The organism is Pseudomonas sp. BNK-7 (genome assembly GCF_048072025.1).
Taxonomy (GTDB): Bacteria; Pseudomonadota; Gammaproteobacteria; order Pseudomonadales; family Pseudomonadaceae; genus Aquipseudomonas; species Aquipseudomonas danubii.
The window spans coordinates 3,812,011-3,926,374 of sequence record NZ_CP182252.1 but is presented as its reverse complement, the minus strand read 5'-3'; the positions used below and the strand labels follow the sequence as shown (position 1 = coordinate 3,926,374).

General features: G+C 64.3%; 101 protein-coding genes and 1 pseudogene (2 of these 102 running past the window's edge). 51 read left to right on the top strand and 51 right to left on the bottom strand.

The genetic code is table 11. The features are described 5' to 3' along the window. From ACMGF8_RS18305 to ACMGF8_RS18280, 6 genes are all read left to right on the top strand, one after another. Positions 1-2,402: the 3' portion of an efflux RND transporter permease subunit gene (locus ACMGF8_RS18305; RefSeq protein ID WP_102864422.1), read on the top strand. Its footprint begins 820 nt before the window's first position; the window shows 2,402 of its 3,222 coding nt (coding positions 821-3,222); the start codon falls outside the window, past its left edge; its stop codon occupies positions 2,400-2,402. Continuing rightward, entirely contained in the window at positions 2,392-3,558 is a 1,167-nt protein-coding gene (locus ACMGF8_RS18300) for an efflux RND transporter periplasmic adaptor subunit (protein WP_416756924.1), read from the top strand. The genes ACMGF8_RS18305 and ACMGF8_RS18300 overlap by 11 nt, the downstream gene beginning before the upstream one ends. Beyond that, positions 3,542-4,963, top strand: coding sequence for an efflux transporter outer membrane subunit (locus ACMGF8_RS18295; RefSeq protein WP_102864420.1), 1,422 nt, complete (start codon positions 3,542-3,544; stop codon positions 4,961-4,963). Before ACMGF8_RS18300 ends, ACMGF8_RS18295 begins: the two co-directional genes overlap by 17 nt. A 128-nt stretch (positions 4,964-5,091) precedes the next feature. Then, positions 5,092-5,271, top strand: coding sequence for a type II toxin-antitoxin system HicA family toxin (locus ACMGF8_RS18290; RefSeq protein ID WP_102864419.1), 180 nt, complete (start codon positions 5,092-5,094; stop codon positions 5,269-5,271). A gap of 43 nt (positions 5,272-5,314) precedes the next feature. Then, the gene (locus ACMGF8_RS18285; RefSeq protein ID WP_102864418.1) at positions 5,315-5,722 is read left to right on the top strand and encodes a type II toxin-antitoxin system HicB family antitoxin; all 408 of its coding nucleotides are present in this window, start codon (positions 5,315-5,317) and stop codon (positions 5,720-5,722) included. A gap of 1,289 nt (positions 5,723-7,011) precedes the next feature. Then, positions 7,012-7,284, top strand: coding sequence for a hypothetical protein (locus tag ACMGF8_RS18280; RefSeq protein ID WP_416756923.1), 273 nt, complete (start codon positions 7,012-7,014; stop codon positions 7,282-7,284). A 177-nt stretch (positions 7,285-7,461) separates the two neighbouring features. Here ACMGF8_RS18280 and msrA read toward each other — a convergent pair whose 3' ends face one another. The 7 genes from msrA to ACMGF8_RS18245 form a co-directional block, all read right to left on the bottom strand. Continuing rightward, positions 7,462-7,926 (bottom strand): peptide-methionine (S)-S-oxide reductase MsrA, encoded by a 465-nt coding sequence (gene msrA / locus ACMGF8_RS18275; protein ID WP_416756922.1) that lies wholly within the window; start codon positions 7,924-7,926, stop codon positions 7,462-7,464. Further along, positions 7,923-8,978, bottom strand: a complete 1,056-nt coding sequence (locus ACMGF8_RS18270; protein WP_041117702.1) for a glycine betaine ABC transporter substrate-binding protein — start codon at positions 8,976-8,978, stop codon at positions 7,923-7,925. Before ACMGF8_RS18270 ends, msrA begins: the two co-directional genes overlap by 4 nt. After that, positions 8,975-11,056 (bottom strand): ATP-binding cassette domain-containing protein, encoded by a 2,082-nt coding sequence (locus tag ACMGF8_RS18265; RefSeq protein ID WP_416756921.1) that lies wholly within the window; start codon positions 11,054-11,056, stop codon positions 8,975-8,977. Before ACMGF8_RS18265 ends, ACMGF8_RS18270 begins: the two co-directional genes overlap by 4 nt. Before the next feature lie 149 nt (positions 11,057-11,205). Next, a complete protein-coding gene (locus ACMGF8_RS18260; protein ID WP_060838862.1) occupies positions 11,206-12,174 on the bottom strand; it encodes an aliphatic sulfonate ABC transporter substrate-binding protein in 969 nt (322 codons plus the stop codon). Between the two features lie 109 nt (positions 12,175-12,283). Next, complete coding sequence (locus tag ACMGF8_RS18255) at positions 12,284-12,835, bottom strand: hypothetical protein (protein WP_231979030.1); 552 nt, start codon at positions 12,833-12,835, stop codon at positions 12,284-12,286. 121 nt (positions 12,836-12,956) lie between these two features. Continuing rightward, positions 12,957-14,234: a Zn-dependent hydrolase gene (locus ACMGF8_RS18250; protein WP_416756920.1), complete on the bottom strand. Its 1,278-nt coding sequence runs from the start codon at positions 14,232-14,234 to the stop codon at positions 12,957-12,959. 225 nt (positions 14,235-14,459) lie between these two features. Then, complete coding sequence (locus tag ACMGF8_RS18245; RefSeq protein WP_416756919.1) at positions 14,460-15,947, bottom strand: NCS1 family nucleobase:cation symporter-1; 1,488 nt, start codon at positions 15,945-15,947, stop codon at positions 14,460-14,462. Positions 15,948-16,568: 621 nt separating this feature from the next. On the opposite strand from ACMGF8_RS18245, the gene hydA reads away from it, so the two are divergent. The 3 genes from hydA to preA all read left to right on the top strand — a co-directional run bounded on the left by hydA (position 16,569) and on the right by preA (position 21,250). Continuing rightward, positions 16,569-18,008 (top strand): dihydropyrimidinase, encoded by a 1,440-nt coding sequence (gene hydA / locus ACMGF8_RS18240; protein ID WP_123393296.1) that lies wholly within the window; start codon positions 16,569-16,571, stop codon positions 18,006-18,008. A gap of 599 nt (positions 18,009-18,607) precedes the next feature. Continuing rightward, entirely contained in the window at positions 18,608-19,975 is a 1,368-nt protein-coding gene (locus ACMGF8_RS18235; RefSeq protein ID WP_416760329.1) for an NAD(P)-dependent oxidoreductase, read from the top strand. Continuing rightward, a complete protein-coding gene (preA, locus tag ACMGF8_RS18230; RefSeq protein WP_102864411.1) occupies positions 19,976-21,250 on the top strand; it encodes an NAD-dependent dihydropyrimidine dehydrogenase subunit PreA in 1,275 nt (424 codons plus the stop codon). Between the two features lie 351 nt (positions 21,251-21,601). On the opposite strand, the gene ACMGF8_RS18225 is transcribed toward preA, so the two are convergent. Then, positions 21,602-22,222 carry a TetR/AcrR family transcriptional regulator gene (locus ACMGF8_RS18225; RefSeq protein ID WP_102864410.1) on the bottom strand — a complete coding sequence of 207 codons (621 nt, stop codon included), beginning with the start codon at positions 22,220-22,222 and terminating at the stop codon, positions 21,602-21,604. Positions 22,223-22,486: 264 nt separating this feature from the next. Between ACMGF8_RS18225 and ACMGF8_RS18220 the strand changes: the two genes are divergently transcribed. Genes ACMGF8_RS18220 through copD form a run of 3 tightly spaced genes read left to right on the top strand, consistent with a single transcriptional unit; the run spans position 22,487 to position 24,201 of the window. Then, entirely contained in the window at positions 22,487-22,921 is a 435-nt protein-coding gene (locus ACMGF8_RS18220) for a GNAT family N-acetyltransferase (RefSeq protein WP_102864409.1), read from the top strand. Between the two features lie 32 nt (positions 22,922-22,953). After that, positions 22,954-23,322 (top strand): copper homeostasis periplasmic binding protein CopC, encoded by a 369-nt coding sequence (gene copC / locus ACMGF8_RS18215; RefSeq protein ID WP_102864408.1) that lies wholly within the window; start codon positions 22,954-22,956, stop codon positions 23,320-23,322. 3 nt (positions 23,323-23,325) lie between these two features. Next, complete coding sequence (gene copD, locus ACMGF8_RS18210) at positions 23,326-24,201, top strand: copper homeostasis membrane protein CopD (protein WP_416756918.1); 876 nt, start codon at positions 23,326-23,328, stop codon at positions 24,199-24,201. 185 nt (positions 24,202-24,386) lie between these two features. Here the strand turns inward: copD and ACMGF8_RS18205 are convergent, their stop codons facing one another. Together ACMGF8_RS18205 and ACMGF8_RS18200 are read right to left on the bottom strand one after the other, a co-directional pair. Next, positions 24,387-25,517, bottom strand: coding sequence for an HlyD family secretion protein (locus tag ACMGF8_RS18205; protein ID WP_115582244.1), 1,131 nt, complete (start codon positions 25,515-25,517; stop codon positions 24,387-24,389). Beyond that, positions 25,514-27,169 (bottom strand): MFS transporter, encoded by a 1,656-nt coding sequence (locus ACMGF8_RS18200; RefSeq protein WP_110653438.1) that lies wholly within the window; start codon positions 27,167-27,169, stop codon positions 25,514-25,516. The genes ACMGF8_RS18205 and ACMGF8_RS18200 overlap by 4 nt, the downstream gene beginning before the upstream one ends. 217 nt (positions 27,170-27,386) lie before the next feature. Between ACMGF8_RS18200 and dapF the strand changes: the two genes are divergently transcribed. Beyond that, positions 27,387-28,181 carry a diaminopimelate epimerase gene (gene dapF / locus ACMGF8_RS18195; RefSeq protein WP_416756917.1) on the top strand — a complete coding sequence of 265 codons (795 nt, stop codon included), beginning with the start codon at positions 27,387-27,389 and terminating at the stop codon, positions 28,179-28,181. A gap of 6 nt (positions 28,182-28,187) precedes the next feature. On the opposite strand, the gene ACMGF8_RS18190 is transcribed toward dapF, so the two are convergent. Further along, positions 28,188-29,672: a DASS family sodium-coupled anion symporter gene (locus ACMGF8_RS18190; protein WP_102864404.1), complete on the bottom strand. Its 1,485-nt coding sequence runs from the start codon at positions 29,670-29,672 to the stop codon at positions 28,188-28,190. Between the two features lie 244 nt (positions 29,673-29,916). On the opposite strand from ACMGF8_RS18190, the gene ACMGF8_RS18185 reads away from it, so the two are divergent. Continuing rightward, positions 29,917-31,539 (top strand): methyl-accepting chemotaxis protein, encoded by a 1,623-nt coding sequence (locus ACMGF8_RS18185; RefSeq protein ID WP_102864589.1) that lies wholly within the window; start codon positions 29,917-29,919, stop codon positions 31,537-31,539. A gap of 134 nt (positions 31,540-31,673) precedes the next feature. Next, positions 31,674-32,876, top strand: a complete 1,203-nt coding sequence (locus ACMGF8_RS18180; protein ID WP_102864403.1) for an HD-GYP domain-containing protein — start codon at positions 31,674-31,676, stop codon at positions 32,874-32,876. A 3-nt stretch (positions 32,877-32,879) separates the two neighbouring features. Here the strand turns inward: ACMGF8_RS18180 and bkdR are convergent, their stop codons facing one another. Next, positions 32,880-33,368 (bottom strand): Bkd operon transcriptional regulator BkdR, encoded by a 489-nt coding sequence (gene bkdR / locus ACMGF8_RS18175; RefSeq protein WP_060838848.1) that lies wholly within the window; start codon positions 33,366-33,368, stop codon positions 32,880-32,882. Between the two features lie 196 nt (positions 33,369-33,564). On the opposite strand from bkdR, the gene ACMGF8_RS18170 reads away from it, so the two are divergent. From ACMGF8_RS18170 to ACMGF8_RS18150, 5 genes are all read left to right on the top strand, one after another. Continuing rightward, entirely contained in the window at positions 33,565-34,800 is a 1,236-nt protein-coding gene (locus tag ACMGF8_RS18170; protein WP_102864402.1) for a 3-methyl-2-oxobutanoate dehydrogenase (2-methylpropanoyl-transferring) subunit alpha, read from the top strand. A 1-nt stretch (position 34,801) separates the two neighbouring features. Next, entirely contained in the window at positions 34,802-35,863 is a 1,062-nt protein-coding gene (locus tag ACMGF8_RS18165) for an alpha-ketoacid dehydrogenase subunit beta (RefSeq protein WP_416756916.1), read from the top strand. Further along, positions 35,864-37,162: a dihydrolipoamide acetyltransferase family protein gene (locus tag ACMGF8_RS18160; protein WP_207167617.1), complete on the top strand. Its 1,299-nt coding sequence runs from the start codon at positions 35,864-35,866 to the stop codon at positions 37,160-37,162. A gap of 17 nt (positions 37,163-37,179) precedes the next feature. Further along, on the top strand, positions 37,180-38,571 hold the full coding sequence (gene lpdA / locus ACMGF8_RS18155) for a dihydrolipoyl dehydrogenase (RefSeq protein WP_416756915.1): 1,392 nt from the start codon (positions 37,180-37,182) through the stop codon (positions 38,569-38,571). 223 nt (positions 38,572-38,794) lie between these two features. Then, positions 38,795-39,814 carry a branched-chain amino acid aminotransferase gene (locus tag ACMGF8_RS18150; RefSeq protein ID WP_015635266.1) on the top strand — a complete coding sequence of 340 codons (1,020 nt, stop codon included), beginning with the start codon at positions 38,795-38,797 and terminating at the stop codon, positions 39,812-39,814. Positions 39,815-39,913: 99 nt separating this feature from the next. Here the strand turns inward: ACMGF8_RS18150 and ACMGF8_RS18145 are convergent, their stop codons facing one another. The 9 genes from ACMGF8_RS18145 to ACMGF8_RS18105 all read right to left on the bottom strand — a co-directional run bounded on the left by ACMGF8_RS18145 (position 39,914) and on the right by ACMGF8_RS18105 (position 49,674). Next, positions 39,914-40,612, bottom strand: coding sequence for a hypothetical protein (locus ACMGF8_RS18145; protein ID WP_115582240.1), 699 nt, complete (start codon positions 40,610-40,612; stop codon positions 39,914-39,916). 12 nt (positions 40,613-40,624) lie between these two features. Next, positions 40,625-41,518, bottom strand: coding sequence for a TIGR03915 family putative DNA repair protein (locus ACMGF8_RS18140; protein WP_416756914.1), 894 nt, complete (start codon positions 41,516-41,518; stop codon positions 40,625-40,627). After that, positions 41,515-42,735, bottom strand: a complete 1,221-nt coding sequence (locus tag ACMGF8_RS18135) for a putative DNA modification/repair radical SAM protein (protein ID WP_102864588.1) — start codon at positions 42,733-42,735, stop codon at positions 41,515-41,517. The genes ACMGF8_RS18140 and ACMGF8_RS18135 overlap by 4 nt, the downstream gene beginning before the upstream one ends. 141 nt (positions 42,736-42,876) lie before the next feature. Further along, positions 42,877-44,043 (bottom strand): DUF1624 domain-containing protein, encoded by a 1,167-nt coding sequence (locus tag ACMGF8_RS18130; protein WP_207167611.1) that lies wholly within the window; start codon positions 44,041-44,043, stop codon positions 42,877-42,879. Positions 44,044-44,224: 181 nt separating this feature from the next. Then, positions 44,225-45,022, bottom strand: coding sequence for a transglutaminase family protein (locus ACMGF8_RS18125; protein ID WP_102864396.1), 798 nt, complete (start codon positions 45,020-45,022; stop codon positions 44,225-44,227). Further along, on the bottom strand, positions 45,019-45,969 hold the full coding sequence (locus ACMGF8_RS18120; RefSeq protein WP_102864395.1) for an alpha-E domain-containing protein: 951 nt from the start codon (positions 45,967-45,969) through the stop codon (positions 45,019-45,021). The genes ACMGF8_RS18125 and ACMGF8_RS18120 overlap by 4 nt, the downstream gene beginning before the upstream one ends. Positions 45,970-45,972: 3 nt before the next feature. Next, positions 45,973-47,382 carry a circularly permuted type 2 ATP-grasp protein gene (locus ACMGF8_RS18115; protein ID WP_102864394.1) on the bottom strand — a complete coding sequence of 470 codons (1,410 nt, stop codon included), beginning with the start codon at positions 47,380-47,382 and terminating at the stop codon, positions 45,973-45,975. 492 nt (positions 47,383-47,874) lie between these two features. Next, positions 47,875-48,375, bottom strand: coding sequence for an AAA family ATPase (locus ACMGF8_RS18110; RefSeq protein ID WP_115582235.1), 501 nt, complete (start codon positions 48,373-48,375; stop codon positions 47,875-47,877). Between the two features lie 90 nt (positions 48,376-48,465). Beyond that, on the bottom strand, positions 48,466-49,674 hold the full coding sequence (locus ACMGF8_RS18105; RefSeq protein WP_115582234.1) for an EAL domain-containing protein: 1,209 nt from the start codon (positions 49,672-49,674) through the stop codon (positions 48,466-48,468). A gap of 337 nt (positions 49,675-50,011) precedes the next feature. On the opposite strand from ACMGF8_RS18105, the gene ACMGF8_RS18100 reads away from it, so the two are divergent. After that, the gene (locus ACMGF8_RS18100; protein ID WP_416756913.1) at positions 50,012-53,614 is read left to right on the top strand and encodes a transporter substrate-binding domain-containing protein; all 3,603 of its coding nucleotides are present in this window, start codon (positions 50,012-50,014) and stop codon (positions 53,612-53,614) included. A gap of 71 nt (positions 53,615-53,685) precedes the next feature. Here ACMGF8_RS18100 and ACMGF8_RS18095 read toward each other — a convergent pair whose 3' ends face one another. After that, positions 53,686-54,435 carry an ArsR/SmtB family transcription factor gene (locus ACMGF8_RS18095; protein WP_102864390.1) on the bottom strand — a complete coding sequence of 250 codons (750 nt, stop codon included), beginning with the start codon at positions 54,433-54,435 and terminating at the stop codon, positions 53,686-53,688. A gap of 81 nt (positions 54,436-54,516) precedes the next feature. Between ACMGF8_RS18095 and ACMGF8_RS18090 the strand changes: the two genes are divergently transcribed. Together ACMGF8_RS18090 and ACMGF8_RS18085 are read left to right on the top strand one after the other, a co-directional pair. Next, the gene (locus ACMGF8_RS18090; RefSeq protein ID WP_102864389.1) at positions 54,517-55,650 is read left to right on the top strand and encodes a cytochrome P450; all 1,134 of its coding nucleotides are present in this window, start codon (positions 54,517-54,519) and stop codon (positions 55,648-55,650) included. 82 nt (positions 55,651-55,732) lie between these two features. Then, a complete protein-coding gene (locus tag ACMGF8_RS18085) occupies positions 55,733-56,227 on the top strand; it encodes a DUF1543 domain-containing protein (RefSeq protein WP_102864388.1) in 495 nt (164 codons plus the stop codon). Here the strand turns inward: ACMGF8_RS18085 and ACMGF8_RS18080 are convergent. After that, the gene (locus ACMGF8_RS18080) at positions 56,220-57,188 is read right to left on the bottom strand and encodes a LysR substrate-binding domain-containing protein (protein WP_115582233.1); all 969 of its coding nucleotides are present in this window, start codon (positions 57,186-57,188) and stop codon (positions 56,220-56,222) included. The genes ACMGF8_RS18085 and ACMGF8_RS18080 overlap by 8 nt on opposite strands. Before the next feature lie 120 nt (positions 57,189-57,308). Here ACMGF8_RS18080 and ACMGF8_RS18075 point away from each other — a divergent pair, with 120 nt between their 5' ends. Both ACMGF8_RS18075 and ACMGF8_RS18070 read left to right on the top strand, forming a co-directional pair. Next, complete coding sequence (locus ACMGF8_RS18075; RefSeq protein ID WP_305948513.1) at positions 57,309-57,947, top strand: LysE family translocator; 639 nt, start codon at positions 57,309-57,311, stop codon at positions 57,945-57,947. A 159-nt stretch (positions 57,948-58,106) separates the two neighbouring features. Beyond that, positions 58,107-59,129: a diguanylate cyclase domain-containing protein gene (locus tag ACMGF8_RS18070; RefSeq protein ID WP_416756912.1), complete on the top strand. Its 1,023-nt coding sequence runs from the start codon at positions 58,107-58,109 to the stop codon at positions 59,127-59,129. Between the two features lie 16 nt (positions 59,130-59,145). Here ACMGF8_RS18070 and ACMGF8_RS18065 read toward each other — a convergent pair whose 3' ends face one another. The 4 genes from ACMGF8_RS18065 to ACMGF8_RS18050 all read right to left on the bottom strand — a co-directional run bounded on the left by ACMGF8_RS18065 (position 59,146) and on the right by ACMGF8_RS18050 (position 60,870). Next, positions 59,146-59,604, bottom strand: coding sequence for an NUDIX hydrolase (locus ACMGF8_RS18065; protein WP_102864384.1), 459 nt, complete (start codon positions 59,602-59,604; stop codon positions 59,146-59,148). Beyond that, positions 59,594-59,932, bottom strand: coding sequence for an FKBP-type peptidyl-prolyl cis-trans isomerase (locus ACMGF8_RS18060; RefSeq protein WP_060843293.1), 339 nt, complete (start codon positions 59,930-59,932; stop codon positions 59,594-59,596). Before ACMGF8_RS18060 ends, ACMGF8_RS18065 begins: the two co-directional genes overlap by 11 nt. Positions 59,933-60,008: 76 nt before the next feature. After that, entirely contained in the window at positions 60,009-60,416 is a 408-nt protein-coding gene (locus ACMGF8_RS18055) for an Imm10 family immunity protein (protein ID WP_102864383.1), read from the bottom strand. A gap of 22 nt (positions 60,417-60,438) precedes the next feature. Then, complete coding sequence (locus ACMGF8_RS18050; protein WP_060838822.1) at positions 60,439-60,870, bottom strand: DUF4265 domain-containing protein; 432 nt, start codon at positions 60,868-60,870, stop codon at positions 60,439-60,441. 187 nt (positions 60,871-61,057) lie between these two features. On the opposite strand from ACMGF8_RS18050, the gene ACMGF8_RS18045 reads away from it, so the two are divergent. Together ACMGF8_RS18045 and ACMGF8_RS18040 are read left to right on the top strand one after the other, a co-directional pair. Next, entirely contained in the window at positions 61,058-61,657 is a 600-nt protein-coding gene (locus tag ACMGF8_RS18045; RefSeq protein ID WP_207815238.1) for a LemA family protein, read from the top strand. A 27-nt stretch (positions 61,658-61,684) separates the two neighbouring features. Beyond that, entirely contained in the window at positions 61,685-62,695 is a 1,011-nt protein-coding gene (locus ACMGF8_RS18040; RefSeq protein ID WP_207815240.1) for a M48 family metallopeptidase, read from the top strand. A gap of 5 nt (positions 62,696-62,700) precedes the next feature. On the opposite strand, the gene ACMGF8_RS18035 is transcribed toward ACMGF8_RS18040, so the two are convergent. The 4 genes from ACMGF8_RS18035 to ACMGF8_RS18020 all read right to left on the bottom strand — a co-directional run bounded on the left by ACMGF8_RS18035 (position 62,701) and on the right by ACMGF8_RS18020 (position 67,941). Beyond that, positions 62,701-63,954: an OprD family porin gene (locus tag ACMGF8_RS18035; protein WP_207815381.1), complete on the bottom strand. Its 1,254-nt coding sequence runs from the start codon at positions 63,952-63,954 to the stop codon at positions 62,701-62,703. Between the two features lie 91 nt (positions 63,955-64,045). Continuing rightward, positions 64,046-65,350: a CitMHS family transporter gene (locus ACMGF8_RS18030; RefSeq protein WP_102864381.1), complete on the bottom strand. Its 1,305-nt coding sequence runs from the start codon at positions 65,348-65,350 to the stop codon at positions 64,046-64,048. A gap of 139 nt (positions 65,351-65,489) precedes the next feature. Then, positions 65,490-66,815, bottom strand: coding sequence for a C4-dicarboxylate transporter DctA (gene dctA, locus ACMGF8_RS18025; RefSeq protein WP_416756911.1), 1,326 nt, complete (start codon positions 66,813-66,815; stop codon positions 65,490-65,492). A gap of 43 nt (positions 66,816-66,858) precedes the next feature. Then, complete coding sequence (locus ACMGF8_RS18020; protein WP_115582227.1) at positions 66,859-67,941, bottom strand: 4-oxalomesaconate tautomerase; 1,083 nt, start codon at positions 67,939-67,941, stop codon at positions 66,859-66,861. Positions 67,942-68,111: 170 nt separating this feature from the next. Here ACMGF8_RS18020 and ACMGF8_RS18015 point away from each other — a divergent pair, with 170 nt between their 5' ends. From ACMGF8_RS18015 to ACMGF8_RS17995, 5 genes are all read left to right on the top strand, one after another. After that, positions 68,112-69,002, top strand: coding sequence for a LysR family transcriptional regulator (locus tag ACMGF8_RS18015; RefSeq protein WP_102864378.1), 891 nt, complete (start codon positions 68,112-68,114; stop codon positions 69,000-69,002). A gap of 190 nt (positions 69,003-69,192) precedes the next feature. Next, a complete protein-coding gene (locus tag ACMGF8_RS18010; RefSeq protein ID WP_416756910.1) occupies positions 69,193-71,016 on the top strand; it encodes a monovalent cation:proton antiporter-2 (CPA2) family protein in 1,824 nt (607 codons plus the stop codon). A 202-nt stretch (positions 71,017-71,218) separates the two neighbouring features. Continuing rightward, positions 71,219-72,325, top strand: a complete 1,107-nt coding sequence (locus tag ACMGF8_RS18005) for a DNA alkylation repair protein (RefSeq protein WP_102864376.1) — start codon at positions 71,219-71,221, stop codon at positions 72,323-72,325. A 17-nt stretch (positions 72,326-72,342) separates the two neighbouring features. Next, on the top strand, positions 72,343-73,260 hold the full coding sequence (locus tag ACMGF8_RS18000; RefSeq protein ID WP_416756909.1) for a DUF6602 domain-containing protein: 918 nt from the start codon (positions 72,343-72,345) through the stop codon (positions 73,258-73,260). After that, the gene (locus tag ACMGF8_RS17995; protein ID WP_416756908.1) at positions 73,257-73,382 is read left to right on the top strand and encodes a hypothetical protein; all 126 of its coding nucleotides are present in this window, start codon (positions 73,257-73,259) and stop codon (positions 73,380-73,382) included. Before ACMGF8_RS18000 ends, ACMGF8_RS17995 begins: the two co-directional genes overlap by 4 nt. Before the next feature lie 141 nt (positions 73,383-73,523). Here ACMGF8_RS17995 and ACMGF8_RS17990 read toward each other — a convergent pair whose 3' ends face one another. Beyond that, a complete protein-coding gene (locus ACMGF8_RS17990) occupies positions 73,524-74,075 on the bottom strand; it encodes a cytochrome b (protein ID WP_102864374.1) in 552 nt (183 codons plus the stop codon). Between the two features lie 213 nt (positions 74,076-74,288). Between ACMGF8_RS17990 and ACMGF8_RS17985 the strand changes: the two genes are divergently transcribed. From ACMGF8_RS17985 to ACMGF8_RS17955, 7 genes are read left to right on the top strand one after another with little or no spacing between them, the layout of a single operon-like run. Beyond that, entirely contained in the window at positions 74,289-74,966 is a 678-nt protein-coding gene (locus tag ACMGF8_RS17985) for a thermostable hemolysin (RefSeq protein WP_207815242.1), read from the top strand. After that, positions 74,956-76,437, top strand: coding sequence for an AMP-binding protein (locus ACMGF8_RS17980; protein WP_416756907.1), 1,482 nt, complete (start codon positions 74,956-74,958; stop codon positions 76,435-76,437). The genes ACMGF8_RS17985 and ACMGF8_RS17980 overlap by 11 nt, the downstream gene beginning before the upstream one ends. Then, on the top strand, positions 76,434-77,108 hold the full coding sequence (locus ACMGF8_RS17975; protein WP_102864371.1) for a TenA family transcriptional regulator: 675 nt from the start codon (positions 76,434-76,436) through the stop codon (positions 77,106-77,108). The genes ACMGF8_RS17980 and ACMGF8_RS17975 overlap by 4 nt, the downstream gene beginning before the upstream one ends. Then, positions 77,095-77,904 (top strand): SDR family oxidoreductase, encoded by an 810-nt coding sequence (locus tag ACMGF8_RS17970; RefSeq protein WP_102864370.1) that lies wholly within the window; start codon positions 77,095-77,097, stop codon positions 77,902-77,904. Before ACMGF8_RS17975 ends, ACMGF8_RS17970 begins: the two co-directional genes overlap by 14 nt. Next, positions 77,901-78,545 (top strand): tetratricopeptide repeat protein, encoded by a 645-nt coding sequence (locus ACMGF8_RS17965; protein WP_115582224.1) that lies wholly within the window; start codon positions 77,901-77,903, stop codon positions 78,543-78,545. Before ACMGF8_RS17970 ends, ACMGF8_RS17965 begins: the two co-directional genes overlap by 4 nt. Before the next feature lie 22 nt (positions 78,546-78,567). Then, positions 78,568-79,230, top strand: a complete 663-nt coding sequence (locus tag ACMGF8_RS17960) for a response regulator (protein WP_102864368.1) — start codon at positions 78,568-78,570, stop codon at positions 79,228-79,230. Beyond that, positions 79,227-80,639: an ATP-binding protein gene (locus ACMGF8_RS17955; RefSeq protein WP_207167592.1), complete on the top strand. Its 1,413-nt coding sequence runs from the start codon at positions 79,227-79,229 to the stop codon at positions 80,637-80,639. The genes ACMGF8_RS17960 and ACMGF8_RS17955 overlap by 4 nt, the downstream gene beginning before the upstream one ends. 28 nt (positions 80,640-80,667) lie before the next feature. Here ACMGF8_RS17955 and ACMGF8_RS17950 read toward each other — a convergent pair whose 3' ends face one another. Further along, the gene (locus tag ACMGF8_RS17950) at positions 80,668-81,042 is read right to left on the bottom strand and encodes a hypothetical protein (protein ID WP_115582222.1); all 375 of its coding nucleotides are present in this window, start codon (positions 81,040-81,042) and stop codon (positions 80,668-80,670) included. A 303-nt stretch (positions 81,043-81,345) separates the two neighbouring features. On the opposite strand from ACMGF8_RS17950, the gene ACMGF8_RS17945 reads away from it, so the two are divergent. The 3 genes from ACMGF8_RS17945 (at position 81,346) to ACMGF8_RS17935 (ending at position 84,146) form a co-directional block, all read left to right on the top strand. Further along, a complete protein-coding gene (locus tag ACMGF8_RS17945) occupies positions 81,346-81,756 on the top strand; it encodes a hypothetical protein (RefSeq protein WP_231979028.1) in 411 nt (136 codons plus the stop codon). A 118-nt stretch (positions 81,757-81,874) separates the two neighbouring features. Further along, on the top strand, positions 81,875-82,810 hold the full coding sequence (locus tag ACMGF8_RS17940) for a phytanoyl-CoA dioxygenase family protein (protein WP_250330433.1): 936 nt from the start codon (positions 81,875-81,877) through the stop codon (positions 82,808-82,810). Positions 82,811-82,928: 118 nt separating this feature from the next. Beyond that, entirely contained in the window at positions 82,929-84,146 is a 1,218-nt protein-coding gene (locus tag ACMGF8_RS17935) for a hypothetical protein (RefSeq protein ID WP_416756906.1), read from the top strand. A gap of 183 nt (positions 84,147-84,329) precedes the next feature. Here the strand turns inward: ACMGF8_RS17935 and ACMGF8_RS17930 are convergent, their stop codons facing one another. Further along, positions 84,330-85,217, bottom strand: coding sequence for a LysR family transcriptional regulator (locus ACMGF8_RS17930; RefSeq protein WP_416756905.1), 888 nt, complete (start codon positions 85,215-85,217; stop codon positions 84,330-84,332). A 133-nt stretch (positions 85,218-85,350) separates the two neighbouring features. On the opposite strand from ACMGF8_RS17930, the gene ACMGF8_RS17925 reads away from it, so the two are divergent. Beyond that, positions 85,351-86,997 (top strand): GMC family oxidoreductase, encoded by a 1,647-nt coding sequence (locus ACMGF8_RS17925; RefSeq protein WP_416756904.1) that lies wholly within the window; start codon positions 85,351-85,353, stop codon positions 86,995-86,997. Positions 86,998-87,214: 217 nt separating this feature from the next. Then, positions 87,215-88,837 (top strand): MFS transporter, encoded by a 1,623-nt coding sequence (locus ACMGF8_RS17920; RefSeq protein ID WP_110595790.1) that lies wholly within the window; start codon positions 87,215-87,217, stop codon positions 88,835-88,837. Between the two features lie 46 nt (positions 88,838-88,883). On the opposite strand, the pseudogene ACMGF8_RS17915 reads toward ACMGF8_RS17920, so the two are convergent. Continuing rightward, positions 88,884-88,976, bottom strand: a pseudogene (locus ACMGF8_RS17915) (hypothetical protein); the annotation flags it as partial. Positions 88,977-89,061: 85 nt separating this feature from the next. On the opposite strand from ACMGF8_RS17915, the gene ACMGF8_RS17910 reads away from it, so the two are divergent. After that, positions 89,062-89,805 carry a glycine-rich domain-containing protein gene (locus ACMGF8_RS17910; RefSeq protein ID WP_115582216.1) on the top strand — a complete coding sequence of 248 codons (744 nt, stop codon included), beginning with the start codon at positions 89,062-89,064 and terminating at the stop codon, positions 89,803-89,805. A gap of 50 nt (positions 89,806-89,855) precedes the next feature. Here ACMGF8_RS17910 and ACMGF8_RS17905 read toward each other — a convergent pair whose 3' ends face one another. Further along, the gene (locus ACMGF8_RS17905) at positions 89,856-91,307 is read right to left on the bottom strand and encodes a serralysin family metalloprotease (protein ID WP_240321978.1); all 1,452 of its coding nucleotides are present in this window, start codon (positions 91,305-91,307) and stop codon (positions 89,856-89,858) included. A 282-nt stretch (positions 91,308-91,589) separates the two neighbouring features. Between ACMGF8_RS17905 and ACMGF8_RS17900 the strand changes: the two genes are divergently transcribed. Further along, the gene (locus ACMGF8_RS17900; RefSeq protein ID WP_102864359.1) at positions 91,590-91,886 is read left to right on the top strand and encodes a hypothetical protein; all 297 of its coding nucleotides are present in this window, start codon (positions 91,590-91,592) and stop codon (positions 91,884-91,886) included. Positions 91,887-91,892: 6 nt separating this feature from the next. Here the strand turns inward: ACMGF8_RS17900 and ACMGF8_RS17895 are convergent, their stop codons facing one another. Then, on the bottom strand, positions 91,893-94,253 hold the full coding sequence (locus ACMGF8_RS17895; protein ID WP_115582215.1) for a DNA polymerase II: 2,361 nt from the start codon (positions 94,251-94,253) through the stop codon (positions 91,893-91,895). A 568-nt stretch (positions 94,254-94,821) separates the two neighbouring features. Between ACMGF8_RS17895 and ACMGF8_RS17890 the strand changes: the two genes are divergently transcribed. Further along, positions 94,822-95,151, top strand: a complete 330-nt coding sequence (locus tag ACMGF8_RS17890; protein ID WP_016968704.1) for a hypothetical protein — start codon at positions 94,822-94,824, stop codon at positions 95,149-95,151. Between the two features lie 228 nt (positions 95,152-95,379). Here ACMGF8_RS17890 and ACMGF8_RS17885 read toward each other — a convergent pair whose 3' ends face one another. From ACMGF8_RS17885 to ACMGF8_RS17865, 5 genes are read right to left on the bottom strand one after another with little or no spacing between them, the layout of a single operon-like run. Further along, positions 95,380-96,105 (bottom strand): YczE/YyaS/YitT family protein, encoded by a 726-nt coding sequence (locus tag ACMGF8_RS17885; protein WP_102864357.1) that lies wholly within the window; start codon positions 96,103-96,105, stop codon positions 95,380-95,382. Between the two features lie 55 nt (positions 96,106-96,160). Continuing rightward, complete coding sequence (locus tag ACMGF8_RS17880; RefSeq protein ID WP_102864356.1) at positions 96,161-97,093, bottom strand: ROK family protein; 933 nt, start codon at positions 97,091-97,093, stop codon at positions 96,161-96,163. Beyond that, complete coding sequence (locus tag ACMGF8_RS17875; RefSeq protein ID WP_162884140.1) at positions 97,093-97,836, bottom strand: SDR family NAD(P)-dependent oxidoreductase; 744 nt, start codon at positions 97,834-97,836, stop codon at positions 97,093-97,095. The genes ACMGF8_RS17880 and ACMGF8_RS17875 overlap by 1 nt, the downstream gene beginning before the upstream one ends. Before the next feature lie 23 nt (positions 97,837-97,859). Then, positions 97,860-98,819, bottom strand: a complete 960-nt coding sequence (locus ACMGF8_RS17870; RefSeq protein ID WP_102864354.1) for a transglutaminase domain-containing protein — start codon at positions 98,817-98,819, stop codon at positions 97,860-97,862. Then, positions 98,816-100,099, bottom strand: coding sequence for an alkaline phosphatase family protein (locus ACMGF8_RS17865; protein ID WP_102864353.1), 1,284 nt, complete (start codon positions 100,097-100,099; stop codon positions 98,816-98,818). Before ACMGF8_RS17865 ends, ACMGF8_RS17870 begins: the two co-directional genes overlap by 4 nt. A gap of 615 nt (positions 100,100-100,714) precedes the next feature. Between ACMGF8_RS17865 and ACMGF8_RS17860 the strand changes: the two genes are divergently transcribed. Genes ACMGF8_RS17860 through ACMGF8_RS17845 form a run of 4 tightly spaced genes read left to right on the top strand, consistent with a single transcriptional unit; the run spans position 100,715 to position 105,276 of the window. Next, entirely contained in the window at positions 100,715-101,923 is a 1,209-nt protein-coding gene (locus ACMGF8_RS17860) for a DegT/DnrJ/EryC1/StrS family aminotransferase (RefSeq protein ID WP_102864352.1), read from the top strand. Then, positions 101,920-102,996: a Gfo/Idh/MocA family protein gene (locus ACMGF8_RS17855; RefSeq protein ID WP_102864351.1), complete on the top strand. Its 1,077-nt coding sequence runs from the start codon at positions 101,920-101,922 to the stop codon at positions 102,994-102,996. The genes ACMGF8_RS17860 and ACMGF8_RS17855 overlap by 4 nt, the downstream gene beginning before the upstream one ends. 28 nt (positions 102,997-103,024) lie before the next feature. Then, complete coding sequence (locus ACMGF8_RS17850; RefSeq protein WP_102879846.1) at positions 103,025-104,404, top strand: MATE family efflux transporter; 1,380 nt, start codon at positions 103,025-103,027, stop codon at positions 104,402-104,404. Continuing rightward, complete coding sequence (locus ACMGF8_RS17845; RefSeq protein ID WP_250330425.1) at positions 104,404-105,276, top strand: glycosyltransferase family 2 protein; 873 nt, start codon at positions 104,404-104,406, stop codon at positions 105,274-105,276. Before ACMGF8_RS17850 ends, ACMGF8_RS17845 begins: the two co-directional genes overlap by 1 nt. Here the strand turns inward: ACMGF8_RS17845 and ACMGF8_RS17840 are convergent. The 9 genes from ACMGF8_RS17840 to ACMGF8_RS17800 all read right to left on the bottom strand — a co-directional run. Continuing rightward, a complete protein-coding gene (locus tag ACMGF8_RS17840; protein ID WP_162884139.1) occupies positions 105,216-105,977 on the bottom strand; it encodes a PIG-L deacetylase family protein in 762 nt (253 codons plus the stop codon). The two genes, ACMGF8_RS17845 and ACMGF8_RS17840, sit on opposite strands and share 61 nt — an antisense overlap. After that, positions 105,967-107,073: a bis-aminopropyl spermidine synthase family protein gene (locus ACMGF8_RS17835; protein WP_162884138.1), complete on the bottom strand. Its 1,107-nt coding sequence runs from the start codon at positions 107,071-107,073 to the stop codon at positions 105,967-105,969. Before ACMGF8_RS17835 ends, ACMGF8_RS17840 begins: the two co-directional genes overlap by 11 nt. Before the next feature lie 84 nt (positions 107,074-107,157). Beyond that, positions 107,158-108,327 (bottom strand): hypothetical protein, encoded by a 1,170-nt coding sequence (locus ACMGF8_RS17830; RefSeq protein ID WP_102864346.1) that lies wholly within the window; start codon positions 108,325-108,327, stop codon positions 107,158-107,160. 54 nt (positions 108,328-108,381) lie between these two features. Then, positions 108,382-109,593 (bottom strand): hypothetical protein, encoded by a 1,212-nt coding sequence (locus ACMGF8_RS17825; RefSeq protein WP_102864345.1) that lies wholly within the window; start codon positions 109,591-109,593, stop codon positions 108,382-108,384. Further along, positions 109,590-110,393 carry an outer membrane lipoprotein-sorting protein gene (locus ACMGF8_RS17820; RefSeq protein ID WP_102864344.1) on the bottom strand — a complete coding sequence of 268 codons (804 nt, stop codon included), beginning with the start codon at positions 110,391-110,393 and terminating at the stop codon, positions 109,590-109,592. The genes ACMGF8_RS17825 and ACMGF8_RS17820 overlap by 4 nt, the downstream gene beginning before the upstream one ends. Before the next feature lie 31 nt (positions 110,394-110,424). Then, positions 110,425-112,749, bottom strand: a complete 2,325-nt coding sequence (locus ACMGF8_RS17815) for an efflux RND transporter permease subunit (RefSeq protein WP_115582210.1) — start codon at positions 112,747-112,749, stop codon at positions 110,425-110,427. Continuing rightward, positions 112,749-113,372, bottom strand: a complete 624-nt coding sequence (cysC, locus tag ACMGF8_RS17810) for an adenylyl-sulfate kinase (RefSeq protein ID WP_115582209.1) — start codon at positions 113,370-113,372, stop codon at positions 112,749-112,751. The genes ACMGF8_RS17815 and cysC overlap by 1 nt, the downstream gene beginning before the upstream one ends. A gap of 17 nt (positions 113,373-113,389) precedes the next feature. Further along, entirely contained in the window at positions 113,390-114,010 is a 621-nt protein-coding gene (locus ACMGF8_RS17805) for a sugar O-acetyltransferase (protein WP_102864341.1), read from the bottom strand. A 24-nt stretch (positions 114,011-114,034) separates the two neighbouring features. After that, positions 114,035-114,364: the end of a class I SAM-dependent DNA methyltransferase gene (locus ACMGF8_RS17800; RefSeq protein WP_115582208.1), read on the bottom strand. 411 nt of this gene lie beyond the right edge of the window; only the last 330 of its 741 coding nucleotides appear in the window; its start codon lies off the right edge, out of view; the stop codon is at positions 114,035-114,037.

Genomic DNA, 114,364 nt, shown 5'->3' with positions numbered 1-114,364 from the left:
TGCGGGTCGACGGACGCCGCGCGGTGCTGATGCCAGCGCTGAAGAACGGCAACATCTCCACCCTGTCGATCGTCGACGGCATCCGCCAGATGCTGCCGCGGATCAACGAAACCCTGCCGCCGGCGCTGAAGACTTCGCTGCTCGGGGACGCCTCGGTGTTCGTCAAGCAATCGGTGGGCAGCGTGGCCCGGGAAGGCATCATCGCCGCCCTGCTGACCAGCGCGATGATCCTGCTGTTCCTCGGTAGCTGGCGCTCGACATTGATCATCGCCGCCTCGATTCCCCTGGCGGTGCTTTCCGCGATTGCCCTGCTGGCGCTCAGCGGCCAGACCCTCAACGTCATGACCCTGGGCGGCCTGGCCCTGGCGGTGGGGATCCTGGTGGACGACGCCACGGTGACCATCGAGAACATCAACTGGCACCTGGAACAGGGCAAGGCGGTGAAGCAGGCGATCCTCGACGGCGCCAAGCAGATCGTCGGCCCGGCCTTCGTCTCGCTGCTGTGCATCTGCATCGTCTTCGTGCCGATGTTCCTGCTGCAGGGCATCGCCGGTTACCTGTTCCGGCCCATGGCCCTGGCGGTGATCTTCGCCATGGCCAGCTCGTTCATCCTTTCGCGGACCCTGGTGCCCACACTGGCCCTGTACCTGCTCAAGCCCCACGCGCCGGAAGCCGGGCCCGGGCATCACCCGGAAGACGCCTTCATCAACCACCACGAAGGCGAACAGCACGCCAAGCCGCGCAGCGCCCTGGTGCGCGGGCTGCTGGCCTTGCAGCAGGGTTTCGAGGCGCGCTTCTCCAACGTGCGCGACACCTACCACGGCCTGCTGCACCTGGCCCTGGGCCGGCGCAAGACCTTCATCCTCGGTTTCCTGGCCTGCGTGCTGGCCTCCTTCGCCCTGCTGCCGAGCCTGGGCCAGGACTTCTTCCCCGCCACCGACGCCGGCGCCCTGGCCCTGCACGTGCGCCTGCCCCTGGGCACGCGGATCGAGGAAAGCGCGGCGGCCTTCGACCGCATCGAAGCGCGGATTCGCGAAGTGATCCCGGCCGAGCAACTGGACAGCATCATCGACAACATCGGCATCCCCCTGAGCGGCATCGACATGGCCTACAGCAACAGCGGCACCATCGGCCCCCAGGACGGTGATATCCAGGTCACCCTCAAGCCCGGCCACGCACCCAGCGCCGACTACGTGAAACAGCTGCGCGAAGCACTGCCGGAAAGCTTCCCCGGCAGTCAGTTCGCCTTCCTGCCGGCGGACATCAGCAGCCAGATCCTCAACTTCGGCGCCCCGGCCCCGCTGGACGTGAAAATCTCCGGGCCCAACGCCGAAGCCAACCGCGCCTTCGCCCTGGAACTGCAACGGCGCCTGCAACATGTACCGGGCATCGCCGACCTGCGCATCCAGCAGTCCACCGGCTACCCGTCCTTGCAGGTCAAGGTCGACCGCCTGCGGGCCAACGGCCTGGGCATCACCGAGCGCGACGTGACCAACAGCATGGTGGCCTCGCTCGCCGGCAGCTCCCAGGTGGCGCCGACCTTCTGGCTCAACCCGAAGAACGGCGTGTCCTACTCCATCGTCGCCGCCACCCCGCAGTACCGCCTGGACAGCCTGCCGGCCCTGGAGGCGCTGCCGGTCACCGGCAGCAACGGCCAGTCGCAGATCCTCGGCGGCCTGGCGGACATCTCCCGGGTCGAGAGCCCGGCGGTGGTCAGCCACTACAACATCCAGCCGACCCTGGACCTCTACGCCAACGTGCAGGGACGCGACCTCGGCGCCGTGGCCCACGACATGCAAAAGGTCCTGGACGACGCCGCGGCCCTGCGGCCCAAGGGCGCCACGGTCAGCCTGCACGGGCAGATCGACGCCCTGCACGAAGCCTTCAGCGGCCTGAGCCTGGGCCTGCTGGGGGCGGTGGTGCTGATCTACCTGCTGATCGTGGTCAACTTCCAGTCCTGGGTCGATCCGTTCGTGATCATCACCGCCCTGCCGGCGGCCCTGGCCGGGATCGTCTGGATGCTGTTCCTGAGCGGCACCTCACTGTCGGTGCCGGCGCTGACCGGGGCCATCCTGTGCATGGGGGTGGCTACCGCCAACTCGATCCTGGTGGTGAGCTTCTGCCGCGAGCGCCTGGCGGCACACGGCGACGCCCTCAAGGCCGCCCTGGAAGCCGGCTACACGCGCTTTCGCCCGGTGTGCATGACCGCCCTGGCGATGATCATCGGCATGCTGCCCCTGGCCCTGTCCGAGGAACAGAACGCGCCCCTGGGCCGCGCGGTGATCGGCGGGCTGCTGCTCGCCACCGTCGCCACCCTGATCTTTGTCCCCGTGGTCTTCAGCCTGGTCCACGGCCGTCACCCCCAATCCGCTGTCGTTGGAGAAAACACCCATGTCGCCTGATCACACCCCTTCGCGCAAACGCCTGATGCTCCTGGGCATCGGCGGCCTGAGCCTGGCCGCGCTGCTGGTCGCCAGCGGCCTGGCGGCGCGCACCCGGCATGAACGGGCCGTGGTCGCCTGGACCGAAACCGCCGCCGTGCCGCACGTGCTGGTGTTCCAGCCGCAGCACAACCTGCTGGGCGACACCTTGCGCCTGCCGGCGCACCTGGAAGCCTGGAGCAAGGCGCCGATCCACGCCCGGGTCAGCGGCTACCTCAAGGACTGGAGCCAGGACATCGGTGCCAAGGTGGCCGCCGGGCAGGTACTGGCCCATATCGACAGCCCCGACCTGGACCAGCAAGTGGCCCAGGCCCGGGCGCGGATGATCCAGCAGCAGGCCAATGCAAGGCTGGCGCAGACCACCGCCGAGCGCTGGCAGCACCTTTTGGCCAGCCACTCGGTGTCGCGCCAGGAGGCCGATGAAAAAAGCTCCAACGCCGCCGCGGCCAAGGCCAATGCCGAGGCAGCCGCCGCCGACTACGCACGGCTCACGGCGCTGGAAGACTACAAGACCATTCGCGCGCCCTTCGCCGGCACCATCACCGCCCGCCACACCGACATCGGCCAGTTGATCAAGGCCGACAACGACAGCGACCCGGAGCTGTTCGACCTGGCGGACACCCACAAGCTGCGGCTCTACGTGCCGATTCCGCAGAACTACGCCAGCGTGATCCGCCCCGGCCTGCAAGCGCAACTGACCGTGCCCGAGCACCCGGGCCAGCACTTCAGCGCACAACTGCTGGGCGACTCCACCGCCATCGACCCGCGCTCCGGCACCCTGCTGGCGCAGTTCGTCGCCGCCAACCCTGACGGCGCATTGCTGCCCGGCGACTATGCCGAAGCCACGCTGGCGATTCCTGCCGACACCCACGGCGTGAGCATCCCCGCCAGCGCGCTGATCTTCCGTGCCCAGGGCACCCAAGTGGCGGTGATCGACAGTGCCAAGCGCGTGCACCTGCGCAGCATCCATATTGGCCTGGACCTGGGCGAGCGACTGGTGATCGACCAGGGCCTGCAAGCCACGGATCACGTCATCGACAACCCGCCGGACGCCCTGCGCGAAGGTGACCTGGTGCAACTGGCCGACGCCGGAGGTGAGCATGCGCCCAAGGCTTAAGCCCCTCGCCGCCCTGCTGGTGCTGGCCCTGCACGGCTGCTCCCTGGCGCCCCATTACCAGGTGCCGGCCATCGATCTGCCGGCGCACTACCGCGAACAGAGCAGCGACGGCCCCTGGCACCCGGCCGCCGCGCCCCAGAGCCTCGCCGAGCGCTGGTGGCGGCTGTACCAGGACCCGCAGCTGGATGACCTGCAACAACGCCTGCTCCGAGCCAACCCGGATCTGGCGGCGGCCCTGGCCCACTACGACGGCGCCCAGGCCTACGCCAGCCAACTGCATGCCGGGCTGTTCCCGCAGATCAGCGCCAGCGCCCAGCCATTGCGCCAGCGCCAGTCGGACAGCCGCCCCCTGCGCGGCAGCACGCAACCGTCGATCTACAACAGCAACAGCGCCGGTTTTGCCCTGAGCTTCGACCTCGACCTCTGGGGCCGAATCCGCAATCAAGCGGTGGCTGGTGATGCCCAGGCCCAGGCCTCCGGCGACGACCTGGCGGCGGCGCGCCTGAGCCTGCAAAAACAGCTGGCGAGCCTGTATGTGCAACTCAACGGCCTGGATGCCCAGAGCCGGATCCTGAGCCGTTCCCTGGAGGATTACGCCCAGGCCCTGCAACTGACCCGCGACCGCTATCAGGGGCAGATCGCCTCGGAACTGGACCTGACCCGGGCCCAGAGCCAACTGGCCAGTGCCGAGGCGGAACTGGACGAAGTGCGCGCCCAGCGCAACCTCACCGAACATGCGATTGGCGAACTGGTGGGGGAACCGGCCAGCCGCTTCAGCCTGGCGCCCTCTTCGCAGCTGCTGAGCCTGCCGAGTATTCCCCAGCAACTGCCCAGCACCCTGCTGCAACGCCGACCCGACATTGCCGCCGCCGAACGCCGGGTGTACGCCGCCAATGCCGGCATCGGCATCGCCCGCGCCGCCTGGTACCCGGATTTCAGCCTGACCGGCATGCTCGGCGGGCAGACCCAGGGCGTGGGCAACCTGCTGGCGGCGGGCAATCGCTATTGGGCCCTGGGCCCCCTGATGAACCTGCCGATCTTTGATGGCGGGCGGCTGAGCGCCAATGAACGCCAGGCCCATGCCGAGTTCGAAGAAGCCGCCGCCCATTACCGTGGGCAAGTGCTGCGAGCGGTGCGCGAGGTGGAGGACAACCTCGGGCAACTGCGGGACTTGCACCAGGAAGCGCTGGACCAACAGGCAGCGGTGAATGCGGCGCTGCATACCCAGACCTTGGCCATGAACAGCTATCAGGCCGGGGCGGTGAGTTACCTGGATGTGGTGACGGCGCAGACTGCAGCCTTGCAGGCACAACGGGGGTTGCAGGCGCTGCAGACCCGGGAATTGCAGGCCAGTGTGGGGTTGGTGGTGGCGTTAGGCGGAGGAGAGTCAGCGGCAAGTTTGTAGCGGCAAGCGGCAAGCTAAAAGCTTGAGGTTTGCCGCCTCGCCCGATGAGTCGCCAACCGTTGCTGATCGTGTTGAGCGGAAAAAAGTAGTTATCATACCCACCACCACGACAGGGAGTTGAAAGTGATGTGAACATCCGGCAACTCATCGCCCAGATCGAAGCAGATGGTTGGTATCTGGTCAGGGTCAAGGGCAGTCACCACCACTTCAAACACCCAACCAAGCCAGGCCTGGTCACCATTCCCCATCCCAAAAAAGATCTACTGGTCAAAACGGTAAGCAGCATATTGAAACAAGCCCGGCTCTAACCACCCAGGCTCAAGGCTCCCAGGTCCGAAGGAGGATCAGTCCATGCTCTATCCCATTGCCATTCTTCCCGGTGACGACCAACACGCATGGGGTGTGGAAGTACCCGATATTCCAGGCTGCTTCTCCGCCGGCGACGACCTCGACGACGCGATGGCCATGGCCCGCGAAGCCATTGAAGGCCACCTGGAATTACTGGCCGAAGAAGGAGCAGCCATTCCCACAGCACGCACAGTGACCCTCCACGCCGCCAATCCCCAGTATCAAGGCTGCACTTGGGCCGTGATTGATATCGACATCACTCGCTACATGGGCAAGGCGGAAAAACTCAACATCACGCTGCCGGGCTATTTGCTGAATCGAATTGATGAATATGTGAAACATCATCCGGAACAGAAAAGCCGATCGGGCTTTTTGGCTCAGGCCGCGTTGAGGGTCTTGCAGGGCGTTTGAGGGTTTTGCACTTGCTCTCACTCCCACTTCAGGAGCCCGGAGCGAGGCGCCGGAAACCGGAGCAGGAACCCTTTGGTTATTTTGAGCTGGACCGGCATTCCGGCTTTGCCAATTTCACTCGCCCTTACCGCGAGTTCTGGATACATATCCGTTGCTGCGGTCACGGCCACTGGCGGTTTCGCTCTTACAGCGAGTCACTTTGAAACCCGGAATGCCGGCCAACCCAAAGTAACCAAAGGCTCCTGCCCCTCCACTCGGTGCCTCGCCTAGGCTTGGCATGCCCGAACTCCGGCATTGATCCGTGGGCCGCCGCCACCGGCCATCCATGGCCGGGTGGCGGCTAACCCGGCATCCCTGCCGGGTTACCCACGGCTCAATGCCTGCGTTCGGCCATCGTGGTTAACGGGGCGCTCAGATCAAAATCAAAAGCAAGATCAAAATCTGACGGCGGCCTGCCGGCCGGCCTGTTTCATTGCCGTTCGCATTACATGTAGCCGCTGCCGCAGGCTGCGACCGGCTCCGCAGGAGACGCTAAACCTGCCTCCCCGATATTCCTGACCTATCGCGTCGCCTGGTTTTGCGAGCGCGAGCGCTCGTTCGCAGCCTTCGGCAGCGGCTACAAGGAACCAGCCTGCGCACCTTGGCTTTGGCTTTGGCTTTTGATCTTGATCTTGATCTTGATCTTGATCTTGATCTTCAGGCCCCTTCCCAGCCGGCCGAGCGCAGGCGTTGCGTAGGGGGCAGCTCGGCATGGATGCCGAGCTAGCCGCCACCCGGCCATGGATGGCCGGTTGGCGGCGGGCCCCCGGAGCAATGCCGGAGAGAGGGAACCCCGAGCCCCAGCGAGGGGCCCATGGAGGGGCAAGCGTTTTTTGGTTCCTTTTTTTGGCGTTTGAAAAAAAGGGACTCGCCGTAAGGGCGAAACCCTAAGTGGCCGCACCCGCAGCAACGGATATGTCCCCTTCAGATCCGGCCACCAGACAGTCGATACAACCACTCAAACATCACCTTCAATGCCCGGTTGCACCGCTCTGGCATCCCCCCTATAGTTCGCCCTCGCGGCAAAATCCGCGAGCGACCTTGGCCGGTCGAATATAGGAACGCATCAGCGTCCAAAACATCATTGCAGGCGCTTTTTTTGTGCCTGTGATTTTGTCTCATGGCGGCTGTGCGTGGGACACCTTCGGGTGTGCCGGTTTCCTATAGCCGGTCGGCCAACCCGCGTACAGCTGCCACCCTCATTCGCTTGGCCGCGAAAGGTGGTAGCTCAATTTATAGGAGCTACACCGATGACTGACCATCACCTCCCTCGCTTCACCCCCATCGACACCCACGACAGCGAACACCCGGTGTTCTACCTCGACACCCAAGCCCCCTTGAGCGACCTGGCCAGCAGCGCCGCTCACCGTTTCACCGTGGCCCGCGACCTGATGGACAGCCTCTCCACCCTGGGGCTGAAAGACATCAGCGATTGCGACCTGACCCGTATCACCCGTGGCGTGCACCTGCTGACACGAGAAGGCTGCGCGGTGTTGGAAGTGATTCAGTGGCGGGTCGCGTAGCAACCCTATTCGCGGACCTGTGGCGAGGGAGCTTGCTCCCGATTGGGCCTCAACCCCATACATCCTGGTGCACCGCGTCATCAGGGTTTGGGGCCGCTGCGCAGCCCAGCGGGAGCAAGCTCCCTCGCCACGAAGAGCAGGCAGCAACTAAGACTCCAAGCTTGCGGCTTGCAGCTTCTAGATATGGCAACTGCTCAAGCCATTCTTCTCCAGGTAACGCTGGTGCGCTTCATCCGCCAGTTCGAAGCGGCCCAGGGGCACGATCACCGTGGCCACGGGTTTGTTGAAGCGTCCGGAGTCTTGCAGGGCGGTCTTGGCCGCCCTCGCCTGTTCGGCCTGCACAGCGTTGGTGTGGAAGATCGCCGAGCGATATTTCACCCCGCCATGTTCGCCCTGGCGATCCACCGAGGTGGGATCGTGCAGGCCCCAGAAGTGTTCGATCAGGCTGGTATAGGTCAGCACCTGCGGGTCGAAATCCACCTGCACCACTTCTATCTGCAAGGCTTCGTCCGCCGCTTCCACGGCGTAGCCGACGCGGCTGTCCACTACTCCAGGCAGCGCCCGGAACGCGGCTTCCGCGCCCCAGAAGCAGCCGGCGCCGAAGGTCGCCTGTTCGAGGCTGTTCACCGGCGCCCCACTCATTGCGCCACTCCCACTTTTTCACCGCTGGCACCCAGCCAGCCATCAACGATCTGCGGGTGCGCGGCGACCCATTCCTTGGCCGCCTGCGCCGCCGGCTGCTGTTCCTTTTCGATCTTGAGGATCAGGTCATTCAAGGCCTGGGGTTCGATGCTGAAGTTCTCCAGGAACGCGGCGATCCGTGGTGCGCGTTTTTGCAAAGCGCTGGACGCCAGGACATACACCCGGGCATCCGGGTAGGCGCAGGTGATCTTGCTCTTGCTCAGCCAGTCGGCGTCCACCGTGGGGCTGATGAATTTCCAGCAGCCGTCGGCCTTGTACAGCGGGTCGCCCTTCTTGTTGTCCTGGGCGTAGCCGTCGAACGCCGGTTCATCCAGGCGGCGCAGGTCGAAGGCGGAGAAGATCCAGTCCGGGGTGTAGGCGTAGAACACCACGCCGCGCTGGGCCTTGTAGGCGGCGGCGAGCTTGGCGTAGGTCACCGAGGCTTCGGTGGACACCGATTCGAATTTATCGGCAAAGCCAAAATCCTTGGCCTTGATCTGGCCGATGTAGGTCGATTCCCAGCCCGCCGGGCCCACCAGCAGTTGGGCCTTGCCGCCGCCCAGGGGTTCGAAGAGTTTCGCCACTTCGGGCTTTTGCAGGTCGTAGACCGACTTCACGCCGTATTTATCTTGCAGGTAGCCGGGGATGTAGAAGCCTTGCACCCCCAGGTACGGCTGCTTGTTGGGCACCAGGGAGCGGGTGCCGCCGGTGACGTACTTGGCCCAGGCGGCGGACTGGTTGGGCAGCCAGATGTCGGTCAGCACGTCCACCGAGCCGTCGCCCTTGGCGGCAGCAGCAAACAGCACCGGCACGTCACCGGCGAGGTAGGAAACGTCGCCGTCGAGGCGGCTCTTGATCACTTCGCCGAGGATGTTCTGGATGGCGATGGCGCCGGTCCAGTTCTGTTCGCCAATGACGATCTTGTCCTTGGCCAGCACCGGCAGGGACAGACCCAACAACAGCGCGGCGGCGCCAAGGGTACGGGTAAACGACTTGTTCAAGGGACACCTCATGATTGATGCAATGTGCGATCCCGCTGGCGCAGGGTCGCTTGAATGATTCGATCGGGAATCAGCGCGCAGAACACGATCGCGGCGCCGGCCAACATGCCCTCGCCGCCCTTGATGTTGCGCAGCGCGGTCATCACGTCGTAGCCCAGGCCACCGGCGCCGATCAGCGCCGCCACCACCACCATCGACAGGCTCATCACCAGGGTCTGGTTGATCCCCAGCAGCAAGGAACCCGCGGCCAGGGGCAGCTCGACCTTGGTCAGGATCTGCCACGGCGTGGCGCCGTGGGCCAGGGCGGCTTCGACGGCGGTCTTGGGCACTTCCTGAATCCCCAGGGCGGTAAGGCGGATCATCGGCGCCAGGGCGAAGATCACCGTGGCGATCACCGCCGGGGTCTTGCCCACCGAGAAGAACGCCACCGCCGGGATCAGGTACACGAAGGTCGGCAGGGTCTGCATCACGTCCAGCAAGGGAGTGATCAGGCGCCGGGCCAGGGCGCGCTTGGCCAGGAGGATGCCGGCCGGCACGCCGATCAACAGCGAGATCAGCACCGAGGAACCCACCAGGGCCAGGGTGGCGATGGTCCGTTCCCAGAAGCCGAACAGGCCGATGTAGAGCAAGGCCGCGGCGCTGGTCAGGGCCAGGGCGGCGCCGGCGCTACGCCAGGCCAGCAGCACCAGGGCCAGGGCCGGCACCGGCCAGGGCAGCCAGCCCAGCAGGCTTTCGATGCTTTCGATCACCGTGCGCACGGCGACTATCACGCCGACAAAGCTGCTTTCAAAGGTGACCTGGGACCAGCCGATCAACTGGTCGATGGCCGCCGCAGTGCCCAGCAGCACTTGGCGGTCGGCGGGAAACTGCAGCCAGGGGCCAGAGGCATCGGCGGCCAGTACCCGCCACAGCACCAGGGCCTGGGACAGCAGCAACACCAGCCACGGCAGGCGCCAGCCGGAGCGGCCCAAGCGGCTGGGACGGCGGGCCAGGGTCACACTCAACAGGCGGCTGGACAGCAAGCCGATGAGCGCCAAGGCGCCCCAGGCGAAACCGGCCGTGGCCAGCCCCTGCCCCAAGGCTGCGGCGGCGCCCAGCTCCAGGGCAAAGCCCAGCCAGTACAGGCTACCGCGACCGCTGGCGGCCAGGGCCGCGGGCCCCAGCAGCAGGGCCTGGGCCAGGGACAGCCCGGGGCTGACCGGGGCCGGAGCCGGGGTCGTCGCGCGCGGGTGCGGGGCAATCGCCGCCACCGCAGGCGCAGCGCTGCGGGCACCGTGCTCCTGGAAGAAGTCCGCCACTTCGGCATCCGCCGGCTGCTCCAGCAGTTCGGCGGGGGTGCCCAGTTGAATCAGCTGGCCGTGGCGCAATACGGCAATGCGGTCCGCCAGGCGCAGGGCTTCGGCCGGGTCGTGGGTCACCAGCAAGGTGGTGATGCCGCGCTCGCGTACCACCCGCAGAAAGTGGCTTTGCAGATCCCGGCGAATGGTCGGGTCCAGGGCGCTGAAGGGTTCGTCCATCAGCAGGATGTCCGGCTCGCTGACCAGCGCCCGGGCCAGCCCGACCCGCTGCTGCATGCCGCCGGACAGTTCATGGGGATAGTGCTCGCCCCAGCCGTCCAGGCCCATGGCCTGCAGTTGCACATCCGCTGCGGCGTGACGCAGGGCCTCAGGCTCACCGCGCAGTTCCAGGGGCAAGGCGACGTTGTCGCGCACGCTGCGATGGGGCAGCAGGCCGAAGTGCTGGAACACCATGCCGATGCGCCGCGAACGCAGGGTGCGCAGTTCCTGGGCCGAGAGTTGGCTGATGGCCGAACCGTCGATCAGCACCTCGCCACTGCTGGGCTCGATCAGCCGGTTGATATGCCGCAGCAAGGTGGACTTGCCGCTGCCGGAGGTGCCCATCAGGCACAGCACTTCGCCACGGCGCACCTGCAGGCTGACCTGCTGCACCGCTGGCGGCGCGCTCTGGCCACGGCGACGGGTGTAGTGCTTGGTCAGGTTGCGCAACTCCAGCACCACGTCGGCGGGGCTCGGTGGCGTGGCGGCTGAGGCTGAGACGGCGAAAGCCTCTTGGGGGTGAACGGCAGACACGGGAACTCCTGACGCCGGGCGCGGGATGGCGTAACCGGCGGTGAACAAGAAAAAAGGGGGGACCTGTTCGCCGGCAAGCCGGCTCCTACAACGGCATCGCGTGGTGCATGTAGGAGCTGGCTTGCCAGCGAAGGCAATCTAACCAGCGATCACAACTTCTTGGGGCTCCACAACTGCACGGCCCGGGCATCCACCGGCTTGGGCAAGAGCTTTTCCTGGTAGAAGGCATCGGCGATTTTCTGCTGCTCGCCCAAGGCATCGGGCTTGACCGCTTCCACCTGGTAGGTGCGGCGGCTGTTGGCCAGCTCTACCGTCGGCACGTCCAGGTTGCCCCACAGCGGGCCCAGCAGTTTGGCCGCCTCGCTCGGGTGTGCCTTGACCCAGGCGCCGGTCTTCTGCAACTCGGCGAACACCTGGTTCAGCACCTCGGGATGGGCCTTGGCGTAGTCATTGGAGGCCAGGTAATAGCGGCGGTAACTGGCCAGCCCCTGGCCGTCGTGCAGCACCCGCGCGCCCTGCTGGCGCTGGGCGCTGGCGACGAAGGGCTCCCAGGTGACCCAGGCATCGACCTTGGCGGTTTCCAGGGCCGCGCGGCCATCGGCCGGGGTCAGGTACACCGGCTGGATATCGGCGAAGCTCAAGCCCGCTTCGCGCAAGGCGGCGATCAGCAGGTAATGGCTGCCGGCGGCCTTGGTCACGGCAATGCGCTTGCCCTTGAGGTCGGCCAGGGATTTGAGCGGCGAATCCTTGGGGATGACGATGGACTGGGCCGCGGGGGATGGGGTTTCGGTGGCGAAATAGGTCAGCTGGGCCCCGGCGGCCTGGGCGAAGACCGGCACCGTGTCGGCGACATCGGCGCTGATGTCGACGTTGCCCACGTTCAGCGACTCCGCCAGCGGCAGGCCACTGGTGAACTCGTGCCAGGTGATGTTGACGCCCTGCCCCGCCAGTTGTTTTTCCAGGGTGCCCTGGGCCTTGAGCAGCGCCAGCAGGGTCGAGGATTTCTGGTAGCCGATGCGCAGGTCGGTATCGGCCTGGGCATTGAGGGCCATGCCCAGCGCCAGACCGGCCAGGGCGGTAATCGACAAGCTACGACGCAAAGCAAAGGGCAGGCGCATGGGGGCGAACCTTCTCGGAGACAGGACAGTCGCTAAAAGCTAATCGATCTAATAAATCGAAAATAAATACTTTTTAGGAATTAGCTTAGGTTCGTGCGACCGACCACCCCTAACGGTCACAAGGCTTGGAACCGCCGAACTCGGTTTTGCGCAGGCAGAAGAAGCCGTTTTTCTTCAAGGTCAGCGGTGCCACGGCGCAAGGCAGCACGGCCTGATTGACCTCGATCGACACCCGCTCGCCCTGCAACTCGCGCTCGTCCAGCCGCAGCTCGCAACTGCCCGCCTGGTCGCCTGCCGCGTAGCCGATATGGCTGATCACCCGGTTGTCCAGTTTGATCACCAGGGGGTTCTGCGCCGCCGAACAGGCCGAGAGGCTGGGGTGGCGGGCGTTGATGCTCAGATGGTTGTCATCGCCGGTGGCCGCCGGGACCAGGGGGATGAACAGCAGCGACATCAGGTGGTGGGACGGCGCGGAGGTCAGCTTCACATACAGCGGCTCGGGGCCGCAGGCCAGCTTGAACGAGGTGCCCTGGTCATAGCTTCCCTTGCTGGCGTCCTGCCAACCGCCGAGGCTGTCGGCCTTCCAGTCGTGGCCCCATTTGTAATCGATACAGCCCCCCAGGCTCAGAGCCAGGGCCAGACAAAGCGCCATCCTGTGCATAGTCGACATCCCGTGCGAAAAGTTCGCCAGTGTACGCCAGCCAAGCACCTGACGATGCCCCTTGCCGGCGAAGGCGTCGGCGGCCCACCTCTGGCGGGCCCCTTCGCCGGCAGGCCGACTCCTAAGGTTGGCGCTGGGCGATGGATTGGGAGGCGGCGAGCATGGCCCGCAGCAGCACGGCGCAACCCGCGGCCAGGTCGTCGGGGTCGGCGTTTTCGATTTCGTTGTGGCTGATGCCGCCTTCGCAGGGCACAAAGATCATCCCCGCCGGGCCCAGCTCGGCGACGAAGATCGCGTCGTGCCCGGCGCCGCTGACGATGTCCATGTGGGACAACCCCAAGCCCTGCGCGGCTCCGCGCACGGCGTCGACACAGACGGGGTCGAAGTACAGCGGCGGGAAGTCCGCGGTGGGGGTCAGTTCGAAGCTCAGGCCGTGCTCTTCGCAGGTGTTGTCAATCACCTGGCGCACCTCGGCAATCATCGAATCCAGGCGCTCCGGCTCCAGGTGGCGGAAGTCCAGGGTCATGCGCACCTCCCCCGGAATCACGTTGCGCGAGCCCGGGTAGGCTTGCAGGCAGCCGACGGTGCCGCAGGCATGGGGCTGGTGCCCCAGGGCGGCACGGTTGACCGCGGCCACCACCGCGGCAGCGCCCACCAGGGCGTCCTTGCGCAGGTGCATGGGGGTCGGGCCGGCGTGGGCTTCGACACCCCGCAGCTTGAGGTCGAACCACTTCTGGCCGAGGGCGCCCAGCACCACACCGATGGTCTTGTGCTCGTCTTCCAGGATCGGGCCTTGCTCGATGTGCGCCTCGAAATAGGCGCCCACCGGGTGCCCGCTGACCGGGCGCGTGCCGGCGTAGCCGATGGCGTTCAGCGCCTCGCCGACGCTGATGCCCTCGGCGTCGGTCTTGGCCAGGGTGTCCTCTAGGGTGAATTTCTCGGCGAACACCCCGGAGCCCATCATGCACGGCGGGAAACGCGAGCCTTCTTCGTTGGTCCACACCACCACTTCCAGGGGCGCCTCGGTCTCCAGCTTGAGGTCATTGAGGGTGCGCAGCACTTCCACCCCGGCCAGCACGCCAAAGCAGCCATCGAACTTGCCGCCGGTGGGCTGGGTGTCGATATGGCTGCCGGTCATCACCGGTGGCAGCTGCGGATTGCGCCCGGGGCGGCGGGCGAAGATGTTGCCGATGCCGTCCACCGTGACCGTGCAACCGGCCTCCTCGCACCACTTCACGAACAGGTCGCGGGCCTGGCGGTCGAGGTCGGTCAGGGCCAGACGGCAGACCCCTCCCTTGACCGTGGCGCCGAGCTGGGCCAGTTGCATGAGCGACTGCCACAGGCGGTCGCGGTTGATGTGCTGATGGCTGGATTGCAGAACCTCGACGGCAGCGTTCATGGTGATCTCCTCAGGCATTTCTTCTGATTTTGTCGGGGGATGCATGACGCAATCACCCGGGATAACGGCCAAGCAACAATCGGTAGGAGCAGGCCGGGCGGTGTTGCGCTTGCCGGCGAAAGGCCGCGCAAGATGTGCGTCGCCCGTGCCGACGCCTTCGCTGGCAAGCCAGCGCCTACAAAAAACCGCGCGTATGTGGTGAGCACGTGAGCGCTGGCTGGATGTTCATGTTGGGGTCTTGGCGGTCGTCACCTGGGGGCTGCGCCAGGTGCACAGGCCGTAGTAGATCAACCCGCCCAGGGCCGAACCGGTAAACCAGCCGTAGCTGTAGAACCAGTTGAAGGCGCTGCTGCCCAGGGACATCAGGGTCAGGGCCACCGGTACGCCGAAGGCGATGAAACCGTGCCAGTTCCACGCCGGGTAGACGTCGTCGCGGTACAGGCCGGCCAGGTCCAGGCGCTGTTTCTTGATCAGGAAATAGTCCACCACCATGATCCCGGCGATCGGCCCCAGCAGGCTGGAGTAGCCCAGCAGCCAGTTGGAATACACCGTCTCCAGGCTGACGTCGGAAATCAGCAGGCCGAGCTTTTTCAACAACTCGTGGCCCATCAGCGCCAGCCCCACCAGGCCGGTGAGGATCACCGCGGTGGTGCGGCCGATCAGCTTGGGCGCCAGGTTCTGGAAGTCGTTGGTGGGCGAGACGATGTTGGCTGCGGTGTTGGTGGACAAGGTGGCGATGATGATCAGCGCCATGGCCAGGGCTACCCAGCCCGGGCTCTGGATGTGGCCGATCAGGCTCACCGGATCGGATACGGTGACGCCCACCAGCTTCACCGAGGCGGCGGTCATCACCACCCCCAGGGCGGCGAACAGGAACATGGTCAGCGGCAGGCCGAAGATCTGCCCGAGGATCTGGTCCTTCTGGCTCTTCGCGTAGCGGCTGAAGTCGGGAATGTTCAGCGACAAGGTGGCCCAGAAGCCGACCATCGCCGTGAGCCCGGCCATGAAATAACCCGTGACGCTGGCGCCCTCGGGACGCTTGGGCGCGATTGCCAGCAACTCAGTCAGCGACACGCTGGGCAAGGCCCACACCAGCAGGCCGATGCCCACCGCCACCAGCAGCGGCGCAGACAATGTTTCCAGCCACTTGATCGACTCGGCGCCGCGCAGCACCACCCACAGGTTGAGGGTCCAGAAGATCATGAAGCCGATCACCTCGCCGGTGCCGCCCAGGGCCTTCCAGCCCTCGAAGATCGAGCCCAGGAACAGGTGGATCGCCAACCCGCCGAACATCGTCTGGATGCCGAACCAGCCGCAGGCCACCAGGGCGCGGATCAGGCACGGCACGTTGGAGCCGATGATGCCGAACGACGAGCGCAGCAGCACCGGGAAGGGAATGCCGTACTTGGTGCCGGCAAAGGCGTTGAGGGTCAGGGGAATCAGCACCACGATGTTGGCCAGCAGGATCGCCAGCAGCGCCTCGCCGACGCTGAGGCCGAAGTAGGCGGTGAGCACCCCGCCCAGGGTGTAGGTGGGCACGCAGATCGACATGCCGATCCACAGTGCGGTGATGTGCCATTTGTTCCAGGTGCGCTCCTGGACCTTGGTCGGTGCGATGTCGTGGTTGTAACGGGGGCTGTCGAGTACGTCGCTGCCGGCGTCCAGCTCGTACAAGCCTTCGCGCTCGGTCACCTGGGATCTGATCTGTTGCATGGCCGCTCCACTGTTGTTCTGATTATTTTGCTCATCAGGCCGGCGCACTCAGGAACAGCGCGCCGGACGATGGCCGGAGAACTGACGACTTCCGCCCTCCTGGCCAGCGATCTGCGGCGGCACTCAATAAAGATGCCAACTAAGGCCGAACTCGCTACTGCACAGTGTGCGAAATCCATGTAAACAACTGATACCACTCAGTTTTATTCAACCAACTTTGCAGCCCTCGGTTAGTTGCCAACTCACTCAGGCCGGGTGTTTGGCAAGTTGTCCGTTTGGTCAGGACCCAAAGCAGTGCACGTTAATTTTCCAAGTTATCGATTAGTCTTTCTCACGACTCCTCAAGCAGCTGATTTGACATAGGAAATCTCGACTATTTTTCGATCCTGTCAAGTGCGTCAAAATGGTGATGAGCCGCACCATTTTGCGGATTTGTATTATTTATCGTTATTTTTCAATAAGTTAAATCGAATATAAGCTTATATAAAATATTCTTGCTGTTTCTTTGAACTCCGGCTAGCTTCTAATCCTGACACCGCTGACAGGATTATTAAGTTGTCAGCGCGTTCAATAAAAAAGTTAGAACCGGCACCAGTCGGTCATGCCTGCGAGGAACTCGGAATGTCTCTGTTGATCCGTGGCGCCACCGTTATTACCCATGATGAAAGTTACAAAGCCGATGTACTCTGCGCAGGCGGTCTAATTCGCGCCATCGGCAACAATCTGGATATTCCCGCCGGCTGTGAAGTACTCGACGGCAGCGGCCAGTACTTGATGCCCGGCGGCATCGATCCCCACACCCACATGCAACTGCCCTTCATGGGCACCGTGGCCAGCGAAGACTTCTTCAGCGGTACGGCGGCAGGTCTTGCAGGCGGCACCACCTCGATCATCGACTTCGTGATTCCCAACCCGCAGCAGTCGTTGCTGGAGGCCTTCCACCAGTGGCGCGGCTGGGCCGAGAAATCCGCCAGCGACTACGGCTTCCACGTGGCCATCACCTGGTGGAGCGAACAGGTGCGCGAGGAAATGGCCGAGCTGGTGCAGCACCACGGCATCAACAGCTTCAAGCACTTCATGGCCTACAAGAACGCCATCATGGCCGCCGACGACACCCTGGTGGCCAGCTTCGAGCGCTGCCTGGAACTGGGCGCGGTGCCCACGGTGCACGCGGAAAACGGCGAGCTGGTGTACCACCTGCAGCGCAAGCTGCTGGCCCAGGGCATCACCGGGCCGGAAGCCCACCCGCTGTCGCGGCCCTCGCAAGTGGAAGGCGAGGCCGCCAGCCGGGCGATCCGTATCGCCGAAACCCTGGGCACGCCGCTGTACCTGGTGCACGTCTCGACCAAAGAGGCGCTGGACGAAATCACCTACGCCCGCAGCAAGGGCCAACCGGTCTACGGTGAAGTGCTGGCCGGCCACCTGCTGCTGGACGACAGCGTGTACCGCGACCCGGACTGGCAGACCGCCGCCGGTTACGTGATGAGCCCACCCTTCCGCCCTCGTGGCCACCAGGAAGCGCTGTGGCACGGCCTGCAATCGGGCAACCTGCACACCACCGCCACCGACCACTGCTGTTTCTGCGCCGAGCAGAAAGCCGCCGGCCGCGACGACTTCAGCAAGATCCCCAACGGCACCGCCGGCATCGAGGACCGCATGGCCGTGCTCTGGGATGAAGGGGTCAACAGCGGACGCCTGTCGATGCAGGAGTTTGTGGCCCTGACCTCCACCCACACCGCGAAGATCTTCAACCTCTACCCGCGCAAGGGCGCGATCCGCGTCGGCGCCGATGCCGACCTGGTGCTCTGGGACCCGCAAGGCACGCGGACCATCTCCGCCAAGACCCACCACCAGCAGGTGGACTTCAACATCTTCGAAGGCAAGACCGTGCGCGGCGTGCCCAGCCACACCATCAGCCAGGGCAAGCTGGTGTGGGCCGACGGCGACCTGCGAGCCGAACGCGGCGCCGGTCGCTACATCGAACGCCCGGCCTACCCGGCGGTGTTCGACCTGTTGAGCAAGCGCGCCGAGCAGCACAAACCAACCGCCGTCAAACGCTGATCCCGGAATGCCCCAATGCCAATCCACGCTCTGTGTAGCCGCTGCCGCAGGCTGCGAACGAGCGGCACGCTCGCGGCGTTCTTGAGGCCAGCAGAGGATTGGCGGGAGACCGTCAAGCAAGGCCCTGCGGGCCTTTTCGCAGCCTCGCAGGCTCGGCAGCGGCTACAGGGATTGCGGGAATCGGGGCTTCGTGTAGCCGCTGCCGCAGGCTGCGAACGAGCGGTACGCTCGCGGCGTTCTTGAGGCCACCAGAGGGTTGGCAAGAGATCGCCAGGCAAGGCCCTGCGGGCCTTTTCGCAGCCTCGCAGGCTCGGCAGCGGCTACAGGGATTGCGGGGATCGGGGCTTCGTGTAGCCGCTGCCGAAGGCTGCGAACGAGCGATACGCTCGCGGCGTTCTTGCGGCCAGCAGAGGGTTGGCGGGAGACCGTCAAGCAAGGCCCTGCGGGCCTTTTCGCAGCCTCGCAGGCTCGGCAGCGGCTACAGGACAGCAGGATGGCAGGATGGCAGGATGGCAGGATGGCAGGACGACAGGACAGCTAGCAGTTTCGTGAACACCCATGCCCGTCAGAGGCAGATGAAAAACCGTGAGGCCAAAACCGTGATCAAGACCTTGAACCACTTGCCCCACCCGACCCTGGACGGCGCTACCCTCGCCGGTCATTTCAGCGATCTGGCGCCACCACTCAACGCCCGCCAGGCCCATCTGGAAGCCTCGCGCTGCCTGTATTGCTACGACGCGCCCTGCGTCAACGCCTGCCCCAGCGAGATCGACATTCCTTCGTTCATCCGCAATATCCACACCGACAACGTCCAGGGCGCGGCGCAGAAGATTCTCTCGGCCAATATCCTCGGCGGCAGTTGCGCCCGGGTCTGCCCCACCGAAATCCTCTGCCAGCAGGCCTGCGTGCGCAACAACGCCCAAGAGTGCGCGCCGGTGCTGATCGGCCTGCTGCAACGCTATGCCCTGGACAATGCGCACTTCACCGAGCACCCGTTCCAACGCGCCGCGCCCACCGGCAAGCGCATCGCCGTGGTCGGCGCCGGCCCGGCGGGTTTGTCCTGCGCCCACCGCAGCGCCCTGCACGGCCACGACGTGGTGATTTTCGAAGCCCGGGAGAAAGCCGGCGGCCTCAACGAATATGGAATCGCCAAGTACAAGCTGGTGGACGACTTCGCTCAGCAGGAGCTGGAGTTCCTGCTGGGGATTGGCGGCATCGAGATCCGCCACGGGCATAAACTCGGCGCCAACCTGAGCCTGAGCCAACTGCATCAGGAGTTCGATGCGGTGTTCCTCGGCCTCGGGCTGGCCGCCAGCAAGCAGCTGGGGCTGGAGCATGAAGACGCCCCCGGGCTGCTGGCCGCCACCGACTACATCCGCGAGCTGCGCCAGGCCGACGACCTCAGCCAACTGCCCCTGGCCGACCGCTGCATCGTCCTCGGCGCCGGCAACACCGCCATCGACATGGCGGTGCAAATGGCCCGCCTCGGCGCCCGGGACGTCAACCTGGTGTACCGCCGGGGCGTCGAGGACATGGGCGCCACCGGGCACGAGCAGGAGATCGCCAAGGCCAATCAGGTGCGCCTGCTGACCTGGGCCGCACCGCAAGACGTGCTGCTGGATGACCAGGGCCGGGTGCGCGGCATGCGCTTCGCCCGCACCCGAATGCTGGAGGGACGTTTGCAACACACCGGGGAAACCTTCGAGCTGGCGGCCGACGCGATCTTCAAGGCCATCGGCCAGTCGTTCGACGGCAGTGCCCTGGCCGATCCACTGGCGCGGGAACTGCAGCGTTGCGGGGAACGTATCCAGGTGGACGAACAGCTGCGCACCAGCATTCCCGGGGTCTACGCCGGCGGCGATTGCGTCAGCCTCGGCCAGGACCTGACGGTGCAGGCGGTACAACACGGCAAGCTGGCCGCAGAAGCCATGCATGCCCAACTCATGCTCAATGTGGAGGCTGCGTAAATGGCCGATCTATCGATTGTCTTCGCCGGTATCAAGGCCCCCAATCCGTTCTGGCTGGCCTCCGCTCCGCCCACCGACAAGGCTTACAACGTGGTTCGCGCGTTCGAGGCCGGCTGGGGCGGTGTGGTCTGGAAAACCCTGGGCGAGGACCCGGCGGCGGTCAACGTCTCGTCGCGTTATTCCGCGCATTTCGGACCGAACCGCGAGGTCATGGGCATCAACAACATCGAGCTGATCACCGACCGTTCCCTGGAGATCAACCTCAAGGAAATCACCCAGGTGAAGAAGGACTGGCCGGATCGCGCCTTGATCGTGTCGCTGATGGTGCCCTGCGTCGAGGAATCCTGGAAAGCCATCCTGCCCCTGGTGGAAGCCACCGGTGCCGACGGCATCGAGCTGAACTTCGGCTGCCCCCACGGCATGCCGGAACGCGGCATGGGCGCGGCGGTGGGCCAGGTGCCGGAGTACGTCGAGCAGGTGACCCGCTGGTGCAAGACCTACTGCTCGCTGCCGGTGATCGTCAAGCTGACGCCCAACATTACCGACATCCGCATGGCCGCCCGCGCCGCCCACCGCGGCGGCGCCGATGCGGTGTCGTTGATCAACACCATCAACTCCATCACCAGCGTCGACCTGGAGCGCATGGTGGCCCACCCGATGGTGGGCAACCAGAGCACCCACGGCGGCTACTGCGGCTCGGCGGTCAAGCCGATTGCCCTGAACATGGTGGCCGAGATTGCCCGTGACCCGCAGACCCGCGGCCTGCCGATCTGCGGCATTGGCGGCATCGGCAGCTGGCGCGATGCGGCGGAGTTCGTGGCCCTGGGCTGCGGCGCGGTGCAGGTGTGTACGGCGGCGATGCTGCATGGCTTTCGCATCGTCGACGAGATGAAGGACGGCCTGTCGCGGTGGATGGACAGCCAGGGCTACCACAGCCTGCAGGACTTCTCCGGGCGCGCGGTGGGCAACACCACCGACTGGAAGTACCTGGACATCAACTATCAGGTGATCGCAAAAATTGACCAGGAGGCGTGCATCGGTTGCGGCCGTTGCCATATCGCCTGCGAAGACACTTCGCACCAGGCAATTGCCAGCATCCGCCAGGCCGACGGCACCCACACCTATCAAGTGATCGACGACGAATGCGTGGGCTGCAACCTGTGCCAGATCACCTGCCCGGTGCAGGACTGCATCGAAATGGTGCCCCAGGACACGGGCAAACCCTTCCTCGACTGGCAGCACGACCCGCGCAACCCCTACCGCGAAGCCGTGTAACACCGCACCACTTGTAGCCGCTGCCGCAGGCTGCGAACGAGCGGTACGCTCGCGGTGCTCGTGAGGCCAACAGAGGAGTGGCGGGAGACTGTCAAGCAAGGCCCTGCGGGCCTTTTCGCAGCCTCGCAGGCTCGGCAGCGGCTACAGGAATTGCGGGGATCGGATGGTTTCGTGTAGCCGCTGCCGCAGGCTGCGAACGAGCGGTACGCTCGCGGCGTTCTTGAGGCCAACAGAGGATTGGCGGACGATCGCCAAGCAAGGCCCTGCGGGCCTTTTCGCAGCCTCGCAGGCTCGGCAGCGGCTACAGGAATTGCGGAGGGTCGGGGGGGGTCGTGTGGCCGCTGCTGTTGCTCAGGGCTCCAGGCCGATGCCGCGCAGGATGACGCTGGTGACAGTCTGCACCGCGCGTTCGAATTGCAGGTCCGACAGCGGCTGGTGGTCGTTGAGGATCATCACCTGGTGGTCGAAGTCGGCGTAATGCTGGGTCGAGGCCCAGATCATGTACAGCAGGCTCGACGGTTCCACGGGCATGATTCGTCCAGCCTCGACCCATTGGCGGATCTTGGCTTCCTTCATCTTCGCCCAGTCGTACAGGCTGGCATCCAGCGCCGCGCCCAGGGTCGGCGCGCCATGGATGATTTCGTTGGCCCAAACCTTGGAGCCATAGGGCCGGCTGCGCGAGTGCTGCATCTTGGCGCGGATGTAGCTGCTGAGCACCACGCGCGGGTCGTCGAACATCTCGAAGCACAGGGCGTCCTGCTTCCACAGGTCCAGCAGGTCCATGAGCACGGCGCTGTACAGCTCGTTCTTGGTGCTGAAGTAGTAGTGCAGGTTGGAACGCGGCAGTTGCACTTCTTCGGCGATGTCGGCCATGGCGGTCCCGGCATAGCCTTTTTCAGCGAAGATTTTCTCGGCCGCCAGGAGGATCTTTTCCACGTTGCTGCGACGAATCTCGATCTTGTGATTGCCCATGAGGGCTCCTACGAAAACAGTCTGCGGCAAGACTAGCATTCGCCCGGGTCTTGCGGGGGCTGTCAGGGCCGCGACATTGCGCGCCGCCGATGGGTCTTTCGCCGCCCGGCCGGATTGAGTAGGATCGGCCTCCCGCTCATTTGCAGCAGCCACTGCGGTGCTCCGTCCAGGCGTTAACTCGCGACACGGGCATACAGGTCTCTGCCCGAATGCCGGCCCTGCCCCACCGCCGGCCATCTGTCCTGTTACTGATGGAACACACTCATGACGATTCGCCCTCGCGTCGCTGCGGACGACGCCCTGCTGACCGCGCTCTGGGAGCGTTCGGTACGCGCCACCCATGACTTCATTGCTGAAGACGACATCCAGCGCCTGTACCCGCTGGTACGCGACAGCTACCTGCCGGCCCTTGAGACCTGGGTCTTCGAAAACCCCGACGCCAGCCCCGCAGGCTTTATCGCCACCAGCGACAACACCGTACAGATGCTGTTCATCGAACCGGCCCAACGCGGCCAGGGCATCGGTCGAACGCTTCTGAATCACGTTCGCCGTCCCGGCCTCAAGGTCGACGTCAATGAACAGAACCCACAGGCCCACGGTTTCTATCGTCACTACGGCTTCGTCGACTGCGGCCGCTCGGAAACCGATGGCGAAGGCCGGCCGTTTCCGATCATCCACATGCAGTTGCGCGATCGTTGAGCCCCTGCCCTCTATATAAAGGTAACCCTCTCATGTCACTGAAAAACCTCTTCACCACCACCGCCCTGCTCGCCTCGCTGCTGGGCGCCTCCTCGGTATTCGCCCACGCCCATCTGAAAAGCTCGAACCCGGCGGCCGACAGCAGCGTGGCCGCGCCCAATGAACTGCGCCTAGTGTTCACCGAAGGCGTGGAAGCGGCCTTCACTCAAGTGACGATCAGCAAGGACGGTGCCCCCCTCGCAGTGAAAAGCCTGGCCACCGAAGGTGCGGACAAGAAGACCCTGGTGGTCACCCCGGCCGCCACGCCGCTGCGCGCTGGCGAGTACAAGGTGGAGTGGCACGCGGTGTCGGTGGACACCCACAAGAGCGAAGGCAGCTACAGCTTCAAGGTGAGCCCGTAAGCCGTGGCGTCATGGCTGGTGCTGTGCCGCTTCGTGCACTTTGCGGTAGTACTGACCCTGGTGGGGGCCTGGGTGTTTCGCCCGCTGTTGCTGGGCCGTGATTCAGCACAGAACGGCCATGGCGCCGTGCATCGACAGCTCGATCGGCTCAGCCGCTGGTTGACGCTGATCGGCCTTTGCAGCGGCCTGTGCTGGCTGTTGCTGATCACCGCCAGCATGGCCGGCTCCTGGTCGGCGGCGCTGGACCCGGCGACCGTGCAATTGGTGCTGGGCAAGACCTTCTTCGGTCAGGTCTGGACCTGGCATCTGCTGCTCAATTTGTTGTTGCTGGGGTTGCTGCTGAGCCCGCTGGGCCGGCGCCTGCCGCTGCAACTGGGGCTCGGCGCCCTGCTCCTGGCCACCCTGGCTCCGGTGGGTCACGGCGCCATGCTCGATGGGCTGCAGGGGCAGATGCTGATCCTCAATCAGATCGTGCATTTAAGCTGCGTCGCCATCTGGTTGGGGGGCTTGCTGGTGTTGTTGCTGGTGTTGCGCCAACACGCGGGGCTGTCTCTCGAGCCCTTGTTGAAGCGCTTCAGCGGCGTGGGTTATGGGTTGGTCAGCGGCTTGCTGATCACCGGCCTGATCAACGTGCGGGTGCTCACCGGACAGTGGTGGCCGATGCCATTGTTCAGCGGCTTTGCCCTGATCCTGCTGATCAAGGTGCTGCTGGTGGCGGGCATGCTCGGGCTGGCGCTGTTCAATCGCCTGCGCATCCGCGGCTGCGACCAGCGCCTGTCGAGCCTGCGCAGCAGCGTGCTGGTGGAGTGGTTGCTGGGCGTGGCGGCGGTGGCCGCCGTCTCGTTACTGGGCACCTTACCGCCGATGCAGGCGGCATAGCCTCCCGCGCACCGCGCCTCTGTAGCCGCTGCCGCAGGCTGCGAAAAGGTCCGCAGGACCTTCAGCGATCTCAAGGCCTCCCCCTCCTGGTCTGGAGCATTGCGGTGGAGCGCCATCCTTGGCGTCTGCTGCGCAGCCGGTCGCAGCCTGCGGCAGCGGCTACAGAAGATCCACGGCGAGAGGGTTCAAGGCGTGACGGAGGTGTCGATGCTGACCACCACCGATAACCCTGGCCGCAACCGCTCCAACTCCGGCTGATCCGGGTCGACGCTGATCCGCACCGGGACGCGCTGGGCAATCTTGACGAAGTTGCCGGTGGCGTTGTCGGCCTGCAACAAGGCGAATTCGGAACCGGTAGCCGGGGAAATCCGCTGCACCTTGCCGCTGAATGTGCGGTGGTTCAGGGCGTCCACGGTAAAACTCACCGGCTGCCCGACCCGGACGTTGTCCATCTGGGTTTCCTTCATGTTGGCCATCACCCACAGCTGGTTCGGCACCAGGGCCATGAGCTGGGCGCCGGAGTTGACGTAAGCCCCCAGGCGCACGCCGATCTGCCCCAGTTGCCCGTCGCGGGGCGCGAGGATGCGGGTGTTGGACAGGTCGATGCGCGCCAGCTCCACCGCGGCTTCGGCGCTGGCCACCGCCGCTTCCAGGGAGCCGCGGTTGACGATCACCGTCTGCAGGTCCTGGCGGGCGATGTCCAGTTGCGCCTGGGCCTGGGCCACGGCGGCGACGGTCTGGGCGTTGGCCGCGCGGGTCACGTCCAGCTCACGCTGGGACACCGAACCGTCGGCAATCAGCGCCTGGTTGCGTTGCAGGTCGGCCGCGCTCTTGCGCGCCTGGGCCTGGCTGTCGACCAGAGCGGCCTGGCGCAGCTTGATCGTGGCTTCGGCGCTGTTGCGTTGCTGCAGGGCATTGGCCAGGGCCGCCTTCTGCACCGCCAGTTGCGCCAGGGACTGGTCCAGGCGCTGGCGATAGATGCGGTCGTCAAGGCGCACCAGCAGGTCGCCGGCCTTGACCTGCTGGAAGTCCTGCACCGGCACCTCGAACACATAGCCGCTGAGCTGCGGGCCGATGATGGTCACCTGCCCGCGCACCAGGGCGTTCTCGGTGCTTTCGATGGCGCTGGAAAACGGCGGCAGCTGCCAGGCATAGAGCACGATCAGCACACCGACGATGGCGATGGCGGCAAAGCCCAGGGACGAGAGGATGCGCACCGCCAGCGGGCGCGGCTCGGTCGCCGGAAGACTCGGCGGGCCGTTGGGCTCGGGAGTCGAGGCGATGGCATTGGTGGTGGGGTTGACGGTTTCGCTCATGAAGTTGGGGCACCACTTTGTTGAACGGGAGCCGCGGGCGCGACCGCTCGGGTCGTGCTCATCAGCCACAGGCTGCGGATGAATATCCAGAGCATGGTGAGTACGGCAATCACCGCGATCAGCATGAATACATCGTTATAGGCCAGCACGTTGGCTTCGCGGGTGGCCGCACTGGCCAGGCTGCGAATGCCTTGCAGGGTGCGCAGGTCCGGGTCGGCGATGACCTTGCCGTAGGCCGCCGCGCCGCTCTGCACCCGGGCCAGGACCTGGGGATCGAGCAGGGTCAACTGCTCGACGATATGGCTGGAGTGGTACTTCTCGCGCACGATCTGGAAGGTCCCGAGCAAGGCCGAGCCGATCAGCCCGCCGAGGTTCTGGCAGATGCCGAACAGCACCGAGAAGCTGACCAGATTGCGCGGGTTGGTCAGCACATTGCGGGTGCCCAGGACCATGGTCGGGCCGAGAAAGAAGGTGCCGCCAAAGGCCAGGAGGAACTGGCTGAGGTACATGTTGGCCGGGCGCGTGAGGTTGCTGGAGAAACTGTCCATCACCGAGCCCACGGCCATCAGCGCCAGGGAAATGACCAGCGGCATCAACAGGTGCGCCGGGTTGATGGTCAGCGCGCTGGTGGCCAGCCCGGCGATGCTGCCCAGCAGCATCACCCCGTAGAGCAGGCGCATCTGCTCGCTGCTCATGTTCAGCGCCTGGAGAAACCCCACGGCGCCGGTGGACTGTTCCGACAGCACCATGCGAATCAGGATCACCGCCAGGGCCAGGCGGATCATCGCCCCGCTGCCCAGCCAGCGGGTCATCAGCATCGGGTTGCTGCGGTTATGTTCGATGCACAGCCCGGCCAGGATCAGCACGATGGAACCGGCACTGGCATAGCCGATCCACGGCGCTTCCAGCCACCAGTCGATGCGCCCCAGGGACAGCACCGCACACAGCAGGGCAACGCCTGTGGCGAGCAAGGCGAAGGTCAGGAAGTCGAGTTTCTCGAAGGTGCGAAAGCGGTCCCCCGGCGGCAGCTTGAGCAGGAACACGCAGCCCAGGGAGGTCAGCGCCAGGCCCAGTTCGAACAGGTACAGGCCGCGCCATTCGGCGATCTGCAGCAGGTCCTCGGAAAACAGCCGGGCCAGGGGCAAGGCCAGCTGCGAAGTACCCAGCCCCAGCACCAGGGCCTTGAGCCGCCATTTCGCCGGGAAGGCCTGGACCATGTAGTACAGGCCCAGGGAGCTCAGCGCCGCGCCGACCATGCCATGGGCCGCGCGCACGGCGATGGCCGAGCTCAGGTCGTTGACGAACAGGTGGCCGAAGGTCACCAGGGCGTAGAGCACCAGGAACACTTCGGTGAAGGCACGCAGGCCGAACTGCTGGCGAAACTTCACCAGCAGCAGGTTCATCGACACATTGGTCATCACATAGGCCGCCGGCAACCAGGCCATTTCCGCGGTGGTCGCCCCCAGCGCCCCTTGCAGGTACGGCAGATTGGCGATCACCAGCGAGTTGCCCAGGCCGCCGGTAATCGCCACCAGCAAGCCCACCAGGGCATAGGCCAGGCGCTTGTGGCCGGGGTGCAGCGGTGTCGAGGGGGAACCGGGCAAGCTGGGCTTTTCGTGGGGCTGCCAGTTGCGCGGGGCGTAGTGATCCATGCCGTGACCTTGTGCTGTACCGGCCGCTGTTGCAGCGCCCGGCGATGTTCGCGGTGCTCCGGCAGTGTGCCGGAAAAACCCGCCGTCCAGGCAGTGCCCAGGCTTGCAGGATGAATTTTATTTTAAGGCGCTGGCGCCGGTGGCGTTTTTTCGCAATCCTGCCCTCGCTGGCGCCCGGCGAAGCGGGCGTCGCCTGCCCTCGCCCACCGGAGCTCGCATGCCGCTGAACTTTGTCAAGATGCACGCCAATGGCGACGACTTCGTGCTGATCGACGCCCGTGGCCGCGACAACCCGATCACTGCCGAACGGGCCCGGGCCCTGGGCGATCGCCGACGCGGCATTGGTTTCAATCAGTTGGTGGTGCTCGGCGATTGCCACGAGAGTGCGGCGCAACTGACCTTCTTCAACGCCGATGGTTCCAGCCTGGACACCTGCGGCAGCGCCACCCGCGGCGCCGCCGACCTGCTGATGGAGGAAAGCGGTGCCACCTCGGTGCAGGTGACAACCGCCCGCGGCCTGCAGCACTGCCTGCGCCTTGAGGATCAGTCGGTGTCCGTGGAAATGGGCCGACCATCGTTCGACTGGCGGGACGTCCCCCTGGCCCGAGAGCTGGACAGCCTGCACCTGCCGCTGCCAGGAACACCGGCGGCATGCAGCATGGGCAACCCCCATTGCAGTTTTTTCGTCGACGATCTGGAGCAACTGGACGTGGCCGCCCTGGGTCCCACGATCGAGAGCGACCCGCTGTTTCCACACAAGACCAATGTGCACTTCATCCAGGTGATCGACCGCCAGACCATCCGCCTGCGCATCTGGGAGCGCCATGGCGCCATCCCCCTGGGCTCCGGTTCCTGTTCCTGCGCGGCGGCGGTCAATGGCATCCGTCGCGGCTTGCTCGACAGCCCGGTGCGGGTGTTGTGCGACGGCGGGCCGGTGACGGTGAGCTGGGACGGCCAGGGCAAGGTGCGCCTGGCCGGCAGCGTGACCCGGGTGTTCAGCGGGTCACTGTGAAGGGCTCTACATCCAGCCCAGCCATTTCCACCAGGTCATGGCGAACACCAGCATCAACAGGTAGCCGATCAGCGTCACCAGCAGCCCGACCTTGGCAAACTGCCGGGCATTGAAGGTCTCGGTACCCAGGCAGACCATGTTCTGCGGCGCGTTGATCGGCAGGATGAAACCGTAGCTGACGACAAAGCCCAGGAGCATGGTCATGCCCAGGCGGCTGAACTCGCCCGGCAGGGTCTGCAGCACGGCAATCAGGATCGGCAGCAAGGCCGAGGTCAGGGCCGTGGCACTGGCGAACCCCAGGTGAATGAGAATCAGGAACGCCGCGAGAATCGCGAACACCGCCAAAGGCCCGACCTGGTCCAGGCCGGTGTGGGCCACCACCTGCCCGCCCAGCCATTGCCCGGCCTGGGTGCTGAGCAGCGCCGAACCGAGGCTGATGCCGACCCCGAAGACGATCACCGTGCCCCAGGGAATGCGCGACTGCACGTCCTTCCAGGTCATGATGCCGACTCGCGGCAACAGCAGGATCACCAGCCCGGCGTAGGTGGTGGTCGTGGTGTCGAAGGGGTGCAGCTTGCCTTCGGTGGACCAGGCCAAAAGCAGCAGCAGGGACACCGCCAGCAGGCGCTTCTGCGGCCCGGTCATGGGCCCGATGTCCACCAGGGACTGGGCCACCGCCTCCTTGCCGCCGGGGATGCTGTCGGTTTCCGGCGGCAGCAGTTTGAGCACCAGCCACAGCAGCACCAGGGACATGATCAGCGCCCAGGGCGCCCCGGCGATCAGCCAGTCGAGCCAGGCCACGCGCTGGCCGAGCATCTTGTCCATGAAGCCCACGGTCAGCAGGTTCTGCGCCGCGGCGGTCTGGATCCCGACGTTCCAGATGCTGGTGCCCTGGGCCACCACGATCATCAGCCCGGCGGCGATATTGGAGCGCTTGTCGACGCCGAACGCGGCGATCACCCCCATCATGATCGGCACCACGCAGGCACTGCGGGCCGTGGCGCTGGGCACCAGCAGGCTGAGGAGGATGGTCACCGCAATGGCACCGATGAGGATGCGCCGGGTGCTGGTGCCGACCCGGGTCAGGGTCACCAGGGCGATGCGCCGGTCGAGGCCGGTGTGGGTCATGGCGGCGGCGATGAACAAGGCACCGGCCACCAGGGCCAGGGCCGAATTGGAGAACCCGGTCAGCGCCAGACTGATGGCCGCCGAGCTGCCATAGACCTGGGTCGGGTCCTGCAGGGTCGGCGCGGTGCCAATCAGGAACGCCATCAGTGCAGTGATCATGATCGCGCTGGCCTCGTAGGACACCGCTTCGCTGATCCACACCACCACCGCGAAGGCGAGGATCGCCAGCATCCGCTGGCCGGCCACCGGCAGGTCGGCGGGCAGTGGCAGAAACAGCACCCCGATCATGGCCAGCACGGCGATCAGCAATCCAATCGGTAGTACAGCCTTGGCCGCGGGCGCCGTTGTCGGAGGCGTAGTCATGGGCCTTTTCCTTTGCAATTGGAGAGGCGCCAAGCTTGCTACAAAACCGCCAAAAGCGCGTTGATAAAGGTCAAGCCGCGGGGTTACCCGCCCTTGCGGCGACGCTAGGTTGAAGCGCGTTGGACGCAAAGAAATATTTTTACATCCCTACAGATTTTTCATCTCTTTGGAGTCACAGTGCTATCAGGGCGACAAGGAGTCGAAAAGCAATTGGCGGTATCACTCCAACCTGCAAGGTGCCTGTATGGTGACAAGAAACTTGAAACTGACGTCCAGGGCTCTCCTGAGTTTTGGCGCTATCTGTGTACTAGTGGTCGGTCTGGGGGGACTGGCGCTGTGGAGAATGGGACAGATTCACGATGCTGCACTGGACCTGCGAAACAATTGGCTGCCCAGCGTCAGGCAAGCCACGAAAATCGAATCCTCCACCTTGCGTGTGCGCCTGGAGGCCCTGCACTACGCCACTGAAAGCGAAGCCCAGAAAGGCGCATCCCTGGACAAGCTGGGTAGCCTGAAAGCCACCCTGGCCCAGGCCATCAAGGACTACGAGCCGCTGGTGTCCAGCGCCGAAGAGAAAACCGCCTTTGATCAGGTCAAGCGCGGCGCCCAGGACTACCTGGACAAGCTGGCGGTGCTGATCGATGCCAGCAAGACCAACACCGCGCAGCAGAGCAGTGACTACATCAATCAGGTCACGGTGCCCCTGGCCAATGCCTTGCAAAGCGCCATCGAAGCCCTGATCGCGATCAACGAGAGCGGTGCCGCGCACTCGGCGACCCTGGCCGACCATCAGTTCGACAGTGGCCTGACCCTGACCTCGCTGATCATCGTCCTGGCGATTGTCCTGACCGTGCTCATCGCCACCCTGTTCACCCGCAGCATCACCCGCCCGGTGCAATCGCTGCTGGCCACCACGCGCAAAATCGCCGAGGGCGACCTGCGGACCCAGGTGGAAGTCAGCGGCCAGGACGAACTCACCGACCTGCAGAAATCCACCCAGTCCATGCTCGACAACCTGAAGTCGACCATCCGCCAAATTGCCGATTCCTCGACCCAGCTGGCCTCCGCCGCCGAGGAAATGAGCGCCATTACCCGTGAGTCCAACGCCGGCATCCAGCAACAGAGCATGGAGACCGATCAGGCCGCCACCGCGGTCAACGAAATGACCGCCGCGGTGGAGGAAGTGGCGCGCAACGCGGTGTCCGCCTCGCAGTCGACCCAGGAATCCGAGCGCTCCGCCGGGCTGGGCAAGGAGCGGGTCGAGCAGACCATCCACTCCATCGAGAAGCTCACCGGCACCGTGGAAAACACCCGGGTGGAAATGGCCGGCCTGGCGCAACAGGCCCAGGACATCAGCAAGGTCCTGGACGTGATCCGCGCCATTGCCGAGCAGACCAACCTGCTGGCCCTCAACGCGGCCATCGAGGCCGCTCGGGCCGGCGAGCAAGGCCGTGGTTTCGCCGTGGTGGCCGATGAAGTGCGGGCCCTGGCCCACCGCACCCAGCTCTCGACCCAGGAGATCGAGCAGATGATCCAGGGCGTCCAGAACGGTTCGAGCAAGGCCATGCTGTCGATGCAGCAAAGCAGCGAGGATGCCAGCCAGACCCTGGCCATCGCCCACGAGGCCGGCGCCGCCATCGGCCATATCGCCCAGGCCATCAGCGAGATCAACGAACGCAACCTGATGATCGCCACCGCCTCGGAGGAGCAGGCCCAGGTGGCGCGCTCGGTGGATCAGAACCTGATGAGCATCCGCGACCTGTCGCTGCAAAGCTCGTCCGCCGCCAGCCAGACGTCCATTGCCAGCAATGAACTGTCGTCCCTGGCGGTGAGTTTGAACAAACTGGTGGCACGCTTCTCCCTGTGAGGCGGGCCCAGGCCCGGTAAGACGTCAGGTAGAGAAAAGCGCTGGCGCTGTTAGCCGGCGATCCGGCTCCTACACGGGTCTGTAGGAGCCAGATGACCGGCAATGGCCGACTGCCCTGAAAGGGAGTGTTGTTGATGCTGAAACTGATTTCGATCCATCAGTTGCAGATGGGCATGTACATCCATCAGTTCTGTGGCTCCTGGCTGGACCACTCTTTCTGGAAGGCTGGCTTTGTCCTCGACAGCCATGCCGACCTGCAACGCCTGCGAAGCTCCAACCTCAGCAGCCTGTGGATCGACACCAGCAAAGGTGGCGACCTGCCCGAGGCCAGTGCAACCACCACGCCGGACCTGCCGCCGACGGCACAACCAGCCACCGCGCCCACGCCCCGGGCCAGCATGGATGAGGAAGTGCAGCGCGCCCTCAAACTCTGCGCCCACTCGCGCAAGGCGGTAATGGCGATGTTCCAGGAAGTGCGCATGGGCCAGGCCCTGGAGATGCAGCAAGCCGAGGATCTGGTGCTGCAGATCGGCCAGTCGCTGCTGCGTCATCCCGATGCGCTGATCAGTCTGGCGCGGCTCAAGAACGCCGATGACTACACCTACATGCATTCAGTGGCGGTCTGTGCGCTGATGCTGGCCACGGCGCGGCAATTGGGCTTGTCGGAGGACTATATCCGCCTGGCAGGCGTTGCCGGATTGCTGCATGACGTGGGCAAGCTGACCATCCCCGACAGCATTCTCAACAAGCCGCAAAAGCTCTCGGACACCGAGTTCGAACGGGTCAAGCTGCACCCCGAAGCCGGTGGCGCGATCCTGCGTCAAAGCCCCGATGTGGATGCGCTGGTTCTGGATGTATGCCTGCATCACCACGAAAAGGCCGACGGCTCGGGCTATCCGCACCGTCTGGCCGGCAACCAGATCAGCCTGTTCGCGCAGATGGGCGCGGTCTGCGATGTGTACGACGCGGTGACCTCCAATCGTCCCTACAACCGTGGCTGGGACCCGGCCGAAGCGATCCAGCGCATGTCCACCTGGAAAGGTCATTTCGGTCAGCGGGTGTTCCAGGCCTTCGTCAAGAGCGTGGGTATCTATCCCGTTGGGGCCCTGGTGCGCCTGAAAAGCGGTCGCCTGGCGGTAGTGATCGAACAAAACCCCAAGTCGTTGCTGACGCCCAAGGTCCGGGTGTTCTTCTCCACCCGCTCCAACCTGCCCCTGGAACAGAACGTGGTCGACCTGGCCAAGATCCACGGCCAGGATCGCATCGTCGCTCGCGAAGCCCCGGAAGACTGGGAGTTCAAGAACCTGGATCGGCTCTGGAGCGGAGTCTCCGCCTGAGCCTCAGGTGCCCAGGGTCAGGCCGTTGGCCGGCAGCGGCAGCGCGGTCTTGTAGCGCACCTGCTTGAGGGCGAAGCTGGAGCGGATGTTGGCCACACCGGGCACCTTGGTCAGAAAGTCCATCATGAAGCGTTCCAGGGACTGGATGGTCGGCACCAGCACGCGGATCAGGTAGTCCGGGTCGCCGGCCATCAGGTAGCACTCCATGACTTCCGGGCGGTCGGCGATGGCCTCTTCGAAGTGCTGCAAGGCCTCCTCCACCTGCTTCTCCAGGCTGACGTGAATGAACACGTTGACGTGCAGCCCCAACAGGTCGGCATCCAGCAGGGTCACCTGCTCGCGGATCAGCCCCAGCTCCTCCATGGCCTTGACCCGGTTGAAGCACGGCGTGGGTGAAAGGTTCACCGAACGGGCGAGGTCGGCGTTGGTGATGCGAGCATTCTCCTGAAGACTGTTGAGAATGCCGATGTCGGTACGATCCAGTTTGCGCATGAGACAAAACAACCTGTTTTTTATGTTTATGCAGATTTTTTATCTGCAAATAACTTCCAGCGCAATGAAACAGAGATAAATATTCTTCTACGCCCGGCCTATGATGTTTGTAGGACAAGATTTCCCTTACCCAGGGAATGACTGTCAGCTAGCGCGCCCAATTACAAGAAATCCACAAGATCGAGCGTAGAAAGCCATGACCACCGCGTATGCACCGCTACGCCTGCACGTTCCCGAACCCTCGGGCCGTCCCGGCTGCAAGACCGACTTCACCTACCTGCGTCTGAACGACGCCGGCCTGGCCCGCAAACCTCCCATCGATATCGAACCTGCCGACTGCGCCGACCTGGCCCGCGGCCTGATTCGTGTGCTCGACGATCAGGGCAACGCCCTGGGCGACTGGGCCGACGACGTGCCGCTGGAAATCCTGCGCAAGGGCATGCGCGCCATGCTCAAGACGCGGATCTTCGACAACCGCATGGTGGTCGCCCAGCGCCAGAAGAAGATGTCCTTCTACATGCAGAGCCTGGGCGAAGAAGCCATTGGCAGCGCCCAGGCCCTGGCCCTGAACATCGACGACATGTGCTTCCCCACCTACCGCCAGCAGAGCATCCTGATGGCCCGGGAAGTGCCGCTGGTGGAGATGATCTGCCAACTGCTGTCCAACGAGCGCGATCCGCTCAAGGGACGCCAGTTGCCAATCATGTACTCGGTGAAGGAATCCGGGTTCTTCACCATCTCCGGCAACCTGGCGACCCAGTTCGTGCAGGGCGTGGGCTGGGGCATGGCCTCGGCGATCAAGGGCGATACCAAGATCGCCTCGGCCTGGATCGGCGACGGCGCCACCGCCGAATCGGACTTCCACACCGCCCTGACCTTCGCCCACGTGTACCGCGCGCCGGTGATCCTCAACGTGGTCAACAACCAGTGGGCGATCTCCACCTTCCAGGCCATTGCCGGCGGTGAAGCCACCACCTTCGCCGGACGCGGCGTGGGCTGCGGCATCGCTTCCCTGCGGGTCGACGGCAACGACTTCATCGCGGTCTACGCCGCCTCGCGCTGGGCCGCCGAACGCGCCCGCCGCAACCTCGGGCCGACCCTGATCGAGTGGGTCACCTACCGCGCCGGCCCGCACTCCACTTCCGACGACCCGTCGAAGTACCGTCCGGCCGACGACTGGAGCCACTTCCCCCTGGGCGACCCGATTGCCCGCCTCAAGCAGCACCTGATCAAGATCGGCCAGTGGTCCGAAGAGGAACACGCCGCGGTCAGCGCCGAGCTCGAAGCCCAGGTGATTGCCGCGCAGAAAGAAGCCGAGCAGTACGGCACCCTCGCCGGCGGCCAGATCCCCAGCGCCGCGACCATGTTCGAGGACGTCTACAAGGACATGCCCGAGCACCTGAAACGTCAACGCCAGGAACTGGGGGTCTGACATGAACGATCACAACAACAATATCCAGCTGGAAACCGCCATGACCACCACCACCACCATGACCATGATCCAGGCCCTGCGCTCGGCCATGGATGTGATGCTCGAGCGTGACGACAACGTGGTGGTGTTCGGCCAGGACGTCGGCTACTTCGGCGGCGTGTTCCGCTGCACCGAGGGCCTGCAGGCCAAGTACGGCACCTCGCGGGTGTTCGACGCACCGATCTCGGAAAGCGGTATCGTCGGCGCGGCCATCGGCATGGGCGCCTACGGCCTGCGTCCGGTGGCGGAAATCCAGTTCGCCGACTACGTCTACCCCGCCTCGGACCAGATCATTTCCGAAGCCGCGCGCCTGCGCTATCGCTCCGCCGGCCAGTTCACCGCGCCGATGACCCTGCGCATGCCCTGCGGCGGCGGCATCTACGGCGGCCAGACCCACAGCCAGAGCATCGAGGCGATGTTCACCCAGGTCTGCGGCCTGCGCACCGTGATGCCCTCCAACCCCTACGACGCCAAGGGCCTGCTGATCGCCTCCATCGAAAACGATGACCCGGTGATCTTTCTCGAACCCAAGCGCCTGTACAACGGCCCGTTCGATGGCCACCACGACCGCCCGGTAACGCCGTGGTCGAAACACCCGGCGGCCCAGGTGCCGGACGGCTACTACAAGGTGCCGCTGGACGTGGCGGCCATCGCCCGTCCGGGCAAGGACGTCACCGTCCTCACCTACGGCACCACCGTCTATGTGTCGCAAGTGGCGGCCGAGGAAACCGGCATTGACGCCGAGGTCATCGACCTGCGCAGCCTGTGGCCCCTGGACCTGGACACCATCGTCAAGTCGGTGAAGAAGACCGGCCGTTGCGTGGTGGTGCACGAAGCCACCCGTACCTGCGGCTTCGGCGCCGAGCTGGTGTCGCTGGTGCAGGAACACTGCTTCCACCACCTGGAAGCCCCGATCGAGCGCGTCACCGGTTGGGATACGCCGTATCCCCACGCGCAGGAGTGGGCATATTTCCCAGGGCCGTCCCGAGTGGGCGCGGCGCTGCAACGGGTCATGGAGGTCTGAATGGGCACGCACGTTATCAAGATGCCGGACATCGGCGAAGGCATCGCGGAAGTTGAACTGGCGCAGTGGCACGTAAAAGTCGGCGACCAGGTGGTCGAAGATCAAGTCCTGGCGGACGTGATGACCGACAAGGCCATGGTGGACATTCCCTCGCCAGTGCACGGCACGGTCATTTCCCTGGGCGGCGAACCCGGTGAAGTGATGGCGGTGGGCAGTATCCTCATCAGCATCGAAGTCGAAGGCGCGGGCAACCTCAAGGAATCCGCCCAGGCCGCCGCGCCGGCGCAACAAGCACCGGCCGCTATTAATAAGCCGGCTGCCGCGCCAGTGGTCGAAGCACCCAAGGTGGAACAAGCCGTCGTCAGCCAAGCCGCCTGCCGCCCTGCTCCCCAGGCGCCGGTGGCGCGCCAGGCCGACGAACGCCCCCTGGCTTCGCCCGCCGTGCGCAAGCACGCCCTGGACCTGGGCATCCAGCTGCGCCTGGTGCAAGGCAGCGGCCCCGCCGGGCGCATCCTGCACCAAGACCTGGAGGCCTACCTGGCCCAGGACAGCCAGCCGCTCAAGGGCTACTCGGCGCCGGGCACAGGCTATGCCGAACGCCACGACGAAGAGCAGATCCAGGTGATCGGCATGCGCCGCAAGATCGCCCAGCGCATGCAGGAATCCAAGCACCGCGCCGCGCACTTCAGCTATGTCGAGGAAGTGGACGTCACCGCCCTGGAAGAGCTGCGCCTGCACCTCAATGAAAAACACGGCGCCAGCCGCGGCAAGCTGACCCTGCTGCCGTTCCTGGTGCGGGCCATGGTCGTCGCCCTGCGCGACTTCCCGCAGATCAACGCGCGCTACGACGACGAAGCCCAGGTCATCACCCGCCACGGCGCGGTGCATGTCGGGGTCGCCACCCAGAGCGACGTCGGCCTGATGGTGCCGGTGGTACGTCACGCCGAAGCCCGCAGCCTGTGGGGCAACGCCGAGGAAATCTCGCGCCTGGCCAAGGCGGCCCGCAGCGGCAAGGCGGCCCGGGATGAACTGTCCGGTTCCACCATCACCCTCACCAGCCTCGGCGCCCTGGGCGGGATTGTCAGCACCCCGGTGCTGAACCTGCCGGAAGTGGCGATTGTCGGGGTCAACCGCATCGTCGAGCGGCCGATGGTGATCAAGGGCCAGATCGTGATCCGCAAGATGATGAACCTCTCCAGCTCCTTCGATCACCGGGTGGTCGACGGCATGGACGCTGCGCAATTCATCCAGGCCATTCGCGGCCTGCTCGAACAACCCGCCACGCTGTTTGTGGACTGACTTTCAGAGGAGCAGGCATGCAACAGACTCTCAACACCCAACTGCTGATCATCGGCGGCGGGCCTGGCGGTTACGTGGCGGCGATCCGTGCCGGCCAGCTGGGCATTTCCACCATCCTGGTGGAAGGCCAGGCCCTGGGCGGCACCTGCCTGAACATCGGCTGCATCCCGTCCAAGGCGCTGATTCATGTGGCCGAGCAGTTTCACCAGACCCGTCACCACAGCCAGGGCTCGGCCCTGGGCATCGAAGTGGCGGCGCCAACCCTGAACATCGGCAAGAGCGTGGAATGGAAGGACGGCATCGTCGACCGCCTGACCACCGGGGTCGCCGCGCTGTTGAAGAAAAACAAGGTCCAGGTGATTCAGGGCTGGGCCAAGGTCATCGACGGCAAGACCGTGGAGATCGAAGGCACCGATACCCGCATCCAGTGCGAACACCTGCTGCTGGCCACCGGCTCGAAAAGCGTCAACCTGCCGATGCTGCCCATCGGCGGGCCGATCATCTCCTCCACCGAGGCCCTGGCGCCCAAGACCCTGCCCAAGCGCCTGACCGTGGTCGGCGGCGGCTACATCGGCCTGGAGCTGGGCATCGCCTACCGCAAGCTCGGGGTCGAGGTCAGCGTGGTCGAGGCCCAGGAGCGCATCCTGCCGGCCTACGACGCCGAACTGACCCAGCCGGTGCTGGAGTCGGTGAAGCAGTTGGGGATCAAGCTCTACCTCAAGCACAGCGTGCTGGGCTTCGATGCCGCCAGCAGCAGCCTGCAGGTGCGCGAGCCCAACGGCGACACCCTGAACCTGGCCACCGATCAGGTACTGGTGGCGGTGGGTCGCAAACCCAACACCCAGGGCTGGAACCTGGAAAGCCTGAACCTGGATATGAACGGCGCGGCGATCAAGATCGACCACCGCTGCCAGACCAGCATGCGCAACGTCTGGGCCATCGGTGACCTCAGCGGCGAACCCATGCTCGCGCACCGGGCCATGGCCCAGGGCGAGATGGTCGCCGAGCTGATCGCCGGCAAGCACCGCGAGTTCAACCCGGCGGCGATCCCGGCGGTGTGTTTCACCGACCCGGAACTGGTGGTGGTGGGCAAGACTCCGGACGAGGCCCGCGCTGCCGGGCTGGATTGCATCGTCAGCAGCTTCCCGTTCGCGGCCAATGGCCGGGCCATGACCCTGGAAGCCAAAAGCGGTTTCGTGCGGGTGGTGGCCCGAAGTGACAATCACCTGATTGTCGGCTGGCAGGCGGTGGGGGTCGGTGTCTCCGAATTGTCCACGGCGTTCGGCCAATCCCTGGAAATGGGCGCGCGCCTGGAAGACATCGGCGGCACCATCCACGCCCACCCGACCCTGGGTGAAGCGGTCCAGGAAGCGGCGCTGCGGGCCTTGGGCCACGCCCTGCACCTGTAAACACAACCTGTAGCCGCTGCCGCAGGCTGCGACAAGGTCCGCAGGACCTTCCGAGGGTCTCAAGAGCACGTTCTCTTCGAGGCCGATCGCAGCCTGCGGCAGCAGTTACAGGGTTCAATACGGGGATGCGGTAAGCCCCCGGAATGCAGTATTGTTGTGCCCATCCAAAAAAACGTCAGAAGCCTTAAGCCGTTCCGGCGGTTGTTAAGTGATAGAGGGTGTCATGGGTAACGAAAGCATCAATTGGGACAAGCTGGGTTTTGACTACATCAAGACAGACAAGCGCTATCTGTCGCACTGGCGTAACGGCGAGTGGGACGCGGGCACCCTGACCGAAGACAACGTGCTGCACATCAGCGAGGGCTCCACCGCCCTGCACTACGGTCAGCAATGCTTCGAAGGCCTCAAGGCCTACCGCTGCAAGGACGGCTCGATCAACCTGTTCCGTCCGGACCAGAACGCCGCGCGCATGCAGCGCAGCTGCGCCCGCCTGCTGATGCCGCAGGTGTCCACCGAACAGTTCATCGAAGCCTGCAAGGCCGTGGTCAAGGCCAACGAGCGCTTCATTCCGCCGTACGGCACCGGCGGCGCGCTGTACCTGCGTCCGTTCGTGATCGGCGTGGGTGACAACATCGGCGTGCGTACCGCGCCGGAGTTCATCTTCTCGATCTTCGCCATCCCGGTCGGCGCCTACTTCAAGGGCGGCCTGACCCCGCACAACTTCCTGATCTCCAGCTACGACCGCGCCGCCCCACAAGGCACCGGCGCGGCCAAGGTCGGTGGCAACTACGCCGCCAGCCTGATGCCCGGCTCCCAGGCCAAGAAGGCCAGCTTCGCCGACTGCATCTACCTCGACCCGCTGACCCACAGCAAGATCGAGGAAGTCGGTTCGGCCAACTTCTTCGGCATCACCCACGACGACAAATTCGTCACCCCCAACTCGCCATCGGTACTACCGGGTATCACCCGCCTGTCGCTGATCGAGCTGGCCAAGACCCGCCTGGGCCTGGAAGTGGTCGAAGGCGACGTGTTCATCGACAAGCTCTCGGACTTCAAGGAAGCCGGTGCCTGCGGTACTGCCGCGGTGATCACGCCGATCGGCGGCATCCAGTACCAGGACAAGCTGCACGTGTTCTACAGCGAAAAAGACGTCGGCCCGATCACCCAGAAGCTCTACAAAGAGCTGACCGGCGTGCAGACCGGCGACGTGGAAGCGCCAGCGGGCTGGATCGTCAAGGTCTGATTCGCCCCCTGCTGCCCCCCAGCCCGCCCCTGCTTGCCAGGGGCGGGCTTTTTCATGCCTGGAGCCTGCTGGATGCCTGCCGAAGGCGGGGCTCCCCCCTCAGAGGCTGATACCGAACGACATCAGCACCTGTTGCGTTCCATCCACCACCAGCAATGCAGCCCGGGACGCCACCAAGGTGTAGAGAAAACTCGTGATCAGCACACAGAGTTCGAACCAGACGAACATCGGCCAGTCGCTGGCTCGCAGCGGTCGGCCCTGCATGAGCCACTCCATTCGATTGCGTGGCAGGTGATAAACAAGTTCGAAAATCTTCAGCTCGCGAAACTGCTTGATCACCGCGTGTATCACCCCCATCGCAGTGACTATCGCGATACACCAGAACACAACGAACTCAACCCCTTTGTTCCCGTACCCGCCAAGACTGACTGTCTGTTGAAAAAAGGCGAGGCCGACCACCGATACCACAGGCCCAACTACCCAGGCGTAAATCACCAACCCCAGGCTGGCCATGGCCACACCACTGGCAAAGACACTGATGCGAACCACCCAGGCCAGGAACCCGGGGGAAAACTTCGAATAGGCCCTCTGGGTCTCGATCACCAGCAAGGGGATCAGCATGGTCAGCACTCCAACCGCGATGTCCACGACCTTAAACCCGGTCTTGGGCAGCAGCAGCGCCGCCAGGAAGGTCACGCCGCGGCTGCCCACCCGCCACATCATCTTGGCGTCGTCAGTCACTGCCTTCGACCAGAACTCCTCGGTAATGCCCTTGCCGTCATCCACACCGTCATCCATTGACTGCCTGCCTCATTGTTCAAAGCCGCGCATTGTCAGGGAAGGCCCTGGCGTCTGCCCAGCGCTATCGCTGCGCACCTGACCGATCCGCTTGCCTGGCCGCGCTGCCACCTGGCTGGCCTGGCCGTCGCGCTGCTTGCCGTGGCGCGCTTCGCTGATCAGCGCCGGAATCAGCGGTCCCTCCGGCAGGTGCTTCCAGAACCGAGTCGGCAAATGCCCCTGCATGACCCTGGGGTTGAGCCGCGCCGGGTTGAAGATGTGGCTGTAGTAGGCCAGCCACAGCTCGCCTCCGGGGTCGTCGCCGGCCTGGGCCAGTTGCTGCCAACCAGCGGGGCACTGGCGCTGGTGGTGCAGTTGCTCGCCGTCGAAGTACACCCCGTCCCGGGGCGTGGCAATCATCCAGCGGTGGTGCCCCATGCGTCCGATGAAGTGCCGGCTGGCCTGGGCCAGGATGTCGTGGGCCGGCTCGTGCCAGGCCACGTATTCGGGTTGCTCGGCCAGGCGCGAGCGGCCCTCGGGCAGCCGGACAAATCGCACGAAGGCATGCAGGTGATGGGCCTCGCGGTCCACCTGCTTGATCCGCCGCTGCAACTCGCTGCCCAGTTGATCGCCGCTGAGCATGGCCGTGCGGTCGCCATGGCTGACCCGCCACAGCACCTCGTAAAGCAGGCTCCAGCGCTGCTCGCCGCGGTAGCAGGCGGCTCGCTGCAACAGCTCCAGCAGGGCCTGGGGAATGCGCGCGCGAAAGGGCCCCGGCTGTTCGGGGCAGCTCTCGTCGCTGGCAAAGAGGTCGGCCTCCCGGGTCCCGGCCCAACTGACCCGGCTCGGATCGATGGAATGACTGAGCAGCCAGCGCGCCTGCTGGCGCCAGGTGTCGAACAGGTCGTCGCAGTCCAGGCTGATCATCCCCAGAGCCCCATCTGCTGCGGTTGCGGCCGGTCCCGCAGTTGCTGGTAGAGCAGCGCACTGCTGGTTTCCGCCTGCTGCGGGTGATAGTCGCTGGTGATGAAGAACGGCTTGGCCTTGCTCAGCACACAGCGCATGCGCGCCAGGTCCTCGAAGCGGATGCGCCGCTCGCGACGCAGCTCCACCAGGCGCTGGGTGGTGCGCAGGCCGATCCCCGGAATGCGCGCGATCAAGGTTGGCTCGGCGCGGTTCAGGTCCAGGGGAAACAGGTTGCGGTTCTCCAGCGCCCAGGCCAGCTTGGGGTCGATGTCCAGGGCCAGGTGCCCCGGCCCCTTGAAGAGTTCGTTGGCACTGAAGCCATAGCCGCGCAGCAGGAAGTCGGCCTGATACAGGCGGTGCTCGCGCATCAGCGGCGGCGCGGCCAGGGGCACGCTTTTCGGGCTGTTGGGGATCGGGCTGAACGCCGAGTAATAGACCCGGCGCAGGCGGAAATTGCCGTACAGCGCCTCGGCGCTGTGGAGAATGGTGCTGTCATCGGTGTCGTCGGCACCGACGATCATCTGGGTGCTCTGCCCCGCTGGGGCGAAACGCGGCGCCCGGGGCTCGTTGCGCACGGTCTGCTCGCCGGTATAGATGGTGCCCATGGCCTGCTTGATCGAGCCCAGGTGTTTTTCCGGGGCCAGGGTCTTGAGGCCCTGGTCAGTAGGCAGCTCGACATTGACGCTGAGGCGGTCGGCATAGCGCCCGGCTTGCTCGATCAGCAGCGGGTCGGCGTCGGGAATGGTCTTGAGGTGGATGTAGCCGCGGAACTCGTGCTCTTCACGCAACAGCCTCGCCACCTGCACCAACTGCTCCATGGTGTAGTCCGCCGAGCGGATGATCCCGGAGCTGAGGAACAGCCCGCTGACGCAATTGCGCCGGTAGAAATCCAGGGTCAGGCGCACCACTTCCTCGGGGCTGAAACGGGCCCGGGGCACATCGCTGGAGCGGCGGTTGACGCAGTACTGGCAGTCGTAGAGGCAGAAATTGGTCAGCAGCACCTTGAGCAGCGAGACGCAGCGCCCGTCCGGCGTATAGCTGTGGCAGATGCCCATGCCGTTGCTCGAGCCCAACCCGCTCTTGCCTTCGGAACTGCGCTTGGGCGCGCCGCTGCTGGCGCAGGAAGCGTCGTACTTGGCGGCGTCGGCGAGGATGCTCAGCTTGTCGATCAGTTGCATGGCGAGGCCCGAATACTGTTTTTATATACAGTACAGAGAGTGCCCCATGCCGTTCAAGCGGTGTTTATCGGCGCCGGCAAAAAAACGCTGATTGCCCTGCCTGCGCCAGCAATCCGGTGCAGGCAGCAAGGGACTGGCCCCTTAGAAGTACTTCAGCCAGGCCAGGTCGCGGCGCCGGGCCTTGAGTCGGGCGAAGCCCCGCACCGGCGGGTACAGGACCAAGGCCAGAAGCAACGTGATCAGCCACAGCCAGCCCAGCGAATCGAAGCCAAAATAGGCCCCTTGATTGCGTCCCAGCAGCGCCACGGCCAGCAGATACAGGCCCTTGAGCACATACAAGTGCAACAGGTAGAAGAACATCGGCGCCGCGCCAAATACGCCGAGCACCCGGATCAAACCGCTGTCCTGCCGTCGCTCCAGGGCCCGCAGCAGAAGCAGCCCGGCGCCCAGGGTCAGGGCGATAAACAGCAGCGACGGCGGGTATTTGGTGATGTTGAAAAAGCTCATCAGGGTTTGCCCCCAGGTCTCGCCACTGACCCAGGGCCGCTCGCCATAGCCGTTAAGCAGCCGCAGCACGATGAACCCCGCCAGCGCCGCCAGCCCCCATCGCAACAGACGCTGCTGTCGCTGAGCGGCCCCGGCTTCGCGGGCGAACCAGGGCCCCAGGGCATAACCCAGGCCGATCACGCCGATCCATGGCAGCAGCGGATAGGAGGTCCGCAGACGCAGCCCTTCGCCCCATTCGATCCAGCCGCGATCATGCAGGATCGCCCAGGGCACGTGCAGCGCCTCGCCCGGGGCGAAATGCAGCCCATCCAGCAGATTGTGCCCGCCGATCAGCAGCAAGCTCAGGCCCAACAACAGCGCCCGAGGCAGCCACAACAGGGCCGACAGCGCCAGCATGCTCAGGCCGATGACCCAGATCACCTGCAGATAGATCAGCGTCGGCGGGATCTGCCCGGTCCAGGCGAAGTTCACCAGGGTCAGTTCCAGCACCACCAGGAACAACCCACGCTTGAACAGGAAAGCGCTGGCCTCGGCCCGATGGCCGTGCTTCTGGGCAAACAGGTAAGCCGAAAGCCCGGTCAGCAGGACAAACACCGGCGCGCACAGGTGTGCCAGGGTGCGGCTGACAAATAGCCCGGGCTCGGTGGTGGCCACGTCCATGGGATCACTCACCTGCCGGTGCAGGAAGAAGGTTTCCCGCACATGGTCCAGTAGCATGAACAGCATCACCAGGCCGCGCAGGGCATCGATACTCAGCAGCCGGGTGCCGAGGCTCGCGGGAGGGTTGGGTAAAGAACTCATAAGGAGGGATCGCAGCGTCAGGTTCAAAGGGACGGTGCCGGTCTCGCGCCCGGCAAATCGGCCGTTACTTTATAACATCTGGCTGTCTATCCAAAACTTCTTAGCTGTGGCCACGGCCCCAGGCAACAATCGACCCGTAGCGCCGCGCCCGCCAGGGCACGGGCGGCGACGCTGCGCGGCGTTACTGATGCTGGAACTGCACCATGGAACTGACCTGGACCCGAGCCTGCATCTGTTCAGCCCCTCCCCCGCGACGCATGCCGCGCACCGGGCAGGCATCCAGGTAGTCCAGGCCCACCGCCAGTTTCAGGTGACGCTCGGGTCGCGCCAGGCGGTTGGTCACGTCGAAGCTGTACCAGCCGTCGTCGAGCCAGGCTTCGGCCCAGGCATGGCTGGCCAGGTGGCTGGCGTCCTCGGTGCACAGGTAGCCGGAGACGTAACGCGCGGGAATCCCCAGGCTGCGGGCGCAGGCCAGGAACGCGTGGGTATGGTCCTGGCAGACCCCGGCAGCGCCGGCAAAAGCTTCGGCCGCAGTACTGCCAACCCCGGTGGCGCCCGGGCTGTAGGGCATGTGCTCGGCCAGGGCCTGCATCAGCTCGATCAGCGCGGCGCGATCACGGCGCTCGCCGCAATGGCGCCGGGCAAAGTCGCAAAGGGCCGAGTCCGCCTTGCTCAGGTGGCTGCAACGCAGGAACGGCAGCGGCGACTGGCTGTCGCCCTCCACTTCCCGCGTGCCATCGATCTGCACTTCGCCAAAGGCCGTGAGGACAATGGCGCCGTGGGGCTCGTCGAGGGTCATGACATGCAGGATATTGCCGTAGGGGTCGCGCTGGGCGCGCACCTGCCGTGGCAGCTCCAGGTGCCATTGGAGGATCTGCTGGCGCTGGCTGTCCTGGGGCGTCAACCGCAGGAACTGGATGCTGGTGCAGACTTCATCGGCGTAGCTGTAGGTCGTGTCGTGACGAATGGACAGTTTCATACCACCTCCAGATAGGACTCATGCACGGTCTGCCCCAAGTGGCGGATCTGCCCGATGCAATCGGTCAGCCACTGGTGCAGGCCGGAATCGAGAATCTCGTTGATCCCGGTGTAGCGCAGGCGCGCATTCAGCTCGGCGGCCAGGCGCTGGGCCGGACGCCCGTTGTCCCCCGGCAAGGTGGCCAGGAGCTGGTCCAGTTCCTCGACACAGGCATGCAGCGAGCGCGGCACATCGGCGCGCAACAGCAGCATCTCGGACACCTGCTCGGCCCCCGGGGCATTGCGGTAGATCTCGTTGAACGCTTCGAAGGACGACAAGGCACGGAGCAAGGCGCTCCACTGGTAATAGCCCCGGGCCGAGTTATCGCTGACTTCCTCGGACTCCTCGCCGAACATTTCATAGCGTGCGTCCAGCAGGCGCAGGGTGTTGTCGGCGCGCTCGATAAAGGTCCCCAGGCGAATGAAGCGATAGGCGTCGTTGCGCATGATGGTGCCGGCGGTGGCACCGCGGAACAGATGCGAACGCTCCTTGACCCACTCGCAGAACTGGCTGATGCCGTAGCGCCCCAGGCCATTGCGGGCGATGTTGCGCATCTCCAGCCAGGTGGCGTTGATGTTCTCCCACATGTCCGCGGTGATCCGCCCGCGCACCGCGTGAGCATTGCTGCGGGCCGCCCGCAGGCAGCAGTAGATGCTCCCCGGGTTGGTCTCGTCGAGGGCGAAAAAGTGCAGCATGCGCTCGGTGTTCAGTTCACCGTAGCGCTGGTTGTAGTCATCCAGGGTGCCGGCCGCCAGCAACGACATGGCCAGTTCGGCATGGCCGTCACCGCGCCCGGCCTGGGGCATCAGCGACAGCGAATAACTGACCTCGAGCATGCGCGCCAGGTTCTCGGCGCGCTCCAGGTAGCGGGACATCCAGTACAGGTCCGCAGCGGTTCTTGAGAGCATGGTTCAGTCCTCCACTACCCAGGTGTCTTTGGTGCCGCCGCCCTGGGACGAGTTCACCACCAGCGAGCCTTCGCGCAGCGCCACGCGGGTCAGGCCGCCGGGCACCAGGCGGGTTTCCCGGCCGGAGAGTACGAACGGCCGCAGGTCGATGTGCCGCGGGGCGATGCCGCTTTCGACAAAAGTCGGGCAGGTGGACAGGGACAGGGTCGGCTGGGCGATGTAAGCCTCGGGGCGAGCCTTGAGGCGGGTGCGGAATTCTTCGATCTCCGCTGCAGTGGCCGCCGGCCCTACCAGCATGCCGTAGCCGCCGGAGCCCTGGGTTTCCTTGACCACCAGGTCCGGCAGGTTGGCCAGCACATGGGACAGCTCGGCGGGCTTGCGGCACTGCCAGGTGGGCACGTTCTTGAGGATCGGTTCTTCGCTCAGGTAGAAGCGGATCATCTCGTCCACATAGGGATAGATCGACTTGTCGTCGGCGACCCCGGTGCCCACGGCGTTGGCCAGCACCACATTGCCGCAGCGATAGGCGGCGATCAGCCCGGGCACGCCGAGCATGGAATCGGGGTTGAACGACAGCGGATCGAGGTAGGCATCGTCCAGCCGACGGTAGATCACGTCCACCGCCTGGGCGCCGGAAGTGGTGCGCATGAACACCCGGTCGTCACGCACGAACAGGTCGGCGCCTTCTACCAGTTCCACGCCCATTTCCCGGGCAAGGAACGCGTGCTCGAAATAGGCACTGTTGAAACGTCCCGGGGTCAGCACCACCACCGTCGGGTTGTCCAGGGGGCTGGAGCTCTTCAGGGTGTCCAGCAACAGGTTGGGATAATGATCGATGGGGGCAATGCGCTGGGCGGCAAACAACTCGGGAAACAGACGCATCATCATCTTGCGGTCTTCAAGCATGTAGCTCACGCCGCTGGGGGTGCGCAGGTTGTCCTCCAGCACGTAGTAGCTGCCATCGCCGTCGCGCACCAGATCGACCCCGGCGATATGGGCGTAGGTGCCCCGGTGCAGGTCCAGGCCCTGCATGGCCACCTGATAGCCTTCGTTGGCCAGCACCTGCTCGGCGGGAATGATGCCTTCCTTGATGATCCGCTGGCCGTGATAGATATCCGCCAGGAACAGGTTCAGCGCCTGGACCCGCTGCACGCAGCCGCGCTCCACCGTGCGCCACTCGCTGGCCTTGATGCTGCGGGGAATGATGTCGAAGGGAATCAGGCGTTCAGTGCCCTGTTCGTCGCCGTACAGGGTGAAGGTGATACCGGCGCGGTGGAACAACAGGTCGGCTTCACGCCGACGCTGGTCCAGCAGCTCCAGGGGCGTGTCCGCCAGCCAACGGGCGAACGCTTCGTAGTGTGGTCGACAGGTGCCGCTGGCAGCGTACATTTCATCGAAAAAAGCGCGGGACATAGCCAACTCCTTGCCGCGATATGAACGGCTTTTTATTTGAACCCTGTGTGTGCGTGACCCGGCTTTAACCTTGAAGGGATGATAGTTCCCCTGTGTGCGAGCACCTCCTGGGCCCACGGTCGGACGGCCCCTGCCGCCCGCTTCACAGAGCGGTAGCAAAGGCTATGCCGCAAATGCCCAAACCACGGCCACTGCGGCATATGGTCTGAAAAACCCCACAAATGGCGACAAATACATTCATAAAAGAGACATCTATCCCCACCAGGAAGCGGTCTTGGGGACGCCCATGGGGACCCTGCCCGAGTCATGGCAAACGGTTGCGGGCTGAATCGGTGCACAAAGCCCCAGGGAGGATTTTTTTGCCCCGTTATCGGGAGCTTTGCCGGCAATAGGGCGTGCACTGGCCAGCAGCGGCCCCTGAACACTGACCGCCAGCGCACCATCGAGGTTCAAGGCATTGACTGGCCACAGCGAGGATTGGCCGGTCGGCCGTCAGCTGCGCACCGGCAACCGAGCCAGGATCAGCGCCACCGCCTGCTGCGGCGACAGGCTCGCACTGTCCAGGCGCAAGGGCGACTGCGCCCAGGCCTGGTAGTCGTGATCGAGTACCGACTGCCAACTGGGCGCTTGCAGCCCCGGCACATCCACCTGCCGGGTCTCGACCCGCCGTCGATGTTCCCGGGGGTCGGAACAGATCACCTCGACATCCAGCAGGAGCACTCCCAGTCGCTGCGCCAGATCGCTCCAGGCCTGACGACTTTCGGCCACGGGATTGACGCAATCGGCCAGCACCGGGTTGCCCAGGGCCAGATTGGCCTCGGCCAGTTGCAGGGCAATCTGGTAACCGGCCTTGCCGACCTCTGCCAGGCCGGCATCGCGCAAGCCCTGCTCGATGCTGTCGATACGCAGGTAGGTGGCTCCCAAGTGGGGAGCCAGGGTGCGAGCGATGGTGGTCTTGCCGGAGCCCGGCAATCCGCTGAATACGATGAGCATGCATGGCCCTGGCTGGAACGTTGGAGGGCAAGCTTCAACGCAATCGCCGTCGACGTCCAGCGCGGGACCCTCCAACACCGCAGAGCAGTGTCAGGGAAACACTAAAGGTTGCTCGGCCGGGATGCTTCGCGGCCAGGACAACAGTGCGCTTTCCGACATCGGCCGGGCGTACCAGTACCCCTGGGCCATGACGCAGCCTATTTCCAGCAGCAGGCGCCGTTCGAGCTGGGTTTCCACCCCCTCCACCACCAGGCACATTTCCAGGTTGCTGGCTAAGGCCAGGGAGGCACCGACCACCGCGCGACAGCGGGGCTGACGCACCAGTTCACGGACAAAATGCGCATCGAGCTTGATCTGGTTGAACGGCAGTTCGCACAGGCGCTGCAAGGAGGAATAGCCGGCGCCGAAGTCGTCGATGGCCAGGTTGCACTCCATCATCCGCAGACGCACCAGGTTTTCCAGGCTGATGGCCGGCGCCTGCACCAGGCCCACCTCGGTGATTTCGAACGTCAACAACCGCGGCGGAACCTGATGCCGGTCGATGGCCTGACGGATGTGCCTGACGATGTCACCGCTGGCCAGTTGTCGGGGCATCAGGTTGAACGCCAGCTCCAGTTCTTCACCCTGGTCCAGCAGTCGGCGCTGCAGGGCCATGCTCTGGTCAAGCTGCTGGTGGAGAACCTCGTCCAGCAGGCCTGCGGCCTCCAGCTCATCGAGAAAGGCCGCCGGCGCCAGGACCCCGCGCTCGGGATGGCACCAACGCATCAGCACTTCGGCGCCACAGCAACTGGCGTGGCGCAGGTCGAACTTGGGTTGGTAGTAGGCGACGAACTGGCCCTGCTCGACGCCCCGCTGCAGGTCTTCAAGGCTCACCGGGGCAAAGTGCCGGGACGGTGCCGGAACCTGTTGCTGATGGCGCTGCTGATACAGTTCGAGCATCGCCTGCAAGGCTTCCAGGTCCGCCGGCTTGCCCACGTCCCCCAGGACGATCAACCCATGCAGGCTGATCATCTGCAACACTGCGCGACGCAGATCGGACTCAATCAGGCTGTAGAGAATCACCGCCCGCACCAAGTGCTCCTCACTGGCTCGCCGCAAGAACTCCAGGCCGTCCATGCCCGACATCTGCAAGTCGCACAGAACGATGTCCGCCGCACCGCGCTCACGCAGCAGGTTCAGGGCACTGTCCCCATCGGACGCCGCCAATGGCTGAGCTACATCCAGGCGTCGCAATTGCTCCAGGGCCAGTAGTTGCTGCACCGGATGGTCTTCAAGCACCAATATTTTCAGGGTATTCACGCGCGGCTCCAGGGTGAGCGGCGACTGCCCAGGGGCCCGATAACGGATCGCTAGGCGCCTTCTGTGGCACTAACCGACAGAAGTATCGCAAGGGTGCAGATAGACACAAGCGTATCGCCAACCGAACGCGGGTCAAGACTAAGCCCCTACCTTCGGTCCGCCAGCCTTGACGGGCTTGCCCAAGCCCGGGCAACTCAGGAAAATAGGCCCGTTTCGCGCTCTTCCTTGATCTATATTGATATCCAGCATTGACGATCAGCCCTTGTGCGGCGGTCAACTCAGCCAGCCCAGTTCCTCCTCGACTCATCCTTGTGCCGTTCTTCGATCAGGAGCCCCGATGCCCCGCTTCCTCCTGCCAACGCTGATATGGCTGGCATGCTTTCCCGCCTTGGGAGACACAGCAACTCCCTTGCAACTGCTCAACTATGAATCACCCCACCACCATGAATTGCCCTTGACCAACGATGATTGGCAATGGCTGCGCAACAAGCGCGAACTGGTGCTGGGCACCTCGCAGCAGAACCTGCCACCGCTGGAGATGGTCAACGAGTCCAGGGAATACGAAGGCATCACCGCAGACTACATCGGCCTGCTGGCGGACGCTCTGAGGGTGAAGATCAGCGTCCGCGCCTATGACAACCGCGAACAGGTCTTCAAGGCCCTGGCCAAGGGTGAGATCGACTTCATGGGCAGCGTGACACCGGTCGATGCCCAGCAACATCAGCTCCTGCGCAGCCAACGCTACCTGGTCAATCGCCCGACGCTGGTGGCCCGCCTCGGGGACTCTCCATCGCTGAAAAACGGCTTGCAGGGACGTCGCCTGGCCATTTCCCCGGACACCATCAGCCTGCCCGTTGCCCGGGCCATGTACCCCAAGGCACAGATCGAAGGCTACGACAGCACGGATGCCGCCATGGCCGCCGTGGCCTTCGGTGATGCCGATGTGCTGCTCAGCGATGCGGTCTCGGCGCAGTTCCTGATCTCGCGCAACTACAGCGACTACCTGCGGATCATCTATAGCGGCCCCGCGAGCATCCCGGGTTTCGCCTTCGCCGTGAACCCGGACAACCAGCAGTTGCAACGCCTGATCGACAGTGCGCTGCAAGCGATCCACAAGGAACAGGACATCAGCATCCGCAATCGCTGGGGCGACCGCCTGCTGCTGAGCATGGAAAAAACCGATCTCACGGCCGACGAACAACGCTGGATCGAAAACAACCCCGTGGTGCGCATCGGCATCCACCGCTATCTGCCACCGATGTCCTACTTCGACGCCGAAGGCAATTACCTGGGGATTACCTCCGACCTGCTGGCCATGCTGGAGACCAAGACCGGGCTGAGTTTCGAGATCGATGCCATGCCCAGCTTCACGGACCTCAACAACGCCGTACGCGAGGGCCGGGTGCAGATGGTGGCCGATCGAGCCCGCAACCCCGAGCGCGAAGGCTACTTGCAATTCACCCGCCCCTACCTGGTCGGGCCCTACATGTTGATCACTCGCGACGCTCCCGATGCGCCGAAAACCCTGGAAGAAATGGCCGGCAAGACCCTGCTGATCGGCAGCGGCCATGCCCTGGTGCCGCTGCTGCGCCAGCGCTATCCACAGATCCGGATCAAAGAAGTACAAACCAACTTCGAAGCCCTGGCCCTGTTGCGCGACCACAAGGGCGATGCTGCGGTGCAAGCGGAAATCGCCGTCAGTTTCAACTTGCCGCGCATCAAGCAAGACCAGCTCAAGGTCCGATCGGCCCTGAACCTGCCGCTGCTGAACGAATCCTTCGGCGTGCGCAGGGACCAACTGGAGCTGTTCAGCATCATCGACAAGTCCTTGCGCAGCATTTCTCCCGACGCCATTACCGAGCTCAATAATCGTTGGCGCTCCAAGGCCGCTGTCGTCCCTCCTTCCTGGCGCGACTACCGCACCACCCTCTACCTGGCGGGTGCCGTCTGCGTGCTGTTGCTGCTGATCGCCCTGGCCTGGGGCTATGCCATGCGCCGCCAGGTCAGCCAGCGCGAACGGGCCGAGCATGCGCTCAACGATCAAATGCGCTTCATGGACGCGCTGATCAACGGCACGCCGAATCCGATCTACGTGCGCGACCTCGAGCGGCGCCTGGTGATCTGCAATGACAGCTATCTCAAGACCATGGGCACCGATCGCGAGAGCGTGCTGGGCAGCAACCTCGAACAGTTGGCGGTGCCCGAAGCCGGTCTGTTCGCCAAAGATTTCCAAAGCATCCTCGACGGTGGCCCGCCGCTGCTGATCGACCGCACCGTCCATATCCGCGGGCAGCAGACGCAGATCTACCACTGGATGCTGCCCTATCGAAATGCCCAGGGCGAAATCCTCGGCATCATCGGCGGCTGGCTGGACATCAGTGAGCGCCAGCAACTGCTGGACGAGCTGACCCAGGCCAAGAACGACGCCGACAAGGCCAACCGCGCCAAGACCACCTTCCTGGCCACCATGAGCCATGAGATCCGTACCCCCATGAGCGCGGTCATCGGCATGCTGGAACTGGCCCTCAAGCGTGCCGACCAGGGCCAGCTCGACCGCAGCTCGATCGAGGTGGCCTACAGTTCGGCCCAGGGCCTGCTGGAGTTGATCGGCGACATCCTGGACATCGCCCGGATCGAAAGCGGACGCCTGAGCCTGAGCCCCGAACGGGCCAACCTGCGGGATCTGGTGGAGTCGGTGTTCCGGGTCTTCGATGGCCTGGCCCGGCAAAAGGGCCTGCGCCTGGAGCTGGATCTGGACAGCAGCGTCAATGGCGACGTGCTGGTGGACCCACTGCGTTTCAAGCAGGTGCTGTCGAATCTGCTGAGCAATGCGATCAAGTTCACCGAACACGGCGGGGTGCAGATCCGTTTGCAGGCCGAGGGTGACGATGCGCAACTTTTGCCCCTGCTGCTGACCGTCAAGGACACCGGGATCGGCATCGATCCCGACGACCAGCAACGGCTGTTCCAGCCCTTCAGCCAGGTGCCAGGGCAACATCAGAACGCCCGCTCGGGCACCGGACTGGGGCTGGTGATCTGCCGCACGCTCTGCGAAATGATGGGCGGCCAACTGCGTCTGGAGAGCCAGCCGGGCGTCGGCACCCTGGCCCGGGTGCAGGTGCAGTTGAATCGCCTCGACCCACTGCCCGATGCCCCGCCTGCTGTAGCGCAAGCCACCCCGTCGGTCGCCGCCAGGGCACCGCTGCATATCCTGGTGGTGGACGACAGCCAGGCCAATCGCCAACTGCTGTGCGAACAACTGCGCTTCCTGAACTATTCATTGAGCCAGGCGCAGAACGGCGCCGAAGCCTACAAAGTCTGGCAGCGGGAAACTTTCGACGTGGTGATCACCGACTGCAACATGCCGGTGCTGAACGGCTATGAACTGACCCGACAAATCCGTGTTGCCGAACAGATCCAGGGCCGGCCGCCGGTGCAGATCTTCGGCTTTACCGCCAACGTCCAACCCGAAGAGGAACAGCGTTGCCGGGACGCCGGCATGAATGGATGCATCTTCAAGCCTATTGCCCTGCCGGAACTGGACCGCCGTCTGCGAGAACTGCCCGCCCTGCCCCGCTTGCAACTCAAGGCCAACAGTGAGCGCTTCGACATCCAGCAACTGGACCACCTCACCGGCGGCAACCCAGCATCCATTCAGCGGGTGCTCAAGGGCTTGCACCAGAGCAACCAGCAGGACTTGAAGCAGATCCGCGGGTTGCTGGCCAACCCCGACAATAAAGGCGTGACCGACCTGGCTCACCGTATCCGCGGCGCGGCGCGGATCATCAATGCCCAGGCCCTGATCGATGAATGCGAATACCTGGAGAAGGCCTGCCGCGAAGGCGCGAATGCCGGCCAGATCAAGACGGCATTGACGCGATTGGAGCAGGCCATGGTGGGGCTGGATCGTGACTTGCTGGAGTCCGTGGTGCCCGATTGAGCAGCCCTGGCATCAGCTGATCGCACACTCGGGCACCGCACCAGAGCCCCTTACCGCACAGCCGCCGGGGTTCAGGCCCCCAGGCTTTGCAGCTCCAGACTGGCCGACGCCGACAGCGGCTTGGATGGCTGAATCAAGGCGATACCGAAATACTTGCTGATGTAGCGCCCGCCGGTGCCGGTCAGGGTCAGGGCTCGGCTGTCCACATCCTGCCTCAGCCATTTGCGCTGCAACAGCACCCGCAGCAGCGCCGCCCCCAAGGCGCCCGCCAGGTGCGGGCTGCGCATGCTCCAGTCCAGGCACGGACAGGCCAGGTTTCGGCGCAGCCTGCTCAGCTCGGCCACGTCGATGCCCAGGCCGCGGAAGAACTCGACACCACTGTCACTGACCCGGTAGTCCTCGCCCTCCTCCCCCATCAGCAACCAGCCGGCTTCCAGCATCCGGTCGTGCAACTGCACCCCCAGGGTGCCCGCCAGGTGGTCGTAGCAAGTGCGGGCAAATTGCAGGCGGTCCGGGGTACGCGGGGTGAAGGTGCTGCCCTGGCCGATCACCATCAGGGCCTCCAAGGCCTGGGCCACCAGCGGATCGCCGAGGCCGTAGTAACGGTGCCGCCCCTGGACCTGCACCCGCAGCAGGCCGGCGTCCCTGAGCTTGGCCAGGTGGGCGCTGGCGGTGGAAGTGCTGACCTCGGCAATCGCCGCCAGCTCGGTGCTGGTACGGGCGTGGCCATCCATCAGCGCACAAAGCATCCGGGTACGGGCCGGCTCGGCGATGGCCGCCGCCACGTTGGATACCCCCAGGTCGTTCTGCACTACATTCATATTTCGCTCCATGACGAATCGTGTCTTCGAAAAGATGAGGATAGTAGCAACCTGGATATCTGCCCAACAAAGAGACAAATCATGGACCCGATCAGCGCTGCCACCCACTTTGCCCCCTACGATTTCTATTACGCCCGCCTGCGTGCCCGGGGAGGCCTGACCTACGATTCAGCGCTGGGCCTATGGGTCGCCAGCAGCGCCGCCGCAGTGGCGGCGGTGCTGAACCACCCCGCCTGCCGTGTCCGACCGCCCCAGGAGCCGGTGCCCCGGGCCATCGCCGGGCGGCCTGCCGGGGACGTGTTTGCACGCCTGATGCGGATGAACGATGGCCTGCGCCACGGCTGTCCCCGTGCAGCCATGGCGGCGCCGCTGCAGCAGCTGGGCACCATCGACCTGCAGCCCTGGCTGGAACAGTGGCGCCCTGCCCTGAGCGCCCCCCAAGGCGCCAACGATCTGCAACGCTGGCAATGGCGCCTGCCGGTGGCACTGCTGGCAGGACTGCTGGGAATAGCCGCCGAGCGGCGCGAAGACCTTGCCCGACGCACCGGCGAATTCGTAGCCTGCCTCTCCCCCTTGAGCAACGCAGAACAGTTGCAGGCCGCCGACTCAGCGGCGCAGCACTTGATCCAACAGATGCAGGCATTGCTCGATGCGCCGCAACACAGCCCGTTCCTGAGGGCGATCCTCGAGCGCAGCCAGGGCCTTGCCCCAGAAGATCTGCAGGCCAACCTGCTGGGCCTGCTGGCACAAACCCACGACGCCTGCGCCGGGCTGATCGGCAACAGCCTGATCGCCCTGCTGGCGGAGCCGTCACTGTGCCAGCGCCTGTCCCATGACCCGGACCGGCTCAGTGCCTGGCTGCTCCAACGCCAGCGCCTGGACCCGCCGGTGCAGAACACCCGACGGTTCGTCGCCACGGCTTGCACCCTGCTGGGCGTGGACCTGCAAGCCGGCGAGACGGTGCTGGTGCTGTTGGCGGCGGCCAACCACGACCCGGCCCTGGCCGCGGTCACCGGCTGCGATCCGGCATACCAGGGGTTCAGCTTTGGCAGCGGCACGCACCGCTGTCCCGGCCAGGGCCTGGCGCTGAATATCGTCCAGAGTTTGCTGCAGCAGCTGCTGCGCTCGCCGGGGCTGAGCACCCTGACGCTAGACTGGAATTACCTGCCTTCGGTCAACGGCCGCCTGCCGCTGTTCACCGATGCCGCCGGATAACCGGCAAGCGCCTTGGCAGTCTCCGCGTGCTTGAGGTAAAAGGTGCCCCACTGCCAAAACCGATCCTGGAAAAGGAACAACAATGCTGTTTGTGGTGATGCTGGGGGGAAAACACCCCAGAGCGAAAATTGAAGTCCACGATGTCCAGTTCGTGGTCGCCGAGCGTCTCGAAGCCGCCTACCCGCAACTGCGCGAAGGCTGGTTCGGCAGCCAGGCGGGCTTGCACATCGACGCCTGGATGCAGGTCGACGGGGTCGAGGACTACAAGGTCGAACTCAGCCCCCTGGCACCGCAGCCGGGTGCACCACGCCTGTACTTCCTGAACCTGGGCGGTTACGAAGCGGCGGCCTTTGGCGAGGCCCACAGCTACCTGCTGGTGGTGGCCCGGGACAAGGCCGAAGCCAAGGCCAAAGGCAAACGGCAGATGCTGGCCCACTGGCACAAATCCCACACCGATGCCTTGCTGGACGTGGACGACTGCCTGCCGATCGACCTGCTGGAGGGCCGTTATGTGCACCTGGTGCCCGGCCCGCACCGGGGCATCGTGCAGCGCAACGACTACATCCTCCTCAACTGAGTTCAGGACGGCCGGTGACCGCCCCCGGCACCCGGTAGTCCAGTTCGAGGTCGCTGATATCCAGCACCTGGCTCAATAGAAACGCCCGCAACCGGGCGATGTGCTCCTGGCGCGGACTGTCGCGCAGCCACACCAGGTAATAGCCGTCCCCTGAGGCCACCGCGCTGGGGAACGGCAGGCTGATCCGCCCCAGGCGAATGTCCTGCGCCACCAGATGCAGGTCGCCGATCGACAGGCCGTGCCCGGCCATGGCAGCGCAGATCGCCTGGTCCAGGGTGTCGAAGACATTGCCCCGCTCCAGCCGCACCTGCTCCAGCAACGCCCGGTCCTGCGGTGCTTGTGCCTGCAGCCAGCGGCGCCAGTCGCGACGGTCCGCCGAAGGATGGATCAGCTCGGCGTCCTTGAGCCGTTCCAGGGTCCAGGGCGGTCCGTCCGCGGGCTCGGGTGGGCCGATGGGAATCAGCCACTCATCGAACAGCTTGCAGGCCTCGATCCCGGCGCCAAAGTGTCCGTTGCCCAGGAGAATCGCGCAGTCGTAGGGCTCGGCGTAAAAATCCACATGGTCGAAGTCCATCCAGACACTGGCCAGTTGCACCGCCAGCGCCGGCTGTTGCCCCTTGAGAGCCTCCAGAACCCGCAGCAGCCAGCGCATGGTCAGGGTCGAAGGCGCCTTGAGACGCAACTGGCCGGTGTTGGCCCGCAGCGGCAGGCAGGCATCCTCGATGATCCGAAAGCCCACCTTGAGCTCCCGGGCCAGGCGCTGTCCGGCTTCGGTAAGCACCAGCCTGGGGCCGTGGCGCTCGAACAGGCGACAGCCGAACTGACTTTCCAGGGTACGGATATGCCGGCTGATGGCGCTTTGGGTCAGGGACAGTTCCTCGGCGGCCCGGGTAAAGGAGCTGGAACGGGCGGCCACTTCAAAAGCCCGTAACGCGTAGAGCGGCGGCAGGGATTCAACCATCGACAGGCACCAACAATGATTAAAACTCATAGTAGGTCATAGCTTTTTGCGTTTTTCAATGCAGCTCAAAGCCGCCAAGCTGAGGCCTTTCACATGACTTGAAAGGCGTTATTCGTGGACCTGAACCTGTCGTTATTATTGGCCTACGCACTCAGCGTACTGATGCTGGTGGCCACCCCGGGGCCCGTGGTGGCCCTGATCGTCAACACCAGCATGAACGCCGGGCCGCGCCAGGCCGTGTTGACCGCCCTGGGCACCAACGCCGCCTCACTGCTGCTGGCACTGCTGGCGGTGCTGATGCTGACCACCGGCCTGGCGCTGGACCCGCGCCTGATCGGCTGGGTCAGTCTGCTGGGCTGTTGCTTCATCGGCTGGCTGGGCGTGCAAGGACTGCGGGAGGTGTTTGGCCCGGCACCCGCGGAAGCGGCGCCACGCACCGACCAGGGCCGCCAGGGCCTGGCCAGCGGTTTCCTGGTGGGAATCGGCAACCCCAAGGACATCGTGTTCTTTGCCTCCTTCTTCCCCCAGTTCATCCAGGTCACCCGCTCCTTGCAGCACAGTGCGCTGCTGCTGACGCTGGTCTGGGTGCTGGTGGATTTTGCCGTGCTGGGGGCTTACATCCTGGTGGCGCGTCAGGGTTTCTCGCTGAAGTACAAACGCCTGGTGACCGGCATTTCCAGCCTGGCGCTGCTACTGGTGGCTCTGCTGGGCCTGGGCTACGCCGTGCTGGAACTGAGCAATGCCGGCGCCCACCGGTGACGCGTGACTGTGCCCCGGGCATTCGTAGCCCGTGGCGACATTGTGGAAAAACCGCTCGCCAGCCGATAAAAATCTCCTGTGGGAAGCACGCCATGAATTAACATAGCCAAGTGCTATCCACCCCTCAGGACCACCCTCTTCCATGCTGTCCAGAATCCGATGATTGCTGTCTGGCCCCTGCTGTGTCTGTCCCTGTTGCTGGCCCTGCTGGCGTTGTGGCTGTTGCGCCGCGAACGCCGCGCCCAGGCCCAGTTGCGCGTCTATCGCACACTCGCCGAAGGCGTGCCCGACGATGCCGAGCGCTTCAAGCGCAGCCAGTACTTCGCACGCATCGGCACCTGGGACTGGGAAGTGGACACCCAGCGCCTGTACTGGTCGGAAGCCATCTACGGCATGTTCGGCTTCAAGGTCGGCGAAGTGGTGCCCTCCTACGAACTGTTCTGCTCCTGCGTGCATCCGGACGATCGCGAACGGGTCCGCGCCGGCGAGTTGCGCTGCCTGGAAACCGGCGAGAACCACGATGAGGAGTACCGCGTGGTGTGGCCCGACGGCAGCATCCACTGGCTGCGGGAAACCGGCAACGTGGTGAAGAACGTGCACGACACCCCCATCAAGATGATGGGGGTGGTGCGGGACATTACCGATGAAAAAGTCTCCACCAGCCAGTTGCAGCAACTGGCGCATTTCGATCCGCTGACCGGCCTGCCCAATCGCCTGATGCTGGAACAGCGCCTGTCCCGGGCCCTGGAGCAGGCGCGTCACAATCAGACCCGGGTGGCCCTGGTGTTCGTCGACCTCAACGGTTTCAAGGCGATCAACGACCAGTACGGCCACGCTGCCGGCGACCGGGTCCTGAGCGCCACGGCCCAGCGCCTGCAAGGCATCCTGCGCAGCAGCGACACCGTGGCGCGGATCGGCGGCGACGAATTCGTGGTGATTCTGGAGGGACTGTCCCCGGGGCTCGACCTGACGGAAGAAGCCCGGCGCATCGGCGAAAAGATCTTCAGCCAGCTATCGCCCCCGGTGGAGGTGGACAGCCAGCGCCACAGCATCGGCAGCAGCCTGGGGGTGGCGGTGTTTCCCGACCATGCCGGGCGCATGGACCAGTTGCTGCACATCGCCGACCTGGCAATGTACGAAGCCAAGCGCAGCGGCAACAACCAGTACCGCCTGGGGCAGTGATACCCGCCAACCCGACCTAGGCGTCGGCGTCGAGCAGGCGCTCGCGCAAAAACACCAGGGCCGCCTGGAACAGCGGGTGCCATTGGGCCGACGGCGGGCTGGCCAGGGCATGCCAGAAGAACTCGAAGTGATGGCCGCCGTCATCCGCGGTGAAGTGAGTCCAGCTCTCGGGCAGCGGCGCCGGCACCCGGCACTCATGGAAAGCCCACACCTGGCCGGCAAACCCCGAGTGCCAGAGGCCGAGAAAACGGCTTTCCTCGGCCTTGACGCCCGCTTCTTCCGCCAGCTCGCGGACCGCCGCAGCGGCCGTCGACTCTCCCGTCTCCACCGTGCCCTTGACCAGTTGCAGGCCGGCCAGCGGATGGCGAAAGGCCAAGACCTCAAGCTCGGTGGTGTAGCGCAGCAGCACCGGGCACGCCTTGTTGGCGGGTGTCGAGGGTGCGGCTGAGGTGTGCGCCGGCCCCTCAGTCGTCACGGGTCAGCACTTCCAGCAACTCGATCTCGAAGATCAGGTTCGAGTTGGGCGGGATCGCGCCCATGCTGCGCTCGCCGTAGCCCAGGTGCGCCGGCACCAGCAGTTTGCGCTTGCCGCCCACCTGCATGCCCATCAGGCCCTGGTCCCAGCCCTTGATCACCCGCCCAGTGCCGATCACGCACTGGAACGGCTTGCCGCGATCGTAGGAGGAATCGAAGCTGCTGCCGTCCTCCAGAAAGCCCCGGTACTGGGTGGTGATCAAAGCGCCCTTGACCACCGCCTTGCCGTCGCCCAGCTGGATATCGATCACCTGTAATTGGTCACTCATGCTTCACTCCCGTTCAAACATTGCCCCGACACGGGACCGCGGCGCGCTTTTTCGCAGAATTGCCGCGCCTTGGCAATCACTGCGGCGCCCCCGGCCCGGACTGAAGCTGAATGCGCGTGTCGGTGCCGAGCAGCATTTCGCCGAGCGCCGCCCGGACTTCCTCGACGCTGGCCAGCCCGGCGTCCCAGCTGATGTCCAGGCCGGGCAGGCCCCGGCACCAGTCCAGGGTGCTGGAGAACTGCAGGGTCAAGCGCCCCGGGGCCAATTGCAGCTGCTCGATGCCGCCATAGCCGGCCACGCCCTGCCCGCCCAGCTCGACGTAATAGGTGTCCATGCCCAGTTGCCGATCCTGCTCGTCGAAGCATTCGGCACGCTGCAACAGCAGGTAGTGCTCGGGCTGCTGCCCATCGTCGGCAAAACCCAGGATCTGCACGTCGTCCTCGGTATAGGCACTGTAGGTGTTGGCATGAAATTTCAAGTTCATCGGTCCTTGCTCCCTGGCGCGGTCACTGGCGCAACAGCCCGCTTTCATAATCCAGCCAATCCTGGTCAACGCACGCCTGCAGGTACTCCAGCACGCTGTCCAACGGCACCGAGGCCGGTACGTTGACCGCGAAGAAGGCCTGGCTCATGCCCTCCCAGCGACAACCCAGGGCGTTGATCCGCTCCAGCACCTCCGGGATCCGCTCCCGGCCGGCCTTGAAGAACACCACGCGCAAGGTGCTGTTGCCACTGCTGCGCCCTACCTGCCTGAACCATTTCAGGCCATCGGCCTCGACCTGGACGGCCACCTCGTCGTCATAACAGACGTCCTGGGAATAGAAAGGAAGATTGGCGATCCGGTACAGGCCGTCCGGCTGCTGCTCAGCCCAGACCCCTTCGCTGGCAACCGGTGGGTAATCGTCGACCACCGTCAACCTGAGCATGATCTTGTCCATTGCCTGTCCCTGGTTCATCGAATGAAAGGCGCCCCCTCGACCTTGAAGCCGGAGCGCCGCGCGCTTTTTCGCAGAATTGCCGACCCGGGGCAATCCCTGATTGGCTACTTGAGCAAAGCGCTGTCACGGCCCGGGACGTTTCCGTTACCATGGCCGCCCCCACGCCTCACCCCGATAAGGACATCCCATGGCCACCGCCGATATCGTCGCCCTGGTGCTGCTCGCCGTTCTGGCGCTGTACCTGGTCAGTCTCTACAACCGTCTGACGACCCGGCGCAATCGCCTGCGCAATGCCTTCGCCCAGATCGAAGTGCAGCTCAAGCGCCGCTACGACCTGATCCCCAACCTGCTGGAAACCGTCAAGGGCTACCTGCAGCACGAGCGCCAGACCCTGACCACCCTGGCCGAGGCCCGCAACAGCGCCCGGGACAGCCTGCAAGCGGCCGCCGCGCAACCCGGCGACAGCGCGCGCATTGCCCGCCTGGGCCAGGACCAGGGTGCCCTGGACCAGGTCCTCGACCGCCTGCACCTGAGCCTGGAGGCCTACCCGGAACTCAAGGCCTCGCAGAACATGGCGCAGCTCAGCGAAGAACTGACCAGCACCGAGAACAAGGTCGCCTACGCGCGCCAGGCCTTCAACGACGCCGTGACCGACTACAACCTGTGCAAGCAGCAAGTGCCGGCGCTGTTTTTCGCCGGGCTGTTCGGCCATCGCGCCGATGCCGCGCTGCTGCAATTCGCCGACAGCGCGCAGATCCAGGACGCCAGCAAAGTGTCGTTCCAATAACCCCGCCGCCTGCCCCCGGAAACTTGCATGAAGTTCTTTCAACACCAGGCCCGTGCCCGGCGCCACACCCTCAAACTGCTGCTGTTGATGACCCTGGCGGTGACCACCCTGGTCAGCCTCAGCAGCCTGGGGCTGGGCCTGTTATGGCGCGAGCTGAGCCAGGAGTACGGCCAGCCCAAGGTGCTGAACTGGGCCGTGGTCGCGGTCATAGCACTGCTCATGCTGCTGGTGGTGGTGCTGGGCAGTTGGTACAAGACCTGGCGCCTGCGGGCCGGCGGCAAGGTGATCGCCGAGCACCTGGGCGGACGCCTGATCAACGACTCGCCGCGGGGCAGCGAAGAACAGCGCCTGCTCAATATCGTCGAGGAAATGGCCCTGGCCTCCGGCGCCACCCTGCCGGCGGTGTATGTACTGCCGGAAGACGCGATCAATGCCTTCGCCGCCGGGCTGACCCCGGAGCAGGCGGTGCTCGGAATCACTCGCGGTGCCCTCGTCCATCTGGACCGCGACGAATTGCAGGGCTTGGTCGCCCATGAGTTCAGCCACATTTACAACGGTGACATGCGCCTCAACACCCGGCTGCTGGCGGTGATCCACGGTCTGCTGGTGTTCAGCCTGGCGGGCATCGCGGTGCTGCGCCAGGCTGAAAAGCAGCACCTGGGCAGCGACCGCAACCGTTTCTTCTGGCAGATCGTGTTTGCCGTGCTGGGCCTGGCCCTGCTCATCTTCGGCTCCCTGGGCAGCCTGCTGGGCAACCTGATCAAGGCCGCCATCTGCCGTCAGCGCGAGTTTCTCGCCGATGCCTCGGCGGTGCAGTTCACCCGCAACCCCCAGGGCATTGCCGGGGCCCTGAAAAAGATCGGCGGCAGCAGCGCCGGCTCACGCCTGCGAGCCTTCGCCGCCGCCCAGTACAGCCACCTGTATTTCCACCAGGGGGTGAAACTGCGCCTGGAACGCCTGTTCGCCACCCACCCGCCGCTGGCCGCACGCATCCAGCGCCTGGACCCGCAGTGGGATGGGCGCTTCACGCCGCTGTAGACGCGCTACCAGAGGGCGATGTCGTAAGTGATGTAGAGGCGGTTGCTGTCGCGTCCCCGGGAGTAGTCGGAGCGATACACGTAATTGCGCAGCTTCACCCCCAGCCCCTTGAGCGAGCCTTGCTGGAGTACATACGCCAGTTCGGCGTCTCGCTCCCACTCGTCGACCCGGGTCCCGGACTTGCCGTCGTTGCCGCTCAGGTAGCGCGAGCTGAAGGTCAGGCCGGGGACACCCAGGCTGGCGAAGTTGTAGCCATAGCTGAGCATCCAGGTCTTCTCGCCCTCTTCGATGAACTTGCCGATGCCGGCGTTACTGAAGGAGTAGACCGTGGCGCCACTGATATACGGCAAGCCGGCATCGCCACTCAGGCGCTGATAGCCGCCGCCCAGGGAATGCCCGGCAATCGCGTAGGTCAACTGGCCGCTGAACATGCGGTTGGCGATCTTGCCGTCAAAGGCCGCGCCTGAATCGGCGCTGCGGAAGTAGCGCAGATCGCTGGTCAAGGTCCCCTGCCACAGCGCCAGGTCATGTTGCAGGCCGACAAAGTCCTGCCGATAGAAGTTCTCGAGCTCGCCATGGAAATAGCTCAGGCGCAGGGTCTTGCTCCATTTGTATTCGCCCCCGCCGTAGCGGAAGTCCCCGGACTGGCCGCCGCTGTAGCCGTCGGGCACCAGCCCCACGCTGTCGGTGGAATCCCGCAGTTTGAAGCGCTGCAGATAACCGCCGGTCAAGCTCAGGCCGTCAATATCGGTGCTGGTGAGCTGGGTGCCCTGATAGGTCTGCGGCAACAGACGGGCATCGTTGTAGACCAGCACCGGGGTCTTGGGCAGCAAGGTGCCGTACTTGAGGGTGGTCTTGGCCAGCCGCACCTTGGCCGTGGCGCCGGCACTGGCAAATTCGCTTGCGGCGCGACCGTCGTCGTGCACCGGCAGCAGCCCCGTGCCACTGCGGCCCTTGCCGGAATCGAGCCGGACCCCCAGCAGCCCCAGGGCATCGACCCCGAACCCCAGGGCGCCCGGGGTGAATCCGGACTGATAGTCCAGCAGGAAGCCTTGAGCCCATTCGGTGCGCTCGCTCTTGGCCGTGCGCGCAGCCTTGGCGCTGAGGCCGTGTTCGTCGCGGAAGTTCTCGTTGAAATAGACGTTGCGCAGTTGCAGCTTGAGGCTGCTGTCGTCGATGAAGTCAGCGGCCTGGAGCCCGGCCACGGGTGGCAGGCTCAAGCAGGAAAATACCGTTGCGCGAATCAGCAAATGGCTCATGTCGTACTTCTCGTTGTTGTTATTCAAGGCGCAGCTCGCCAAGCGCCCCGCCAGCAGGCGCGCCCGGCTACAAAAGAGGGTTTCGAGGCAATCAGACGAACAGGGTCAGGGCCCCGGTCAGCAAGGCCAGGGCGGTAATGACCAGGGAGGTCAGCACGGCCCACTTCACCGTGGCTTTCTGGAAGTCGCCGATGTCGCGATCCACCATGCCCACCAGCAGCAAGGTCGAGGCCACCAGCGGGCTCATCAGGTGCACCGGCTGGCCGAGGATCGAGGCCCGGGCGATTTCCAGGGGAGAAATGCCATAGGCCGCCGCCGCGTTGGCCAGGATCGGCACCACGCCGAAGTAGTAGGCGTCGTTGGACAGCACGAAGGTCAACGGCATGCTGGTCAGCGCCACCACCAGCGGGAACAGGTGACCCCAGGAGGGCGGAATCCAGTCCACCAGGGTCTGAGCCAGGGCATCGACCATCTTGGTGCCGGAGAAAATGCCGGCGAAGATCCCAGCGGCGAATACCAGCAGCACCACAGTCATGGCGTTGCCTGAATGGGCAAGAATGCGCTCCTTCTGAATATCCAACTGCGGGTAGTTGATCATCAAGGCCAGGACAAAACCGATCAGGAACAGCACCGCCGAGTGCATCAGGCCCAGCACCAGCGCGGTCATCACCGCCACCACCAGCAGCAGGTTGACGTAGGCCAGCTTGGGCCGCTTGTGCGGCGTGTCTTCGAGAATCGCCTGGATGTAGCAGTCGCCACCGCCGCTTTGCAGCTGGGTGTTGCCGATGCGCTTGCGCTCGGCCCGGCCCAGCAGGTAGGCGGTGAACACCACCCAGGCGGCGCCACCGATCATGGTCGGCAACAGCGGCACGAAGTACTCGCCGGCATCCAGGCCCAGGGCGGCGATGGCGCGCGTGGCCGGCCCGCCCCAGGGGGTCATGCCGCTCATGATGCTCAAGGACAGCATGGAGATGGTGGCGAGGATCATCGGGTTCATGCCGATGCGCTTGTACAGCGGCAGCATGGCCGCGCAGGTGATCATGTAGGTGGTGGTGCCGTCACCGTCCAGGGCCACCACCAGCGACAGCAGCGCGGTGCCGATGGCGATCTTGGTCGGATCGCCATTGACCCGCTTGAGAATCTTGCGGATCAGCGGGTCGAACAGCCCCGAATCGATCATCAAGCCGAAGAACAGAATGGCGAACAGCAACAGCGCCGCCGACGGCGCGACCATTTTCAGGCCGTCGAGCATCATCTTGCCGGTGGTGCCGGCAAACCCGCCGAGCACCGCGAAGACGATGGGCACCAGCGTCAACGCCACGATGGGCGACAGGCGCTTGGTCATGATCAGGAAGGTGAAGACCACCACCATGGCGAGGCCGAGTAAAGCGAGCATAAGTCGATTCTCTTGTTTTTATGATGAGCGTGGCCGACGCGCGGGCGCACGGCCACCCGAGCACCGGACGCCCCGATCAAGGGCGCCCGGCACAGGTGTTGAGTCGGTACTTGGGGTGAAGCGGTGCGGCCTGGGAGGTCTAGCCGAGCTTGTTCGCCAGCGCGCTCGCCGGGGTGTCGTCGGCAGCAGCGGCCTGGGCCGCAAGAGGCTGGCCATCGAGCGTGCGCAACAGCACCTGGCGGTCGCAGGCCTGCTCCGAAATGGCGATCACCACGGTTGCCACGGCGTTGCTGGCCAGGCTGGTCAAGGCCCGGCCCTCGGACATGAAGCGATCGATGCCGATCAGCAACGCCAGGCCGGCCAGAGGGATGTCATGAATCACCGTCAGGGTCGAGGCCAGGGCCACGAAACCGCTGCCGGTCACTCCGGCAGCGCCCTTGGACGACAGCAGCATGATCGCCAGCATGGTGACGATCTGGCCGGCGCTCAGCTCGATGTTGCACGCCTGGGCAATGAAGATCGCCGCCAGGGACAGGTAGATCGCCGTACCGTCGAGATTGAACGAATAGCCGGTAGGCAGCACCAGCCCCACCACGCTCTTGCGGCAGCCCAGGGCCTGGAGTTTTTCCAGCATGCGCGGCATCACCGGCTCCGTGGACGAGGTGCCAAGCACCACCAGGAACTCTTCGCGCAGGTAGCGCAGCAGCTTCCACAGGCTGAAGCCGTTGGCCCGGCAAATGCCCCCCAGGACCACGCAGACAAAGAAGCCGCAGGCGACATACAGGGTCATGATCAGTTTGGCCAGGGCGCCCAGGGAGGTGATGCCGTACTGGCCCACGGTAAAGGCCAGGGCCCCGAAGGCGCCGACGGGGGCAAAACGCATCAGGTAGGAAAAAATCTTGAACACCATCTGCGAGGCCGACTCCAGCACCTCCAGCACCGGCTTGCCGCGCTCGCCCAGGGACGACAGGGCAAACCCGCACAGCACCGCGATAAACAGCACCGGCAGCACCTCGCCCTTGTTGAAGGCGCCGATGAAGGTCTCGGGGATGATGTGCATGAAGAATTCCACCACCCCCAGCTTGGCCGCCGACTCGGTGTACTGGGACAGGCCCTGGGTGTTCAGCCGGGTGGGGTCGATGTTCATCCCCGCGCCGGGCTGGAACAGGTAGACCGCCGCCAGGCCGATGCACAGGCTGATCAGCGTCAGGCCCAGGAACAGCAGCATGGTCTTGCTCAGCAGCCGACCCAGGGAACGCTTGTCGCTCATGCCGGCGATGCCGGTGACGATGGTGCAGAACACCACGGGAGCGATCATCATTTTGATCAGCTTGATGAAGGCGTCGCCCAGCGGCTTCAAGGCAATGGCTTGCTGGGCCCAGAAGTGCCCCACCAGTACCCCGAGGCACACCGCGCAGAGGATCTGGAAGTAGAGCGATTTAACAACTTTCATGGCATCACCCATTTTTAGAATTGTTCTGATGCAACCAGGATCGACAGCGCGTCGACTAACCGGCTAAACGTTGTGCAGCAGGCGCGTAGACATACCCGGAAAACAATCGGCGAGCGGTGCGGACCACCGAGGCGCGGATGGTCTCGGGGCTGGTTCCGCTGTAGGACAATACGACATCTATCGCCCCGCTGGGGTGTTCGATTCGAACCTGATGCAGACGCGGTTCACTGATCCCGCCGAGCATCTCGGCCACCACGCTGCCGGCGGTGACACAGGCGGTAGCCAGGCCGATGGAGCCGGTGATGGCCAGGGCCCGATGGCAGTTGTGAGGCATGAAATAGCGCACCGCCAGGGTGCCCCCCGCCCGGGCCGGGGACACCAGCACCGGCTTGGGAATCACCTTGTCGCTGACATCCCCCAGGCCCATGGCCAGGCCGGCCTTCACCCGCAGGCTTTCCAGACGCTGGAGAAAGTCCGCATCGGCGTCCAGTTCGGCGGGGCTTTCATCGCCGCGCTTGCCCAGGCAGGCCGCCTGCACCAGCACCATGGGCATGGCCATGTCGATGCAGGTCACGGCAATGCCGTCGATCAGGTCCTGGGGCTGGCCGGTGGGGAACAACTGGCCGGTCTTGCTCCCGGCGGCATCGAGAAAGGTCAGGGCCACCGGCGCCGCGCTGCCCGGCACGCCGTCAATGGTGGTGTCGCCTTCGTAGCTGACCTTGCCATCGGGGGTCTGGACCTGGGCATGGACCAGGGTGCCGGTGTTGAGGTTGCGAATCCGCACCTGGGTCTGAGCACCCGTGGCCTTGACCAGCCCCTGCTCGATGGCGAAAGGCCCGACAGCGCACAGCATGTTGCCGCAGTTGGGTGCGGTATCGACCCGCCGCTGGGACACCATGACCTGGACGAACAGGTAGTCGACATCGGCGTCCGGGTGCAGCGAAGGACTGACGATCGCCACCTTGCTGGTCTGCGGGCTGCCACCGCCGATGCCGTCGATTTCCAGCTCATGGCCGGAGCCCATCAGGTTGAGCAACAGCTCATCACGCTCGGACACGGCCACCGGCAGATCCCAGGCCAGAAAAAACGGCCCTTTGGAGGTGCCGCCGCGCATCAACACACAAGGAATTCGTTGCATGAACACTGACTCTTGTTGATCAATCGAGGTAATTGATGTTCTGGGCACAAGAGTGTCAGGGATTAAAATGTGTTTCCAATGCAAAGATCAGAGAGATTATTGCGTTTCGCGCATGAGTTAAATATCGTGTCCGCCAGCGCCCCACCCGACTCCCGCCTTGAGTAGCCCGCATGGAATATGAGCTTCAGGACATCAGATCTTTCGTGAAAATCGCCGAACTGGGGAGTTTTCACGAAGCGGCCGACGCCTTGCACCTGTCCCAACCGGCCCTGAGCCGACGCATGAAAAAGCTCGAAGAGGGACTGGGCACCGCCCTCCTCGACCGCACTACGCGCAAGGTCAGCCTGACCAGCGTCGGTCGCGATTTTTTGCCCAAGGCCCGACGCCTGCTGGACGACTTCGACGACTCGATCCTCAACATCCGTGAGCTGGCGGAACGGCAGATCGGTCAGGTGACCCTGGCCTGCATCCCCACGGCGGCCTTCTACTTCCTGCCGTCGGTGATCCGCCTGTACAACCAGCGCTACCCGAAAATCCGCATCCGTCTGCTCGACCTCAGTGCCAACGAGGGCCTTGAAGCGGTGCTGCGCGGCGAAGCGGACTTCGGCATCAACATGATGAGCGGCCAGCACCCGGACATCGAGTTCGTGCCACTGGTCAACGAGCCCTTTGTCCTGGCCTGCCGGCGCGACCACGAACTGGCCGAGCGCAGCTCGGTGACCTGGTCGGAACTGAGCGACTATCGCTTGATCGGCGTCGGCCGCCTGAGCGGCAACCGCATGCTGCTGGACCACGCCCTGTCCGGCTTGAGCTGGCGGCCCCAGTGGTTCTACGAGGTGCAGCACCTGTCCACGTCGCTGGGCATGGTGGAGGCCGGCCTCGGGGTGTCGGCGATGCCGAGCCTGGCCATGCCGGCCGCCGATCACCCGACCCTGGTCAGCGTTCCGCTGACCGACCCCGTGGTCAATCGCACCCTGGGCCTGGTGTATCGACGCGGCGCATCGCTTTCGCCAGCGGCGGAAAAATTCGTGGCGATCCTGCTGGAGCAGTGGCCGCACTGACCGGCGCGCCCCTCCAGCTTCTCCCCCCTCCAGCTTGCCCCCTACTCCGACGTGCCTTGCAGGGCGCACCGCCAGTCTCAGAACATCCACGCCGTTTTTATCCGGGCGCAGACTGGCAACAGCCATCCGCTGTTTGTCACCGGCGAGCCTTTATCATCCACTGCGCCCCGTTCTCCCTGGAGTCCCCCCGATGCCCCATGAAGGCAACCTGCTACAAGCCGCCGTCGTGTTCCTCTGCGCCGCCGTGCTCATCGTGCCCCTGGCCAAGCGCCTGCAACTGGGGGCCGTGCTCGGCTACCTGCTGGCCGGGGTGCTGATCGGCCCCTCGGTGCTGGGGCTGGTGGGCAATCCGCAGAGCGTCAGTCACATCTCCGAGCTGGGGGTGGTGCTGTTGCTGTTCATCATCGGCCTGGAGCTGTCGCCCAAGCGCTTGTGGGTGATGCGCAAGGCGGTGTTCGGCGCTGGCCTGGCCCAGGTGTTGTTGACCGGCACAGTGATCGGCGTGGTGGCCCTGTTTCTGTTCGGCCAATCGCTGAACAGCGCCATCGTGCTGGGCCTGGGCCTGGCCCTGTCATCCACCGCCCTGGGCCTGCAAAGCCTGGCCGAACGCAAGGAGTTGAACAGTCCCCACGGGCGCATGGCCTTCGCCATCCTGCTGTTCCAGGACATCGCCGCCATTCCGCTGATCGCCATGGTCCCGGTGCTGGCCGGCAACGATCACCACACCAGCAGCGCCGAGGATCTGCGTCACGGCCTGCAAGTGCTGGGCAGCATCGCCGTGGTGGTGGTGGGCGGGCGTTACCTGCTGCGCCCGGTGTTTCGCATCGTGGCCCGCACCCGCTTGCCGGAAGTGTCCACCGCCACCGCCCTGCTGGTGGTGATCGGCACCGCCTGGCTGATGGATCTGGTGGGCGTGTCCATGGCCCTGGGCGCCTTCCTTGCCGGCCTGCTGCTGGCGGACTCGGAATACCGCCATGAGCTGGAAGCGCAGATCGAACCCTTCAAGGGCCTGCTGCTGGGGCTGTTCTTCATCAGCGTCGGCATGGGCGCCAATATCAGCCTGCTGCTCAGCGCGCCCATCGCGGTGCTGGGCCTGACCCTGCTGCTGATCGGCCTCAAGCTGCCGCTGCTGTTTGTGGTCGGGCGGCTGGCCGGCGAGCTCAATCGCGAGAGCGCGGTGCGCCTTGGCGTGGTGCTGGCGGCCGGCGGTGAATTCGCCTTCGTGGTGTTCAAGATCGGTCGCGACCAGGGCCTGTTCGAGGCCCGCCTGCATGACCTGCTGGTGCTCACCATTACCCTGTCCATGGCCCTGACCCCGTTGCTGTTGCTGGCCTGCTCGCGCTGGCTCAAACCCAAGGCCAAACCCCTGGAAATGCCCGCCGAGTACCGTCAGATCGATGCCGACAACCCGCGGGTGGTGATCGCCGGCATGGGCCGCATGGGGCAGATCGTGGCGCGTATCCTGCGGGCGCAGAAAATCCCCTTCGTCGCCCTGGACACCTCGGTGGACACCATCGAACTGATCCGCAGTTTTGGCGGCATGCCGGTGTTCTACGGCGACCCCATGCGCCCGGAAATCCTCAGCGCGGCCAAGGTCGGTACCGCGGAGTACTTCGTCATCGCCACCGACGATCCGGAAACCAACATCAAGACCGCCGAACAAGTGCGCAAGCTCTACCCGCACCTGAAGATCATCGCCCGGGCGCGCAACCGCCAGCACGTGCACCGGCTGATGGACCTGGAGGCCCAGGCCGTGCGGGAAACCTACTACTCCAGCCTGGAAATGAGCCGCCGCACCCTGGTGGGCCTGGGGCTCAGCCAGGCCCAGGCCGACTCGCGAATCCAGCGCTTCACCCAGCACGACGAACAACTGCTGGCGGCCCAGCACGCGGTCTACGACGACGCTGCCAAAGTGCTGCAGAGCGCCCAGGAAGCCCGGGCCGAACTGGCCCGACTGTTCGCCGCCGACGAGCAGGACGAGCAGATCGAGAGCCCGCTGCCGCCGATGCGCTGACGGCGCTTCAGACCACACCGCGTGGGAGCCAGCTTGCTGGCGAACAGGCCACTGAACCTTGCCTCACCCCCAGGGACTGCTTGGCTGGCCAACCAGCGACTGGGGACGGCAGGTTGTGGTGGTGGCCAGCGACTACCGACAGATTCTGTCAGGAGCGGTTGTGTAAAGTGGACGCCGCCTCGCCACTGAACGGATAGACCCCATGAGCTCAAGCCAGCAGAACGCTCCCGCCCTCAAGGAGATCTTCAACCAGGAACGCCTGGAACACATCGCCGAACAGATGCACGCGGTGTATCCAGACTTCCAGCGCCAGGCCTTCTTGCAGCTGGCCAGCCAGGATCTGCCCCAGTTGTCGCTGATGCAGCGCCTGGCCCGGGTCAGCGACAGCCTGCATCAGGTGCTGGACCTGGACTACGCCACCAGCCTCGAGCTGTTGCGCCAACTGGCGCCGCGCCTGAACAGCCGCTTCGTGTGCATCTTCCTGCCCCATTACGTGGCCAGTTTCGGCCTGGACGATTTCGAGCGCTCCATGCAAGCCCTGAAGTACTTCACCGGGTTTGGTTCATCCGAGTTCGCCGTGCGCCACTTTCTGCGCCAGGACTGCCAGCGCACGCTGGCCGTCCTGCAGGAGTGGGCCACCGACAGCGATGAACACGTGCGTCGCCTGGCCAGCGAGGGCAGCCGCCCGCGCCTGCCCTGGTCGTTTCGCCTGGAACAGCTGCAAGCCGACCCGCAGCTGGCGGCGCCGATCCTCGAACGCCTGCGCAACGACCCCAGCCTGTACGTGCGCAAATCCGTGGCCAATCACCTCAACGACATCACCAAGGAGCACCCGCAGTGGGTCCTGGAACGCCTTGAAGGCTGGCCCCTGGAGCAACCCCACAGTGCCTGGATCGCCCGTCATGCCTTGCGCAGCCTGATCAAGCAGGGCGACCGCCGGGCCCTGGCGATCATCGGGGCCGGGGCCCGGCCCGAGGTCGAGGTCAGCCGCTTCCAGGTGGCTCCCGGGCAATTGCGCCTGGGGGACAGCCTCAACCTGTCCCTGACCCTGGTCTCCACCAGCCCCCGCCACCAGCGCCTGGTGGTGGATTACGCCATCGACTACGTCAAGGCTTCAGGCGCCACGGCGCGCAAGGTGTTCAAGCTCAAGACCTTCACCCTGCAAGGCCTGGCCCGGGTGGACCTGGGCCGCAGCCAGCAGATCCGCGAACTGACCACCCGCCGTCACTATCCCGGACGCCATGGCGTGCAGTTGCTGGTCAACGGCGAACCCCTGGCCACCAGCCATTTCGACTTGCTCATCCCCTGACATTCAAGGAAGACCGCGTGGCAATCATCAGCAAATGGGCGAAATCCATCGCCCGGGTCCTGGAAAGCAGTTTCAGCGTCAGCAGCACCATTGCCAGCCACTCCGGGGTCCTTGGCGACGCCCGGGAGAGTTTCATCCGTGACGTCCTCAAGCGTTTTCTACCGAGCAACATCAGCATCGGTGCCGGACAGATCATCGACGCCCAAGGCGGCATCTCCAAGCAGATCGACCTGATCATCTACCGCAACGATTTCCCCACGCTGCGCACCTTCGGCTCGGCCGACGTGTACCTGATCGAAGGGGTGATCGCCACCGTGGAGGTCAAGTCCCAGCTCAACGAAAAGAGCCTGTTCGAGGCCCTGGAGAACGGCAAGTCGGTGCGCAACCTCAAGCCCTCGGTGCTGCGCCATTCCCTCGACGAGTACAGCGCGCGCATCTATGACCGCGACTATCAGAACCTGACGGTCTCGCAGATGAATTCGGTCATGGGCCTGGTGCTGCCGCCGGCGTATGTGTACGGCTATCGAGGCTATCCCGGCGCCAGCCTGGAGCAACTGCGCAACAGTCTGAACACCTGGCACAACCTCCCCGACCGTGCCGGTGAACTGGACGTGACCCTGATGCCCGAGGTCATCGCCACCCAGGGCTGTGTGACCCTGAAGAACCTCAACAACCACCTGGCCCTGCCCCGGCCCGGCGCTGCCGACCTCGAAGCCTGTCGCCAGAGCTACAACACGGCCATGTCCAGCAGCATGAGCAAGCAGGAATTCTTTGCCTGCTTCCGCGAAAGCAACGCTGAGAGCTTCGACTACGGCATCGCCATCAAGGCCTACGAAACGCCGCTGCAGTACCTGATTTCCAGCTTGCTGGAGGCGGTGACCTCACGCATCGGCTACCAGCAACTGGGGGGACGGCGATCCAGTACAACCTGTTGAAATACCACCTGAGTGAAGAGATGGAGGGCGGCTGGTCCGGCGCCGCGATCAACCTGACCCGGGTACGTGATCCCAAGCTGGATCTGGCGGGCAAGTTCGGCCTGTGGAAGGCCAGGACCTGAAGCCATCGACAGCCCCCACGGACCGTCCCCCCGTAGGAGCCGGCTTGCCGGCGAAAGCGATCCTGAGGCCGCCGTGGAGAATCGGCAGACCGCGGCGCGGCGGTTCGCTGGCCAGCCGGCGTCTGCCGGCCACGCCGTATGTCAGCGCCGGGCACCCGGCAGCATGCGCTTGAGGGTGTTGTCGCCGACCCAGTAGTGGTGGAACAGCCCAGCCACGGCATGCAGGCCGATCAGCCAGTAGCCGGCGCTACCCAGTTGCTCGTGCCAGTGCTTGAAGAATCGCGCCTGATCAGGGTCCACCGTCACTGGCGCGGCCGGCAGGAAAAACTCGAAGTAAGGCACGGGCTTGCCCGCCGCCGAGAGCATCAGCCAGGCCAGCAGCGGCGTGGCAATCATCAGCGCATAAAGGACCAGGTGCATCAGGTGCGACAGCCCGGTCTGCCAGGCTGAGGGCGCCGGCAAGATCGGCGGTCGCGGTTGCAGGCGGGCCACCAGGCGAATCCACACCAGGGCGAAGATGCTGATCCCGAACAGGCTGTGCAGCCCGAGAAACAGCCCCCGGGCCGCACTGCCCCGTGGCATCAGGCCCTTGAGTTCAATGCAGGCGTAGACACCGACGAACAGCGCCAGCATCAGCCAGTGCATCAGGATCGACAGTCGCGCGTAACGCGATGGTACGGATTGAGCAGTCATACACAGTCCTCACGGTGGTTCGGGACGCCCGAGTCATTCAGGTCGTCGCAGGACCCGCGCAACGCCTTCTTCGGTCGCTCGGGTGCGCCACCTTGTGTTGCCAGCCTTAAGGCAACCTGAAGAGCGCAAAAAATGTCTTTTGGCCATCTTCAGACTTCGTTAAGAAAGCCTGCCGATACTCCTCCCCAACATGCCTCGGGAGGCTCTGCATCCATGCCTGGTTTTGACTGGAACATCCATCTGCCCCTCAACTTCGGCCGGGACTGCGCCACGGCCCTGACCCTGGCCCGCAGCCTGCCGGGGGAGGTTCAGCGCCCCGTCTTCGAAACCTACGTCAGCCAGCGATTCCAGCAGGTCCACGGCGCCACCATCCGTCAGTTCATGCCCGAGCTGTTCGGTTTGAGTGATCCCCAGGGCGCGCTGTGCGCCGTCGCCGGGGTGCGCCTGGCCAGCAGCGGCCCGCTGTTTCTGGAACGTTATCTGGATGCACCGATCGAGGAGTTGATCGACTTCGCCGCCCAGCGCCCGACGGCGCGTCAGGGCGTGGTGGAAGTGGGCAACCTGGCGGCCAGCGACACCGGCAGCGCACGCCTGTCCATCATCGCCATCACCTGGCTGCTGGCCATGGGTGGCCTGGAGTGGGTGGCGTTCACCGGCAACATCGGCCTGGTCAACAGCTTTCATCGCCTGGGCCTGCGCCCCTTGACCCTGTGCGCGGCCGACCCCGAGCGCCTGGGTGAAGAGCGGCATCACTGGGGCAGTTACTACCAAAGCCAACCATCGGTACACGTGGGCAGCATCCGCGCAGGCTTCATCCATTTGCGCAACATGGGGATGTTCAACCGCCTGGGCTTGCCGGAGTCATTCGAGGAGAGCACCCATGTCGCCTGAAGTGCAGCGCTTCAAGGAAGCACTACGCAAGCACGCCGAAGAAAAGACCACCCACATTGCACTCTGGGGCGATCGCCTGCGCCTGGACTACGCCACCCTGTATGCCGAGGTGATCGACCGCCAGCAACGGCTGCGCGAGGCACAGGTCAACGTGCTGGCCCTGGCCCTGGACAACAGCCCGGAACTGCTGCTCTGGGACCTGGCGGCCCTGTTCGAGGGCCTGACCTGCCTGACCCTGCCGCCCTTCTTCAGCGCTGCCCAGCGCCAGCACTGCCTGGAACAGAGCCGCGCCGAGCTGCTGCTGGCCGAAGACGGCCAGGAGGCGCCACTGCAAGCCGCCGGCTATGAGCGCCAGGGCGAATTCTGGCGCCGACGCTTCGATGGACCCTCGATCCTGCCGCCAGGCACCGCGAAACTGACCTTCACCTCCGGCACCACCGGCACCCCCAAAGGCGTGTGCCTGGGCGCCGACAGCCTGCTGCAGGTGGCCCGGGAACTGGAACAGGCCAGTCACTCCAGCAACCCGCGCCATCACCTGGCGCTGCTGCCCCTGGGGATTCTCCTGGAAAACCTGGGCTGCTACGCCGCGCTCTATGCCGGTGCCACCCTCAGCCTGCCAAGCCAGAAAACCCTGGGCATCCAGGGCGCCAGCGGGGTCGACGCGCCCACCTTGCTCGGCTGCCTGGCCCAGCGCCAGCCCGAAAGCCTGATCCTGGTGCCGCAGTTGTTGCTGTTGTTGGTGGGGGCCGCCGAACAGCGCCTGTTCAATCCCGCCAACCTGCGCTTTGCCGCCGTGGGCGGGGCCAAGGTCTCGCTGGAGCTGCTGCAACGCGCCCAGCGCCTGGGCCTGCCGGTGTACGAGGGCTATGGGCTGTCGGAATGCGCCTCGGTGGTGTGCCTCAACCGTCCCGGCGCACACCGCCCGGGCAGCGTCGGCCAGCCCTTGCCCCATGTCCGAGTGCACCTGGCAGCCGACGGCGAGGTGCTGATCGAGGGCTCGCTGCTACTGGGCTACCTGGGTGAACCCGAGCGGGTCGAGCGCTGGTGGCACAGCGGCGATATCGGTGAGTTCGACAGCGATGGCTACCTCTATCTCAAGGGCCGCAAGAAGCATCAGTTCGTCACCAGCTACGGGCGCAACGTCAACCCTGAATGGGTCGAAGCCGAACTGACCCAGCGCAGCCATATTGCCCAGGCCTTCGTCTACGGCGAGGCCCTGCCCCGCAACCACGCCCTGCTCTGGCCCCATCGGCCGGACTGCAGCGACAGCCAACTGGCCGCTGCCGTGGTCCAGGCCAACGAGGCCTTGCCGGACTACGCCCAGGTCCACCACTGGACCCGCCTGCAGCAACCCTTCACCCCAGCCAACGGCTTGCTCACCGCCAACGGCCGGCCTCGCCGCGAGGCCATCGTTGAACGCTACCGCGACCTGCTCTGCCCTACTGTTCATTCCGAGGAATCATCGTCATGAGTTTTTTCGACCAACTGCAAGCCGCCACCTCCCGGGAACGGGAACAGCTGTTCAGCCTGCCGATCATTCGTGAAGCCCTGGCCGGCCAGGTCAGCCTTGAGGGCTACCGGGCATTCCTGACCCAGGCCTACTACCACGTGCGCCACACCGTGCCGCTGATGATGGCGTGCGGCGCACGCCTGCCGGAACGTCTGGAATGGCTGCGCGGCGCGGTGTGCGAGTACATCGAGGAGGAGTACGGCCATGAACAGTGGGTGCTCAACGACATCGTCGCCTGCGGCGGCGACCGTCTGGCGGTTCGCGATGGCCGCCCGTCCCTGGCCATCGAGTTGATGGTGAGCTTTCTCTATGACCTGATCGCCCGGGACAATCCGGTGGGACTGTTCGGCATGGTCAACGTGCTCGAAGGCACCAGCATCGCCCTGGCCACCCTGGCCGCCGGCAGCATCCAGGACAGTCTGCAACTGCCCCCGAGCGCCTTCAGTTACCTGGCCTCCCACGGTTCCCTGGACATCGAGCATATGCAGACTTACAAGCGCCTGATGGACCGTCTCGACGACCCTGCCGACCAGGCCGCAGTGATCCATGCCTCGAAGGTGGTCTACCACCTGTACAGCGAGATGTTCCGCGGTCTGCCACGTGTCGGGGAGCGCGCCCATGCGCCTGCCTGAAACCCGCGCCGTGCTCACCGGGGCCAGTGGCGGCATCGGCCTGGCCATCGCCGAGGCCCTGTGCGCCAGTGGCGCCCAGGTGCTGGCCGTGGCCCGGCACAAGGAACCCCTGGAGCCGCTGCTGGCGCGTTACCCGAATCAACTGTGCTGGGTCTCGGCAGACCTGACCTTCCTCAGCGACCGGCGCAAGGTGCTGCTGGCCGCCGAGGCCATCGGTAGCGTCAACCTGCTGATCAACGCCGCCGGAATCAATCACTTCGCCATGCTCGAACAGCTCGAAGACGCCGAGATCAACGCCATGCTGGCGGTCAACATCGGCGCACCGATGTGCCTGACTCGCCTGCTGCTACCGCTGTTGCAACAGGCTCCCAGCGCCATGGTGGTGAACGTCGGCTCCACCTATGGCTCCATCGGCTACCCCGGTTATGCCGCCTACTGCGCCAGCAAGTTCGCCTTGCGCGGCTTCTCCGAGGCCCTGCGCCGGGAACTGGCGGACACCCGGGTCAACGTGCTCTATGTGGCGCCGCGAGCCACCCGCACCAGCATGAACAGCCCCGCCGCCCAGGCCTTGAACGATGCCTTGAAAAGCAACGTCGACGATCCGCAGACCGTGGCCAGCGCGGTGGTCCACGCCATCGCCGGCGACCACCGCGAGTTGTACCTGGGCTGGCCGGAACGTTTTTTTGTCCGCCTCAACAGTCTGCTGCCCAACCTGGTGGACCGCGGCCTGCGTAAACACCTGCCGCTGATCCGGCGGCTGAGTATCCGATCCGAACGGGAGCACGAAAAACCATGAAGAACCTGATCAGCGCACTGTTGCTGGGCTGTTTGAGCCTGCCCGCCTGGGCCCTGGATACGGCGGACCAGCAACGTCTCGGCGTCATCCAGCAAGGCTGGGCGCACATTCAGTACCAGGTGCCGGCCGAGCAACGGGCCGCCGCCTTTGAACAGCTGGCCACGCAAACCCGGGCCTTTACCCAGGAGCGCCCGGCGGTCGCCGAAGCCTGGATCTGGTCGGGCATCGTCACCAGCAGTTGGGCCGGAGCCCAGGGCGGGCTGGGGGCCTTGAGCAAGGTCAAGGCAGCCAAGGCCGACCTGGAACGGGCGCTGAATCTGGACCCCAAGGCCCTGCAGGGTTCTGCCTACACCAGCCTGGGTGCACTGTATGATCGCGTTCCTGGCTGGCCCATCGGTTTCGGCGACGCCGACAAGGCCGAGGAACTGCTCAAGCAAGCCTTGCAGCAAAACCCAGACGGCCTGGATAGTCTGTACTTCTGGGGTGACCACCTGTATCGCCAGGGCCGCTACGGCGAGGCCCGGGTCGCTTTGCTCAAGGCATTGCAAGCTGCTCCGCGCCCTGGGCGGGAAGTGGCCGACAAGGGCCGGCGCGAGGAGATCCAGGCGCTGCTGGCCGAGGTGGGCAAGAAAATCAAATGATCCGGACAGGACAGGAGTCGTTGTGCGCTTACTACTGATCGAGGACGACCAGCCCCTGGGCGAAGGTATCCACCAAGCCTTGACTCGCGAAGGCTACACCGTGGACTGGCTCAAGGACGGCAGCAGCGCGTTGCATGCGCTGCTCAGCGAAACCTTCGACCTGGCCCTGCTCGACCTCGGCCTGCCGCGCCTGGATGGACTGCAAGTGCTCAAGCGCCTGCGTGACAGCGGCTCGACCCTGCCGGTGCTGATTCTCACCGCCCGGGACGCCACCGAGGACCGTATCGCCGGCCTGGACGCCGGCGCCGATGACTACCTGATCAAGCCCTTCGACCTGGACGAACTCAAGGCCCGGCTGCGGGCCCTGCTGCGGCGCAGTGCCGGGCGCGCCCGGGTGCTGATCGAGCACGCCGGCATCAGCCTCGACCCTGGCACCCAACAGGTGCACTACCACGGCGAGCCGGTGGCCCTGACACCCAAGGAGTACCAGCTGCTCTACGAACTGCTCTCGCCGCCGGGCCGGGTGATGACCCGCGACCGCCTGGTGCAGTTGCTCTACGGCTGGAATGAAGAGGCCGAGAGCAACACCCTGGAAGTGCACATCCATCATCTGCGCAAGAAGTTTTCCGCCGACCTGATCCGCACCATTCGCGGGGTCGGTTATCTGGTGGAGGAGCGTCGATGAATTCGATCCGCCGACGCACCCTGACCCTGATCATCGGTCTGCTGTTCGCCGGCCTGCTGATTCTGACGACCTTCAACCTGCACGACAGCAACCACGAGATCGACGAGGTCTACGACGCCCAACTGGCGCAACATGCAAGGCTGCTGCTGGGCATCATGCGCATGCCCAACAGCAGCGCCGAGCAGGCCCAGCTGTATCACGCCTTCAACCTGGCACTGAGCCAGGCCATGCCCCAGGTCGACGGTCACCCCTACGAAAGCAAGATCGCCTTCCAGGTGTGGGACCGCAAAGGCAGCCTGCTGGTGCGCACCACCAGCGCCCCCGCCCTGGCGGTGCAGCCGCTGACGCCAGGGTTCGGCAATGAACAGGACGGCAACGACCATCAGTGGCGCACCTTTATCCTGGATGATCAGGATTCCGGGCTGCGGGTCTGGGTCGGCGAGCGAGTCGATGTGCGCAGTGACCTGGTCAACCGCATCATGCGCCACACCCTGTGGCCCAATGTGGTCGGCAGCCTGCTGCTGGTGCTGATGATCTGGCTGGCCATCGGCTGGGGCCTGCGCCCCCTGGCCAATATGGCCGCCCTGCTCCGGGCCCGGCCCAGCGGTTCCCTGGAACCCCTGCACCAGGAACCGCTGCCCAGGGAACTGGAACCCATGCAGGCTGCCCTCAACCGCATGCTGACGCAGATTCAGGAACTGCTGGGCCGCGAGCGGCGCTTCATTGCCGACGCCGCCCATGAGCTGCGCACGCCCCTGGCGGTGTTGCGCGTGCACGCGCAGAACCTGTTGCAAGCCGGCACCGAACAGGAACGCCGGGCCTCCCTGGAATCGCTGATCCTGGGCGTCGACCGCGCCGGACGCCTGGTCAACCAGTTGCTGACCATGGCCCGCCTGGAACCCAAGGCGCAGATGCCCAGCGAGCAGACCGTGGACCTGGCCCATACCGTGCGCGACAGCCTGGTGCAACTGACCCCGTGGCTGCTGAACAAGGGCCTGGAACTGTCCTTCGAGGTGGACGAGCGTCCCTATCCGGTTCGCGCTGAAGCGGCCTCCATCGACATTGCCCTGAATAACCTGATCAGCAACGCGGTGAACTTTTCACCGGCCAATGGCGTGATCAGCGTGCGCCTGACCCAGGTCGACGAACACTTCGAACTGAGCGTGGAAGACCAGGGCCCGGGCATCGATGAAGGGGAACGCGAGCGGCTGTTCGAGCGCTTCTACAGTCGCGGCAACGCCCACGGCGCCGGCCTTGGGCTGACCATCGTCAGCGTCATCGCCCGCCACCTGGGTGGCCGGATCAGCCTCGACAACCTGCCCCTGGGCGGCCTGCGCGCGACCTTGTCGATTCCCTGCCATCAACCGCTGCGGCTGGGCAGCGCCTGGACGGCGCGCCGCGAGCCATAGCCCATGGGCGGGCGCCGGGACTGAACGCTCAGTCCGACGTGGCCTTCGCGGACAGCGCGATCAAGTGCTCGCTGCAGCCGAAGCCGCCCACCGCATCGTCGTACCAGGACACTTCCACCACCGCAATGCAGCCGTCATAGGACTGCCCCACCAGCGTGCCGTCGGCCTTGAACACTCGCAGGTAGCCGCCAACGCTGTACCGCGAGCTGTCGCCATCACCGGGCATGGTCATGGTGGGAATCCAGGTGCGCCAGCTGAACAAGCGGTATTTCTGGTAGTAGAAGGCCTGGTCGGGACTGTAGTCGCGGCCCTGATACGGCGTGCCGTAGTAGAACGAACCGTAGGCCTGGTACGCCAGGAACACCGCCAGTGCGGAGCCCAGAATGAGTTTGATTTTTTGCATCGGGAGGGTCGTTCCTTTTACCCGTGGGGTCTTCAAGAGGGGGCCGGTCCAGCAGGCGCAGGCAGGCCTGGACAATCGCCTTGAGCAGGGTCGGGCATGGTCCTCGACGGCGGCGCTCAAAGCGCCGGCATTCTAGAGCAATAGCGGCGCAAAAGAGAGCTGGGATTCCTGCGCTGCAAGGGCTGCCTGGCGCATGGGATCGACGGCAGGCCGGCTCGTTGACAAGCGCCGTGGCAACGCCGACCATCTGCCGCCGTCAGCACTGGCGGATGCCTGGATCGAGGAGTGGCAAGGGTGAAAAGGATGAGCGTATTGCTGTTATCACTGGCCGCTGCCTGCAGCGCGGCCCAGGCCACCAGTGAAGTCGACGCTGCCCGCCAATCCCTGAAGAACTACGGCCTGGCCAACTGCCTGGCCGCGCGCTTCGAGGAACCCTCGGCCATGCGTCAGGACGTCGGCCACGCCGTCGGCATGTACGGCGTGCTGGGGATAGGCCTGTACAACGTGCTGCAGAACGAAGACACCCTGGAAACCCTGCACAACCCCTACACCGCCACCACCGACTACGTGGCACAAGCCTATGAGCAGGCCTCGGGGAGCAGCAAATACAGCCGCGACAAGGTGGTGCTGCATGCTTGCCTTGAGGTCTACAACTCCCGGGCCTTCGATGAGTTCATCCAGACCCAGGACCGCTACGTCCGGCCTGGCGGCTAAGGCGCCGCCTTCTCTGCCCGATGTCGCAAAGGCGCTGTTCGAGGTCGAATCCAGCCTGCCGACCCAACGCGTGCTGTCCATACTCAAGGGCCTTGTCCCCTGGTAATGGAATACCCCTGTGAACCTGCCACCGGTCCTGCCTGACACCGCCCCTGCCCTGGTCAACCCGCTGCGCCTGGACCCGGACGATCTGCGGCACTTCAAAGAGCGTGGCTTCATCAAACTGCGCAGTCTGTTGACGCCCGCGGCCATCCTGCAACTGCGCGAGCTGGCCAACAGCCAACTGCGCCCTGCCCCCTCGGGCACCTCGGCCCATGGCGACGGTTTCAGCCGCCTGACCCACCGAGTGACCCAGGTGGGCATCCTCGAACGCCTCTACTGGCAACCGGCCTTCGCCCAGGTGCTGACCTGCCTCACCGGCTGCCGCTTGATCATGAGCGAGGCCCAGAGCTTCGAGCTGGGGGTGGGACGCTCGGGCTTTGCCTGGCACTACGATTCGCTGAACTTTCGCTACATCCGCCCCCAGGACCCGGCCTTCAGTCTGTGGATGCCGTTGCAGCCGATACGCCCCCAACTGCAAGGTGGCGGCATGGCCTGGGTGCCCCTGTCGCTGTTCTCGGCCCAGGAGAACTTCCAGTTCTCGCGCCTGCTGGCAGGCAAACTGGCACGGGGCGAGTCGGTGGCCGAATTTTCCGCGCACCTGCGCCAGACCTACTGCACGCCCGGGGTGCTTACCGACGCCTTCGAGGAACAACGCATCGAAGAGGCCTTCGATCCCGGCGACGCCCTGCTGTTCAGCAAATACCTGTGGCACCGCTCCAGCCCCTTGCTGGCCGGCGACCTGGAACGGCGCCAGGCCGTGACCCTGCGCTTGCTGGACTGGCGGGCATGCCTTGACCCACTGATGCAGGAAGGTGAAACCCGCAGCGCCGGTGGCCTGGGCATGGGCCTGGACGGCGGCCCGCTGAACCCGGTGTCCTACGGTTCGCGCTTCGTCGACATCAAGCCCGGTGCACCGATCCGCAGTTCGGCCCATTGCGGGCCGATCCTCTGAACCTACAGCACCGGCTTGATAGAGTACCCACCAGCGGTTCGAAGACTTAATCGCAGCGTCAATAGTCCATCAACAATGGCTTCTCTTAACCGCTATTCCTTGTCGAGATGAAATATGATTGGCGCCAGCCGTCAGTCCGTTGATGCTGGACGGCTGCTCAAACCATTTTTATAAGGATATTGAAATGCTCATCAGTTCAGCATCGCCGCAAGAGCTCGTCGATTGGTTTCATACCCGACAAGAACAGCAAAGACTGCTCTGCGTGTTACTTGCCCCAAGCAGTACCGATCAGAAAAAACTCGCCAAGTTGATCGCCGATCTGGAACTGGCCGACGTGGTAATGGGGCGCAAAGTCGGCTTTATCCTGTTGGACCCAAAGGCCACCACTGCCTTGGCGATCGAACGGTCTGGAGGAGAGGTCGCAGCCTTTCCGGGCAATCTGCTGTCATCGACACAACACCCAGGTGACGACATAAGGGTTTTACGAGACGAGCAGGTTTTCCGAGAGATTGGCCCAAACTGGAAAGAGGTACAGAAAAGGGCTGCCAAGGACACGTCTAAGGCCACCGCCCGATTCGTGCCCGAGTTCGCGGATCTCTTCGAGATATCACCCGAGGACCTACCATGCCTCTGTATTCTGGTGAAAGGTCTTGATGAGTCTGCGGTAGTACCCTTGGGGAAGAATTGGAGTGCAGAGCAGTTGATCTCACTGTTAACGACGCTGCATGCCATCGCCAATCAGACACCAAACTTTCGCGAAGCCTTTCAAGACTTGAAAGCAAAAAACCCGGAGCAGTTCCTGCAACCGCTGAAAAACTCCGTCGCGAAAATCGAAGAGCATATTTCGACGCTCACCAATGTGCTGGAAACCATCCATTCGCGTTATGGCGGCAATGCAGACGACCACACGATTCTGGCAGGCTTGCGCGCTGACCGTTATCCCGGAACGGCACACCTTCAAAGGGCCTTCAGCCAATTGTCCTATAGCTCGGTTGCCGAGTTCCAAAGTGACTTGCAGGTAAAGAGAGCGGGCAAACTAATGTCGCAGATCGGCGAGATCAGGAACACGATTAGTAGAAATGATCAAGAACGCAGGCAGATAGCCTTGTCCATCGCTGACAAGGCTCAGGTCATAGTCGAAAGTCGCGCACAGATGTTCGATGCTCTGAGCCGACTCCAAGCCGGGGCCCCTCGTGTGGCCCGTACCAGCACACTAAATAGCCACGCCCTGCGCAACCTCAAGTCCGGCCTGGAATGGATCGAGCTGGGGGGCAATGCCCAGAAAAACATCACCAGCGCAGTGGGCTGGTGCACGAAACTCTTTGACTACTATTGAATCGTCGTTACTGACCGCCAAAAGCATAACCCTGGAGCCCAGATAATTTAAACCTAGGACGGGCTCCATCGACTCGAAATCAATCGCAGCCGAAGCACACAAACCTATACCCTTGCACCGCTAGCGCCATAGCCTCAGCCAGCCCACGGTGCATCTTCACCGATGCGCTTACTCCCGCCAGCTCTACGATCCCAGCAACACCTGCTGCTGCGCCGCGCACAGCTGCACCAGATAGTCCCAGACCACCCGCAACCGCACCGATTTGTGCAGCTCGCGGCGGGTGCTGATCCAGTAGGCGCGCTGGATGCTCTCGGCCGGTAACAGCGGCACCAGTTGCGGGTCGGCGGCGGCCATGTAGCACGGCAGCACGGCGATCCCCAGACCGGAGCGGGCCGCTTCCTGCTGGGCGATGACGCTGGTGCTGTGGAACACCACCTGGGGGTTGCGGCAGAAGCTGTTGAGGAACATCAGTTCCTGGCTGAACAAGAGGTCGTCGACATAACCGATCCAGGCGTGGCGCCCCAGGTCCTCGCGGCTGCGCAGGGGCGGCGCGCGGTCCAGGTAGGCCTGGCTGGCGTACAGGGCCAGGCGGTAGTCGGTGAGTTTGCGGGTCACCAGCATGTCGGCATTGGGGCGCTCCAGGTGAATGCTGATCTCCGCCTCGCGATTGAGAATGCTGACAAAGCGCGGCACCGCCACCAGTTCCACTTCCAACCCCGGATAACGTTCGAACAGGCCAAACATGCGGCTGGCCAGGAACTTCACCCCCAGGCCTTCGGTGACGCCGACGCGGATCTTGCCCAGGGGCGCACTGGACTGGGTGATTTCCTCCTGCACCAGCAGCGCGACGTTTTCCATGGCCTCGGCGTGCTTGAGCAGCGCCTCGCCGGCCGGGGTCAGCTCGTAGCCCTGGGCATGCTGGACGAACAGCGCGGTGCCCAGGGCCTTCTCCACCGCCTCGATATGCCGGGCCACCGTGGCGTGGGTGGTGTTCAGCCGCCGGGCCGCGGTGAGCAGGCGCCCGCTGCGTTGCAGCTCGAGGAAGTAGCGCAGATCGTTCCAGTCGAACATGGAAAATCCTGGTCGATGTCGAAGAGGGACGCTGTTAGAAAACGCACAGCAGGTGGGTAAAAACTAACATTCTTTTAACGAAAGCTAACAACTAGGATGAGGGCAAAACAAGAACGAAGAAACGAGGTCACGGATGCTCCCTGCCTTTGACGCCTACGACTACATCGTGGTCGGCGCCGGTCCTGCCGGCTGTCTGCTGGCCAATCGCTTGTCGGCCAATCCCCAGCACCGGGTGCTGCTGCTGGAAGCCGGTGGCCGCGACAACTACCCCTGGATTCACATTCCCGTGGGCTACCTGTTCTGCATCGGCAACCCGCGCACCGACTGGTGCTTCAAGACCGAAGCCGAACCGGGCCTGCAAGGTCGCAGCCTGAGCTACCCGCGGGGCAAGGTGCTGGGCGGCTGTTCCTCGATCAACGGCATGATCTACATGCGCGGCCAGGCCGCCGACTACGACGGCTGGGCCGCTGAAGGCAACCCGGGCTGGAGCTGGAACGAGGTCCTGCCGCTGTTCAAAAAAAGCGAAAACCACTTTGCCGGGGGCAGCGAGTTGCACGGCGCCGCCGGTGAATGGCGGGTCGAGCGCCAGCGCCTGTCATGGCCGATCCTCGATGCCTTCCGCACGGCTGCGCAGCAGAGCGGCATCCGCAACATCGACGACTTCAATGGCGGCGACAACGAAGGCTGCGGCTACTTCCAGGTCAACCAGAAGGCCGGGGTGCGCTGGAACGCCGCCAAGGCTTTTCTCAAGCCCATCGCCAACCGCCCCAACCTGGTGGTGCTGACCGATGTCGAGGTGCAGCGGCTGATACTCGAGGACGGCCGCGCCACCGCAGTACGGGCCATCAGCCAGGGCCGCCAGCAGGCGTTCAAGGCCCGCCGGGAGATCATTCTGTGCGCCGGTTCCGTCGGCTCGCCAAGTATTCTGCAGCGCTCCGGGATTGGTCCGAGCGCGCTGCTGCAGCGGCTGGGGATCGGGGTCAGCCATGACCTGCCAGGGGTCGGCGGCAACCTCCAGGATCACCTGCAGTTGCGCCTGATCTACAAGCTGGAAAACGCTCGCACCCTGAACCAGATCGCCGGCAGCCTGTGGGGCAAGATGGGCATGGGCTTGCGCTACCTGTATGACCGCAGCGGCCCGCTGTCCATGGCCCCGAGCCAATTGGGCGCCTTTGCCCGCTCGGGACCGGAGCAGACCCGGGCCAACCTCGAATACCACGTGCAGCCGCTGTCCCTGGAGCGCTTCGGCGAGCCCCTGCACAGCTTCCCGGCCTTCACCGCCTCGGTCTGCGACCTGCGTCCGCAAAGCCGCGGCCGGATAGAGATACGCTCCATGGAACCCGGGGATGCACCGCTGATCCAGCCCAATTACCTGAGCCATCCGGAGGATCTGCGCGTCGCCGCCGATGCCATCCGCCTGACCCGGCGCATCGTCGGCGCCCCGGCCCTGCAGCCGTTCAAACCCAGCGAATACCTGCCCGGGCCGCAACTGCAGAGTGAGGAACAACTGCATGAAGCGGCGGCGCGCATCGGCACCACCATCTTTCATCCGGTGGGCACCTGTCGCATGGGCAGCGACGCCCACGCCGTCGTCGACTCGCAACTGCGGGTGCATGGCATTCCCGGACTGCGGATTGCCGATGCCTCGATCATGCCGCGCATCACCTCCGGCAACACCTGCTCGCCGACCCTGATGATCGCCGAGAAAGCCGCCGAACTGATTCTCGCCACCGCCCCCAGGAGTACCGTCCAGCACAAGCAACCCGCCACCCCGGCATGACCGTAGGAACAGATGCACCTGATGTAGGAGCCGGCCTGCCGGCGAAGGCGTCCACAAGGCCGGAACCCGGCTCAAGGGCCTCTTCGCTGGCAAGCCAGCTCCTGCGCTCGGGAGGTAAACGAGGGTTCATCGCACGGTCGCGGTGAATCGCAACAACGGCGCCGGTCACGGCGCCGGCAGTGGAACAACAACAATAATCACTGTAAGGAAGCCCCCTATGTCAGAACACGCTCAGCCTCTCAATGCGTCCCTGGACGACTGCGCCGCCAAGGGCAGTCAGAAGGTGATCTTCGCCTCGTCACTCGGCACGGTGTTCGAGTGGTATGACTTCTTTCTCTATGGCGCCCTGGCGGCGGTGATCAGCAAGCAGTTCTTCGCCGGGGTCAACGACACCACGGCGTTCATCTTCGCCCTCATGGCCTTCGCCGCCGGCTTCGTGGTGCGCCCCTTCGGCGCCCTGGTGTTCGGTCGCCTGGGGGACATGATCGGCCGCAAGTACACCTTCCTCGCCACCATCGTCCTCATGGGAGTGGCGACTTTCGCCGTGGGCCTGCTGCCCAACTACGCCAGCATCGGCATCGCCGCACCGATCATCCTGGTGGCCCTGCGCATGCTCCAGGGCCTGGCCCTGGGCGGTGAATACGGCGGCGCCGCCACCTATGTGGCCGAGCACGCGCCCCAGGGCAAGCGCGGTCTGCACACCAGTTGGATCCAGTCCACCGCGACCCTCGGCCTGCTGCTGTCGCTGCTGGTGGTACTGGCTTGTCGCTACTTCACCGGCGATCAATTCGAGGTCTGGGGCTGGCGCCTGCCGTTCCTGCTGTCCATCGTCCTGCTGGGCATCTCCACCTGGATCCGCATGAGCCTGCACGAGTCGCCGGCCTTCCTGAAAATGAAAGAAGAAGGCCGTGCCAGCAAGGCGCCGATCCGCGAATCCTTCGGCAAATGGGAAAACCTCAAGGTGGTGCTGATCGCCCTGTTCAGCATAAACGCCGGGCAGGCGGTGACCTTCTATGCCGCGCAGTTCTACGTGTTGTTCTTCCTCACCCAGTTCCTCAAGATGGACCCGGCCCTGGCCAACAGCCTGCTGATCATCAGCGTGGTGATCGGCGCGCCGATGTTCATCTTCTTTGGCTGGCTCTCGGACAAGGTCGGCCGCAAGCCGGTGCTGATGCTCGGCCTGTTGCTGGCCACCGTGCTGTATTTCCCGATCTTCAAGGCCCTGGCCCATTACGCCAACCCGGCCATCGACCAGGCCAGTCGCCAGGCGCCCATCAGCGTCAGCGCCGACCCGGCCACCTGTACCTTCCAGTTCGACCCGGTGGGCAAGGCGCGCTTCGACAGCCCCTGCGACAAGGTCAAGACCTTCCTGGTGAAACAGGGCCTGCCCTACAGCAGCGTCGCCGCCCCGGCCGGCAGCCCGGTGCAGGTCAGCGTCGGTGACGTGAAGATCAACGGCTTCGACGAAGCGGCGCTGCGTGGCGCGGTGACCCTGGCCGGCTATCCGCAGCAGGCGGACACGCAGAACGTCAACAAGCCCATGGTGGTGCTGTTGATCGTGGCGCTGATCCTGATTGCCGCCATGTGCTACGGCCCGCTGGCAGCGCTTATGGTGGAGCTGTTCCCGACCCGTATCCGCTACACCTCGATGTCCCTGCCCTACCACATTGGCAACGGCTGGTTTGGCGGCTTCCTGCCCACCGTGTCCTTTGCCCTGGTGGTGTACACCGGCGATATCTTCTACGGCCTGTGGTACCCGGTGCTGATTACCGGGGTCAGCCTGGTGGTGGGCTTGCTGTGTTTGCGTGAGACCCGGGATATCGATATCGACCACGTCTGACGGGGCCTTTCACGGGCGAGCAGGATTGCGTAGGAGCCGGCGGCTGTCAGGTGTTGTTGCAGCCGCTGGCGATGGTGTCTTGGTTAGAGGTGCTGGACTGCGACAGTTCCAGGTTCCACTCGGGCGGGTTGCCGGCGATCGTCAAGGGCGGCATCGACGGGACGGCTTGAATATCGCGCTGCTTTGCGCCACTGTCTCGGCACTTTTTCCGGCGGAGACCGAGCATGCTGTTGATCCTTCCTGCAGTGGTGGTCCTGGCCTTGATCCTGGTGTTCTGGCGCCGTCAGAACACCCTCACCGCGTTGCGTCGGGAAGCTCATATCCGCAACTTCACCTTGCCACCACGGCTGTTCGAGCCCCTGCGCACCCAGCATCCGCACCTGAGCCTCAAGGACTGCCAACTGGTGGCCCAGGGCCTGCGCCAGTTCTTCCTCGCCTACCTCAAGGGCGGCCAGCACTACGTGTCGATGCCGTCCCAGGTGGTGGACGACCTGTGGCATGAATTCATCTTGCATACCCGGGACTACCAGGCCTTCTGCAACAAGGCCTTCGGCCAGTTCCTCCATCACACCCCCGCTGCGGTGCTCGGCAAGAACGCTGCGCGAAAAAGCGACAACGGCCTGCGTCAGGTCTGGCGCCAGGCCTGCCTGGAAGAAAACATCAATCCGGCCAAACCCAGCCGCCTGCCGCTGCTGTTCGCCCTGGATGCCAAGCTGAAGATCGCCCGGGGCTTTCACTACGTCGCTGACTGCCAAGCCCTGCGGCGTCTGACGGATAACGGCAGCACGACCACAGTGATCCACTGCGGCAGCGACCTGCACAGCAGTTCCTTCGACAGCGATTCCTCCAATAGCAGCTCTGACAGCGACAACTCGCGTTTGGGCGGCGACGCAGACAGTGGCAGCGATGGCGGCGGTGACAGCGGCGGTTGCGGGGGTGGCGGTTGTGGCGGCGGCGGGGGTGACTGACATTCAGTGAAGAGCGGCGCCTTGGCGCCGCTCCCGTCACACAGCGTTGATCAGGCGATGATGTCGGTGACGGCCGCCTGGCCCACGGTGCCCACGGCAAAGTCCACCGCGCCATGACCGGTCAGGTCGATCATCAGGCTGGTCTGGTTGGTCTCGGCGAAGTAGGTGAGGATCGCGTCGCCGGCGTGGCCAGTGAAGCCGCTGACGAAGTTCAGGGTGGCGCCGGTGGAGGCAAACAGGCCGCTGAGGTCGATCTTGTCCTCGCCACTGGCGAAATCCATGATCCAGTCCGGGGCGTCGAAGGTCGAATCCGCAGCCGCGCCGTAGACGAAGGTATCGGCCCCCGCCCCACCCCACAGGCTATCGCCGCCGCCACCGCCGTAGAGGATGTCGTTGCCGGCACCGCCTTCGAGGATGTTTGCCGCAGCGTTGCCGATCAGCAGGTCATTACCGGAACCGCCGATGGCGTTTTCCACGGTCACGCCATGGGCGATGGAGACGTTGCCCACCAGGCCGCCGACATCGGAGAAACCACCCTCGTTGAGGTTGATTTTCTGGTTCTGGGTGAAGCCGGAGAAGTCCAGGGTATCGTTGCCGCCACCGTCCCAGACCGCGAACACCAGTTTGTCGGAGGCGCTATGGGCGCTGTAGAAATCACGCTCGGTGTTGGAGTTGAAGCCATAGACCGTGTTGTCGGCACGGGTCTCGTGGTTGGCGCCATAGAGCTTCTGCACCGCGACGATATCGTCCAGCAACGGCGCCGAGGCGTAGGCACCGCCGCCGTCCTTGCTGAAGTTCTGCCCGGTGTGGCTCTCGCTCCAGTAGCTCATCAGGCTGTAGCCGCGGGTGTCCTGGGCGTAGGTGACGTCGTTGTAGGTGGGGCTACCGCTGCCGGCGTTGTACACACCCGGATGGGACAGGCCGAGGCTGTGGCCGATCTCGTGGGTCAGGGTCTGGCGACCATAGTTGCCATTGCCCGGAGTTTCGTTGACCCGGTACTGGTCGTTGATCAGGTACCAGGACTGGCCGTCATAGCTGCTGCCGGACGGCAGGTAGGCGAAGGCCGCGCCGCCGGTGCTGACGTTGTAGTTGCCGAAGCTCAGGTGGCCGTCACCGCCCTTGGCGGACTCGCTGAAGGTGACGTTGGCCACGTCCGACCAGGACTGCAGGGCCAGGAAGGCCTGAGCCTTCTGCAGCGCGCTGAACTCGCTGAAACTGCCCAGGGCCGGGTTGTAGTTGGCCGGTTTTTCCGTGAGGAAGCTGTAGCTCAGGTCGATCTTGCCGTCGCCATTCTGGTCGTGCCAGGACAGGCCCTTGCGCAGGATCGAGTCGGCGGCCTGGTCGGCGGTGAACGATGGCTTGCCGTTCACCAGTTCGCTGCCGCCCCGGTCATACAGATGGCTGAAGGCGTGGACCTGCTGGTAGGCATTACTGCCCGCTGCGAGCGGGTCGATCCCGTAACCGATGGTTTCAGGAAGTGCTTTGGATAGTGCGTTTGACATTGTTACGTCCTTGTTCCAGACAAAAAATTTCCGATAGAACAGCCACGACCCCGCCTGCGAGATCGTCCTATCACTCGCCCATTGAGGCCCAGGAAACCTGACACAGTCGTCAACGGCGAGTCCACGGTTTTTTTTGTCCGACAAAAGCCCGAAAACCACTCTGCCCCGGGGTAAATATTCCACTCGCGCACGGCTCTGGCAGCCGATAGGCTAAGCCCCCATCCGGGGTTGCAAAGGGCCGCTCAGGCCTCTGCCTCCAGGCTGTTCCACGAGGAGTCCGCAATGCGCAAAATCCTGCTGCTGGGCACTTTGATGATGTTCACCGGCGCCGCCCACGCCGAAGCTGTACCGCTGTTCAACGTCTCCTGCCCCGGCAATCTGGCCGTCAGCGCCGACCAGGGCGGTCCGATTTACATCAACGGCAAAGTGGTCAAGAGCCGCGCCGTGGATGACCGGCATTTCCAGGTCAAGACGCCGGAAACGAGCCTGACCATCAGCGTCGAGGACGACGATTCAGTGAGCGTGAAGTACAGCGACAAACACGGTGCCAGTGGCCTGTGCGAAGCCGTGGACGACTGAGGCGCCTCAGAACAGGCCCATCTGCCCGCCCACCAGGGTGCTGAAGTCGTCCTGCACGAACGGCAGGATGGCGTCTGCCACCGGTTGCAGTTGCCGGGTCAGGTAGTGCTCGTAGTCGATGGCCGCGCGGCGGTTTTCCAGGGGCTCGGGGCCGGCCAGGGTGATCACGTAGCTGATCCAGCCACCGTTCTGGTACTGCAGGGGCCGGCCCTGCTCGCGGTTGTACTCGTCCGCCAGGCGCGCCGCGCGCACATGGGGCGGCACGTTGCGCTCGTAGTCGTCCAGGGGACGGCGCAGGCGCTTGCGGTAGATCAGCAAATCGTCCAGTTGCCCGGCCAGGGTGCGTTGCACGTAGTCGCGCACATAGTCCTGATAGGGCTGGCGGTGGAAGATGCGCTGGTACAGCTCCTGCTGGAATTCCCGGGCCAGGGGCGACCAGTCGGTGCGCACGGTCTCCAGGCCCTTGTAGACCATCTCCTGACTGCCATCGGCGCGCTGCACCAGGCCGGCGTAACGCTTCTTGCTGCCCTCCTCGGCGCCGCGGATGGTGGGCATCAGAAAGCGTTTGTAGTGGGTTTCGAACTGCAGCTCCAAGGCGCTGTCCAGGCCGTATTGCTGCTGCAGATGCTCGCGCCACCACTGATTGACGTGGGCCACCAGGCCGCGGCCGATCAGCGCCGCCTGCTCCTCGTCATGCAGGCTGCCGAGCCAGACGAAGGTGGAGTCGGTATCGCCATAGATCACTTGATGACCCTGGGCTTCGATCAACTGCCGGGTACGGGCCATGATCTCGTGGCCACGCAAGGTGATGGATGACGCCAGGCGTGGATCGAAGAAGCGGCAGCCGCTGGAGCCGAGCACGCCGTAGAAGGCGTTCATGATGATCTTCAGGGCCTGGGACAATGGCGCGTTGTGCTCGCGCTTGGCCACTTCGCGGCCCTCGGCGACCCGGGTCACGATCGAGGGCAGGCAATGTCGGGTACGGGAGAAACGCGCGCCGCGAAAGCCTGGCACCGAGTGCGGGTCATCCGGTTGACGCAGGCCCTCCACCAGCCCCACCGGGTCGATCAGGAAACTGCGGATGATCGAGGGATACAGACTCTTGTAGTCCAGCACCAGCACCGACTCGTAGAACCCGGGCCGCGAATCCATGACAAAACCACCGGGGCTGGCCTGGGGCGGCAGCTCACCGAGATTGGGCGCGACAAAGCCCTGGCGATGCATCAGCGGCATGTACAGGTGAGTGAAGGCCGCCACCGAGCCACCGCTGCGGTCGGCGGGCAGGCCGGTGACCGTGGCCCGCTCCAGCAGGAAGGTCAGCAGCTCGGTCTTGGCGAAGATCCGCGTCACCAGCTCGCAGTCCTTGAGGTTGTAGCGGGCCAGGGCCGGCTTGTCCTCGGCGAACATGCGGTTGATTTCGTCCATGCGCTGGTAGGGGTTGTCGATGGACTTGCCCTCCCCCAGCAGCGTCTGGGCCACGTTCTCCAGGCTGAAGGACGGGAAACTCCAGGTCGCAGAACGCAATGCCTCGATGCCGTCGATGATCAAGCGCCCGGCGGCCGAGGCGAAGTAATGGGTGCGGCTGCCGTGCTCGCGCCATTGCATTTCCTCGCCACCACGCCCCAGGCGCAGGGGCACGGCCAGGCGCCGGGCATGTTCGTGAAGCACCCGCAGGTCGAACTGCACCAGGTTCCAGCCAATGATCGCGTCGGGGTCGTGCTCGGCCAGCCACTGGTTGAGTTTCTCCAGCAACTGCTCGCGGCTGGCGCAGAACTCCAGGTCGAAGTCCACCGGGCTGTCGTCCTCCCGGGCCTTGCCGAGCATGTACACCTGGCGCTGGCCACACCCCTCCAGCGCAATGGAGTACAACTCACCGCGCTCGCTGGTTTCGATGTCCAGGGACACCAGCTTGAGGGTCGGGCGGTAGTCCGGCGCCGGCTTCATCTGCGCCTCAAGCAACAGGCCGTCGGGCCCTGGCTGGCCGCCAAAGGACACCGGCGCGGTAATGAAACGCTCCATCAGGTAGCGCTCGGGCGGACGAACGTCGCCCTCGAACACCTCGACACCGGCACGGCGCAGGGTCTTGTCCAGGCGCATCAGCTGATTGTGCTGCGGGCAGTACATGCCCAGCACCGGGCGCTGGTGGAAGTCCCGCAACTGCAAGGGGCGCAGTTGGACATCCGGGTCGTCGGCCAGCAAACGCTCGGCCTGGGCCCGCTGGGCCGCCGGAACGAAGGCCACGGACGTTTGCAACGGCAAGCGGATACGGCGCGGCCCCTGATCGGTGGCCAGCCAGAATTCGACTTCCGTGCCCGCCGGCGTGTCGCGCCAGTGCCGGGTCAGGACGAAGCCTTGTTGTACATCCACCGCTGCAACCTCAGAACATTTCAAGGCGCCGATTCTACCTGCCCTGACCGGCATTGGGGGGCCTGAGTGATGGCTTTTCGGCTTTTGTCAGACAATATGTAGTGCCTTAAAATTTTCACTACAAAACCGTTGACGAGAGGGTTTCGCCCTTGCATGATGCAGGCGTCCCCCCGATCGGGGGACGAGGCAAAGGTGTTATGAGCAAGCTCGTCTGACCGCCGAGCTGTGACCCGGATGTGTACTGCCCACAAGGCAGATTGATGAAACTGACCTGGCATTGATCGTCCAGAACAAGGACAGCAAGCTAGCGAAAACTCTTCAAGATGCTTGTGGCCGATGGTGGGAATGTCGGCAGCTTCATCCAGGTTTACGCTGCTTCTCTTCGTTGTGACGCTATTGCGTAGCAGTTAATCAAGGCAACTACACGCATCAGGCTCTGGGCCTTATCTGTATCCGACAGACACCCTCTGTCGCCCTGTTTCCGGTATCAGGGTTCAACTTACCGACGTAGCAAGATGAATTAGCGAATCAACTTAGATAGATCGATAAATGGTCAAGGGGGCTACAAATGAATCTTAATAATCAACCCACTATTGATGAATTGGCACGTATGTTCGCCGCACAGAAAGACAGCCACGACAGCCACATCCTGTGGATTGCCAAGTCGGGCCAAGTGCATATCGACTGCCTGTCGCCCCATAGCCATGAAGCAGAGTTCGACCAGAACAACCAGGAACTGGCGGCCCGCCTGAAGATGTACCGCCGCGGCCAGGGCTACGTCGGCAAGAAAGCCGCCGCCGACAAAGACTTCATCGGTCGGGTCCTGGAGACCCTGAAAGCCGAATGGCAATCGCTGCGGGACAAGTCGGAAGTTCGGGTTATTGATCGGTTTTGTTGAGTACCTTGTGTGATCAACGGGTTGAACCCCCGTTGATCCACCCTCTTCCTGGAACAACTGCAACACGGCACATAACCAACTTCTGCGTGTTGCAGCCCACCTCTAGCAACTTTCACTCCCCTCATGACCTGCCACAGCGTTGCAACAAGTGGCTCGGAACTTCCCTGACGCGCCTGTTTCTCGACCATTCGATCCGGCACCTGGGCATGCTCTTCGAGCACAGCGGCCTTACTTGCCAGTGAGCGACGCCGGAGGGACGAAATACACATCGCGGCGCTTTAGCCCATAGTTGCCCATGCGCAGGTAACGCTCGTTCATGTTCATGAAGGGCTTGATCATCGGCGCGATGATCAATAGAAACGCGATGGTCCCGATGCCGAATGGCCCACCCATGAACCAGCCGAGGACAAAGACCGAAATCTCCAGAACCATCTTCGCCAGGGTGAAGGACCAACCGAGTTTGTTCATCATGCTGATCACCAGCAAATCGATGACCCGGATGCCGATCCCGCTCATGATGATCAGCGCCGAGGAATAAGCGCACAGCCCCAAGCCAATGGCGAGCAGCACATAAGGCCCCAGGGCCGCCGCCAACACCTCGTCAAACTCCAGAAACAGCCAGAGATCGATGAACAGTCCGGTCAGGGTCGTGGTCACAAAGGGACTGATCGGCGGCCACTGCCTGTTCCACAGTGCCCACCAGAGCAACAAGCCCACGGAGAACAATGCAGAACAAGCCCCCAGTCCCACCTGCAGATGATTGTTCAAGGCGATGACAAACACATCCAGTGGATCGGTGCCCAATCGGCTGACAATAAAGAACAGTGCCCCCAGCGAAAAGATCATCACGCCTATCAAGTACATCGCCAGCCGACTCGGCGTCAGCCAGGCACGCACAGAGGCGGCCAGGACTTTCTTGAGGCGCTTGGGCTCGTGGATTGGTTCGTTGATCATATCGTTTGCCTTTTCTCAGAATGGATACATCCGTTGTGTCCTGCCATGCGCCCATTCACCTCGAGCTCATGGAGATAAAACTCATGCCGTTGCTGACATGGCGAATGCTGACCCTGGAGTTGTCGATGCCACCTTCGCAAATCTCGTTCTGCACTTCGTGGCTGGCCTGGGCCAGATACAACCCGCCCAGCACCGAGGCTTCGGTGCCCTGGGGGGAATGCATCACCAGGGGCGGATTCAAGGAGGGTTTCAGGTAGCCCGGCTCGCGCAGCAGCATGCCCACCTGATGGGGAATTTCCGGGAAGCGTCCGAGCATGCCCCCGCCAAGGCAGATCACCTCCACCCGGAACAGCTCCACCAGGTTGGCCGTGGCCAGCGCCAGGGCCTGTACCGCCCGCAAGCGCCAGTGGTTAAGCGTGGCCTCATCGGAAAAGCCCATCGAGGCGACAAACTTGTCCAGTGAACGGAACGACGCATAGGCCTGCAGACAACCCGCCCGTCCACAACTGCAGGGCGCTCCTCCGGGCCAGACCAGCAGGTGTCCCAATTCGCGATCGGGCAACATGCGGCCCTGATAGACCACGCCGCCACCAACCCCGGTGCCCAGGGAAAAATGCACCAGGTTGGAGGCACGCATGACCGTGGCATCGCCGAAAGTCGCCGCCGTTCCGTCATCGCACCAGATCACCCGTTCGACCCCCTCGATGCGAAAAGCCGGGCCGATGGCCAGGCCTTCCCAGTCGGGTCGATTGGGCCAGCGAATGATTGTGCCGTCGGCATTGATCGTCGGCGCGCTGGCAATCACCAGGCAATTGATCGGGCCGTACAGCGCTATTTGCTGGCACAACAGGACCACCGCCTGTTCAAGAATGCTTTGCGGAACACAACCGGCCGGAATCTCGATGCGCTCACGCTGCACAACGCGTCCGGCGATGCTGAAGTGAAGGGCCATCTTGCTGCCGCCCAGGTCGATACTTGCGCAATGCATCAGAAACGCCCTCCGCCATCGACCGCGATCACCGCACCGTTGATATAGGAGGCCCGGGCCGAGGCGAGAAAGCCGACCACTGCCGCCACTTCCTCGGGGCGTCCCAAGCGTCGCAGGCCAATACGCTGGCACACCTGCTGTTCCTCGGCGGCGCTGTAATGGGTCGGTGGTCCGGCCACGGCCCCCGGAGCTACCACATTGACGGTGATGCCAAACCCACCGACCTCAAAGGCCAGTGATCGGGCGTAACCATGCAGCGCCGCCTTGGACGCGGCATAAAGGCTTTGCCCGGGCATCCCGCTCTCGCCGGCCAGTGACCCCAGGAGCACCACGCGCCCGGCTCGCTGCCCCAGCATCGGCCGCACAACCTGACGCACCAGGCGGATCGTGGCCTCGACATTGAGTTCGAACAGCGGGTCGCCATCGAGTTGATTGCTGAGCAGGGCAGACTTGCGCAACATCTTCCCGGCACAACAGACCAAGGCATGAATCGGCCTTGAGTCAGCGGCCAGGGTGACCAGCATCCTTGAGGTATCTTCTGCGCATGTCAGGTCGCAAGCGACCGGAATCAGTGTGCCAGGCAGCTCCGCGGTCTCGGCGACCAGGGCTTGCATACGCTCGATGTTGTGTTGATAGACCCCGAAGACCCAAGCGCCTTCGCGGACCAGCTCTTCACATATCGCAGCGCCCAGCACACCTGAAGCCCCTGTGACAAGGCACACCCGTCCATTCAGTTCCAGCATGATTTTCCCTATCTGCAATCGATTTAAACAGGCAGCTGAACCGCTACCCTGTATGACACCCGGTACTGCGTGGTTCCTGCCGTCGCCACAGGAAGCTGGCGAAAGTACTTGTCTTCGAAGCAGCTCAGGCAGGGAGCTCCGTTGTGGTCGTAGGATTCGACAACGCACAGCCTCAACAGCGCGCCCAGCGGTGACCTGTGCAGCGGCCATTGATCACAGACAAGCCCCGCCTGCTGTGACAGCAGGCGGATCATCAAGGGGTCCACGGCAATCCACTCACCACAGATCTGCAGTTCGGCCCAGTAATGGCCGGTGGCATAGGGGGAACTGAGCAGCAGGCCGAATACCTGCCTGGCAGGCAAGCCGAGTGCCTTGGCCCGCTCAACCAGCAGTTTCGAGAAGCCACCGCATTCGGCCAGCTTGTGCCGGCTCATGAATTCAAGATCCCAACGAACTCCGTCATGCAGCATGTAGAACTGCATGCCGGCACTGACCTCTTCGATCAGCTCCCGAAACGGACTCGGCAGGAGCCGCATTTGGCCCGGTATGACTAGGCATTGGCGATAGAAGTCACCGCCCTGCGGTGCCTCCAGCACACACAGGCGCTCCGCGGCGGTCAGCACCTGGATCGGCCCCTGGGGCGGCTGTTTCTCGTTGAGCGTATACACCAGTTCAACCTGTCGCTGACGATCGGACTGGCGAAACGCCGTGGCCCAACTGCGCATGGCCAGTTTGTGCAACGACGGCAAGCGCAGGTGCAGGGACAGGCTGTACAGATCGTCAGGATCGAAGAACTCGTCGTGCTCCTGAATACGCGACACCAGGCCGATGGACTTCAGTGCCTGCAAGTCACTGTCGACAAAGCCATAGAGCCCCGCCTCCCCTGCCGCCACGCTGAACCGGCGATGGTGATCCTCGACCTTGCCCAGGTTATCGAGAACAGCTTGCGCCAACGGCTGCCGAACAAGCGCCAGGCTGGTCATGCGAAGCTCGTCATTTCACATTGGGCAGCCGCCTGACAACCACTCAGCCCGGCGATTGTCGGGGCGATCTGTTGCAGTTGAAGGGGCCCCGGCGCGGCCTTGATCCTGGCCCCATCCAGCAGCACGAAGCCGCAGTCGCGATGCCATCCCGACTGCGCGGTGCGGCGCACGTGGTTGGCCCAGCGCGGATCGCCCAAAGGTGGGCGCTTGGGGTCCGCCGGAGTCACGATCAGGCTCGGGGCCAGGTGAGTATGGGGGCCCTGGTACACCTCCTCCCGGGCACGGACGCTGGCCAGCGCCGGCTGCCCATCGGCAAAGCGGATGTCACTCAGGCATTGCATCACCGCCTGGCGTTGAGCAGCGCTGGCGTGCCCTTCATTGCACAGGTCGGCGCACAACATCACCCCATGGGAACCCTGCACCGTCTCCAGGGCGACGCTGCGCTTGAGGTCAACCTGCCCCTGCTCGTCGAGCACTTGCAGGCCCGCGGCCCGCAAGTGCTGATCGATGGAGAAGAACCCCGCCAGTTCGCCGAAGCCCATTTCGGAAAACACCAGCATCGACTCTGGAGCCAGGGACTGCAGACGCTCGCAGGCACGGTCGATGAAGTCATAAGCGCGCAGAATCTGCGGGCGCTGCGCGGGCTCGGACTCAAGCATTTCGTACCACATGAAATGTGACAGACGATCGGCCAGGGTCAGGTTGACGATCATCACATCCGCCTCTTGCGCAAGCGCCATGGCGCTGTCGAGCTGATGCTCGGCAATCCGGAAGGCCTGGGCTGCGAACTCGTCGAAGGGCTGCCCGGTGTAGAACAGCGAAACGTCATGGGCGTAGCGCACCCCCTGGGCATTCAGGTCGCGCAGCAGGCTGCGCGGGTGGCTGGTATTCATTGAGTTGTGCATCGGGTAGGTAATCAGCGTGCCATTGAGCGGCCGCGGCGGATGGGTGAGCTGCACATTGACCACCGCAAAACGCTGACCGGCCATTTCCGGCCACTCCCAAAGCCGGGGCGCCATGACATCGGTGGTTTCGAGAATCCGCGGAATCTCCCCCGAACTGTGGGCGCTCCAGTAGGAAAAGCAGCCATGCCGACCCGGGTTGACCCCCGAGAAAGCGGTCGCCAGGTTGCTTGGCTCATAGGGCACCGGCCCACAATTCAAATGCCGATAAGAGTGCGCGCCCAAGCGCTGCGAGAACCATGGAAGCCGGCCTTTGGCAACTTCAGACTCCAGTACCAGTGGGTCCATCCCTTCGGCAATGACAATCAATGTCTTCATAATATCAATTAGCCTCTTATCATCCCTGAATCCGGCAAACTTAGTGAATACCGAACCAACACTTAGACATGACCGCAAAGTGACAATCCCTTTGCAATATCGCGAATACCACCCTGTCAAGAAAGCGAATAAAAAGCAGAAAGACACAAACCACTCCTTTATTTAAAAAGGAGAGCTGCATATAAATTCCCAGATATGAAACGACACTTCCTTGACGTCAGCTATTCTTATAAAGCGCGCCTACGCCCGCCACCAACCCACCTCAAAGCCATTCAGAACGGGGGCTTCAGGACAAATCAGCTATTTCCGATTTTTTAACACAGGGATTAATTCGGACACGACAACTGCAACTCCGAGAGTATTTCACAATATTACAAAGGATTACTAAAAATAACCTTGCACCCAGCTTTTAATCCCATGTTATCTTCACGGCGACTCTGAAAATAACAACTAGGGAAGCACCACCCACGAACTACAAAACCTATAGCGCGACACATTTGGCAGCCCAACTACAACTTCAGGAAAGACACTTTAAACACCGGGACTTCTTCCAAAACATCCCGGTAAACATCTGCTTGCCTGTTTATTTATCAACCTTTCCAAGGGAATGGATGTATGACCCTGGCTATTGATGGCGGTACCCCTGTTCGACAAACCCCTTATCCCGGCTGGCCACAGTTTGGCGCCGAAGAGGAAAGCGCTCTGCTGCGCAGCCTGCATCAGGGCCAGTGGTGGCGCATGCAAGGCTGCGAAAACCTGGACTTCGAACAGGCCTTCGCGCAGATGCACGGCGCCCATTCGGCCTTTGCGGTGAGCAACGGCACAGTGGCGATCGAAATCGCCCTGCAAGCCGCAGGCATCGGTGCCGGTGACGAGGTCATAGTGCCGGCGTTCACCTTCATCTCCACCTCGATGGCCTGCCAGCGTATCGGTGCCACCGCGATTGCCGTGGATGTACTGCCCGACACGCTGTGCATCGACCCGGCCGCCGTGCTGGCGAACATCGGCCCCCGCACCCGAGCCATCATTCCAGTACACATGGCTGGGCACATGTGCGACATGCTCAGCCTGTCGAGAATCGCCGACCAGCATCGGCTGGTGATCATCCAGGACGCCGCCCATGCCCACGGCGCGCGGGGCTACGCAGATACCGGGATCGGCGAGTATGGCTCCCTGGCCTGCTTCAGTTTCCAGAACTTCAAGCTGATGACCGCCGGTGAAGGCGGCCTGGTCCTGTGCCCCAACGAAGAGCTGCGCGAGAAGGTCTTCCTGTATGGCAATTGCGGGCGTCCGCTGGGTGATCGCAGCTATCAGCACACCGTGGTCGGCACCAATGCCCGGTTGAGCGAGTTCAGCGCCGCGGTGCTTGGTGTCCAGCTTTCACGCCTGGAGCAACAGACCCGTGTGCGCCAGCACAACGCCCGGCTCCTGAGTGACACCCTGGCCCGCCAGGGACTGGTCACCGCACAGGTGCGCACCCAAGATGCCCACACCCATCCCTATTACATGTTCCTGTTCACCCTCAACGACCTCCCGGGCCAGCGCGCGCTGGATCGCAACCGGGTGGTGGACTGCCTGGTGGCCGAAGGCATCCCGGCGTTCCGCTCCTACCAGGCGCTGTACCGCATTCCCAGCTTCTGGCAGGCACCGGCACCGACCCGGCAGGACCTGGCCCAATGCATCGCCTCCTGTCCGGTGACCGAGCACATGGCACAACGAGGTATCTGGATCCATCACCGCGCCCTGCTCGGCAATGAACAGGACACCCTGGACATCGCCACGGCCATCGCCAAGGTCCACCAGCATCTGGCCGGCGAACGATGATCGAGCCCCGTATAGCCCTCGTCGGAGCCGGCTGGGTGGTGCGCAATGTCTGGGCACCACTGCTGGTGCAACACAATGCGCACATTGTCTCGGTGATCGATCCACAGACCGATGCGAGTACGGCCTTCCCTGCCATGTCGCCTGGCCCGCGCTGGCATCGCTGCATGAGTGACCAGGCGTTGCACAATTGCAATCTGGCCCTGATCTGCTCGCCCAACGTGCATCACGTGCAGCAGGCCTTGAGGGCCATGGGCCAGGGATTACACGTGATCCTGGAAAAACCCGCCTGCCTGTCCTCCGCGGATGCCGAACAGTTGATCCGCTGCAGCCGTGAAACCGGTGCCGAACTCCTGGTCAGCGCCGCGGCGGCCCACCGCAGCGACGTTCGCGCCATGGCCGCGGCCCGGGGCGCGCTGGGCACACTGCACTGCATCGATGTCAGCTGGCGTCGGCGCCGTGGGGTGCCGCGCCCGGGCTCCTGGTTCACCCAGGCCAGCCAGGCCCTGGCCGGCTCGGGCGCGGACCTGGGCTGGCACCTGCTGGAGGTGGCTCTGCATGCACTGGACTATCCGTTGATCGACGCGGCCTTGTGCAACCATGTGCCGGCGACCGCCGATGAAGCTCAACAGCAGGCCACCTGGCGTGGCGACCAGGGCCCGGGAGGCGCGATCGAAGTCGAGTCGCAGTCATTCAGTTGCCTGCAGGCCCGGGGCGGCACGCTGGTGCGCATGAGTACTGCCTGGGCCAGCCACCAGGAGCACGATGAAACCCGTATCACCCTGTACGGCAGCGCCGGTGAGCTGTGTTTGCGCACCACCTTCGGCTTCAGCCAGAACCGCATCCAACAGCCGAGCCTGACCCTGACCGTGGACGGCACCCAGACCTCTCTGGCCTTCGCCGCCGAGGACAACCTCGCGCCCTACCGGGACTTCCTCGGCAGCCGCATCGCCAGCCTGGGCACTTGTGCGCAGACCCGCGAACACGAGTACCGCAAGCTGCGCTCGCTGGCCTCGGCGATGTCCGCCCTCTACCCCCATCTCACGCCATCTTGCACCGCCCGGCCAGATCACTGACCGGGCACCGTAGCCAGGAGCCACTCCCATGGCCAGTTCCACACCGCTCAAAGACAAGTTGCTGCAACTCTCCAAACTCTCGGGGCCGATCGTCGTGTCGCGCATCGGCTTCCTGTTGCTGTCCCTGGTGGACACCATCATGGTCGGGCGCTATGCCACCGAGTCGCTGGCTGCGATCTCCATCACCCACGCGATTGCCGACACCTACATGCTGATTGCCGCCGGGTTGCTGTTCGGCATCCTGGTCATGGGCTCGATCGCCATCGGCCAGCAGGACCCGCGCGCCGCCGGCCTGGCCGCCCAGCGCGGAGTGGTCCAGGCCCTCGGTCTCGGGCTGGCCTGCGCCCTGGCCAGTGTCGCCAGCCTGCCCTTGCTCGCGCGGTTCGGGGTGCAGGCGGAGCTGGCCGCGGCCATCGCCGAACTGATGGTCATCGTAGCGCTGGGGTTGCCGGCGATCCTGATCTACATCGCCTACTCGTTTTTCCTCGAAGGCATCTCTCGCCCCATGCCCGCCACCCTGGTCATCCTGGGCGGCAACCTGGTCAACGCGGTGCTGTGCTACGCCATGGTCTACGGCGAGTTCGGCCTGCCGGAAATGGGCGCCCTGGGCTCAGCCTGGTGCACCACCATTGTCCGGCTGTTGATGGCACTGGCGATCGTGCTGTATGTGCACCGGATCATGGCTGACCGTGACGATTTCGCGATCAACCAGCGTTTTCGCTGGGCCTGGCCGCAATGGCAGATGCAGCGCCGCATCGGTTACGGCGGCGGCTTGAGCTTCGGCATCGAAGCCCTGGCCTTCATGCTCATCGCGGTCATGGCCGCAGTGGCCTCGCCATTAATTGCCGCTGCCTGCGCGGTGCTGGTCAATATCCGCTCAATCCTGTTCATGATTCCCATGGGGGTCGGCTTTGCCACCTCGATCCAGGTGGGCATGGCCCACGGCAACCGCGACCTGCCGGACATCAAGCTGTCGACCCGCGCCGGGCTGCTGCTGGGGGTGTCCCTGAGCACCCTCTGCGCCCTGGTCCTGGCGGCCCTGCCGGAACCGTTGCTGGCGCAATACAGCCATGACTCGCAACTGCTGGCCGTGGCCCTGCCGAGCATGCTGCTACTGGCCCTGGCGCTGCCCTTCGATGCCTGGCAGGGAATCATGTCCAATGCCCTGCGCGGACGCGAAGACGCCATGGCCCCCACCCTGATCCATGCCATTGCCTACCTGCTGCTGATGGTGCCCCTGGGCTGGCTGCTGACCCTGCACTGGCAGCGCGGCCTCAATGGTCTGGTGGAAGCCATGCTGATCGGCAACCTGATCGCTGCGGTGCTCATGACCCAGCGCCACCACCAACTGAACCACCAGCCCGGCCAGGCTGGCCCTGCCAGCGACTTGCGCGACGAAGGTGCCTGATGCAGCTCTCCGTGATCATTCCGGTGCATGCCAAGGCCGAGCGCCTGCGCCTGACCCTGGCCAGCCTGCAGCGCCAACAGGCACGCTGTGAATTCGAGACCGTGATCGTCGCCGACGGCGCCCAGCCCGCCGTACTGGCCCTGGTCGAATCCTTGCCGGACGTACGGCTGCTCAGTTCGCCGGGCCTGGGGCGCGCAGCGGCGAGGAATCTTGGGGCCAGTGTCGCCAGGGGTGAGATCCTGCTGTTTCTCGACGATGACATCCTGGTCCAGGACGGTTTCTTCGAGGCCCACCTGCAGGCCCAGCAGACACACAGCGGCCTGGTACACGGCCGGCTGCGGGAACTGATTGCCCTGGGTCCGGTGAGCGATCCGGCCCTGGGCACCGTCGGCTGCCCACCGATCCTGGTGGAAGACTTGCTGGCCGGGCGCTGGACACCACAGAGCGCGCGGACCCTGGCCAATCCCCTGGAGCAGGCCGCAGAACATCCACGGGCCAGCCAGTGGCCATGGCTGGCCAGTGCCGGGGCGAACATCTCCCTGTCGCGCAGCGCCTGGCGCCAAGTAGGCGGGTTCGATGCGTCCTATGGCCGACGCTGGGGCATGGAAGACCTGGACCTGGGCTACCGCTTGTGGCGGGCCGGGGTCAGGCTGAGCCTGGAACCCCGCGCCTGCGGTTACCACATGTCCCATCACAATCCCCAGCGCTGGGAGGACCATCGGCATAACCTGCAACTGTTCCAGGCCCAGGCACCAATCGCCGAGGCCCTGGCCCTGGACGAACTGCTCTCGCCCACCGGCTCGGTGCAGCGCTACATCGCCCGGGTCGACCAGATCCGGCAGAACGCCGTGTCCCCCTGTACGCGGCAGTGACGCTGCAGGGCCTGGAGAAAACGGCCCTGACCGGCGAACAGCATCAGCACCTGGGAGCGGTAGCACAGCGCCGCCTCGCGCCACGCCGGCCAGGAACAGGCAATATCCCGGGCTTGCAGCTGCAGGCCCAAGGCCCGCACATGCCCCTGCAGCGCCTGCTGCGACAACTGCTCGGCATAGGGAAACTCACTGTAGAAATACACCCGGTTAGGCAGCTCGCGGGCCAGGCGATGGGTCAGGCAATGGTCGACATGCCCCCCGATGGCCAGCGGCGCGCAGACCACATCCTGCGGCCGTAGAAAACCTTGCAGCGCAGCCACCAGGGCAGCCTCCGGGGCTGGCCAGGAGGCCGGGGTGCTGTCCAGGAACAGCGACTGCAGGCTGGCATGCGCAAAACCTCCGCCCTGATCCAGACGCAATGCACCATCCGTTGCCTCCAGGTTCGAACAGCCGTAGCCGAGGACTGCGGCGGCACGCCGATCCTCGGCGCGACGTTGCCCGGGCGTGGAAAAACAGCGCCAGCGCTGCTCCGGCGCACGGGCCCGGGTCAGCCCCGCCGGGGCGTCGCCGGCAAACAGGCTCAACAGCTCAATCTCCTGCCGCGGCGCCCAGCGTGCCAGGCCACTGCCCAGGGACCAGACCCCATCGTCCGGGTGCGGCGACAGCACCACCACCCGGCCATTGCCGGCCTCACTGGGCATTGGCGGTGCTGCCTGCGTACAACTGGCCCAAGCGCAGGAACCGGGAGATCTCCCGGTCATTGCGCTCCACCACCCGGCAGCGGCCCATCTTCAGGGGCGAGAGCTGGATGTCCGGGAAGTTGCGCATCTGCACCCAGGACAGGTGGGAAAAGGCCTGGTACAGCGCCTGCAGTTCACGCTCGCACGCCTGCACTCGCAACACCGGCGGCACCTCGGCCAGGCGTTGCGCGCTGGCGCTGAAGGCTTCCTCGAAGGCACTGCACACATGGGTTTCGGGACAGGGCACGCAGTAGTCCAGGTACAGACCAAAGCGCAGCAGCGCCTGATGCATCTCGACCTCCTGCCTGACCTGCTCCACTGACAGCACATCGTGACTGCCGAAGTTGAGGTAGCCGCTGCGCATGGCCGGTGGCGCCTTGAGTGCCTGCAAGGCGCGACAGACGAACATCAGCAAGCCTCCCAGGTCTTTGAAACCATTGACCGCAAAGCAGTCGAACTGCCCGACCAGGCTCTGGGGCAAGGGCTGGAAGACATCGTACTGAACCACCTCGATGTTATTGAAACCCTGCTGCGCCGCGACCCGGGCAATGGTCGCCAGCAACTGCGGGTCGATGTCCGCCACGACGATCCGTCGGCGATAACCATGTACCGCGAGGAACAGCGAGAACAACGCGTCATCCCCCAACAGCAACAGCGCCTCGTGATTCAAGTCGCCCAGGCTCTGCATGATCTTGTAACGACGGATCAAGGTTTCGTAGGTCTCGACGGACTGGCTGTACTGGCTCTGCTTGTCACTGATGAGATCGGTGAGGATCTCGCGAAAATGCGGGTTCAGGCGCAGGCTGTCGTCGCCCACCAGATGCAGGCCGCAGCCCGGCAGCGGAGTCTCATCCGGCCCCTCCCGGACAAAGCGCTGCGGCGAGCCTCCCGGCACCACGCGCAGCTGTCCCTCGGCCAGCAGTTGCGCCAGGCACCAGAGCACCTGCCGCACCGTCAGGCGCGACGACAGCAATTGATAGACCCGTTGGGGGGTGGCGAGTTTGGACAGCAGGTCGTCCAGTGCGGCGGGGTCCGCGGGTAAAGCGCTGGGCAGCATCGCCAGTCCTGTCTGTAGATCCGATCGAGTTGCCGCGAGTGTGTGCATGCAGCCTCCTGTATGCCTGGTTGAAGTGAGATGCCGTCAGAGCACGGCGTGCAGAATGTTCCCGGCACAACGGCCGTGAAAGAAGTTGACCCCGACTTCCAGGGTCGCGCCGCGCCGGTCGGAAAACCCCAGCCCGGTGCCGAACAACCCGCGCACCGCTTGGCCGCCCACCGTCAGTTCGTGGCTCTGCGGGTGCTTGCACAGGTTGCCGTCGCGCTGGTCCAGGCGCAGTTGACGGCCCTGGGCATCCAGCAGCCCGGGCAATCGGGGTCGGTAACCGGTGGCATTGATCAACAGCGCACCGCGGGCGAGCCAGGGTTGCGGATCGGTGGAGCCGATGTGCAAGACGACACTGGCGCGCGCGCCAGCCTCGATCTGCAGCAGGGTGTCCTGGGCGGCACCGCGCAAGCCGCAGAAGCGGTTGACCTCGCCACTGTCCTCATCCACCCGGTCCTGGGCCCCCAATGGCGCGGCAACCCGGGTCGAGGCCGCCCACAATGCCGGGCGGCGACGGCACAGGACCTGGATCGACCCCAGGCCGAGCAGTCCGGTGAAACGCTCAAGCAGGTAGCCGACCACGGAAAAGGCGCTATGACTGCCCCCCAGCACCACCACTGGCCGCCCTTGCTCCAGGGTCTGGCGCAGGATCGGGTCAACCCGCCCCCGCAGCACCCGGTCGGAGCACAGCACCGAAGTGGCCGGCATCGCCTCCTGCGGTTGCAGGTCACGCACCCGGGCGCCACAGGCCAGCACCAGGTAACGGCTGGAACTGTTACCCCAGCCACCACTGACCGTGAAGCCATCCGCCTCGCATCGGACGTCCTCGACCCCGTGGGCAAAATGGATCGCCGCTCTGGGGTGAGCCTGACAGCGCTCGATGATCACCTGCGCCAGTTGACGCAGAAACGCCGAGACCTGCACCAGGGGCACTACCTGCTCCGGAACCTGCAGCCAGCGTTGGACCTGGGGTTGATCCAGGCACTGGGCAAACACCCCGTCGCGGCGAATGCCGCCAAGAAAATCGGCAATCGGCGAATTGGCTTCGATTTCGTAGCCCAGGCCATCCCACTGCTCCAGGGAGGCACTGCGCTCATGCACCTGCAACCCGCAGTCGAGCAATTGCTGCAAACGGCCATTGCGATCTGCAGTAATGAACAGACCCAGGGCCGCGGGCCCGAATCCGATGATCTGTAGCAAGGTATCCATGGCGTTATCCCTTTAAGCAATTGCATGGGATCGGCCCGGCGCGCGCCGGTACGATCAGAATGAATAGGAAAGCTCCAACGCCACGTGGGAATCGCTGGCCAGCGCATCCCAGACCACGTCGCTCGCGGAACTGTTGATCAGCGCCGCGCTGACACCGGCCCGCACTGCATCGCTGAGCCCCAGGTCGAGGGAGGCGCTGAGCATGTTGTTGCGCAGATCGGACGCCTGCGCGGTGTAGCCCAGGAACACCGAGGACAAATGGGCATCGTTGAGTTCCAGACGCGCCCCCAACAGGAACTTGCGATCAAAGATGCTCACCGGGGCCAGGGGCTGGTCACGGTCGTGGTGGTATTCACCGATCAGGCTCAGGTCGGCATCGCGCCAGGCCCGGTTAATCGCGTATTCGAGCCCCACCGACAGCTTGCGCGAGCTGTAGGCATTGTCGCTAACCCGCTGATCCAGGGCCTCGAGCTTGTACAACCATTGTTCCCTGACCCAGATCGCATCCAGCCCCCATTGCGTGACCTCGGTGTACTGGGCCACCAGGCTGTCACCTTCGGCGCGCAATGCCGGCGACCGATTGGTGCCCTTGAAGTAGCTCAGGCCGATGTCCAGGTCGGCCACCGAGACGAAATAACGCGCCGCCAGATCCAGGGAATCCGGATCGGCACCGTGGATGTACTCGGCCGCTGGCTGGACCCGGTAAGCGGCAAACCGCGCCGGCTCGCTGTAGAACTGCACCGGTTCGAAGCCGTCGAGCAGGTACAGGCTCAGATGCCCGGGCCCCAGGGTGCTGCCCAGCTTGATGGCTTTCTGCGAGAGCTTTTCTTCCGGTTGCAGACCGTCGAGGTTGTCGTAGGTGTTGATCACATCCACCAGTTGGCGGGTCTCCATGACACCCCAATGCTCCTTGATCCGCCCCACTTTCAGCTCACGGTTGTCCTGCTCGAGGAGCACGAACAGCTCATCCCAATAGAAACTCGGCCGCGGGTCCCTGGACCCGCTCTCCAGGTAGCGCGGGTTGACCACCAGGCGCAGGCGCAGGCTGTCCCAGCTCTGCAGGTACTGGTAGTCCAGGCCCAGTTGCGCGGTGCCGGACAGCTGCCCATCGTCGACGCCTTCGGCCGGCGATGAGCTGAAGAAGTAGCGCTTGAGCGCGATCTTCGCCGACAACCCCTGCTCCGCCTCGGCCTGCACCTGGGTGACGCTCCAGCACAGCCCCAGCATCAACGCCTGGAGCCTGCGGTGGACCTTGCCTGGATTCATTGCGTCAGGTTTCCAAGCCTTGCAGGTTCAAAAGCGTCCTCCCGGATGCCGGTGCGAAACTGCACGTCGGAACTGACCAGCACGGTTTGCCGACCGGTGATGTGATTGACCATGGTCATGTTCAGGGCACGCCAGTAGCGCCCCAGGAACAACTGGTAGTCACCCAGGGTCAGGGTCTTGAACTTGCTGCCCTTGCGGTCGTAGTACTCGGTCTTCATCTGCCGGTAGTCGGTCTTGTTGTACCAGACCCAGATCGACGAATAGCCCGAATACGGATACAGCGGCACCTGCTTGACCACCGCGCACTGGAAGTCGCCGCAGGGTTCGTCGCGCAACCATTGGTAGTCGTAGTTGCCGACTTCCATTGAGCCAATGTCCTCGTAGGAAAACTCGCTGCCCGAGAACGACCCGGAACGGTCGGCCGCCGCCACCCGTTTGACCCGCTTGAGGGCCGGCAGGTACAGCCAGACCTGATCGCCTTCCTTGATCTTGGAGTGGATCAGCACCCGGGAATTCTTGATGTTCTCCGGGGCCTCGAAGGTCAGCAGCACCTTGTCGCCCACCGCCGTGCTGGCGGTTTCGAAGCTGTTCATGCGCATGAAGCGGTCGGTGCTGGCGCCCTCCTTCTCCACCAGGGTCAGGCGGATTCTGGCACTGGTGTCCTGGTAGCCCAGGTCACTGTCGCGCCAGTGATGGGCGTATTGCTGCCCCAGTTCCTGCTCCGGGCTGGCCAGCGATGTCCCCTGGTACAGCAGTGCGCAGAGTGACAGGCAGACGCTCGATACGGCATTGCAGTTCATTGTCGATTCCTTCTCTGAATACGGGTCGGGTTCAGGCTTCGCGCGTGGCCAGTCGCGTGGCGGCGCGGCCCCACAGGAAGCGGTCAAAGGTCAGCAGCACCAGGGGCAGGCACAGAGCGTCGAAGATCAGTCCGAGGAAAATCGCGATGACTGCCAGCAGGCCGAAATCGGCGTTCATCGAAAACGGCGACAAGGTCATCACCATGAAGCCCGAGGCGAGAATCACCGCATTGGCGAACACCGACGGCAGCACATGCTGGTAGGTCAGGCGCAGTGCCTCTCGTGGCGGGTGGCCCTGCACCAGGCGCAGTTCCTTGTAGTGGCTCATGATGTGGATCGTGGCCTCGACGATCAGGCCGTAGACCACCACGCAGACATTGATCGCCGCGGTATTGATCTCACCGCGCCACAGGCCCCAGAGGCCGAACATGATGAAGAACGGAAAGACGTTGGGCAGGATGCTGATCAACCCCAGGCCGGCGTTGCGCAGGAACAGCGCGACCATCAGGGTGATGGTCACCAGTTCGAACAGCAGGCCATTGACCATGTACTCGATGCTGATGTGCGTGAGGTTGGCAAACACCACCGCCTCGCCGGTGCCCAGGCTCGGCACCAGCGCCGCACGATCGGCATGGGTCTGCCACCAGTCATCGGCCCGCTGCTTGATGTCGCGGATCTGCTGGGTGTCGAGCCGGCTCAGGGTCACCACCAGGCGCGTGGCCGACTTGTCGATGTTGATCTGGCTGCCCAGGTCGAGGCCGAACGGCAGTGACATTTCGTACACCAGCAGCATCTGTGCGGCCAACGCCGGGTCGCTGGGCAAGCGATATTCCCCGGACTGCCCGCCGTTCATGGTCTGGTTGAGCTTCTTCAGGGCATCACCGAGGGTGGTGACCGAATCGACTTCCGGCTGAGTCCTGAGCCACTGGGCGAAACGGTCCAGTTCGACGAGAAAGCCCGGATCGGAAATATCGCCCCTGGCCGAGGTGGCGACATATTCCAGGCGATAGATCCCGGACAGGTTGTCCATGGCGAACTCGGTGGCGTTGCGCACCGGGATGCTGGTGTCGAAGTTCTCCACGATCCGGTCATTGATCAGGTTGTTGCGCGCCGGCTCGATCGCCAGCACGAACAGCACCACAAACCCCAGCAGCCAAAGCTTCGGGTAGCGCAACAACGGCTCCATGTACAGCGAATAGCGCCGGCTGGCGGCCCCCTCAAGCGGCTTGAGCCGCAGCAGCGGGATCAGCACCGCGGCCACCGAAATGGTCACCAGCAACGCCATGACCGCACCGATGGCCGCCAGCACCCCGAACTCCTTGTAGGGCGGCGACGCGGCGAACACCAGGCTATAGAAACCCACGGCATTGGTCGCCGTGCCAATGGCAATCGGCTTGATGGTGTCCTTGATCGCCGCGCAGGCCAGGTCCACCCGGCGCTGGCCATACTCAGCGCTCATCTGCCGCGCGGCGGACAGCACGTGCATAATCTCCGCCACCGAGGTCGCCAGAACAATGGTCGGTAGCAGGCCGGTCAAGGCCGTCGCCTCAAAGCCCAGCCAGCCGCTGGCGCCCAGGGTCGCGGCGGTGGCCATGCTGATGGCGATCAGCACCACCAGCAGGGCGCCAAGACTGCGCAGCATCAGCACGCTCACCAGCAGAATGATCAGGTACATCAACGGCGTGAGCACCGCCATGTCTTGCTGCGCCGCTGCCGGATAGGCCGCCTCCACGGCCGCCAGCCCGGTCAGGTGCACCTGCAGTTGCGGGTTCTTGCGGGCAAAGTCATCCAGCAGGCGCTGGCCTTCGGCGGTGGCGGCCAGCGCCGCATCCAGGGTCTGTGGCGGAAACTGCAGGGTGACCAGCACCCCCAGCGTCTGGCCATCGCTGGACACCAGGCGCTTGACCAGTTCGATGTCATTGCGTCCCAGGCGCTCCATCAACTCGATGTGGGACGGCGTCAGGTCCGTGGGCTCGCGTACCAGGGCCTCGACATGCACCGTGTCGCCTTCGGCGAACACATGCTGGAAGTTGGTTACCGAGTCCACCCGATAAGCGTGGGGAATGTGCCAGGCCTGTTGCGTCAGCTCATGCAACTGCTCCAGGTACTCCCGGGTAAACACCGTGCCCTTGGGGTTCTTGATCACGAACAGCAGGGTGTCGGACTTGCCAAACTGCCGGTGCAAGGCGTCCAGTTGCTCGACGGTTTTTTCGCCCTCGGGAAAAAACGCCCGGTAGTCGGCGGCGAAGCGGATCGAGGTCATCCCCCAGGACAACCCCGCGACCAGCACCAGCACCAGGGCAAACAGCCAGAAACGGTAACGCTTGAGCACGCGCTCGAAGGTCGAAGTGGCCATCAATGATGTCCTCCACCGATGCGCCCAATGACTTCCAGCAACTGCCCGACGCCGTCGTCGACACTGCGCCCTGCCGTCTCGATCAGGCACTCGCAGGCCGTCGGCGGCTGGTAGGCACTGTCAATCCCGGTGAACTCCGGCAGCAGGCCACTGCGGGCCCTGGCATACAGGCCCTTGGGGTCGCGCGCTTCGCACAAGGCCAGAGCAGTGGCGACGTGCACCTCGATGAACGACGGCGCGGCAAACAACGCCCGCGCCCGCTCGCGGTCTTCAATGAATGGCGAAATCGCACTGACCAGGACGATGTAGCCACTGTCGTAGAACAGCCGGGCAACCTCCCCCAGGCGGCGGATATTCTCCTTGCGGTCGGCGGCGCTGAATTTCAGATCGCTGTTCAACCCGCCACGCAGGTCGTCGCCATCCAGGACCCGCACTCGTGCGCCCAACTGCCCGAGCCGCGCTTCCAGGGCCCTGGCCAGGGTCGACTTGCCGGCCCCCGAAAGGCCGGTGAACCACACACACAACGGTCCATGGACGAACCGGCCGGCCGCCTCGCCGAGGGAGGCGATAGCGCCGGTGTCGCCCTTGCCTGTGTCATCGATATTCACTGTCACGTCTCTCATAAACAGATCCAGTAGGTTCACTCGTACACCGAGCGGATGATTCGGCAGGGATTACCTGCCGCCAGTACCCCGGCCGGGATCGAGCGTGTCACCACGCTGCCGGCGCCGATGACGCTGCCATCGCCGACCTCCACCCCGCCCAACAGCACCGCCCCCGCGCCGATCCACACATCGTTGCCCAGCACAATCGGTGCTGCCCGCTGCACGCACTTGAGGCGAGCGTCGATCCGCACCGTACGTGCCCGGGGGTCCAGGGGGTGGGCGGTGGTCATCAGCTGTACGCCGGGCGAGAGGTAGGTGCGATCGCCGATGAGGATCCGGTTTGCGTCCAGAAAGGTGCAGTTCATGTTGATAAACACCTCATCGCCAATCTCGATATGCACCCCATAATCACAATAAAAGTTGGGTTCTATCCAACTGTTCAGGCCCACTCGCTTGAGTAACTTCGCCAGCAGGGCCTGCTGTTCCTTGAACGCCAGAACAGAGCAATCGTTAAAGCGTCGTTGCAATGCCTGGGAGCGAAAACGCATGCGCGCAAGTTCCAGATCAGGCGTACAGAACCACTCTCCCGCGAGCATCAACTCGCGGGCCGAACGACTTTCGTCGATCACAATGCGTGGTGATTGAGAAACGTCCATGTCCAACTCCGAAGTTCAGGAAAGTCAGGCCTGGGGCAACTTTTCATAGGTCGATATATGTTTGAACGAGCCCTCGACGAAAGGCGTCTTGTCCCAACTTGACCAGCGCTGCACCAGGCGCATGCCCGCCAGCTCGGCCATCAGGTCCAGTTCCGCCGGCCAGGCATAGCGCAGCTCCACCGGAATCACTTTCACCCCTTGCTCCTGCATGCGGATAAAGCGGCAGCTGACCCGCTGCGCGACGGCATCCAGGCGCGAAGCTTCCAGCAGCACTTCGTTGCGCTCCAGGCCGCCGACATAGACCGGCTGGTCCTTGCCGTAGCGCGACAGGTCCGGATAAAAGGTCTCGATCAC

Coding starts and splice junctions, on each gene's coding strand:
- ACMGF8_RS18300 (WP_416756924.1), top strand. CDS start 2,392: ATGTCGCCTGATCACACCCCTTCGCGCAAACGCCTGATGCTCCTGGGC.
- ACMGF8_RS18295 (WP_102864420.1), top strand. CDS start 3,542: ATGCGCCCAAGGCTTAAGCCCCTCGCCGCCCTGCTGGTGCTGGCCCTG.
- ACMGF8_RS18285 (WP_102864418.1), top strand. CDS start 5,315: ATGCTCTATCCCATTGCCATTCTTCCCGGTGACGACCAACACGCATGG.
- ACMGF8_RS18280 (WP_416756923.1), top strand. CDS start 7,012: ATGACTGACCATCACCTCCCTCGCTTCACCCCCATCGACACCCACGAC.
- msrA (WP_416756922.1), bottom strand. CDS start 7,926: ATGAGTGGGGCGCCGGTGAACAGCCTCGAACAGGCGACCTTCGGCGCC.
- ACMGF8_RS18270 (WP_041117702.1), bottom strand. CDS start 8,978: ATGAGGTGTCCCTTGAACAAGTCGTTTACCCGTACCCTTGGCGCCGCC.
- ACMGF8_RS18260 (WP_060838862.1), bottom strand. CDS start 12,174: ATGCGCCTGCCCTTTGCTTTGCGTCGTAGCTTGTCGATTACCGCCCTG.
- ACMGF8_RS18255 (WP_231979030.1), bottom strand. CDS start 12,835: ATGCACAGGATGGCGCTTTGTCTGGCCCTGGCTCTGAGCCTGGGGGGC.
- ACMGF8_RS18250 (WP_416756920.1), bottom strand. CDS start 14,234: ATGAACGCTGCCGTCGAGGTTCTGCAATCCAGCCATCAGCACATCAAC.
- ACMGF8_RS18245 (WP_416756919.1), bottom strand. CDS start 15,947: ATGCAACAGATCAGATCCCAGGTGACCGAGCGCGAAGGCTTGTACGAG.
- hydA (WP_123393296.1), top strand. CDS start 16,569: ATGTCTCTGTTGATCCGTGGCGCCACCGTTATTACCCATGATGAAAGT.
- preA (WP_102864411.1), top strand. CDS start 19,976: ATGGCCGATCTATCGATTGTCTTCGCCGGTATCAAGGCCCCCAATCCG.
- ACMGF8_RS18225 (WP_102864410.1), bottom strand. CDS start 22,222: ATGGGCAATCACAAGATCGAGATTCGTCGCAGCAACGTGGAAAAGATC.
- ACMGF8_RS18220 (WP_102864409.1), top strand. CDS start 22,487: ATGACGATTCGCCCTCGCGTCGCTGCGGACGACGCCCTGCTGACCGCG.
- copC (WP_102864408.1), top strand. CDS start 22,954: ATGTCACTGAAAAACCTCTTCACCACCACCGCCCTGCTCGCCTCGCTG.
- ACMGF8_RS18205 (WP_115582244.1), bottom strand. CDS start 25,517: ATGAGCGAAACCGTCAACCCCACCACCAATGCCATCGCCTCGACTCCC.
- ACMGF8_RS18200 (WP_110653438.1), bottom strand. CDS start 27,169: ATGGATCACTACGCCCCGCGCAACTGGCAGCCCCACGAAAAGCCCAGC.
- dapF (WP_416756917.1), top strand. CDS start 27,387: ATGCCGCTGAACTTTGTCAAGATGCACGCCAATGGCGACGACTTCGTG.
- ACMGF8_RS18190 (WP_102864404.1), bottom strand. CDS start 29,672: ATGACTACGCCTCCGACAACGGCGCCCGCGGCCAAGGCTGTACTACCG.
- ACMGF8_RS18185 (WP_102864589.1), top strand. CDS start 29,917: ATGGTGACAAGAAACTTGAAACTGACGTCCAGGGCTCTCCTGAGTTTT.
- ACMGF8_RS18180 (WP_102864403.1), top strand. CDS start 31,674: ATGCTGAAACTGATTTCGATCCATCAGTTGCAGATGGGCATGTACATC.
- bkdR (WP_060838848.1), bottom strand. CDS start 33,368: ATGCGCAAACTGGATCGTACCGACATCGGCATTCTCAACAGTCTTCAG.
- ACMGF8_RS18170 (WP_102864402.1), top strand. CDS start 33,565: ATGACCACCGCGTATGCACCGCTACGCCTGCACGTTCCCGAACCCTCG.
- ACMGF8_RS18165 (WP_416756916.1), top strand. CDS start 34,802: ATGAACGATCACAACAACAATATCCAGCTGGAAACCGCCATGACCACC.
- ACMGF8_RS18160 (WP_207167617.1), top strand. CDS start 35,864: ATGGGCACGCACGTTATCAAGATGCCGGACATCGGCGAAGGCATCGCG.
- lpdA (WP_416756915.1), top strand. CDS start 37,180: ATGCAACAGACTCTCAACACCCAACTGCTGATCATCGGCGGCGGGCCT.
- ACMGF8_RS18150 (WP_015635266.1), top strand. CDS start 38,795: ATGGGTAACGAAAGCATCAATTGGGACAAGCTGGGTTTTGACTACATC.
- ACMGF8_RS18145 (WP_115582240.1), bottom strand. CDS start 40,612: ATGGATGACGGTGTGGATGACGGCAAGGGCATTACCGAGGAGTTCTGG.
- ACMGF8_RS18140 (WP_416756914.1), bottom strand. CDS start 41,518: ATGATCAGCCTGGACTGCGACGACCTGTTCGACACCTGGCGCCAGCAG.
- ACMGF8_RS18135 (WP_102864588.1), bottom strand. CDS start 42,735: ATGCAACTGATCGACAAGCTGAGCATCCTCGCCGACGCCGCCAAGTAC.
- ACMGF8_RS18130 (WP_207167611.1), bottom strand. CDS start 44,043: ATGAGTTCTTTACCCAACCCTCCCGCGAGCCTCGGCACCCGGCTGCTG.
- ACMGF8_RS18125 (WP_102864396.1), bottom strand. CDS start 45,022: ATGAAACTGTCCATTCGTCACGACACGACCTACAGCTACGCCGATGAA.
- ACMGF8_RS18120 (WP_102864395.1), bottom strand. CDS start 45,969: ATGCTCTCAAGAACCGCTGCGGACCTGTACTGGATGTCCCGCTACCTG.
- ACMGF8_RS18115 (WP_102864394.1), bottom strand. CDS start 47,382: ATGTCCCGCGCTTTTTTCGATGAAATGTACGCTGCCAGCGGCACCTGT.
- ACMGF8_RS18110 (WP_115582235.1), bottom strand. CDS start 48,375: ATGCTCATCGTATTCAGCGGATTGCCGGGCTCCGGCAAGACCACCATC.
- ACMGF8_RS18100 (WP_416756913.1), top strand. CDS start 50,012: ATGCCCCGCTTCCTCCTGCCAACGCTGATATGGCTGGCATGCTTTCCC.
- ACMGF8_RS18095 (WP_102864390.1), bottom strand. CDS start 54,435: ATGAATGTAGTGCAGAACGACCTGGGGGTATCCAACGTGGCGGCGGCC.
- ACMGF8_RS18090 (WP_102864389.1), top strand. CDS start 54,517: ATGGACCCGATCAGCGCTGCCACCCACTTTGCCCCCTACGATTTCTAT.
- ACMGF8_RS18085 (WP_102864388.1), top strand. CDS start 55,733: ATGCTGTTTGTGGTGATGCTGGGGGGAAAACACCCCAGAGCGAAAATT.
- ACMGF8_RS18080 (WP_115582233.1), bottom strand. CDS start 57,188: ATGGTTGAATCCCTGCCGCCGCTCTACGCGTTACGGGCTTTTGAAGTG.
- ACMGF8_RS18070 (WP_416756912.1), top strand. CDS start 58,107: ATGATTGCTGTCTGGCCCCTGCTGTGTCTGTCCCTGTTGCTGGCCCTG.
- ACMGF8_RS18060 (WP_060843293.1), bottom strand. CDS start 59,932: ATGAGTGACCAATTACAGGTGATCGATATCCAGCTGGGCGACGGCAAG.
- ACMGF8_RS18055 (WP_102864383.1), bottom strand. CDS start 60,416: ATGAACTTGAAATTTCATGCCAACACCTACAGTGCCTATACCGAGGAC.
- ACMGF8_RS18050 (WP_060838822.1), bottom strand. CDS start 60,870: ATGGACAAGATCATGCTCAGGTTGACGGTGGTCGACGATTACCCACCG.
- ACMGF8_RS18045 (WP_207815238.1), top strand. CDS start 61,058: ATGGCCACCGCCGATATCGTCGCCCTGGTGCTGCTCGCCGTTCTGGCG.
- ACMGF8_RS18040 (WP_207815240.1), top strand. CDS start 61,685: ATGAAGTTCTTTCAACACCAGGCCCGTGCCCGGCGCCACACCCTCAAA.
- ACMGF8_RS18035 (WP_207815381.1), bottom strand. CDS start 63,954: ATGAGCCATTTGCTGATTCGCGCAACGGTATTTTCCTGCTTGAGCCTG.
- ACMGF8_RS18030 (WP_102864381.1), bottom strand. CDS start 65,350: ATGCTCGCTTTACTCGGCCTCGCCATGGTGGTGGTCTTCACCTTCCTG.
- dctA (WP_416756911.1), bottom strand. CDS start 66,815: ATGGGTGATGCCATGAAAGTTGTTAAATCGCTCTACTTCCAGATCCTC.
- ACMGF8_RS18020 (WP_115582227.1), bottom strand. CDS start 67,941: ATGCAACGAATTCCTTGTGTGTTGATGCGCGGCGGCACCTCCAAAGGG.
- ACMGF8_RS18015 (WP_102864378.1), top strand. CDS start 68,112: ATGGAATATGAGCTTCAGGACATCAGATCTTTCGTGAAAATCGCCGAA.
- ACMGF8_RS18010 (WP_416756910.1), top strand. CDS start 69,193: ATGCCCCATGAAGGCAACCTGCTACAAGCCGCCGTCGTGTTCCTCTGC.
- ACMGF8_RS18005 (WP_102864376.1), top strand. CDS start 71,219: ATGAGCTCAAGCCAGCAGAACGCTCCCGCCCTCAAGGAGATCTTCAAC.
- ACMGF8_RS17990 (WP_102864374.1), bottom strand. CDS start 74,075: ATGACTGCTCAATCCGTACCATCGCGTTACGCGCGACTGTCGATCCTG.
- ACMGF8_RS17985 (WP_207815242.1), top strand. CDS start 74,289: ATGCCTGGTTTTGACTGGAACATCCATCTGCCCCTCAACTTCGGCCGG.
- ACMGF8_RS17980 (WP_416756907.1), top strand. CDS start 74,956: ATGTCGCCTGAAGTGCAGCGCTTCAAGGAAGCACTACGCAAGCACGCC.
- ACMGF8_RS17975 (WP_102864371.1), top strand. CDS start 76,434: ATGAGTTTTTTCGACCAACTGCAAGCCGCCACCTCCCGGGAACGGGAA.
- ACMGF8_RS17970 (WP_102864370.1), top strand. CDS start 77,095: ATGCGCCTGCCTGAAACCCGCGCCGTGCTCACCGGGGCCAGTGGCGGC.
- ACMGF8_RS17965 (WP_115582224.1), top strand. CDS start 77,901: ATGAAGAACCTGATCAGCGCACTGTTGCTGGGCTGTTTGAGCCTGCCC.
- ACMGF8_RS17955 (WP_207167592.1), top strand. CDS start 79,227: ATGAATTCGATCCGCCGACGCACCCTGACCCTGATCATCGGTCTGCTG.
- ACMGF8_RS17950 (WP_115582222.1), bottom strand. CDS start 81,042: ATGCAAAAAATCAAACTCATTCTGGGCTCCGCACTGGCGGTGTTCCTG.
- ACMGF8_RS17945 (WP_231979028.1), top strand. CDS start 81,346: ATGAGCGTATTGCTGTTATCACTGGCCGCTGCCTGCAGCGCGGCCCAG.
- ACMGF8_RS17930 (WP_416756905.1), bottom strand. CDS start 85,217: ATGTTCGACTGGAACGATCTGCGCTACTTCCTCGAGCTGCAACGCAGC.
- ACMGF8_RS17925 (WP_416756904.1), top strand. CDS start 85,351: ATGCTCCCTGCCTTTGACGCCTACGACTACATCGTGGTCGGCGCCGGT.
- ACMGF8_RS17920 (WP_110595790.1), top strand. CDS start 87,215: ATGTCAGAACACGCTCAGCCTCTCAATGCGTCCCTGGACGACTGCGCC.
- ACMGF8_RS17910 (WP_115582216.1), top strand. CDS start 89,062: ATGCTGTTGATCCTTCCTGCAGTGGTGGTCCTGGCCTTGATCCTGGTG.
- ACMGF8_RS17905 (WP_240321978.1), bottom strand. CDS start 91,307: ATGTCAAACGCACTATCCAAAGCACTTCCTGAAACCATCGGTTACGGG.
- ACMGF8_RS17900 (WP_102864359.1), top strand. CDS start 91,590: ATGCGCAAAATCCTGCTGCTGGGCACTTTGATGATGTTCACCGGCGCC.
- ACMGF8_RS17890 (WP_016968704.1), top strand. CDS start 94,822: ATGAATCTTAATAATCAACCCACTATTGATGAATTGGCACGTATGTTC.
- ACMGF8_RS17885 (WP_102864357.1), bottom strand. CDS start 96,105: ATGATCAACGAACCAATCCACGAGCCCAAGCGCCTCAAGAAAGTCCTG.
- ACMGF8_RS17880 (WP_102864356.1), bottom strand. CDS start 97,093: ATGCATTGCGCAAGTATCGACCTGGGCGGCAGCAAGATGGCCCTTCAC.
- ACMGF8_RS17875 (WP_162884140.1), bottom strand. CDS start 97,836: ATGCTGGAACTGAATGGACGGGTGTGCCTTGTCACAGGGGCTTCAGGT.
- ACMGF8_RS17870 (WP_102864354.1), bottom strand. CDS start 98,819: ATGACCAGCCTGGCGCTTGTTCGGCAGCCGTTGGCGCAAGCTGTTCTC.
- ACMGF8_RS17865 (WP_102864353.1), bottom strand. CDS start 100,099: ATGAAGACATTGATTGTCATTGCCGAAGGGATGGACCCACTGGTACTG.
- ACMGF8_RS17860 (WP_102864352.1), top strand. CDS start 100,715: ATGACCCTGGCTATTGATGGCGGTACCCCTGTTCGACAAACCCCTTAT.
- ACMGF8_RS17855 (WP_102864351.1), top strand. CDS start 101,920: ATGATCGAGCCCCGTATAGCCCTCGTCGGAGCCGGCTGGGTGGTGCGC.
- ACMGF8_RS17850 (WP_102879846.1), top strand. CDS start 103,025: ATGGCCAGTTCCACACCGCTCAAAGACAAGTTGCTGCAACTCTCCAAA.
- ACMGF8_RS17845 (WP_250330425.1), top strand. CDS start 104,404: ATGCAGCTCTCCGTGATCATTCCGGTGCATGCCAAGGCCGAGCGCCTG.
- ACMGF8_RS17840 (WP_162884139.1), bottom strand. CDS start 105,977: ATGCCCAGTGAGGCCGGCAATGGCCGGGTGGTGGTGCTGTCGCCGCAC.
- ACMGF8_RS17835 (WP_162884138.1), bottom strand. CDS start 107,073: ATGCTGCCCAGCGCTTTACCCGCGGACCCCGCCGCACTGGACGACCTG.
- ACMGF8_RS17830 (WP_102864346.1), bottom strand. CDS start 108,327: ATGGATACCTTGCTACAGATCATCGGATTCGGGCCCGCGGCCCTGGGT.
- ACMGF8_RS17825 (WP_102864345.1), bottom strand. CDS start 109,593: ATGAATCCAGGCAAGGTCCACCGCAGGCTCCAGGCGTTGATGCTGGGG.
- ACMGF8_RS17820 (WP_102864344.1), bottom strand. CDS start 110,393: ATGAACTGCAATGCCGTATCGAGCGTCTGCCTGTCACTCTGCGCACTG.
- ACMGF8_RS17815 (WP_115582210.1), bottom strand. CDS start 112,749: ATGGCCACTTCGACCTTCGAGCGCGTGCTCAAGCGTTACCGTTTCTGG.
- cysC (WP_115582209.1), bottom strand. CDS start 113,372: ATGAGAGACGTGACAGTGAATATCGATGACACAGGCAAGGGCGACACC.
- ACMGF8_RS17805 (WP_102864341.1), bottom strand. CDS start 114,010: ATGGACGTTTCTCAATCACCACGCATTGTGATCGACGAAAGTCGTTCG.